Origin of the sequence: Hymenobacter sp. PAMC 26628 (assembly GCF_001562275.1) — a bacterium.
Lineage (GTDB): Bacteria > Bacteroidota > Bacteroidia > Cytophagales > Hymenobacteraceae > Hymenobacter.
This window is the reverse complement of sequence record NZ_CP014304.1, coordinates 4,444,013-4,556,658: the sequence shown is the minus strand read 5'-3', so window position 1 is coordinate 4,556,658 and position 112,646 is coordinate 4,444,013. Positions and strand designations below refer to the sequence as shown.

Annotated in this window: 103 protein-coding genes, 1 tRNA gene and 1 pseudogene (2 of these 105 running past the window's edge); 60 read left to right on the top strand and 45 right to left on the bottom strand. The window is 63.1% G+C overall.

The genetic code is table 11. The features are described from left to right. Position 1, bottom strand: a protein-coding gene (locus AXW84_RS23600; RefSeq protein WP_204248391.1) for an IS3 family transposase; it reaches 1,107 nt to the left of the window's first position. Within the gene, position 1 belongs to an annotated coding region that runs on past the window's edge; the region does not span the whole gene. Positions 2-78: 77 nt separating this feature from the next. Continuing rightward, entirely contained in the window at positions 79-246 is a 168-nt protein-coding gene (locus AXW84_RS26045; protein ID WP_157887137.1) for a DUF202 domain-containing protein, read from the bottom strand. A gap of 151 nt (positions 247-397) precedes the next feature. Between AXW84_RS26045 and AXW84_RS19705 the strand changes: the two genes are divergently transcribed. The 5 genes from AXW84_RS19705 (at position 398) to AXW84_RS19685 (ending at position 8,543) form a co-directional block, all read left to right on the top strand. Then, positions 398-1,072, top strand: a complete 675-nt coding sequence (locus AXW84_RS19705) for a response regulator transcription factor (protein ID WP_068237328.1) — start codon at positions 398-400, stop codon at positions 1,070-1,072. A 5-nt stretch (positions 1,073-1,077) separates the two neighbouring features. Beyond that, positions 1,078-2,448, top strand: a complete 1,371-nt coding sequence (locus tag AXW84_RS19700; RefSeq protein WP_068237315.1) for a HAMP domain-containing sensor histidine kinase — start codon at positions 1,078-1,080, stop codon at positions 2,446-2,448. A 90-nt stretch (positions 2,449-2,538) separates the two neighbouring features. After that, positions 2,539-3,990, top strand: coding sequence for a TolC family protein (locus tag AXW84_RS19695; RefSeq protein WP_082774004.1), 1,452 nt, complete (start codon positions 2,539-2,541; stop codon positions 3,988-3,990). Positions 3,991-4,098: 108 nt separating this feature from the next. Beyond that, positions 4,099-7,368, top strand: coding sequence for an efflux RND transporter permease subunit (locus AXW84_RS19690; protein WP_068237310.1), 3,270 nt, complete (start codon positions 4,099-4,101; stop codon positions 7,366-7,368). A gap of 32 nt (positions 7,369-7,400) precedes the next feature. Continuing rightward, entirely contained in the window at positions 7,401-8,543 is a 1,143-nt protein-coding gene (locus tag AXW84_RS19685) for an efflux RND transporter periplasmic adaptor subunit (protein ID WP_068237306.1), read from the top strand. Between the two features lie 144 nt (positions 8,544-8,687). Here the strand turns inward: AXW84_RS19685 and AXW84_RS19680 are convergent, their stop codons facing one another. The 3 genes from AXW84_RS19680 to AXW84_RS19675 all read right to left on the bottom strand — a co-directional run bounded on the left by AXW84_RS19680 (position 8,688) and on the right by AXW84_RS19675 (position 10,962). Then, positions 8,688-9,317 (bottom strand): hypothetical protein, encoded by a 630-nt coding sequence (locus AXW84_RS19680; protein ID WP_068237304.1) that lies wholly within the window; start codon positions 9,315-9,317, stop codon positions 8,688-8,690. A gap of 466 nt (positions 9,318-9,783) precedes the next feature. After that, complete coding sequence (locus AXW84_RS23595; RefSeq protein WP_082774003.1) at positions 9,784-9,954, bottom strand: tyrosine-type recombinase/integrase; 171 nt, start codon at positions 9,952-9,954, stop codon at positions 9,784-9,786. A gap of 45 nt (positions 9,955-9,999) precedes the next feature. Continuing rightward, positions 10,000-10,962 (bottom strand): site-specific integrase, encoded by a 963-nt coding sequence (locus AXW84_RS19675; RefSeq protein ID WP_257722088.1) that lies wholly within the window; start codon positions 10,960-10,962, stop codon positions 10,000-10,002. A gap of 439 nt (positions 10,963-11,401) precedes the next feature. Between AXW84_RS19675 and AXW84_RS19670 the strand changes: the two genes are divergently transcribed. Continuing rightward, on the top strand, positions 11,402-11,974 hold the full coding sequence (locus tag AXW84_RS19670; RefSeq protein ID WP_071892341.1) for a fasciclin domain-containing protein: 573 nt from the start codon (positions 11,402-11,404) through the stop codon (positions 11,972-11,974). A gap of 124 nt (positions 11,975-12,098) precedes the next feature. On the opposite strand, the gene AXW84_RS19665 is transcribed toward AXW84_RS19670, so the two are convergent. Beyond that, the gene (locus AXW84_RS19665) at positions 12,099-13,241 is read right to left on the bottom strand and encodes a J domain-containing protein (RefSeq protein WP_068237294.1); all 1,143 of its coding nucleotides are present in this window, start codon (positions 13,239-13,241) and stop codon (positions 12,099-12,101) included. Positions 13,242-13,423: 182 nt separating this feature from the next. Between AXW84_RS19665 and AXW84_RS19660 the strand changes: the two genes are divergently transcribed. Genes AXW84_RS19660 through AXW84_RS19650 form a run of 3 tightly spaced genes read left to right on the top strand, consistent with a single transcriptional unit; the run spans position 13,424 to position 15,326 of the window. Then, entirely contained in the window at positions 13,424-13,792 is a 369-nt protein-coding gene (locus AXW84_RS19660) for a phage holin family protein (RefSeq protein WP_068237291.1), read from the top strand. 30 nt (positions 13,793-13,822) lie between these two features. Next, complete coding sequence (locus tag AXW84_RS19655) at positions 13,823-14,590, top strand: hypothetical protein (RefSeq protein WP_068237288.1); 768 nt, start codon at positions 13,823-13,825, stop codon at positions 14,588-14,590. Beyond that, positions 14,565-15,326 carry a geranylgeranylglyceryl/heptaprenylglyceryl phosphate synthase gene (locus tag AXW84_RS19650; RefSeq protein WP_068237285.1) on the top strand — a complete coding sequence of 254 codons (762 nt, stop codon included), beginning with the start codon at positions 14,565-14,567 and terminating at the stop codon, positions 15,324-15,326. The genes AXW84_RS19655 and AXW84_RS19650 overlap by 26 nt, the downstream gene beginning before the upstream one ends. 122 nt (positions 15,327-15,448) lie before the next feature. Here AXW84_RS19650 and AXW84_RS19645 read toward each other — a convergent pair whose 3' ends face one another. After that, positions 15,449-16,375 (bottom strand): AraC family transcriptional regulator, encoded by a 927-nt coding sequence (locus AXW84_RS19645; protein WP_068237283.1) that lies wholly within the window; start codon positions 16,373-16,375, stop codon positions 15,449-15,451. A 166-nt stretch (positions 16,376-16,541) separates the two neighbouring features. Beyond that, complete coding sequence (locus tag AXW84_RS19640; RefSeq protein WP_068237280.1) at positions 16,542-17,702, bottom strand: acyl-CoA dehydrogenase; 1,161 nt, start codon at positions 17,700-17,702, stop codon at positions 16,542-16,544. Positions 17,703-17,904: 202 nt separating this feature from the next. On the opposite strand from AXW84_RS19640, the gene AXW84_RS19635 reads away from it, so the two are divergent. Beyond that, positions 17,905-19,212, top strand: coding sequence for an OmpP1/FadL family transporter (locus AXW84_RS19635; RefSeq protein WP_071892338.1), 1,308 nt, complete (start codon positions 17,905-17,907; stop codon positions 19,210-19,212). 33 nt (positions 19,213-19,245) lie between these two features. After that, positions 19,246-20,589, top strand: coding sequence for an SGNH/GDSL hydrolase family protein (locus AXW84_RS19630; RefSeq protein ID WP_071892335.1), 1,344 nt, complete (start codon positions 19,246-19,248; stop codon positions 20,587-20,589). Positions 20,590-20,679: 90 nt separating this feature from the next. Here AXW84_RS19630 and AXW84_RS19625 read toward each other — a convergent pair whose 3' ends face one another. Beyond that, entirely contained in the window at positions 20,680-21,648 is a 969-nt protein-coding gene (locus AXW84_RS19625) for a YpdA family putative bacillithiol disulfide reductase (protein ID WP_068237271.1), read from the bottom strand. Between the two features lie 117 nt (positions 21,649-21,765). Between AXW84_RS19625 and AXW84_RS19620 the strand changes: the two genes are divergently transcribed. Further along, entirely contained in the window at positions 21,766-22,680 is a 915-nt protein-coding gene (locus AXW84_RS19620) for a class I SAM-dependent methyltransferase (RefSeq protein WP_068237269.1), read from the top strand. A gap of 38 nt (positions 22,681-22,718) precedes the next feature. Here AXW84_RS19620 and AXW84_RS19615 read toward each other — a convergent pair whose 3' ends face one another. From AXW84_RS19615 to AXW84_RS19590, 7 genes are all read right to left on the bottom strand, one after another. Further along, complete coding sequence (locus AXW84_RS19615) at positions 22,719-24,338, bottom strand: carboxylesterase/lipase family protein (protein ID WP_068237264.1); 1,620 nt, start codon at positions 24,336-24,338, stop codon at positions 22,719-22,721. 82 nt (positions 24,339-24,420) lie between these two features. After that, positions 24,421-24,654, bottom strand: a complete 234-nt coding sequence (locus AXW84_RS25205; protein WP_157887136.1) for a hypothetical protein — start codon at positions 24,652-24,654, stop codon at positions 24,421-24,423. A gap of 139 nt (positions 24,655-24,793) precedes the next feature. Continuing rightward, entirely contained in the window at positions 24,794-26,623 is a 1,830-nt protein-coding gene (gene htpG / locus AXW84_RS19610; RefSeq protein ID WP_068237261.1) for a molecular chaperone HtpG, read from the bottom strand. A gap of 128 nt (positions 26,624-26,751) precedes the next feature. Then, positions 26,752-27,255 (bottom strand): hypothetical protein, encoded by a 504-nt coding sequence (locus AXW84_RS19605; protein WP_068237258.1) that lies wholly within the window; start codon positions 27,253-27,255, stop codon positions 26,752-26,754. Positions 27,256-27,438: 183 nt separating this feature from the next. Next, entirely contained in the window at positions 27,439-27,882 is a 444-nt protein-coding gene (locus AXW84_RS19600; protein WP_068237255.1) for a Fur family transcriptional regulator, read from the bottom strand. A gap of 82 nt (positions 27,883-27,964) precedes the next feature. Next, positions 27,965-28,432 (bottom strand): hypothetical protein, encoded by a 468-nt coding sequence (locus tag AXW84_RS19595; protein WP_068237246.1) that lies wholly within the window; start codon positions 28,430-28,432, stop codon positions 27,965-27,967. 120 nt (positions 28,433-28,552) lie between these two features. Beyond that, entirely contained in the window at positions 28,553-29,464 is a 912-nt protein-coding gene (locus tag AXW84_RS19590; protein ID WP_068237244.1) for an NAD(P)/FAD-dependent oxidoreductase, read from the bottom strand. Positions 29,465-29,822: 358 nt separating this feature from the next. Between AXW84_RS19590 and AXW84_RS19585 the strand changes: the two genes are divergently transcribed. Together AXW84_RS19585 and AXW84_RS19580 are read left to right on the top strand one after the other, a co-directional pair. Next, a complete protein-coding gene (locus AXW84_RS19585; RefSeq protein ID WP_157887135.1) occupies positions 29,823-30,170 on the top strand; it encodes a hypothetical protein in 348 nt (115 codons plus the stop codon). A gap of 233 nt (positions 30,171-30,403) precedes the next feature. Next, a complete protein-coding gene (locus AXW84_RS19580; protein ID WP_236943177.1) occupies positions 30,404-32,983 on the top strand; it encodes a TonB-dependent receptor in 2,580 nt (859 codons plus the stop codon). A 24-nt stretch (positions 32,984-33,007) separates the two neighbouring features. Here the strand turns inward: AXW84_RS19580 and AXW84_RS19575 are convergent, their stop codons facing one another. Continuing rightward, a complete protein-coding gene (locus AXW84_RS19575; protein WP_068237235.1) occupies positions 33,008-33,448 on the bottom strand; it encodes a GNAT family N-acetyltransferase in 441 nt (146 codons plus the stop codon). Between the two features lie 169 nt (positions 33,449-33,617). Between AXW84_RS19575 and AXW84_RS19570 the strand changes: the two genes are divergently transcribed. The 4 genes from AXW84_RS19570 (at position 33,618) to AXW84_RS19555 (ending at position 36,083) form a co-directional block, all read left to right on the top strand. Then, complete coding sequence (locus AXW84_RS19570) at positions 33,618-34,598, top strand: cation diffusion facilitator family transporter (protein ID WP_068237232.1); 981 nt, start codon at positions 33,618-33,620, stop codon at positions 34,596-34,598. A 130-nt stretch (positions 34,599-34,728) separates the two neighbouring features. After that, positions 34,729-35,157 (top strand): hypothetical protein, encoded by a 429-nt coding sequence (locus AXW84_RS19565; RefSeq protein ID WP_068237229.1) that lies wholly within the window; start codon positions 34,729-34,731, stop codon positions 35,155-35,157. An 82-nt stretch (positions 35,158-35,239) separates the two neighbouring features. Then, a complete protein-coding gene (locus AXW84_RS19560) occupies positions 35,240-35,680 on the top strand; it encodes a DUF6526 family protein (protein WP_068237227.1) in 441 nt (146 codons plus the stop codon). Positions 35,681-35,780: 100 nt separating this feature from the next. Further along, the gene (locus AXW84_RS19555) at positions 35,781-36,083 is read left to right on the top strand and encodes a DUF4286 family protein (protein ID WP_068237225.1); all 303 of its coding nucleotides are present in this window, start codon (positions 35,781-35,783) and stop codon (positions 36,081-36,083) included. A 37-nt stretch (positions 36,084-36,120) separates the two neighbouring features. On the opposite strand, the gene AXW84_RS19550 is transcribed toward AXW84_RS19555, so the two are convergent. Beyond that, the gene (locus AXW84_RS19550) at positions 36,121-36,552 is read right to left on the bottom strand and encodes a hypothetical protein (RefSeq protein WP_068237224.1); all 432 of its coding nucleotides are present in this window, start codon (positions 36,550-36,552) and stop codon (positions 36,121-36,123) included. A gap of 153 nt (positions 36,553-36,705) precedes the next feature. Here AXW84_RS19550 and AXW84_RS19545 point away from each other — a divergent pair, with 153 nt between their 5' ends. From AXW84_RS19545 to AXW84_RS19535, 3 genes are all read left to right on the top strand, one after another. Further along, positions 36,706-38,754 (top strand): M13 family metallopeptidase, encoded by a 2,049-nt coding sequence (locus tag AXW84_RS19545; protein WP_236943176.1) that lies wholly within the window; start codon positions 36,706-36,708, stop codon positions 38,752-38,754. Between the two features lie 94 nt (positions 38,755-38,848). Beyond that, positions 38,849-40,240 carry a magnesium transporter gene (gene mgtE, locus AXW84_RS19540; protein ID WP_068237220.1) on the top strand — a complete coding sequence of 464 codons (1,392 nt, stop codon included), beginning with the start codon at positions 38,849-38,851 and terminating at the stop codon, positions 40,238-40,240. A gap of 109 nt (positions 40,241-40,349) precedes the next feature. Continuing rightward, positions 40,350-41,765 (top strand): carbohydrate porin, encoded by a 1,416-nt coding sequence (locus tag AXW84_RS19535; protein WP_068237217.1) that lies wholly within the window; start codon positions 40,350-40,352, stop codon positions 41,763-41,765. A gap of 40 nt (positions 41,766-41,805) precedes the next feature. Here AXW84_RS19535 and AXW84_RS19530 read toward each other — a convergent pair whose 3' ends face one another. After that, positions 41,806-44,001 (bottom strand): hypothetical protein, encoded by a 2,196-nt coding sequence (locus tag AXW84_RS19530; protein ID WP_157887134.1) that lies wholly within the window; start codon positions 43,999-44,001, stop codon positions 41,806-41,808. Positions 44,002-44,152: 151 nt separating this feature from the next. Between AXW84_RS19530 and AXW84_RS19525 the strand changes: the two genes are divergently transcribed. Then, positions 44,153-45,256 carry a DUF3667 domain-containing protein gene (locus tag AXW84_RS19525; RefSeq protein ID WP_068237213.1) on the top strand — a complete coding sequence of 368 codons (1,104 nt, stop codon included), beginning with the start codon at positions 44,153-44,155 and terminating at the stop codon, positions 45,254-45,256. A gap of 16 nt (positions 45,257-45,272) precedes the next feature. Here AXW84_RS19525 and AXW84_RS19520 read toward each other — a convergent pair whose 3' ends face one another. Continuing rightward, on the bottom strand, positions 45,273-45,776 hold the full coding sequence (locus AXW84_RS19520; protein WP_157887133.1) for a hypothetical protein: 504 nt from the start codon (positions 45,774-45,776) through the stop codon (positions 45,273-45,275). Between the two features lie 217 nt (positions 45,777-45,993). Here AXW84_RS19520 and AXW84_RS19515 point away from each other — a divergent pair, with 217 nt between their 5' ends. Next, positions 45,994-46,941: a 3-oxoacyl-ACP synthase III family protein gene (locus AXW84_RS19515; protein ID WP_068237208.1), complete on the top strand. Its 948-nt coding sequence runs from the start codon at positions 45,994-45,996 to the stop codon at positions 46,939-46,941. Between the two features lie 115 nt (positions 46,942-47,056). Beyond that, a complete protein-coding gene (arfB, locus tag AXW84_RS19510; protein WP_068237205.1) occupies positions 47,057-47,461 on the top strand; it encodes an alternative ribosome rescue aminoacyl-tRNA hydrolase ArfB in 405 nt (134 codons plus the stop codon). 241 nt (positions 47,462-47,702) lie between these two features. Here the strand turns inward: arfB and mgtE (AXW84_RS19505) are convergent, their stop codons facing one another. Further along, positions 47,703-49,085, bottom strand: coding sequence for a magnesium transporter (mgtE, locus tag AXW84_RS19505; protein ID WP_236943175.1), 1,383 nt, complete (start codon positions 49,083-49,085; stop codon positions 47,703-47,705). 166 nt (positions 49,086-49,251) lie between these two features. Here mgtE (AXW84_RS19505) and AXW84_RS19500 point away from each other — a divergent pair, with 166 nt between their 5' ends. The 3 genes from AXW84_RS19500 (at position 49,252) to AXW84_RS19490 (ending at position 51,966) form a co-directional block, all read left to right on the top strand. Next, entirely contained in the window at positions 49,252-50,061 is an 810-nt protein-coding gene (locus tag AXW84_RS19500; protein ID WP_068237202.1) for a cyanophycinase, read from the top strand. A 66-nt stretch (positions 50,062-50,127) separates the two neighbouring features. Continuing rightward, positions 50,128-51,135 (top strand): toxin-antitoxin system YwqK family antitoxin, encoded by a 1,008-nt coding sequence (locus AXW84_RS19495; RefSeq protein ID WP_157887132.1) that lies wholly within the window; start codon positions 50,128-50,130, stop codon positions 51,133-51,135. 33 nt (positions 51,136-51,168) lie between these two features. Continuing rightward, positions 51,169-51,966: an IS5 family transposase gene (locus AXW84_RS19490; protein ID WP_068237194.1), complete on the top strand. Its 798-nt coding sequence runs from the start codon at positions 51,169-51,171 to the stop codon at positions 51,964-51,966. 24 nt (positions 51,967-51,990) lie between these two features. Here the strand turns inward: AXW84_RS19490 and AXW84_RS19485 are convergent, their stop codons facing one another. Further along, a complete protein-coding gene (locus AXW84_RS19485; RefSeq protein ID WP_068237190.1) occupies positions 51,991-52,350 on the bottom strand; it encodes a YraN family protein in 360 nt (119 codons plus the stop codon). Positions 52,351-52,515: 165 nt separating this feature from the next. On the opposite strand from AXW84_RS19485, the gene lipB reads away from it, so the two are divergent. From lipB to gldN, 10 genes are all read left to right on the top strand, one after another. Next, the gene (gene lipB, locus AXW84_RS19480; RefSeq protein ID WP_068237188.1) at positions 52,516-53,268 is read left to right on the top strand and encodes a lipoyl(octanoyl) transferase LipB; all 753 of its coding nucleotides are present in this window, start codon (positions 52,516-52,518) and stop codon (positions 53,266-53,268) included. Positions 53,269-53,347: 79 nt separating this feature from the next. Then, positions 53,348-53,770, top strand: coding sequence for a hypothetical protein (locus AXW84_RS19475; RefSeq protein ID WP_068237183.1), 423 nt, complete (start codon positions 53,348-53,350; stop codon positions 53,768-53,770). Between the two features lie 49 nt (positions 53,771-53,819). Continuing rightward, positions 53,820-54,896, top strand: a complete 1,077-nt coding sequence (locus AXW84_RS19470; protein ID WP_071892333.1) for an MraY family glycosyltransferase — start codon at positions 53,820-53,822, stop codon at positions 54,894-54,896. Positions 54,897-54,916: 20 nt separating this feature from the next. Further along, positions 54,917-56,122, top strand: a complete 1,206-nt coding sequence (locus AXW84_RS19465; RefSeq protein WP_082773999.1) for a DUF4271 domain-containing protein — start codon at positions 54,917-54,919, stop codon at positions 56,120-56,122. An 80-nt stretch (positions 56,123-56,202) separates the two neighbouring features. After that, a complete protein-coding gene (locus AXW84_RS19460; protein ID WP_068237174.1) occupies positions 56,203-56,994 on the top strand; it encodes a uroporphyrinogen-III synthase in 792 nt (263 codons plus the stop codon). Positions 56,995-57,192: 198 nt separating this feature from the next. Then, positions 57,193-58,188, top strand: coding sequence for a PorP/SprF family type IX secretion system membrane protein (locus tag AXW84_RS19455; RefSeq protein ID WP_068237172.1), 996 nt, complete (start codon positions 57,193-57,195; stop codon positions 58,186-58,188). Between the two features lie 241 nt (positions 58,189-58,429). Next, the gene (locus AXW84_RS19450) at positions 58,430-59,449 is read left to right on the top strand and encodes a type IX secretion system lipoprotein PorK/GldK (protein WP_068237169.1); all 1,020 of its coding nucleotides are present in this window, start codon (positions 58,430-58,432) and stop codon (positions 59,447-59,449) included. A 55-nt stretch (positions 59,450-59,504) separates the two neighbouring features. Continuing rightward, the gene (gene gldL / locus AXW84_RS19445; protein WP_068237166.1) at positions 59,505-60,311 is read left to right on the top strand and encodes a type IX secretion system motor protein PorL/GldL; all 807 of its coding nucleotides are present in this window, start codon (positions 59,505-59,507) and stop codon (positions 60,309-60,311) included. A gap of 55 nt (positions 60,312-60,366) precedes the next feature. Next, entirely contained in the window at positions 60,367-61,953 is a 1,587-nt protein-coding gene (gene gldM, locus AXW84_RS19440) for a type IX secretion system motor protein PorM/GldM (protein WP_068237162.1), read from the top strand. A 61-nt stretch (positions 61,954-62,014) separates the two neighbouring features. Beyond that, a complete protein-coding gene (gldN, locus tag AXW84_RS19435; RefSeq protein WP_068237159.1) occupies positions 62,015-63,004 on the top strand; it encodes a type IX secretion system ring protein PorN/GldN in 990 nt (329 codons plus the stop codon). Between the two features lie 96 nt (positions 63,005-63,100). On the opposite strand, the gene uvrC is transcribed toward gldN, so the two are convergent. From uvrC to porW, 3 genes are all read right to left on the bottom strand, one after another. Then, positions 63,101-64,912, bottom strand: coding sequence for an excinuclease ABC subunit UvrC (gene uvrC / locus AXW84_RS19430; RefSeq protein WP_068237154.1), 1,812 nt, complete (start codon positions 64,910-64,912; stop codon positions 63,101-63,103). A gap of 438 nt (positions 64,913-65,350) precedes the next feature. Further along, positions 65,351-67,699, bottom strand: coding sequence for a penicillin-binding protein 1A (locus AXW84_RS19425; RefSeq protein ID WP_082773998.1), 2,349 nt, complete (start codon positions 67,697-67,699; stop codon positions 65,351-65,353). A 226-nt stretch (positions 67,700-67,925) separates the two neighbouring features. Continuing rightward, positions 67,926-71,057, bottom strand: a complete 3,132-nt coding sequence (gene porW / locus AXW84_RS19420; RefSeq protein WP_068237150.1) for a type IX secretion system periplasmic lipoprotein PorW/SprE — start codon at positions 71,055-71,057, stop codon at positions 67,926-67,928. A 183-nt stretch (positions 71,058-71,240) separates the two neighbouring features. On the opposite strand from porW, the gene AXW84_RS19415 reads away from it, so the two are divergent. The 9 genes from AXW84_RS19415 (at position 71,241) to AXW84_RS19375 (ending at position 78,350) form a co-directional block, all read left to right on the top strand. Further along, on the top strand, positions 71,241-71,492 hold the full coding sequence (locus tag AXW84_RS19415) for an AtpZ/AtpI family protein (RefSeq protein ID WP_068237147.1): 252 nt from the start codon (positions 71,241-71,243) through the stop codon (positions 71,490-71,492). A 12-nt stretch (positions 71,493-71,504) separates the two neighbouring features. Beyond that, positions 71,505-71,912: a hypothetical protein gene (locus tag AXW84_RS19410; protein WP_157887131.1), complete on the top strand. Its 408-nt coding sequence runs from the start codon at positions 71,505-71,507 to the stop codon at positions 71,910-71,912. Positions 71,913-71,948: 36 nt separating this feature from the next. After that, positions 71,949-73,022, top strand: a complete 1,074-nt coding sequence (gene atpB, locus AXW84_RS19405; protein WP_068237142.1) for a F0F1 ATP synthase subunit A — start codon at positions 71,949-71,951, stop codon at positions 73,020-73,022. Positions 73,023-73,105: 83 nt separating this feature from the next. Next, the gene (atpE, locus tag AXW84_RS19400) at positions 73,106-73,366 is read left to right on the top strand and encodes an ATP synthase F0 subunit C (RefSeq protein WP_068237140.1); all 261 of its coding nucleotides are present in this window, start codon (positions 73,106-73,108) and stop codon (positions 73,364-73,366) included. 176 nt (positions 73,367-73,542) lie between these two features. Beyond that, positions 73,543-74,037, top strand: a complete 495-nt coding sequence (locus tag AXW84_RS19395) for a F0F1 ATP synthase subunit B (RefSeq protein WP_068237137.1) — start codon at positions 73,543-73,545, stop codon at positions 74,035-74,037. 90 nt (positions 74,038-74,127) lie between these two features. Next, positions 74,128-74,688 (top strand): ATP synthase F1 subunit delta, encoded by a 561-nt coding sequence (gene atpH / locus AXW84_RS19390; RefSeq protein WP_068237134.1) that lies wholly within the window; start codon positions 74,128-74,130, stop codon positions 74,686-74,688. A 9-nt stretch (positions 74,689-74,697) separates the two neighbouring features. Then, on the top strand, positions 74,698-76,281 hold the full coding sequence (atpA, locus tag AXW84_RS19385; protein ID WP_068237129.1) for a F0F1 ATP synthase subunit alpha: 1,584 nt from the start codon (positions 74,698-74,700) through the stop codon (positions 76,279-76,281). Between the two features lie 212 nt (positions 76,282-76,493). Then, positions 76,494-77,378, top strand: coding sequence for an ATP synthase F1 subunit gamma (gene atpG / locus AXW84_RS19380; protein ID WP_068237126.1), 885 nt, complete (start codon positions 76,494-76,496; stop codon positions 77,376-77,378). Positions 77,379-77,804: 426 nt separating this feature from the next. Beyond that, entirely contained in the window at positions 77,805-78,350 is a 546-nt protein-coding gene (locus tag AXW84_RS19375; RefSeq protein WP_068237121.1) for a hypothetical protein, read from the top strand. A gap of 9 nt (positions 78,351-78,359) precedes the next feature. On the opposite strand, the gene AXW84_RS19370 is transcribed toward AXW84_RS19375, so the two are convergent. Further along, complete coding sequence (locus AXW84_RS19370) at positions 78,360-79,046, bottom strand: HAD family hydrolase (RefSeq protein WP_068237115.1); 687 nt, start codon at positions 79,044-79,046, stop codon at positions 78,360-78,362. Positions 79,047-79,186: 140 nt separating this feature from the next. Between AXW84_RS19370 and pafA the strand changes: the two genes are divergently transcribed. From pafA to AXW84_RS19355, 3 genes are all read left to right on the top strand, one after another. Beyond that, positions 79,187-80,911: an alkaline phosphatase PafA gene (pafA, locus tag AXW84_RS19365; RefSeq protein ID WP_071892931.1), complete on the top strand. Its 1,725-nt coding sequence runs from the start codon at positions 79,187-79,189 to the stop codon at positions 80,909-80,911. Between the two features lie 182 nt (positions 80,912-81,093). Next, positions 81,094-81,645 carry an inorganic diphosphatase gene (locus tag AXW84_RS19360; RefSeq protein WP_068237107.1) on the top strand — a complete coding sequence of 184 codons (552 nt, stop codon included), beginning with the start codon at positions 81,094-81,096 and terminating at the stop codon, positions 81,643-81,645. Positions 81,646-81,720: 75 nt separating this feature from the next. After that, positions 81,721-82,569, top strand: coding sequence for a hypothetical protein (locus AXW84_RS19355; protein ID WP_068237105.1), 849 nt, complete (start codon positions 81,721-81,723; stop codon positions 82,567-82,569). Between the two features lie 27 nt (positions 82,570-82,596). Here the strand turns inward: AXW84_RS19355 and AXW84_RS19350 are convergent, their stop codons facing one another. The 4 genes from AXW84_RS19350 to AXW84_RS19335 all read right to left on the bottom strand — a co-directional run bounded on the left by AXW84_RS19350 (position 82,597) and on the right by AXW84_RS19335 (position 85,867). Further along, entirely contained in the window at positions 82,597-83,298 is a 702-nt protein-coding gene (locus tag AXW84_RS19350; protein WP_068237103.1) for a ClpP family protease, read from the bottom strand. Positions 83,299-83,396: 98 nt separating this feature from the next. Next, the gene (locus AXW84_RS19345; protein WP_068237098.1) at positions 83,397-83,678 is read right to left on the bottom strand and encodes a hypothetical protein; all 282 of its coding nucleotides are present in this window, start codon (positions 83,676-83,678) and stop codon (positions 83,397-83,399) included. Positions 83,679-83,682: 4 nt separating this feature from the next. Then, positions 83,683-84,261 (bottom strand): RNA polymerase sigma factor, encoded by a 579-nt coding sequence (locus AXW84_RS19340; RefSeq protein ID WP_068237095.1) that lies wholly within the window; start codon positions 84,259-84,261, stop codon positions 83,683-83,685. A gap of 97 nt (positions 84,262-84,358) precedes the next feature. Continuing rightward, positions 84,359-85,867 carry a bifunctional ADP-dependent NAD(P)H-hydrate dehydratase/NAD(P)H-hydrate epimerase gene (locus AXW84_RS19335; protein WP_068237090.1) on the bottom strand — a complete coding sequence of 503 codons (1,509 nt, stop codon included), beginning with the start codon at positions 85,865-85,867 and terminating at the stop codon, positions 84,359-84,361. Positions 85,868-85,910: 43 nt separating this feature from the next. Here AXW84_RS19335 and AXW84_RS19330 point away from each other — a divergent pair, with 43 nt between their 5' ends. The 3 genes from AXW84_RS19330 to sdaAA all read left to right on the top strand — a co-directional run bounded on the left by AXW84_RS19330 (position 85,911) and on the right by sdaAA (position 88,007). Continuing rightward, a complete protein-coding gene (locus AXW84_RS19330; protein ID WP_068237087.1) occupies positions 85,911-86,450 on the top strand; it encodes an RBBP9/YdeN family alpha/beta hydrolase in 540 nt (179 codons plus the stop codon). A gap of 91 nt (positions 86,451-86,541) precedes the next feature. Continuing rightward, a complete protein-coding gene (msrB, locus tag AXW84_RS19325) occupies positions 86,542-87,012 on the top strand; it encodes a peptide-methionine (R)-S-oxide reductase MsrB (RefSeq protein WP_068237082.1) in 471 nt (156 codons plus the stop codon). Between the two features lie 92 nt (positions 87,013-87,104). After that, the gene (gene sdaAA, locus AXW84_RS19320; protein ID WP_068237079.1) at positions 87,105-88,007 is read left to right on the top strand and encodes an L-serine ammonia-lyase, iron-sulfur-dependent, subunit alpha; all 903 of its coding nucleotides are present in this window, start codon (positions 87,105-87,107) and stop codon (positions 88,005-88,007) included. 16 nt (positions 88,008-88,023) lie between these two features. Here the strand turns inward: sdaAA and AXW84_RS19315 are convergent, their stop codons facing one another. The 5 genes from AXW84_RS19315 to ispF form a co-directional block, all read right to left on the bottom strand. Further along, positions 88,024-89,088, bottom strand: coding sequence for a hypothetical protein (locus AXW84_RS19315; RefSeq protein ID WP_068237074.1), 1,065 nt, complete (start codon positions 89,086-89,088; stop codon positions 88,024-88,026). Positions 89,089-89,138: 50 nt separating this feature from the next. After that, on the bottom strand, positions 89,139-90,518 hold the full coding sequence (locus AXW84_RS19310; RefSeq protein WP_068237071.1) for a lactate utilization protein B: 1,380 nt from the start codon (positions 90,516-90,518) through the stop codon (positions 89,139-89,141). Positions 90,519-90,587: 69 nt separating this feature from the next. Then, entirely contained in the window at positions 90,588-92,255 is a 1,668-nt protein-coding gene (locus tag AXW84_RS19305) for a M28 family peptidase (protein WP_157887130.1), read from the bottom strand. A 24-nt stretch (positions 92,256-92,279) separates the two neighbouring features. Beyond that, positions 92,280-93,932, bottom strand: a complete 1,653-nt coding sequence (locus AXW84_RS19300; RefSeq protein WP_068237068.1) for a M28 family peptidase — start codon at positions 93,930-93,932, stop codon at positions 92,280-92,282. A 163-nt stretch (positions 93,933-94,095) separates the two neighbouring features. Beyond that, a complete protein-coding gene (ispF, locus tag AXW84_RS19295) occupies positions 94,096-94,578 on the bottom strand; it encodes a 2-C-methyl-D-erythritol 2,4-cyclodiphosphate synthase (RefSeq protein ID WP_068237065.1) in 483 nt (160 codons plus the stop codon). Positions 94,579-94,708: 130 nt separating this feature from the next. Between ispF and AXW84_RS19290 the strand changes: the two genes are divergently transcribed. Then, positions 94,709-97,348 carry a DUF5686 and carboxypeptidase regulatory-like domain-containing protein gene (locus tag AXW84_RS19290; protein ID WP_071892330.1) on the top strand — a complete coding sequence of 880 codons (2,640 nt, stop codon included), beginning with the start codon at positions 94,709-94,711 and terminating at the stop codon, positions 97,346-97,348. A 164-nt stretch (positions 97,349-97,512) separates the two neighbouring features. Here the strand turns inward: AXW84_RS19290 and AXW84_RS19285 are convergent, their stop codons facing one another. Beyond that, the gene (locus tag AXW84_RS19285; protein ID WP_068237058.1) at positions 97,513-97,815 is read right to left on the bottom strand and encodes a hypothetical protein; all 303 of its coding nucleotides are present in this window, start codon (positions 97,813-97,815) and stop codon (positions 97,513-97,515) included. Between the two features lie 125 nt (positions 97,816-97,940). Here AXW84_RS19285 and AXW84_RS19280 point away from each other — a divergent pair, with 125 nt between their 5' ends. Both AXW84_RS19280 and AXW84_RS19275 read left to right on the top strand, forming a co-directional pair. Further along, entirely contained in the window at positions 97,941-98,567 is a 627-nt protein-coding gene (locus AXW84_RS19280; protein WP_157887129.1) for a hypothetical protein, read from the top strand. A gap of 98 nt (positions 98,568-98,665) precedes the next feature. Then, positions 98,666-98,738: transfer RNA gene (locus AXW84_RS19275), tRNA-Thr, on the top strand. A gap of 74 nt (positions 98,739-98,812) precedes the next feature. On the opposite strand, the gene AXW84_RS19270 is transcribed toward AXW84_RS19275, so the two are convergent. Then, a complete protein-coding gene (locus AXW84_RS19270; protein WP_068237051.1) occupies positions 98,813-99,250 on the bottom strand; it encodes a hypothetical protein in 438 nt (145 codons plus the stop codon). A gap of 181 nt (positions 99,251-99,431) precedes the next feature. Between AXW84_RS19270 and AXW84_RS19265 the strand changes: the two genes are divergently transcribed. Beyond that, positions 99,432-100,163, top strand: coding sequence for an SDR family NAD(P)-dependent oxidoreductase (locus AXW84_RS19265; protein ID WP_068237048.1), 732 nt, complete (start codon positions 99,432-99,434; stop codon positions 100,161-100,163). 78 nt (positions 100,164-100,241) lie between these two features. Here AXW84_RS19265 and AXW84_RS19260 read toward each other — a convergent pair whose 3' ends face one another. After that, entirely contained in the window at positions 100,242-100,583 is a 342-nt protein-coding gene (locus tag AXW84_RS19260; protein WP_068237043.1) for a hypothetical protein, read from the bottom strand. Between the two features lie 328 nt (positions 100,584-100,911). Here AXW84_RS19260 and AXW84_RS19255 point away from each other — a divergent pair, with 328 nt between their 5' ends. Then, positions 100,912-101,613, top strand: coding sequence for a C40 family peptidase (locus tag AXW84_RS19255; protein ID WP_071892327.1), 702 nt, complete (start codon positions 100,912-100,914; stop codon positions 101,611-101,613). Between the two features lie 416 nt (positions 101,614-102,029). After that, positions 102,030-102,131: pseudogene (locus tag AXW84_RS26605) on the top strand (YkvA family protein); the annotation flags it as partial. A 358-nt stretch (positions 102,132-102,489) separates the two neighbouring features. Here AXW84_RS26605 and AXW84_RS19245 read toward each other — a convergent pair. From AXW84_RS19245 to AXW84_RS19225, 5 genes are all read right to left on the bottom strand, one after another. Further along, complete coding sequence (locus tag AXW84_RS19245) at positions 102,490-102,813, bottom strand: acyl carrier protein (protein WP_236943174.1); 324 nt, start codon at positions 102,811-102,813, stop codon at positions 102,490-102,492. Positions 102,814-102,906: 93 nt separating this feature from the next. Then, positions 102,907-106,356, bottom strand: coding sequence for an efflux RND transporter permease subunit (locus AXW84_RS19240; protein ID WP_068239765.1), 3,450 nt, complete (start codon positions 106,354-106,356; stop codon positions 102,907-102,909). 107 nt (positions 106,357-106,463) lie between these two features. After that, on the bottom strand, positions 106,464-107,579 hold the full coding sequence (locus AXW84_RS19235; RefSeq protein WP_068237037.1) for an efflux RND transporter periplasmic adaptor subunit: 1,116 nt from the start codon (positions 107,577-107,579) through the stop codon (positions 106,464-106,466). Between the two features lie 36 nt (positions 107,580-107,615). Continuing rightward, a complete protein-coding gene (locus AXW84_RS19230) occupies positions 107,616-109,292 on the bottom strand; it encodes a TolC family protein (RefSeq protein WP_068237034.1) in 1,677 nt (558 codons plus the stop codon). 40 nt (positions 109,293-109,332) lie between these two features. Further along, positions 109,333-109,947 (bottom strand): TetR/AcrR family transcriptional regulator, encoded by a 615-nt coding sequence (locus tag AXW84_RS19225; RefSeq protein WP_068237033.1) that lies wholly within the window; start codon positions 109,945-109,947, stop codon positions 109,333-109,335. A gap of 190 nt (positions 109,948-110,137) precedes the next feature. Here AXW84_RS19225 and AXW84_RS19220 point away from each other — a divergent pair, with 190 nt between their 5' ends. Next, positions 110,138-110,641: a regulatory protein RecX gene (locus AXW84_RS19220; RefSeq protein ID WP_068237029.1), complete on the top strand. Its 504-nt coding sequence runs from the start codon at positions 110,138-110,140 to the stop codon at positions 110,639-110,641. Between the two features lie 52 nt (positions 110,642-110,693). Here the strand turns inward: AXW84_RS19220 and AXW84_RS19215 are convergent, their stop codons facing one another. Then, positions 110,694-111,338: a DUF1349 domain-containing protein gene (locus AXW84_RS19215; protein WP_236943173.1), complete on the bottom strand. Its 645-nt coding sequence runs from the start codon at positions 111,336-111,338 to the stop codon at positions 110,694-110,696. Positions 111,339-111,370: 32 nt separating this feature from the next. Then, a complete protein-coding gene (locus tag AXW84_RS19210) occupies positions 111,371-112,003 on the bottom strand; it encodes a DUF4230 domain-containing protein (protein WP_068237026.1) in 633 nt (210 codons plus the stop codon). Between the two features lie 84 nt (positions 112,004-112,087). On the opposite strand from AXW84_RS19210, the gene AXW84_RS19205 reads away from it, so the two are divergent. Next, positions 112,088-112,646, top strand: partial view of a hypothetical protein gene (locus tag AXW84_RS19205; RefSeq protein ID WP_068237022.1) — the 5' portion only. It continues 701 nt past the right edge of the window; 559 of the gene's 1,260 nt are visible here — the first part of the coding sequence; its start codon is at positions 112,088-112,090; its stop codon lies beyond the right edge, outside the window.

Below are 112,646 nucleotides of genomic sequence, written 5' to 3'. Positions count from 1 at the left end.
TGACATTGTCTGGGGTTTTAAGGTACGACAATGCCTGATTTTCTCTACTTTACAGCGGCCCAGTTTAGTGGGAGGAGGTCACAGCAGGCCCACCGTGAGTACCACGCCCGCCAGCGCCACGTAGCCGAGCCGGCCCCCGCGCACCGGGTGCAGCTGAATCAGGGCCAGCCCGAAGCCTACCAGGGCCAGGCTGGTGCGCACGTAGGTGAGCAGGGTGCGCTCGTTAGCCAGGCGGGTGCGTTGCAAAGCGAGCCGGTCGCTGAGCGCGAGCGGGGCGGGGAAACGGGAGCAGACATCGGCCAGCAAAATAAACAGGCATACGGCAAGCCGGTGAAGCGGGGCGGGCGCGGGGCGCGCTTCACGCGATTTACCCGCCCGGCGGCCGACCTTTGCGCCCATGACCATTCTCCTTGTCGAAGACGAAGCCAGCCTGGCCTCTTTCATCCAGAAAGGGGTAGCCGCCGAAGGCTACGACCTGAAAGTGGCCTTCGATGGGGTAGTGGGCCAGCGGTTATTCGACCAGCAGCCCTTCGACGTGGTGGTGCTGGACGTGAACCTGCCCGGGATGAACGGTTTCGAGTTGTGCCGCTACATCAAGCAGCACTCGCCGCGCCAGCCGGTGCTGCTGCTCACGGCCCTCGATGGGCTGGCCGATAAGGAAGCGGGCTTCGGGGCCGGGGCCGACGACTACCTGACCAAGCCGTTTGAGTTTCGGGAGCTGCTGCTGCGCATCCGGGCGCTGGCCCGGCGCTCGGACGCGTATAAGGGCCAGCACGCGGTGCTGCGCGTGGCCGACCTGGAGCTGGATACCGACGCCCGCACCGTGACTCGCGCCGGCCTGCGCATCGAGCTGACCAGCCGCGAGTACTCGCTGCTCGAATATCTGATGGTCAACAAGGGCCGCACGGTCAGCCGCATCGACATTGCCGAGAAAGTCTGGGACCTGCATTTCGACACCAATACTAACGTGATTGACGTGTACGTGAATTTTTTGCGCAAAAAAGTGGATAAGGGCTTTGGGCAGAAGCTCTTGCACACGGTGGTGGGCGCGGGTTATTTAATGCAGGGTTAGGCGCGATGCAGATAAAGCACAAGCTCCTGCTCTGGTTTGCGGCGCTGGTCAGCGGGCTGCTGCTGGCCTTTTCGGGCTACGTCTACGTGAGCACGGCCCGCTTCCGGCAGCACTCCTTCACCGAGCGACTGACCAGCAAGGCGGCCGTGACGCAGCAGCTGCTCGCGCTCAACGACTCGCTGGCGGGCACGATGCTGGCATCGTTGCCCGAGCAGGCTGAGCAGGTGTACGCCCCGACCGGGCAGCGCGTCTACGCCAGCGCGGGGGCCGACTATGCGCCGCCGGCCGGCCTGCTGGCCCAGGCGCGGCAGCACGGCAAAGTACCCTTTTCCTACCCCCGGCCGGGCCACGCGCACCCCAAGCAAGGGGTAGCGCTGGCCTACCGCCGCCCCGACGCCGACGGGCAATACGTGGCCGTGGTCACGGCCTACGACCAGCAGGGCTACGCCCAGCAGCAGACGCTGTTCAACTACTTTCTGTACGGCAACCTGGCGGCCGTGGCGCTGGTGGGGGCCCTGGGCCTGCTCTTCGCCACCCGCGCCCTGGCCCCGCTCAACTTTTTGCTGGAGCAGCTGCGCCAGGCAGCGGCCCAGTCGCTGGCGTTTCGGCTGCGTCCGCAGAACCCCCGCGACGAGGTGGGCAAGCTGGCGGCGGCCTTCAACGACTTGCTGACCCGGCAGGAAGAGCTGGTGGAAAGCCAGCGCGCCTTCATCGCGCACGCCTCGCACGAGCTGCGCACCCCGCTCACACGCATCAAAGGCTGGCTGGAAACGTCGCTGGCCTACGACTCGGACGTGGCCGACCTGAAAAAAGGTATTGGCCAGGCCGTGGTGGGGCTCGACCAGCTCACGGCCCTGGCCAACGGCCTGCTGCACCTGGCCCGCCTCGACGGGGCTGCCCAGCTCGACGGCCAGCCCCTGGAGCTGGTCGATTTGCTGCTCGACGTGGTGGGCAGCGCGCAGCAGCGCCCCGGCCAGGCAGTAGACCTTGACATCAGCGCGGAGGTAGATGACCAGGCCCAGGCCCCGCGGGTGCTCGGCAACGCGCAGCTGCTGCGCACGGCCCTGGGCAACCTCGTGGACAACGCGGCCAAGTACTCCAGCGGCCAGCCCGTGACCTTGTGCCTGGAAATGGACGGTCCCGACGGCGTGCGGCTGCTCATTGAAGACCGGGGCCCCGGCATTGCCCCCGACGAAGCGGAGCGCATCTTCCAGCCCCTGACGCGGGGCCGCGCCGTGGGCGACGTGCCTGGCTTCGGCATCGGGCTCACGCTGGCCCAGCGCATCATTGGGCTGCACCAGGGACGCCTGCGGCTGCTGCCCCGGCCGGGCGGCGGCACCGTGGCCGACGTGTGGCTGCCGCTGGTAGCCCGTTAGGGCCCCCGGTGGCCGGCCCGGAGCCGCCGTTTTAATAACTTTTAATTTGGCTTTAATGCTAGTATAATAGGGGTAGGGGAGGTTTGCGGCATGAAGCTGATTTCCGCTGCTCTTTCCCACTACCCCCGGCTGGCCGGCCAGGGCCTGCTGCTGGCCGGGCTGCTGCTGGGCCGGCCCGCCCTGGCGCAGCAGCCCCGCGAGCTACCCCAGGTGCCCCAGCCCCTGACGCTGCCCCAGGCGCTGCAAGAGGCCCAGGCCAACTACCCCGCCCTGCGCGCCCGGCAAGCGGGCGTGGCCGCCGCCGCCGCCGACGTGCGCACGGTGCGGGCCAACTACCTGCCCCAGCTCACGGCGCAGGCGCAGGCCCTCAACGGCACCTCCAACCAGGTGCGCGGGGCTTTGCTGGGCGGCGTAGGCATTACGGAGTCGGGCGTGCGCGATTTCACCAGCAGCCAGGCGGCTTGGACCAGCCAGGGCATGCTTTACATCGACTGGCCGGCCGTGACCTTCGGCCGCTACCGGGCCGATGTGCGGCGGGCCCAAACCCTGGTGAGCCAGGCGCAGGCCGACTACGACCAGGAGCTGTTCACGCACCAGGCGCAGGTGGCCGATGCCTACCTGCTGGCCCTGGCGGCGCAGCAGGCCGTGACGCTGCAAGAAGCCAATTTGCGGCGCTCGCAGGCCGTGCAGCGCGTGGTGCGGGCGGGCACGCGGGCGGGCATCCAGCCCGGCATCGACAGCTCGACGGCCAACGCCGAAACGTCGCGGGCGCGGCTGCAACTGCTGGCCAGCCGCCAGCAAGCCGAGCAGCAGCGCGTGCGGCTGGCGGGCTTGCTGGGCACCCCGGTGCAGGCGCTGGTCCTCACCGACTCGACCCAGTTTTTTGCCCGCCTGCCCGCGCTGCCCGCCGGGGCCGATACCGCCAGCCTGCGCTATCACCCTACGCTGCTAGCCTACCAGCGGCGCGTGGCCAGCAGCGAGGCCCTGACTAACTCCTTAGCCACCAACAGCCGGCCCACGCTTTCGGTGGTCGGGGCTACCTGGGGCCGGGGCTCGGGCACGGCCTCGTCGGCCAGCACCGACGGCACGTATGCCATCGACCCCGGGCTGGGCGCGGGGCTGCCCTTTAAGGTATACAACTACGCGGTGGGCGCGGCGCTCACCTGGCACGTCACCGAACTCATTCACACCAAGCGCGCGGTGGCTGTCCAGCAGGCCCGCTCGACCCAGGCCCTGGCCGACTACGACCAGCAGGCCCTGCAACTGCGCACCGAGCAGCAAAACGCGCAGCTCCAGCTCGACCTAGTGCGCCAGGCGGCCCTGGAGGCCCCCGTGCAGCTCGACGCCGCCCGCCGGGCTTACACCCAGGCCCAGGCCCGCTACAACGCCGGTCTCGACAACCTGGTGGTGCTCACGCAGGCCGCGCTGGTGCTCAACCGCGCCGAAAGCGACCAGGCCATCGCCACCAATAACGTGTGGCGGGCCCTACTGCTGCGGGCCGCCACGGGCGGCAACCTGGCCCCGCTGCTCGGGCAGTTATAAGCGGTTGGCTAGCAGCCGTTAGCTGTTGGCTTTTCCCTCTATCACTCGTTGCTATCCACCCCAAAAAGCCAGTAGCTGACAGCTAATGGCTAATAGCTTAAGAAACCAATGATTAAGACCGCATTAGCCCGGCCGATTGCCGTCATCGTGGCCCTGCTGGGGGTTCTCGTCTTCGCGGCGCTGTCGCTGGGGCGTATCCCGATTGACATTTTCCCGCGCCTCAACCTGCCCACCATCTACATCGCCCAGCCCTACGGCGGGATGACGGCGGCCCAGATGGAGGGCTTCATCGCCACGCGCTACCAGAACCAGATGCTCTACGTCTCGGGCATCAAGGACGTGGAGGTGAAGAACATCCAGGGGTTATGCCTGGTCAAGTGCACGTTCTACGAGGACGTGAACATGGCCCAGGCGGCCGGCGAGGTGGCCAACCAGGTGAGCCGCGTCATGACCTACATGCCACCGGGCACCCAGCCGCCCACGGTCGTGCGCTTCGACGCCAGCAGCCTGCCGGTGGGCGAACTGGTGTTTAGCTCGACCAGCGCTTCGCTGGGGCAGATGCAGGATTTGGCCTCGACCCGCATCCGGCCCTTGTTCTCGCAGATTCCGGGCGCGTCGGCCCCGCCGCCCTTCGGCGGCAACGAGCGCACGGTGGTGGTGCGCGTCGACCCCGAGAAGATGAAAAGCTACCAGCTCACGCCCGACGAAATCGTGTCGGCCATCGTCAAGAACAACCAGGTGTCGCCGGCCGGCTCGGTGGGCATGGGCGACTACATGGTGATGACGCCCAGCAACACGGTGCTGGATAAAATCCCGGACTTTCTCAATATCCCGCTACGACAGGGGGTAGGACCCACGGTGTTTATTCACGATGTGGCTTCGGTGGAGGACGCCACCGACGTGCCGGTGGGCTACGCCCTGATTAACGGCAAGCGCTCGGTGTACATCCCGGTCACGAAGTCGGCCGACGCCTCCACCATGAGCGTGGTGAACGCGCTCAAAGCCAAGCTGCCCGAGATGAAGGCCCTGCTGCCCGACAACGTGCAGCTCAGCTACGAGTTCGACCAGAGTATCTACGTGAGCCAGGCCGTGCACAGCCTGGCCTTCGAGGGCGGGCTGGGGGCCCTGCTCACGGGCCTGGTCGTGTTCCTATTCCTGGGCGACGTGCGCTCGTCGCTTATCGTGATTCTGACCATTCCGATTTCGATTCTGGCGGCCATCCTGCTCTTGCAGCTCACCGGGCAGACGATTAACATCATGACCCTTTCGGGCTTGTCGCTGGCCATCGGCATTTTGGTGGACCAGGCCACGGTGGTGATTGAGAACATTCACCAGCACCAGGAAATGGGCAAAACCAAGTCCCGGGCCATCCTGGATGCCAGCCAGGAGGTGTCGTTTCCGCTGCTGCTCATCACGCTCAGCATCCTGGCCGTGTTCGCCCCGGCGTTTCTGATGTCGGGCGTGCCGCGGGGCATGTTCATTCCGCTTTCGTTGTCGGTGGGCTTCGCCATCATCGCCTCCTACACGCTCTCCCAAACTTTTGTGCCGGTGGTGGCCAACTGGTGGCTCAAGGGCCACGCCCACACTTCGGAGCACGAACTGAGCCTGCTGCCCGACCTGAGCCAGGCGCGCGACGCGCAGCAGGAGACTTTTGAGGAGGCGCATCCGAAGGAGGTCAAAGGCTTCGAGCGAGTGAAGCTGGCTTACCTGGGCATCCTGGACCGGCTGCTGCGCCACCGGGCGCTGGTGGGCACGGTCTACGGCGTGGCGTGCGCGGCCATCATCGTCACGTGCTTTCTGCTGATTGGGCAGGACATGATGCCCAAAATCACCCATTCCAAGCAGTTCCAGGTACGTCTCATTGCCCCCGAGGGGCTGCGCATCGAGCGCACGGAGGAACGCACCAAGGAGGTTATCAAGCTCATTCAGCAGATTGTGGGGCCCCAAAACGTGGCCATTACCTCGGCCTTCGTGGGCATGACGCCCAGCTCCTACGGCACCTCCGCGCTCTACGTCTTCAACGCTGGCCCCCACGAGGCCGACTTGCAGGTGAACCTGGCCGAGGACTACAAAGTCCAGAACCTGGACGCCCTCAAAGACCAGATTCGCCAGGCCGTGCACCAGCACCTGCCCGACGTGCAGCTGAGCTACGAGCCCATTGAGCTGACCGATAAAATCATGAGCCAGGGCGCCCAGACGCCCATCGAAATCCTGGTGGGCGGCAAGAGCCTACAGGATGGCAAGGGCTACGCCGACAAGCTGGTGGCTCGGCTCCGGCAGATTGCCTACCTGCGCGACGTGCGGGTGAACCAGCCCCTGAGCTACCCCACCGTGCAGATTGACGTGGACCGGGCGCGGGCCGCCCAATTCGGCCTCACCCCCGACCAGATTGCCAAGTCGCTGGTGGCAGCCACGAGCAGCAGCCGCTTCACGGCCAAGAACCTGTGGCTCGACCAGAGCAAGGGCTTTGCTTACCAGGTGCAGGTGCAGCTGGCTTCGCAGGACATGAAAAGCGAGGCCGACATGCAGAACCTGCCCCTGGTGCCGGGCCAGGCGCGGCCCACGCTCGGCGACGTGGCCACCCTGCACACGGCCAACGTGCCCGGCGAGTTCGACCGCATCGGCCCGCGCCGCATCGTGACCGTCTCGGCCAACATCGACCATAAGGACCTAGGCACCGCCACCCGCGACGTACAGAAAGCCATCAAGGCCGTGGGTGCGCCACCCAAGGGCTCCATCGTGCAGCTGCGGGGCCTAGCCCAGCTGCTGACCGAAACCCTGAACAGCCTGCAAACCGGCCTGGGCCTGGCCATCGTGGTCATTTTCCTGCTACTAGCCGCCAACTATCAATCGCTCAAGGTAGCGGGCGTGGTGCTGGTGACGGTGCCGGCCGTGCTGGCCGGGTCGCTGCTGCTGCTGCTGCTCACGGGCCAGACGCTGAATTTGCAGTCGTACATGGGCATCATCATGTCGGTGGGCGTGTCGGTGGCCAACGCCGTGCTCATCGTCACCAACGCCGAAAGCCTGCGCCTGCGCTACCGCGACGCCGTGGCCGCCGCCCGCCTGGCCGGGGCCGCCCGCCTGCGCCCCGTGCTGATGACGAGCATCGCGATGGTGGCCGGCATGCTGCCGATGGCTTCGGGCCTGGGCGAGAGCGGCGAGCAGTCGGCCCCACTGGGCCGGGCCGTGATTGGCGGGCTACTGGCCTCCACCGTGGCGGCCCTGTTGGTACTGCCGGTCGTGTTTGCGGCCGTGCAGCGCAAGACGACGTTCGTCTCCGTCTCGCTCGACCCCGACGACCCGGAGAGTGCCAACTTCGACGGCCACGAGGCCCCGGCCACCGAGCACACGCTGCGCGAGCAGCCGGTGCTGGCCTAATCTTTTTGTAAAAAACTTTCCTTCGCTTGTTTATGAATTTTCCCGCTTTTTCCCGGCGCTGGCTCGCTGGCCTCAGCCTCACGGCCGCCGCCGCTGCCCTGGGCGGCTGCAACTCCACCGACGCCGCCCAGGGCCAGTCGGCCGCCGAGAAAACGGCCAACCCCGTGTCGGCCGACGTGCGCTACGACGCCGTGCGCGTGACGGCCACCCAGCCCGCCCAGAGCCTGAGTTTACCCGGCGAACTGGACAGCTATTTCCAGACCGACCTCTACCCCCGCGTGAGCAGCTACGTGAAGGCGCTGCACGCCGACATCGGTGACCACGTGCGCCAGGGCCAGGTGCTGGCCGAGCTGGACGCCCCCGAGCTGGCCGCCGCCCTGAGCGAAGCCCGCTCGAAGCAGAGCGTGGCCCAGGCCACCTTCCAGGCCAGCCGAGGCACCTTTCGCCGCCTGCGCCAGACCGCCCGCACCGCCGGGGCCGTGTCGCCGCTGGCCCTCGACCAGGCCCGCACCCAGGCCACGAGCGACAGCCTGAACGTGGTGGCCGCCCGCGCCCACTACCAGGCCGCCGCCCAGATGGCGGCCTACCTGCGCGTCACGGCCCCGATGGCCGGCGTCATCACCGAGCGCAACGCCGCGCCGGGGGCCCTGGTGGGGCCGGGCGGCCAGAGCGCTGTGCCGCTGTTCCGGCTCAAGCAGCTCAGCCGGCTCCGTTTGCGCGTGGCCGTGCCCGAGGCCTACGTGGGCGACATTCACACCGGCTCGCCGGTGCAGTTCGACGTGCGGACGTTTCCAGGGCAGAATTTCACCGGCAAAATCGACCGCGTAGCCGGAAATGTGACGCCCGGTATCCGCGCCGAAACGGTGGAAATCGACATTACTAATCCGGGTGAGAAGCTAAAGCCCGGCATGTTCGCCTCGGCCAACATTCCCATCAAAGCGCCCCAGAGCAGCCTGTTCGTGCCCAAGTCGGCCGTGGTCAGCACCGCCGAGCGCACCTACGTCATTCGGGTCGTGGGCGGCAAAACCGAGCTGGTGGACGTGCAGAAGGGCGACGAGAACGGCGGACAGGTGCAGGTATTCGGCCCGCTCAAAGCCGGCGACGTGGTGCTGAAGGCCGGCAACGAGGAAATCGGGAAGGGCGAGCCCGTGCAGGTAGCGCTGGCCAGCCGGTAAGGAAGCACGGCGTATACTGTTTTTTCCGTCGTCGTTCGCGAAGGCTCAGTTTGTAGTATTGGCGCTGGGAGTGGGGCTTTCGCTGTGCTGGCAGTGAACGCGCCAAGACTCGACAGCGGCGGGGTGGCAGGGCATTGGTAACCGTCACTGGTCGGCCTCGCGCTTGGCCTGCCACACCTTTGCCCAGCGTAGGGCTTCACCGTAGAACTCGTGGAAAGCCTTGCTGACCTGTCCTTTGGTATCGTAGTTGGCCATACGGGGGCTAAGATTTACCTCGAACTCTGCGACGAAAATTTTGAGCCACGTCGGCCCTTCCATTTGCTTCAACAAGCCCAGGTCGGCTAGGGCACGATACGCGGCTGGAAAGGCGCTTTTCGGCTTGGCGGTCTTGCCGGTTAGCTCGCCCAGGTGCCAGCGGCCGGTATCGGTATCCGCTGCGCCGAGGTGAGCTAATAGCTCGCGCACGTGGGCCGGCGTGAGGCCGCCTTGGCAAAGCATCTGCAAGGTTTGGGGAAGCGGCTCGGGCGGCGGGGCCGGTGGGCGCGGGCCGGGGGCCGGGCGCGCGGCGGCTTGGCGAAACTGCTGCGTAACGCTGGCAATGCTCTGGGTGTGGCTGTCGCCCGCGAAGGGCACCAGCACCCCGAACAGGAATTTGAACAGCCGCACCGTATTAGGCTCATCGATGCGGTATGTGACCGGGCGCGTGGCGATGGTGTCCCATTCGGTAGCCAAGTGGCTGCGCGCCTGCCGGAGCCGCGAGTTGCCGGTTCGCAAACCGCTTCCGTAAGCCGCACCGCCAGCCAGTAGAAATAGTAATCATCAAAGCTGGCGCTCAGCGAAACGCCTGAAGCAAAGGCCGCCCGGGCACCAGGAAGCGGCATGGGTGGCCGCGGGCGGCCGGCGCTGCTGGGCCTGTTGTGCATGGTAAGTCCGCACAAATAGCGCACGCGGATAATGGGCGTGGGGCACCGGGCAAGGTGCTCCTCGAAATAGTCAAGCAGGCTATCGGACTCAAATGGGTTAGGCTCTTCCAGCCAGTCACTGAGTTCGTAAAGCAGCGTGTCGTAAGCGTCGCCGACTTCCGGCGGCAGGGCATCGGCCGGAATGGGGTACTGGCGAATGTCAGCCACAGAATTCTTTAGCTGTCAGCTGCTAGCTGTCAGCTGCTAGCTGTCAGCTGTTAGCTTGGAGTTAGGGGTGAAGGATAATGGCCAGCGGCTGATAGCTACGGGCTTATTCATCAGGCAAAAGCGCGGGAAAACTCGTCGAGCATGGTGTCCTCGGTCACGTTGACGTAGCGCCGGAAAGCCGACAGGCTTTTGTGGCCCGTGATGCGCATGACTACCTCGGGGCGCACGCCGGCCTCCAGGGCCAGCGTCACGAACGTGCGGCGGGCCGTGTGCGTGGTCACGAACTCGTATTTGGGCGCAGCGGTGGCGCGGCGCTGACCGCCCGCTTAGCGCACGCGCTCGGTGGGCGCGTCGATTTCGGCGAGGCGGGCCAGCTCCTTGAGGTGGCCGTTCAGCTTTTGGTTGGCAAGGGGGCGCAGGGTGCCTTCGCTGACGCGGGCCAGCAGCGGGCGGGCCTCGGGGCGCACCGGCACCGTGACGGTGAGCCGGGTTTTTTGAGTGGTTACCCGGAGGCGGTCAGCCTGGATGTGCTCGGGGCGCAGGGCGGCCACGTCGGAGAAGCGCAGGCCGGTGTACACCCCGATGAGAAATAGGGCGCGGGCGTTATCGAGGGCCGGGCGGGCGCTCAAGTCAAGGTCGCTCAGACGCTGCACCTCGGCGCGGGTGAGGGTCAATATATCTTGCTCGCGGAGCTGCCAGCCAAATTTCTTGGGGTCGGCCACTACCGGAAAGCCGTTGTTGATGGCCCAGGTCAGGAAGTGTTTGAGCCGGAATAGGTTCTTGTGAACGGCGCTGTCCACGAGGTTGCGCTTGGTGAGCAGGTGGCGGGCGAAGCCGTTGCCCACCGTGGCGAAGTCTACGGCGTAGCCTTCCGCCTGCTGCAAGTCGCGCAGGTGGCGTAGTGAAGTGCGGTAGGTGCGGAGCGTGTTGGGGCTTTGGGTGAGGGCCTTGCTTTCAATCCAGGTAGCGAAGGTGGTAAAGAAGCCGGGCCCGGCCGGCTCCGGCTCGGGGATGGGTTGCTCCGGCGCTGGTTCGGGCGCGGCTTGCACCGGCTCGGCTACCGCCTTCAGTGTAGCGAGGGAAGGGAAGGTGCCTACGGCGCGGTGGTCGTCGTAGCACTTTAGCAGCCGCTCCCTGGGGTCTTTCAGGGTGTCGTTGATTTTGCCGTTGCTGGTGTGGGAGTAGCCGCGGGTCAGGGCTTTTTGGTCCTCTTTATCCCAGTGCTTCGGGGGAATGGAAATACCCACGTAGACCTTGTGCCGCTGCCCGTCAAATGTGACTGATGCGATGATGGGGCGTGGGCTTGTCCGACGCCGGGTTGTAGAGCAAAAACGTTACTTTTGCCATGCTGTAGAGTGAATTAGTTGCCACTCTAGAGATACTACCGGCTGTCCGATATCGGACAGGATATCGGACAGTTTGGGCTTTATCAACGGACTTTATCTGTCTTTAACGGACAAGTCGAATTTGAAAAGTTGGTTTGCAGCGTGTATTGAGGGGTTTAACGTCGGGTTGGGTCTGTTTGAGAGGTGCCACGTTAGTCCAACTGTTGCCACTCCTAAAAAGCCCATATCGTTATGCTACGGGCTTTTTTTGCCTGCTGGGCCCCTAAAACCAAGCAAATAGGGCTGGAGAGGCAGAAAAAAATATCGTGCCGCAATCCAGCGGCCTCGGCCTCGGCGTAGGTGGGGTATCAATTTTAACCACCCATTTTATCTGCTTACCCCGATGAAAAAGACGCTTTTCTCCCTGGCTACTGTTGTGCTTCTGAGCGCCGGTGTTTCGACCGCTGCTTTGGCCCAGTCCAAGATGACCCCCGGCACCGTGATGGTGGGCGGTGCGGCCATGTACCCCACGAAAAACATTATTGAGAACGCCGTTAACTCGAAGGACCACACCACGCTGGTAGCCGCTGTGAAAGCCGCCGGCTTGGTAGAGACGCTGCAAGGCCCCGGCCCATTCACCGTATTCGCTCCCACCAACGAAGCCTTCAATAAGCTGCCCGCTGGCACGGTAGAAACCCTGGTGAAGCCCGAGAACAAGGAGACCCTCACCAAAATCCTGACCTACCACGTGGTAGCCGGCCGCATGACTTCGGCTGACCTCAAGAAAGCCATCAAAGCCGGCAAAGGCAAGGCTACCCTCAAAACTGTGAGCGGCGGCACCCTGACGGCCATGATGAAAGGCTCCAAGACCATCGAACTGAAGGACGAGAAAGGTGGCATTTCGACCGTAACCATCGCCGACGTCATGCAGAGCAACGGCGTCATCCACGTTATTGACACTGTGCTGATGCCCTAATGAGGTTGCTTGAAAAAATAAAATCCCGCTGGCGCAAAGCCAGCGGGATTTTTTTATGGTGGGCCGGGGCCCTATTCGGGCAGTTTTCAAGCATGGTTGAGCAGTACAGAATTGGGGGACCGGGCTAGTGACAGCCCTGCTCGTAAGCCGCGCCGGCAAAGGCGTAGCCAAGCTCCAGCGCCCGCCGGAAAAACTCGCACGCCGCCGGTGCGTCGCCCAAGCGCTGGGCCAAGCGGCCGAGCAAAAAATGCGTTTGGCCGTCGCGTGGGCGGGCCAGCAAAGCAGCTTCGTAGGCGGCGCGGGCCTCGGGGTAGCGGCCCAGGGTGGCCAAAGCCAAACCGCGCAGCTGCGCGGCCCGCCAGGGCCCCGGCTGCCCGGCGGCCTTTGCCTGAGCTAAGCTCTGGTCAAAATCGGCCAGGGCGGCAGCGGGACGGCTTAAGTCGAGCAGGCGGCCCTGGCCCCGGGCCAGCCAAGCAGCGCTAAGGGTCGAGTCGAGGGCCAAGGCCCTCGAATATTCCGCATCGGCCTGGGAAGGGTGGCCCAGCGTAGTTTCGCAGCGGCCGAGGTAGTGGCAAAGCTGCGCCGCCACGGCGGGCGTATTCTCTTGCCGCAGCGCAGCTTGCAGGTCGGCGCGGGCCGCGGCGGGGTCGTGGATGGCCACCAGGCGCAGCTCGCCGCGGCGGCGCAGGGCCCCCGCGGCATCTGGGCGGAAATCGAGCGTTTGGCTAAATTCCGAATAAGCTGCGGTAAAGTCGCCGCGCACGTACGCTGCCAAGCCGTCGCGGTAATGGGCATTGGCCGTCACGCGGTCCATGGTGGCCTTTACCGATAGGCTGAAGAGCGCCGCCGCGGCCAAGAAGGCCAGCGTTAGCAGCCAATCGCGCCGCACGAAGCGCACGCGCTGGCGCGGAATGCTTTGGTAGTGGCGCTCGCGGCTACTGGCTGGCGGGCGCGTGCGCAGCGGCGCGGGCGGTGGCATAGGCACGCCGTACACGTGCTGGCCGGCGGGGCGGTAGTGCTGGCGGCGGCGCTCGTCGTCGGCCCGGCGGGTGGCCTGGGCCAGCTGGAAATCATACGTAGCGCGCCGGCCAGCGTCGCCCAGCACGCGGTAAGCCAGGGCCACGGCCTTGAATTGCTCTTCGTAGCGCACGTCGCCGCCGTGCTTGTCGGGGTGGTAGCGGACCACCAACTGCCGGTAGGCGCGCTTCACGTCGGCGGCCGACGCGGTGGGGGCAACGCCCAGCACCTGATAATAGGTTTGGCTCACGGAAAAACTAGTAACGGGACGGGGCCCGGGGCCCCACGGCTCCCGCAACAGCAAAATAACCGGCGGAGTTGCGGCACCGCCCGGTGCAAAAGTCAGCCCTGGCCGGCAGTTTTGCGTAGAAGTGGCCGGTGCTGCTCGCAGGCACCGGGTATTCGCTATTTTCTGTTTTTCCTTCCGCACCTATGGCCCACGACGACCATTCCTCCGCCCCGCGCCCCGAAACCCTCATCAGCAACCTCACCGGCTACATCGATACCCGTATCGACCTGATTCGCCTGGAGTTGCAGCAGCGTGCCAACGGCCTGTTCATCAATGTGGTGCACGGCGTGTTCCTGGCTTTTTTCGGGCTGATGTTCTTTTTGTTTCTCAACCTGTACGCCGCACTGGCCCTGAACGACGTGTTCAACAGTCCCTCGCTGGGCTTTGCGGCGGTGGCCGGCTTCTACCTGCTGCTGCTGGTGCTGGTGCTGGTGGGCGTCGATAAAAAAGCGTTTCAAGGCTTGGCCGACAAAGCGTTGAAGGACACCATTTACAAATCGGACAAACGCTAACACCCGCCGCCTCTTTTCCATTCTTTTGCCATGAGTGACCTGCACAACCCGCTTTTCGACAGCGAAAAAGAGTTTTTGGAACAAAAAAAGCTTGAGTATGAGCGCGCCCTGCGCGGCGACGTCGAGCAGATAAAGGAGAAAACCGTGCAAGTGGGCAAGGTAGCTTTGGCCGGCGCCGGCCTGGCTGGCAGCGTGTGGCTGATTACTAAATTGTTCAGCAGCAAGCCCAAGCCCCGCCGCTTTGCAAACGAGAGCGGCCCCGTAGCCCCATCCAAAGACAAAAAAGGCAAAAAGGGGCCCCCGGACCCTAATACACCCAAATCGGCGGCGGCGTCGGCAGCAGTGTTTCAGGAGGTAATGAGCTTTGACGCGGCCCCAGCGGGACGTGCTGCCCAGCCCGTAGCCCACGAGCCCGATCCGTTCGAGCCCCAGCCGGCCGCACTGGCTTCCAAAGCCGTAGCTTCCCGGCCAGCCCCTGCTCCTAAAAAAGCTGCCCCTGCAAAACCAGCTAAAGAATCGTGGTTGAAATCGGAAGCCGCCGGCACGCTGGGCGCGTTGGCGAAGGCCGCGTGGCAGTCGGACGTGGCCCGGGGCTTGATTTCGCAAGCCGCAGCGGTAGGCGTAGCAGCCCTGGTGGGTCACAAGGCCGTGAAATCGGCCGTGGAGGATGCGCAAGCGCCCAAAAATCCCGACCTTGCGGCCCGCGCCGACGCGGCTGCCGCTGGTGCGGGGGCCGCGGGGCCGTTTTCCCCCGCCCAGCCCAGCACCCCGGATGCGCCCCGCCAGCACCCTGCTTGATTCGTTTATTGCCCACCAGCAGCACGGCCGTAAAGCGCTGGCAGTATTACTGGACCCCGATGATTTTACCGAGGCCAGCCTGCACGACCTCCTGGCGCGCGTAGCGGTAGACCCTGTTGATTACTTTTTTGTGGGGGGCAGCTTGGTGCTAAGTGCGCACCAAGCTGCCCTTTTGGCGTTGCTAAAGGCCCATAGTCAAGTGCCGGTGCTGCTTTTTCCCAGCCACAGCCTGCACCTGGAGGGCCCCGCGGACGGCCTGCTGCTGCTCTCCCTCATCTCGGGGCGCAACCCCGAGTTTCTCATTGGGCAGCACGTGGTGGCCGCCCCGCGCCTGCGCGCCAGTGGGCTAGAGCTGTTGCCCACCGGCTATCTGCTGGTCGACAGCGGGCGGCCCACCACGGCTTCCTACATGAGTGGCACCGCCCCGCTACCGCACGACAAGCCTGGCATCGCCGCTACTACAGCCCTAGCGGGTGAGCAGCTGGGCCTGCGCCTCACCTACCTTGATGCTGGCAGCGGGGCCCTACACCCCGTATCGGGGGCCATGATTGCCGCCGTGCGCGCCACAGTGGCCACGCCCCTTATCGTGGGCGGAGGCCTCAACACTGCCGAGAAAATCACCGCCGCTCTGACTGCTGGGGCTGATGTAGCGGTGGTGGGTAACCGCATTGCTGAGGAACCAACGTTTCTGGCCGCTGCAGTGGCTGCGGTGCGCGGGGCCGCGGTAGTGGCGTAGTCGGCGCCGCAAAGTCCATTGTGTTGGCTACTGGCCCTAAAAACAGCAAGGACCCCACGGCGCTTCTGGCCATAGGGTCCCTGCTATTTAGCTGACTTGCAGCAACCGATTGCCGGACGTTGCTAGATGTTCATTGCCGACTCGCGGCGACGCATCTTGCCGGCCGGGATGCCGAACATCATCTTGAAGCGGCGGCAGAAGTAGGCGGTGTCTTTGTAGCCCACGTCTTTGCCAATTTCGCGGATGCTCTTCTTGGTGGTGCGCAACAGGAACACCGCGCGCTCCATGCGCTGGTACTCGATGTAATCCTGCGGGTTGATATTGGTCAGCATTTTGAAGTACTGGCCCACGTAGTCCTCGCTCACGTTGGCCACGCCGCTGAGAACCTTGTTCGACAAGTCGCCACCGAGGTGCTCCTTGATGTAGTTGAACAAGTCAATCAGGCGCGGGTCTTTGAAGTACGTGCTGTTGGTGGCCAGCTGCTCCACAAACATGTTGTTTTGCAGCACGTAGCGCACCACTTCCACCACCAGGTTCTCGGTGTAGATGCTGATGAGCCGCTCGCGGCCCGGCAGGTCCTGGATGCTTTCTTCGACCACCTGCTTAATGAGGTTGGCCATCTTCTCATTCTTGTTGATCAGGAACGCCGGCACGTCGAGCGACGCAAAGAAGTTCACCGAGTCGAACACCTTGGCGTCGAAGCTCACGAAGCTGTGACTCTGCTCGGCGTCGCCGATGAGGTCGATGTGGTCGTTGGAGGAGAAAAACTTGTCTTTATTAGTAATCAGGTCGTCGTTGGTAATCACGCGGCCGCCCGGCTCGTTGCCGTAGCCTACGCGGGTAGCCCGGCCGCCGGGCACAAATAGCATTTCGCCTTCTTCAACTACGTGCGAGTCTTCGCCGAAGGAAATGCGGCCTTTGTGCAACAGGATAAGGGTGTTGCCAACATCATAAGAATTGCGCACGGTAAAGGGCTGCTGCAGCACCAAATTCTTGGACTTGATGTAGCGGACACCTAACGATTCAATGACTTTATTGTAATCTTCCATCTTAAAATATCCTTGTGGGGCGGTTAGTAAGTGTAGTTCTAATGTAAATTCTAGTAAATGATACAATCCGAGTACAATACAACAGATAAACAGCGAGAAAAACTAAAAACCCAGCCTTTTTTTAGCTGGGTTTTGTACAAATAATCTGAAAATGTGGCAATTCGCTCTATTTGAGGATTTCCCGCGAGATTACAATTTTCTGAATCTCAGAAGTTCCCTCATAAATCTGGGTGATTTTGGCGTCGCGCATGAAGCGTTCAACGTGGTATTCCTTCACAAAGCCGTACCCGCCGTGAATTTGCACTGCTTCTACCGCCGCGTCCATCGCCGTTTTTGACGCGAAGAGCTTGGCCATGGCCCCGGATTTAGCATAATCGGCGTGGCGGTCCTTGTCGGCGGCAGCTTGCAGGCACAACAGGCGTGCGGCGTCGACGTTAGTGGCCATGTCGGCCAGCTTAAATTGGATTGCTTGGTGCTGAGCAATTGGCACACCGAAGGCTTTGCGCTCCTTGGCGTACTTCAGGCTCAGCTCCAGGGCCCCCGAGGCGATGCCCAGCGCCTGCGCCGCGATGCCGATGCGGCCCCCGGCCAGCACCTGCATGGCAAACTTGAAGCCGAAGCCGTCGGCCCCGATGCGGTTTTCCTTGGTCACCACCACGTCGGTAAACATCAGTGAGCACGTGTCGGAGCCCCGAATGCCGAGCTTATTTTCTTTGGGGCCCTGGATGAAGCCGGGCGTGTCCTTGTCCACAATCAGCACGTTGATGCCGCGGGACTTCAGCTCGGGGTTGGTTTGGGCAATGACGAGGTACACGGAGGCCGTGGTGCCGTTGGTAATCCAGTTCTTGGTGCCGTTCAGCAGGTAGTGGTCGCCCATGTCCTCGGCGGTGGTGCGCTGGCTGGTGGCGTCGGAGCCGGCCTCGGGCTCGCTCAAAGCGAAGGCGCCGATGATTTCGCCCGAGCACAGGCGCGGCAGGTATTTCTGCTTCTGCTCTTCGGTGCCATATTGCTCCAGGCCCCAGCACACGAGCGAGTTGTTCACGCTCATAATAACCGAGCACGAGGCATCAACCTTCGAGATTTCCTCTATCGCCAGCACGTAGCTGACGGTATCAAGACCGCTGCCGCCGTACTCGGGGCTCACCATCATGCCCATGAAGCCGAGCTCGCCCATTTTCTTGACTTGTTCGGCCGGAAATTTCTGGTGCTCGTCGCGCTCAATCACGCCGGCCCACAGCTCAGACTGGGCAAAGTCGCGGGCTGCGTCGCGCACGGCCAATTGTTCTTCGCTAAGTTGGTAAATGGAGGAAATTACGTCGGGTAGCATAACAATGGGAGGCCGGAGCCTGAAGTAAAAATGAACGGATAGGAGAAGCCCAAAAATACGCATCAAGACGCCTTTTGGCGGTACTAAGATACAAAATACGAGGAATGTAGTAGGCACGCCGAGTAATTTTGGAAATCGATTGCGCTTTTTGCCACTACATTTAAGGCCCGGACTCAATACCTATCTACCTGTTTCTTCTTTTATGATGCTAAAAAATTTACTCCTTGCAGGCGGAGCCCTGTTGGGCGGCGCTACTACAGCTGCGGCCAGTGGCTTCCAGGTAAACCTCGGCGGGCAGCAGAACATTGGCATGGGCGGCGTGGGCGTAGGCCTCTCGCTCGACCAGGCAGCCATGTTCTACAACCCCGGGGCCCTGGCCATGGTGCGCGCCAACGGCGTGCAGGTGGGCGCCAACTTTGCCCTGGCCCGTGGGGCCTACACGAGCGAAAATGGGGGCGCGCAGCGCGATTTGCAGCACCTGCTGGTGACGCCTTTTAACCTCTACGCCGCATTTGGCAAGGAAGGCAAGTACAAATTTGGGGTGGGCGTGTACACGCCCTACGGTAGCCAGCTGCGCTACGCCGACAACTGGGAAGGCCGTTACAGCCTGACGGAGATTAACTTGCAATCGGTGTACGTGCAGCCTACGTTCTCCTACGCGTTTTCGCCCCAGTTCAGCGTGGGCGTGGGCGTGACCATGCTGGCCTACGGCTCGGTGAATTTGCAGAAAGACCTTCCGCTGCCCACGGGCCCCGGCCACATCACCCTCGACGGCACCACCAAGTTCCAGGTGGGCATCAATGCCGGCCTGTACTTCAAGCCCAGCGATAAGTTGAGCCTGGGCATTAGCTACCGCTCGAAAATAGACGCCCAGGTGAAGGGCGGCAGCGTGAGCTACTCCGGCCTGCCCACCGGGGCTTCGGCCGCTACCATCAACCGCGGTTTCACGGCTACTAATTTCGACGCTACGCTGCCGCTGCCGGCTACCGCATCGGTGGGCATCGGCATCATGCCCACCGAAAAGCTTACCATTGGCCTCGACGCCTCGCTGGTGTTCTGGAGCGCTTACCGCACCCTCGACTTTAACTTCTCGGGCAACAACGGCAACGCTGGCACCGCCACCGCCGCCAACACTGGCCTGGTGGGCGGCAGCAGCACCAGCACCTCGAAGCGCTACTACCAGGACGCGCTGGCCTTCCGCTTGGGCGGCCAGTACAAAGCCACCGACCAGCTGATTCTGCGCTTGGGCTCGGCCTACGACTTCGCAGCGGTGAAGGACGGCTACGTGACGCCCGAAACCCCCGACGCTGACCGCTACATCGCCACCGCGGGCCTCACCTACCAGCCCAACCCGCACCTGGGCATCGACGCCTCGTTTCAGTTCGAGCGCTTCGCCAAGCGCAGCCAGTCGCAGGCCGACCTGCTGAACAACGGCACCACCGACCGCGTGTCCGGCACCTACCGCACCGACATCTTCATTCCCGGCATCGGGATGCGCTACTCGTTCTAACGCTTCTCCTCCTCGCTATAAGCATAAGTATTTATGAACCGGATAGTTAAGTGTTCTGCGCCGGCCTTGGGCCTGCTGGGTTTGGCGCTGGGCGGCTGCCAGCCCAGCATCGACGCGCCCGCGGTATCCGCCGGCACAGCCGATTTTACCAGCTACGTATCCGTGGGCAACTCGCTCACGTCGGGCTATTCCGACGGGAGCCTCTACAATGAGGCCCAGGCCACGTCGTACCCAGCCATTCTGGCCCAGCAATTTGGTAAGACGGGCAAGGGGCCGGCCAGCTTTGTGCAACCCTCGTTTGCGCCGGCCCAAGAGGACGGCGAGGGCCACGTCAAGCTGCAAGTAGTGAACGGGGCCCTCCTGCCCGTGACGCCCTCGCAGGCCAACGGTTTTTTGGGGGAGAAGCTTGCTCTTACCGGCGTTCAGCTGATCAGCGGCAAATACCAACTGGCTCCGTACACGGGCCCTCAGCCCGACAACCTCGGCGTTCCCGGCATGTCAGTGCTGAGCAGCGTCTCGGCCCTCACGCAGGGGCGGGCCCCCTACGGCCTCCTCGACCAATACTACGAACGCCTGTTGACGCCCGCCGAAAAGCCTACCAAGGACTACTTAACCTACATCAGCCAGAAAACGCCGACCTTCTTTTCGTGCTGGCTGGGTAGCAACGATGTGCTGACCTACGCCACCGGCGGCGGCGTAGTAGATCCCACCAACCCGTTCGGCGGCCTCACCGACACCACCCGGTTCGGCATGGGTTACCGGGCTATCTTGAGCACACTCTCGAAGAACGGTACGGTAAAAGGCCTGGTGGCCAACATTCCGAGTGTAACGGGCCTGCCGTATTTCAACACCGTAACAGTAACCGCCGTAGCTGCCGCATTCAAAGCGGCAAATCCCGCTTCGCCGGGGGTGTTCATTCAAACCAGCGATGCCGCGACGCCGGTGCGGCTGGCCACTAGCGCTGACTTGCTGGTTCTGACTTCCCAAGGAGTGGTGGCTGCTGGCGCTGGCTCAACGCCGACCAATCCGGTACCCAATAGCTACGTCCTTGATGCCAATGAAGTAGCCAGCGTGGCGGCCCGCACGGCCCAACTTAACACAATTATCGCCAAAACTGCCCGCCAAAATAAATTGGCGCTGGCCGACATGAATACGTTTTTCACGACCGTGGCGCAGCAAGGCGTGGCGTTTAATGCCGTATCAAACTCAGCTGTTTTCGTCAGTGGCAACCTGTTTGGCCTCGACGGGGTGCACCCCACGCCGCGCGGCTACGCCTTGGTGGCCAATGAGTTCATTCGCAACATCAACAACTTTTACGGCGCATCCATTCCGACGGTAAACATCAACGAGTACCGCGGCGTGGTTTTCCCACAGTAAGCCAGGGCCCCCGGGGCCCCAAGCAAAAGCCTCCTTTCCCACGGCTGGGGAAGGAGGCTTTTTTGCGTTGAAACCGAACCGTTGGGGGCCCTAGGCGGGCACGCCGGACGCGAGGTGCGCGGCGATGAGTTGGGCGTGGTGACGGCCGTTTTCGATGAACCAGCGGCTGGTGGCGCGGCCGCCGCACATGGTGCCGGCCACGAACACGCCGGGGTTGGTGGTTTCGTGGGTGGCGGGGTCGAAGAGGGGAGCACGGGCCTCGTCGGCGGGGTCGGGCTCGATGCCGAGGCGGCCGAGTAGGGCCTCGTCGGGGTGGTAGCCGGTAAGGGCGTATACGAAATCGGTGGGCACTTCCTGGGGGCCCTCGGGGGTGACGATTTCCACCGCGTCGGGCCGAATAGCCGCGATAGTAGTGTTGAAATGGGCGGTGATTTTGCCTTCCTTGATGCGGTTCACCAGGTCGGGCCGAATCCAGTACTTCACCGAATCACTCACCTCGGGGCCCCGCACGAGGAGCGTGACCTGGGCTCCGGCGCGGGTGAGCTGCAAGGCGGCTTTGGCCGACGAGTTTTTGGCCCCGATGACCACCACGCGCTGCGCTACGTGTAGGTAGGGCTCGCGGTAGTAGTGGCTCACGTGGGGAAGGTTTTCGCCCGGCACGTTCAGCGGGTTGGGCAGGTCGTAGAAGCCGGTGGCCACCACCACGTTGCGGGCTGGGATGTCGCCTTTGTCGGTTGTTACCAAGAAGTTGCCCTGCTCGCCAGTCAGGCTCAGCACCCGCTCGTGCAAGCGTAAGACCAGGTTTTCGGCGCGGGCCACGCGCTGGTAGTAGTCCAAGGCGTCTTCGCGCAGGGGCTTGTAGTGGAAGGTGGGGAAGGGGTAGCCGCCGATTTCGAGCAGCTCGGGCGTGGAGAAGAACTCCATGTTGTAGGGGTAGCCCACGATGGAATTCACCAGGGCCCCCTTGTCCACCACGGCCACTTGCAGGCCGCGGCGCTGGACTTCGAGGGCGCAGGCCAGGCCCACGGGGCCGGCCCCAATTACAAGAACATCGAGCATAAGGAAGGAACTAAGCTAATTGCGTAAAGTAGGGCGACCTTTGTGGGGCGCGTCCCCGCGTTGTTGTACCAGCGTTCGTTGGGCAGCGGCGCCAATCAGTAAATCCGCGTCCTTGCCATGCGTACCTGCGACTTGTGCGGCAGCTCCGATTTCAAAAAGCTGCCTTTCTATTACGAATTTGAGGGCCAAAAGCTGCAAGGCACCCGTTGCCGCCGTTGCGAGCTGATGTTCCTCGACCCGCAGCCCACGCCGGCCCAGCTAGAGCGGCTCTACGGCAAAGAATACTTCACCGACCGGCCCAACTACGACCGGACGCAACAGGAAGTCAAGTTCATCGAGGACGGGCAGAAGAACGAAGCCTTAAACCAACTGCGCCCCGACAAGTTTACCGACTACGTGCTGGCCCACTACCCGGACCGGCAATTCCGGTACCTGGAGGTGGGCTGCGGCCCGGGCTACACCCTCAAAAGCCTGCAAGCCCTGGGCTGGACCACCCACGGCCTCGAAATATCCGAGCACGCGGCCGAATTTGCCCGCCGCGAGCTGCACCTGCCCGTAGTGACCGGCAACATTGAAACCACCGAGGATTTCCACGCCGACCAGTTCGACCTGGCTTACATGGGCGACGTGCTGGAGCACCTGCGCTCGCCCTCGGCCACGCTGGCCAAGTTCCACCGCATTTTGGGCCCCGGCGGGCTGCTGGTGCTGGCCCTGCCCTCGGTGCTGAACCTGCCCTCGGTGCGCCTGGGCTTTGCCGCCTACGGGGCCCTGGGCAAGGAGCGCAAGATGGACATCCCGCCCTACCACTTATTCGAGTTCACGCCCAACACCATCCGCAAGATGTTGGAGAAGAATGGGTTCGAAGTGGTCGATTTGCTGAACCCGGTGAAGCCGCCCAAGCACATCCGCCTGGGCGGCAACCTGATGGAAAAGGTGAGCAAACTGGCCGGCCAGTACCCCACCTACTACCTCAACAAGCTCACCGGCCGCTTCGGCGACCGGATGTTCGTGGTGGCCAAAAACCTGAAATAGGGCCCCAGCGCAGCTGCCCCGGGGCCCCAGCCAGCCGGTTATTTCTGCTCCAGGAAGAGGTAGCGCGCCCGGGTTTGGTCGGCTTCGGCGCGGGTATTCACGTCGATGCGCAGCAACTGCCCGCCGGCGCCCGGCTTGGCGGCGGGCCAGGTGGGCAGGCCGGCGCCGTTGGGGTTACCGTTTTTGATGAAGTTGGCGAAGTACGCCTGCATCTGCTCTGATACTTTGTAATCGTCCGGCGTCCAGGCAAATACCTTGTTGGTGGGCAGGTTGCCTAAGGCGTACTCAATTTCGGCTGAGTGCACGGCACCCTTGGCCGGCGGCGCGGGCGCAGCTGCCCCCGTACCCTTGGTGACGCCACCGGCCAGGTTGGCGGTTGCATCACCCATTTCGGGCGTCATGGCTGGGCGGGGGCGGGCGTAGAGGTAGCGGTACACGGGCCGGCCGCCGGTTTGGGTTTGTAAGTCGGCCCATTTCCAGGTGCTGTAGGCGATGAACCGGTCGCTGGCCAGGTCGGTGGCCGATTGCTCGGCCGTGGCGGCGGGGTAGAGCTTTAGGGCCCCGGCGGCGCGCTCGCCGTACAGCTTCTGCACGGCGGCCTGGTAGTTCTCCGCGGTGAGCGGGCTATTGCCCAGCACCCCTTGGTAACCCGATTCCTGCGAGTTCCAGCCCACCAGCAGCGGCACGTGCGCCTGCTGGCCGGCGGTGAAGATTGCGGCAGGCGACTGGGGCAGGAAGTAGCCGTCCACGTTGGTCGAAAAGCGGGGGGCGTCCGGCTTGCCAGTAGCGGCTAGCAGCTGCTCGGCCGGCAGGGCGCGTAGGGCCGCCAGCGTGGGGGCCCCCACCGCGGCGGCGAATGCTACGCCGGTTTGCTCGGCCTGGGCCAGCGTGGGCAGCGGCTGCAAGCCCAGCAGCGAGCCGCTCTCGCCGATGGCACCCGCCATCAGGTTTTTGGATAACGGCGACGCCATTTGGGCGCTCACCGAATACGAGCCGGCCGACTCGCCGGCGATGGTGACGTGCTGCGGGTCGCCGCCGAAGGCCGCAATGTTGGCCTTCACCCACGCCAACGCCGCGGCCTGATCCAGCAGGCCGTAGTTGCCAGAGGCGTGGTGGGGCGATTCCTGGGTCAGCTCGGGGTGGGCCATGAAGCCGAACACGCCGAGCCGGTAGTTCACCGTCACGGCCACGATGCCGCGCTTAGCCATGGCCTCGCCGTCGTAGCGCGGCTCCGAGCCGTCGCCAGCCACGAAGCCACCGCCGTAGAAGTACACCAGCACCGGCCGCCGCTCCTGGCCCGACTTGGCACCCGTCCACACGTTCAGGTACAGGCAGTCCTCGCTCACGCCATTCGAGCGGAAGTTCATGTCGCCGAACAGCGGCAGCTGCATGGCCCGGGGCCCAAACTGCGTGGCCGGCCGCACGGTCGTCCACGGCTCTACGGGCTGCGGGGCCTGCCAGCGCCGGTGCCCCACCGGGGGCGCCGCGTACGGCACGCCCTTGAACTCGCGGATGCCGCTGGCGGCCATGCTGCCAGCCAGCGGGCCGCTGGCCACTTTCACTTGGTTGTTTTGCAGGCCCGTGGGCGGGTTTTTAACGGGCTGGGCCGTGGCCGCCAATGTGCCCGCCAGTAGGGCAATGGCAAGAAATACTTTCATGCAGCAAGCTACGTAAGGCCCCGCACTTGCCCATAAAAAAGCCCCGTAGCCGATTCGGCCACGGGGCCCTCGTGATGTTAATTTAAATGATTGGTAAGTTTAGGATATCGGAAAGGCGATATGAATCCCTGGGCAGTGGCGGAGAAGGCTTAATTATTGCCATCCGAGCAATTCTCTCTCCAAGCATTTTAGTCAACTCGTTGGCTCTAACTTCTGCATTAATATCATCGGGCTGTGCTCGAATAAACTCAGTACGGATGATGTCGCGCAATGCTGCCAGAGGCTCGTAGGCAAGTTGTGGGATTGGCGTATTCATTGAAAATTGTGTAAGGTTCACTTACAAGGTAACACCTTTTCTCAATTTTATTACGCACTGTCAATGACGATAATTATTCAAATAAAAAAGCCCCGCGACCAATTCGGTCGCGGGGCTTTTTAAAGGTTAAATCACTGCTTTACAGCAGCTCGGTGCTGCGCTTTACGAAGGCCGTGAGGGCCTCGCCTTTTAGCATGCCCTGGGCCAGGCGAGCCAGGTCGAAGGCTTGCCGGGCCAGCTGCTCGCCGCCCTCGGCCAGCACGCGCTGGGCCACGGGATGGTTGGCGTTCACGGTCACGTCGAAGCTCTCGGGGAAGGCCCCGAACATCTGCATGCCGCCCCCGCCGCCGGTGCGCTGCATGTCCTTCATGCGGCGCATAAACTCGTTCTGGGTGATGACCACCGGCGCGTCCTGCGGGCTCAGGGCGGCCACTTTCACGTGCATGGCGTCGTTGGCAATGGCCGTTTTGAAGGCCTCAGCTAGCTTCGTTTGGTCGTCCTCGCTGAGTACGCTCTCGGTGGTTTCGTCCTTCTCAATGAGCTTGCCCACCGTGTCGGCATCCACGCGCTTGAAGGTGGTTTTCTCCAGTTTCTGCTCCAACTGGCCGATGAAGTGCGGGTCGAGGATGTGGTCGAAGTTTAGCACGTCGTAGCCGCGCCCCTGAGCGGCGGCCACGAAGCCGTGCTGGGCCTCGGCGTCGTTGGTGTACAGCACCACGGTGTTGCCGTCTTTATCCTGCTGGTTGGCCTGGATGTGTTCGGTGTATTCGCTGATGGTGAACAGCTTGCCGGCCACGTTTTTTAGCAGCACGAAGTCCTTGGCGCGGTCGTAAAACTTCTCGTCCGACAGCATCCCGTACTTCACAAATAAGCCGATGTCAGACCATTTTTCCTCGTAGCCGGCGCGGTCTTTCTTGAACAAGTCGCCGAGCTTGTCGGCCACCTTACGGGTGATGTAGGTGTTGATTTTGCGCACCGCCGCGTCGGCCTGCAGGAAGCTGCGCGACACGTTCAGCGGAATGTCGGGCGAGTCAATCACGCCGTGCAGCAGCATCAAAAACTCGGGCACCACGTCCTTCACCTCATCAGTAATAAACACTTGGCGCGAGTACAGCTGAATCTTGTTGCGCGAAAATTGCAGCTCGTCCTTCACCTTAGGGAAGTACAGGATGCCGGTCAGGTTGAACGGGTAGTCCACGTTCAGGTGAATCCAGAACAGCGGCGCGTCCATCGACATCGGGTACAGCTCCTGGTAAAACTTCAGGTAGTCCTCGTCGGTCAGCTCGCTGGGCTGCTTGGTCCAGATGGGCGTGGTGTCGTTGATAAGCTGGCCTTCCAACTCAATCGGCACCGGCAGGAATTTGCAGTACTTGGTAAGGATGGTGCGCAGCCGCTCCACTTCCAGGAACTCGTCCGAGTCGTCGGCCACGTGCAGCACCACGTCGGTGCCGCGCTCGGCCTTGGCGTGCTCGCCGGTGGGCTCGTCGATGGTGTACGACGTGCTGCCGTCGCAAGTCCAGTGGGCCGTCAGGGCCCCTTCCTGGTACGACTGCGACCAGATTTCCACTTCCTTGGCCACCATGAAGGCCGAGTAGAAACCCAGGCCGAACTGCCCGATGATCTGGTCCTTGGCCGTGGCGTCGGTTTCCTTGTACTTCTCCACAAACTCGGTGGCCCCGGAGAAGGCAATCTGGTTGATGTACTTCTTGATTTCCTCGGCGCTCATGCCCAGGCCGTGGTCCGACACCGTGATTTTGCGGGTGTCCTTGTCCACGGTCACGCGCACTTTCAGCTCGCCCAGCTCACCTTTGAATTCGCCCTGGCGGGCCAGGCTCTGGAGTTTCTGGGTGGCGTCGACGGCGTTGCTTACCAGCTCGCGCAGGAAGATTTCGTGGTCGGAGTACAAGAACTTCTTGATGATCGGGAAGATGTTCTCGGTGTGGATCGAGATGGAGCCGGTTTCCTGCATGGCAGAATAAGTTGGGTGAGGGCAAAGTGGAAATTTTGGCCGGGCACGCCGAGGCGAGCCGCCACGGGGGCCGCTTCAAAGCGCGTTCCAAGCCGAAAAAGGCTGTCAGGTTGACAGCGCGGGGGCCCTCAGGGGCAGTCGTAGTAGGCGCGGGGCTCCTGCACGCCGCCAGGCGGCGGGGGCGTGGGACCAAACGCAGTGTCCCACTCGTGCAGCAGCTCGGGCACCAGCGGTGAGTAGTCGGTCAGCCAACGCAAGCCGGCCATGGGCTGCGAGAAGAACTGCACATCGAACTTGATGAACGGGCGGGCCACCAGCAGCAGGCCTTCCACCGCCTGATTGTTGTAGATGCGGCGGGGCGAAAGAACAATAACCACTTGTTGAAGTGATAGGTGCAGCGAATTCGGTATCCACTGGGTGGCCAGCCACGCTTGGTCGTAAGCCGAAATGTCGGGCAAGGCGTCCAGCTCAATCAGGCACCGGCGCACGCCCAGGCGCTGGGCAACGGCCTGAGCCCGGGTGAGGGCACCTCGAAACTGGCTCATGTCGCGGCCCGCGGCCCAGTTGGTGCGCAGCAAACCCAAGGGCTCGCTGTACTGCATCAGCAGCTCGCCAACTTCGTTAATAATCATAGAGAAACAGCGCCTAACGGCGCGGGGCCTGGCCAGGTGAATGCAATAGTACGCAACGGCCAGCATAAAATTGTGCGCCGCTTTGGGCCTCAACTACTGAAAAAAGCCCTTCTTGGATTTACCTATTTAGACCAATAGGTCAAAAAACCCGGTCGGCGAGCTTCTTGGCTCGTCCAATCGGGTTTAGTTAGCAGGCTGGCACAGCTGGCACGTGCCCGAAAGTAAGTAGTCGCGCCGCTCGGCCTGGAAGCCACCGGGCAGCGTTACGGCCGGAATGGCCACTTGGCTCAAGCAGTAAGTGTGGGCGCAGGTGCCACACTTGAAGTGCACGTGGTTGTCGAAGTGGGCCCCGGCGCTGCACTCGATGGAGCAGGCCGCGTAGCGCAACACGTCCGAATCGTCGATGACGCGGTGGATAAGGCCGCTTTGTTCGAAGCTTTTGAGGGTGCGGTACAGGGTGATGCGGTCGGTACCCGGCCCCGTTTCCTGCTCAATCTCGGCCCCGGTGAGGGCATAGCCTTTGCCTGCCAGGGCCGCCAGCACGGCGCGCCGCACGGGGGTTTGGCGCAGCCCGTGGCGGGTGATGGTCTGGGTGAGGCGGTCGGGGACAGGGGCGGCAGGGGGCATAAGTCAAAACTACGGAAAAGGGGCGGCGCGCGCCGCCCCGCTCCCCAGAAACCACTGCCGGCCGCGAAGGGTTTCCGGGGGCTTAGCCCGGCGGGGCCTCAGTAGTGCGCCACCCAGACTTCCACTCGGCTTGCAGGCGCTGCACAGCCGCATCGGAGTCGGTGAGCCAGTGCAGAGCGGCCACCACATCGTCGAAAAACTGAAACTGAAAGCTACGCAAATGACTGGGGCCCAACAGATTCTTCATCTTGGCCCAGTTGTGCAAGTCGTATTCGTTGTCGAATACCATGGCGGCTTGCAGCAGGCAGGCCTGCCGGAGGATGCCCGGTACCCAGTGCTGAGCCAGCCAGATTTCTTCGGTGACGGAGGTGGGCGGCATGCCCGTGAAATCGACTAGCACCCGGGTGGCTTGGTGCTCGGCCAGCAGGGCCAGCCCCCGCATGAACGCCGGGCGGGTATGGTCTTCCGATAGCAATGCCCATTGAAAGCGAAGCAGGCGCAATTCTGCGTCGGCCTGCGCCACAAGCGAATCGATAACGGGAAAGAGCATGGGCGGGTAGGGCGTGAAGGGCAGCCGGCAAAAATACGGCCGTAAGCTCCTCATTGCGCAAGTGCGCCGGGGCCCCAGCGCACTTGCACGGCCCGCGCCAGTGGAGCTTTCGCTGGAACCTCACGCCGCCCAGTGCCGCATTTTAGCGATGAAGACCTTGCTCAGGGCGGCACCCACGGCGTTGCCGGCGGCCATGGCTTGCACCAGTTGGTGGCCCATCGAGCAGTTATCGCCCAGGGCGTACACGCCGGGTACCGTGGTCTGGTATTGCTCGTCAATTTGCAGCAAGTTGTTTGCTGTGAGTGCGCAACCTAGCTGGGCGTGCAGCGCGCTGGCCTGTTGCCAAGGCAGCCGGGCGTACAAAACCGGCGCAGCGGCCAGCCGCCCGTCGGCCAAGCGCAGGCCTTGGAGCTGCCCCTCGGTCTGCACCACGGCGGCCACGGGCGTTTCGTCCACGGGCACGCGCCAAGTGGCCAGTTGCGCACGCACGGCGGGGCCAAACGTGGCCGGCCCGTTGGTAAACACCGTCAGGTCGCGGGTCCAGTTGAGGAGCAGCTGGGCCACCTCGCCCACCTGGTCGCCATTGAACCACAGGCCGGTGGGCTGGTCAGCCACCTCGTAGCCGTGGCAGTACGGGCAATGAATGATGCTCTTGCCCCAGCATTCGGCAAAGCCCGGCACCGGTGGCAGCTCGTCGCGCAAGCCCGTGGCCAGCGCCAAAAGTTCGCCCTGGAAGCTGCCGTGCTGGGCCGTGCGTACCACAAACGTGCCGTCGGGCTGCTTTTCGGCCGCCGTGGCTTCGGCGGTGAGCAGCTGCACGGTGGGGTAAGCGGCCAATTGCCGGCAGGCCTGGGCGGCTAGGTCGGCGGGGGCATCGCCGTCGTGCAGCAGTAAGTTGTGGGCGTGGGGCGTGAAGCGGTTGCGCGGCAGGCCCGCGTCGATGACCAGTACGCGGCAGCGGGCCCGGCCCAGGGACATGGCTGCGCTCAGCCCGGCGTAGCTGCCGCCCACAATGAGGACTTCGTAAAGCATAGTGCTGTTATTTTCAGAACGTTAATGATAAAAGGTGGCAAAGCCTGGAAGGGCCAATCTGCGCTAGCAGCCTAGGCACAAAACCGTCCCTGCTCAAATCAGAGGGCAAAGGTAACAGCGGCAACCATTAATGCAACTATGTTGCATTAATGGTTGCCGCTGTTACCTTTGCTGGCAGAAAGGACGGCGCATAGACTAAATAGTACGCACGCTGTCAGTCCCTATTTGCCATTAAAATGAGCTTGTTCCCATGGGTAGATGCGCAATTATGCTGCATCGGCTTACCTTTGGGGCCCCGGTGCGCTGCCGGCCTGCGGGCCGTGCGGGCCGCCGCATTGCTGCTTTACCCGCGTTGCCCGTGCTATTACGTCGCCCACTCTGCGCTGCTTTCCTGCTGCTCTGCTTCGTGCGGGTGCTGCTGCCGGAGGCGTGGGTGCTGGCGCTGCACGCCCACGCGCACACTACTGCCGAGCCAGCGCGGCGCGCCAGCTTCAGCCCGGCCAAGGGCAAGGCCCTGCTGAGCGGCCAGCACCGGCACTGCCACGAGGACTCGCTCTACGACGCGGCTTTCCGTCCGGCCGCGCCGGTGGTGGTGCCCGTGCCCACGCGCTCGGCTGTGGTGGGGGTGCGCACGCCCTTCGCGGCGTCGGTGTGGGCTGAGGCCGTGGCGGCGCAGCGCTGCCTGCGGGGGCCCCCGGTGGCGTAGCGCCGCCGCATCACCTGGCGCGGGCCCTGGGGCCCGCGCCACCCACTTCATTTTCTGGGGCCCTCCACCGCACCCGCCGGCTTGCCAGCCGGGGCGGTTTGCACGCTGCTTTGTGCGGCATTTGCGGCTGGTGGCCACGCCTTTAAACCACACAACCTGGTATGGGTACTCCCGCACGACTCAATAAATACGCCTTGCCGCGTTTGGCGGCTTCTGCTTTCTCCCGTTTGGTTTTGGAGAAATTGTGGGAAGGCTCCGGCCCTTGGCTGGGGCTTTCTTGCGCGGAAGCGGGCCGGCCGCGGATAACTTTTCGGCCCGCGCTGGGGGCCCGCCACGGCTTGCGCCTGGTGGTCGTCAACACGTTGCTGCTGAGCGGGCTGGCGCTGCACGCCGGGGCCCAAACCGCGGCCCCCGCGCCGCGGCCCCGCCCGGCGGCCGGCCCGGCCTTCGCTGGCCACGTGGCCGACGCCGCCACCGGCGAAGCCGTACCGGGCGCCACCGTGCTTTTCACCGACCTTAAGCAAGGCACGGCCACCGATGGGGCCGGTAATTTCAGCTTCGCCAACCTGCCGCGGGGCCGGTTTGGGGTGCAGGTTCGCTCGTTGGGCTATACCACCGTGAGCCTGACCGTGGACACGGGCGCGGGCCAGCCGCTGGCCGTGAAGCTGACCCCTGCGGCTACCGAAATCGGCCAGGTAGTGGTCACGGGCGTGTCGGCGGCCACCGAGGCACGCCGCTCGCCGGTGCCCACCACCGTTGTCGACCGCACCCGCCTCAACCAAACATCGGGCACGAACGTGATTGACGCCATCGCCCACACGCCGGGCGTGAGCCAGATTACCACCGGGGCCGCCATCAGCAAGCCGGTGGTGCGCGGGCTGGGCTACAACCGCGTGACGACCCTGAACAACGGCGCCAAACAGGAAGGCCAGCAGTGGGGCGACGAGCACGGCATCGAAATCGACGAGTTCAGCATCGACCGGGCCGAGATCATCAAGGGCCCCGGCTCGCTGCTCTACGGCTCCGACGCCATGGCCGGCGTCATCAACTTCCTGGCTCCCGAACCCATCGCCGAAGGCCACATCACCGGCTCGGCCATAGCCAACTACCAGACCAACAACCGCCAGCAGGGCTACTCGTTCGAAAACGCGGGCAACCTGAACGGCCTAAACTGGCTGGCCCGCGGCACCCGCAAGGTGGCCGGCGACTACCAAAACCGCTACGATGGCCGCGTTTTCAACTCGGGCTTCAATGAGTGGGACGCCAACGGCTACGTGGGCCTGAACAAGGGCTGGGGCTACTCGCACCTCACCTTCAGCACCTTCAACCAGCAGCTGGGCCTGATTGATGGGCGGCGCGACTCGGCCAGCGGGCGCTTCGTGCGCGACTATGCCATCGCCGGGGCCCTATTTTCGGTGCCGGTGGCCAACACCGGGTTCAGCGGCTACGAACTGGCCGTGCCGCGCCAGCAAATCAACCACTTGCGGTTCGGTACCGACAATAGCTTCATCCTCGGCGACCGTGGGGCCCGGCTGGCGTTGCAAGTGAACTACCAGCAGAACCTGCGCCGCGAGTTCGGCAACGCCCTCGACCCCGCCGAAACCAACCTCTACTTCCAGCTCCGCACCCTCGACTACGCCCTGCGCTACTACCTGCCCGAAATGGCCGGCTGGAACCTGACCGTGGGCACCAGCGGCCTGCACCAGCAAAATCGCAACCTGGGCCAGGAATTCCTCATTCCGGGCTACGTGATGAACGAGGCCGGCGTGTTTGGCGTGGCCAAAAAAACCATCGGCAACCTCGACCTCAGCGGCGGCCTGCGCTACGACGTGCGCCGCATCGGGGCCGACGCGCTGTTTCTGGACGCCGACGGCCGGCCCACCACGTCCGGGGCCCCCGATTCCGAAACCAAGTTTGGCGGCTTCCGCAGCACCTTCAAAAACTACAGCGGCAGCCTGGGCGCGGCCTACAACCTGAGCGACCGGCTCACGGTGAAGGCCAACGTGGCCCGCGGCTTTCGGGCCCCCAACATCGCCGAGCTGGGCTCGAACGGCCGCCACGAGGGCACGATTCGTTACGAAATTGGGCAGTCCGACCTCAAAGCCGAAACCAGCCTGCAGGTGGACGGCGGCATCAGCTACGCCACCGACCACGTGCGCCTGACCGTGGATGCGTTCGAGAACAGCATTGACAATTACATCTTTACGCGCCGCATCCCCAACCGGGCCGGTACCGACTCGCTGACCCTGGCCACGCCCGCCGACCCCAGCGTGGGCGTGTACGAGTATGCCCAGGGCCGTGCCCGCCTGGTGGGCGGCGAGGCCACGTTTGACGTGCACCCGCATCCGCTTGACTGGCTGCACTTCGAGAACTCGTTCTCGATGGTGCGCGCCCACCAATTGGGCGTCAGCGACGCTGAACGCTACCTGCCCTTCATCCCCGCCGACCGCCTGCAATCGGAGCTGCGCGGCAACTTTCGCCGCCAGGGCAAGCGCCTTACCAACAGCTACGTGCGCTTCCAAATGGAGCACACTTTCGCCCAGGATCGGTATTTTTCGGCCTTTGACACCGAAACCGCCACGCCCGGCTACACGCTCTTCAATGCCGGCGTGGGCACCGACGTGGCCGATGCCCGGGGCCGCACGCTGTTCTCGCTCTTCGTGACGGCCAACAACCTCTTCGACGTGGCCTACCAAAGCCACCTCAGCCGCCTCAAATACGCCGACCTCAATTACACCACCGGCCGCATGGGCGTCTTCAACATGGGCCGCACGGTAAGCTTCAAAGTAGTAGTGCCGCTGAGCTTCAAGTAAGAATGCAGCGTCCGCGCTACATTGTTAGGGCCCCGGGTACGGGTTGGGGTGCGCTATTTCCAGCCAGCGCTCGGTGTTTTTTAGCGGCGTGTAGCCGTGTTGCTGGTAGAGGGTGTGGGCGTCGAGCGTGGCCAGCAGGTGGCGGCGCAGGTTTTGCAAATCGGGGTGGGCCAGCACGGTGCTCACCAGTTGCTTGGACAGGCCCCGGCCCCGGAACTCCGGCAGCACAAATACGTCGCACAGCCAGGCAAACGTGGCCCGGTCCGTTACGACGCGGGCGAAGCCGGCCAGGCGACCGTCCGGGGCGTAGGCCCCGAAACAGAGGGAGTTGGCCAGGGCCCTGGCCACCGTATCATAGGGAATGTGGCGGGCCCAGTACGACTCCTCGCTGAGGTAGCGGTGCACGGCGGCCACGTCGAGCCGGGCCGGGTCGGTGCTAATGGTAAAGGGCGAGAGCGGCACCATAACGATTAGTAAATAAGGACGTAACAACAAGGTTGCAAAAGTGCGGTGGGGTCCCGGTTGGGGGCCCCGCGGCGCAAATTTATTGCCTGCCCGCGCCGAACTTCGCCGCCGGGACCCGTGGTTAGCGGGGCATCGTTCACCTGCGCACCTCGCTTTTCCGCTACTACTCATGGGCCATTCCCATAACCACGGCGCCGCCGGCCATGACCACGCCGGCCACGTGCACGCCACGCCGCCGGCCGGGGGCGCGTTCAGCGGCGCGTTTGCTGGGGGCATTGCCCTCAACCTGGCCTTCATCGTGGCCGAGGTCATCGGGGGCCTATCGGCCAACTCGGCGGCCTTACTCTCCGATGCTGGCCACAACCTGAGCGATGTGCTGGCCCTGGCCCTGGCCTGGGGCGCGGCCTGGTTGGCGGGCCGGCCGGCTACGGCGCGCTACACCTTCGGTTACCGGGGCGCCACCATCCAGGCGGCGCTGCTGAACGCGGCGCTGCTTTACGCGGCACTGGGCTTCATTTTGTGGGAAACGGTGGACCACCTGCGCCACCCCGCCCCGGTGAACGGCCGCGCGGTGATGCTGCTGGCTGGGCTGGGCATCGCAGTCAACGGACTCACAGCCTGGCTGTTCCGGCACGGGCAAAAGGGCGACGTGAACGTGCGCGGGGCCTACCTGCACATGCTCACCGATGCGCTGGTGAGCCTGGGTGTGGTGGTGGGCGGGGCCATTACTTACTACACCGGCTGGGCTTGGCTCGACCCGATTATCAGCTTGGTTCTGCTGGGTGTGATTGCCGTGGGCTCGTGGGGCCTGCTGCGCGACACCGTGCGACTGGGTTTGCAAGGCGTGCCCGACGGCATCGACCTGGAGGCTGTGCAAACCTTCCTGGTGCAGCAACCCCAGGTGCAGAGCGTGCACGACCTGCACATTTGGAGCTTGAGCAGCGACGGGCACGACACGGCCCTCATGGCCCACTTGGTGCGCCCCGGTGGCGCCGATGCTACTTGGCTGGCCAACTTGTCGGCAGGCTTGCTCCGCGAGTTCCACATCCACCACAGCACCGTGCAGGTGGAGGACAGCGAGTTGCCCGGCGGCTGCCACAGCGGCTGCCCCGACCCCGTGAAAAATGAACTGACTGCGGCCAGGGCTTAAAAGCCCGTTGGGAGCCGAAAAATTTGGGCGCAAAGACTAAAATATCGTGTAATAATTCAACGGTATAAACTTAGACTTGATGGTCTGCGTAATAGGCGCGCAGTTCAATTCCGCTGCCTAGTTATTCGCTATGAAAAAGATTTTTGCATTGGCCGCTTTGGTGCTGGTTGGCACCGCCGCTCACGCCCAAACCACTGTTCCCGCAACCACCACGACTACGACCACCACGGCTGACCCCAACACGACCGTGGCTGCCCCGTTGCCCAGTGCTGCCGACGCGCGCGACACCTACAAGCAGCAGCAGGCCGTAACCAACAATGCCCACCAGTCCACCCGCGAAAGCAAGAATGCTTACAAGGAGCAGGAGCGCATGCTGAAGGACCAGAAAAGCCAGATGCGCGCCCAGCGTTCCCAGGCTAAAATAGCCAAGGAGCAGATGAAACAGCAGCGCACGACCGAAAATGCTGCTAAAGACCAGGAGAAGGCCGCTAAGCAGCAGGCTAAAGCCGCCAAGCAAATGGAAAAAGCCCAAGAAAAGGCCGCCAAGGCTGCGAACTAACCGCTGGGCCTGCCCGTAGGAAAAACCCTGGCTCTACGCCGGGGTTTTTTATTGCCCAACCCGCTGACTTTTCACTTCCGTCATGGCTGCCAAAAACCCGGTTCAATTCTACCCCTGGCATCATTTTGTGCTCCTGCCGGCTGCCTTGGTTTTGGCGGGTTATGGCATCATCCGCTACGTGCACGTGGCCGGCGGCGACGACCAGATTGCCCGCCTGTGGTTCATGGTGGGGGCCCTGGCGGTGGTGGGGCTGGGCGTGTTGCTCATGCTGCGCCAGCAGCACGCCCTCGCGCTGCAAGACCGCATTTGCCGCCTCGAAGTGCGCCAACGCTACTTTGAAGTAAGCGGCCAGCGGTTTGCCCCGCTCGAAAAAAACTTGTCGCTGAAGCAGATTCTGCGCCTGCGCCTGGCCGGCGACGCCGAACTGCCCACCCGGGCCCAGGCCGCGGCCAAAGAGCAACTCTCGCCCGCCGACATTCAGGCCCGCATCAATGATTTTCAATTTGATGCCATGCGGGTCTGAAGCCGTGATTGGAAACAGCGCTATAAAACGCGTGCTTTGCGCGCTACACGGCCCCGCCTTTCGTTGGCAGGTTCCTATGATTGCTGATTTTTAGCTTGTTATGATTCTTTACAACGTTACAACCAGCCTGGAGCCCGCCGTGGCCGACGAATGGGTGGCTTACATGCGCGACACCCACATGCCGGAGGTGATGGCCACCGGCTGCTTCATCAAAAACCAACTCTGCCGCCTGCTCAACGAAGAGGACGACGGCATTACCTACGCTTCCCAATACTACTGCCTCAGCCTGGAGCAGCTGGAGGCCTACCAAGAGCATTTTGCTCCTGCCCTGCGCGCCGACATGGACCGGCGCTTTGCCGGCAAGTACGCCTCGTTCCGCACGACGCTCGAAGTAGTGGCGTAGCAATGGAAAAGCCGGCCGCCAGGCCAGCGCCGGGGCCCTACTTCAGCAGCCAGCCCAACAGCCCCAGCCGGGCCGTCCAGGCCAGGGTGCGCAGCCAGTTGGTGCGCACCAGGCCGTCGATGGTGATGTAGTCGTAGCCGTTGGCCTCCAGGCGGTTGTGAAAAGGAACGGAGACGAAAAACGTGACGGCCCAGACGAATACCACCAGCCCGAGGCTCCACCAGCCGGTGCCGCGGGGCAGGGCCCCGCGCCCGGCCCAGGCCAGCCACGCCGCCAGGGCCAGTTCCAGCACCATGGGGGCCAGCACCACGTAGCTCATGTGCTGGTTGTGGGCGGCGTGGTAGCGCGGAAATTCGGCCTTGCCCACCAGCGCGAAGCCCGGGTAGTGCACCACCTGCACCGTCCAGATGAGGCCGGTGAGGTAGGCGGCCAGGGCAAAATTGAGCAGCAGCAGTAAACGAAGCGACACGGCCGAAACGGAAGCGGTGGAAGATGCGCTGTGTACGCAAAACACCAGTGCTTCATCTAACAATAGGCGAAGCTGGGGCCCCGGCGTGCGGTTTTGGCTTAACATTGCCGAACCGAAAACCGCGCCCCTGCCTGGGGCCCCCGCCGCTGCCCTATGATGAACAAAAAATTCCTGGCCCTGCCGCTGCTGGCGGCCCTGGCCACCGCCTGCAACTCGTCGCCCACCGCGACGAACGCCGCCGCCAAGCCCGATTTGCTGCGCGCCGCCCTCGACACGACGGTGGCGCCCGGCGACGACTTTTTCAGCTACGCCAACGGGACGTGGATCAAGAACCACCCGATTCCGGCGTCGGAGAGCGAAGCGGGCATTGGCATTGAAGTGGAGAAAGAGATTTATGCCCGCCTGCGCGAAACCAGCGTAGAGGCGGCCAAGGCCAACGCCGCGGCTGGCAGCAACCAGCAGAAAATCGGGGATTTCTGGGCCGTGGGCATCGATTCGGTGAAGGCCGATAAGCTGGGCGCCGCGCCCATAAAGCCAGAGCTGGACCGCATCGCGGCAATGAAAACGGTGGCCGAGGTGCCGGCCGTCATCGCCCACGAAATTCAGCTTGGCGTGCGCGCCCTGATCGGGCCGCGGGTGAGCCAGGACGACAAAAACAGCGACAAGATGGTGATGTACTTGTACCAGAGTGGCCTGGGCCTGCCCAATCGCGACTACTACTTCAACACCGACTCGCGCACCAAGGGCATCCGCCGCGCCTACGTGCGCCACGTGGCCAGCACCTTCAAGCTGCTGGGCCAGGACTCAACCGCCGCCAAGACAAACGCGGCGCGGGTGATGGCTCTGGAAACGAGCCTGGCCAAGTCGTCGCGCAAGCTGGAGGCCCTGCGCGACCCCTATAAAAACTACAACAAGATGAGCTTGGCGCAGCTCAATAAGCTGACGCCGGGCATCGACTGGCAAACCTGGTTTGGCCAGCTGGGGGCCCCCCGCGTCGATACCGTCATCGTGGGCCAGCCCGAGTTTTACCAAACGGTGGGCCAGCTGCTGAAAACCAAGCCGGTGGATGATTGGAAGGCTTACCTCACCTGGCAGTTGGCGCGCGGGTATTCGCCCACGCTCAGCCAGCCGTTTGTGGACGAGAACTTCAAGTTTTACGGCACCACGCTGAGCGGCGCCAAGGCCATGCGCCCCCGCTGGAAGCGCGTGCTCGACATGCAGGAAAACGCCTTGGGCGACGCGCTGGGCCAGCTGTTTGTGAAGGAGTATTTCAAGCTCGAGGCCAAAGCCCGCTACGACACGCTGGTGAAAAACGTGGTGTCGTCGTTTGCCACCCACATCAAAAACGTGGATTGGATGAGCGCCCCCACTAAAGAGGTGGCCCTCGACAAGCTCCACAAAATCACGCCCAAGGTGGGCTACCCCGACAAGTGGAAGGATTATTCGGCCCTGACCATTGACCGCAGCTCGCTGGCCGCCAACGTGATGCGGGCTAACACCTGGCGCTACAACTACCAGCTGCACAAGCTGGGCAAACCCGTGGACCGCACCGAGTGGCGCATGACGCCCCAGACCTACAACGCCTCCTACAGCACCAGCAATAACGAGATTGTGCTGCCCGCCGCGGCCTTCGCCATCCCCACGCTGCTCGACGCCGACGCCGACGACGCCTTGGTGTACGGCTACGCCGGGGCCAGCACCATCGGCCACGAGCTGACCCACGGCTTCGACGACGAGGGCAGCCAGTACGACGCCCACGGCAACCTGCACGAGTGGTGGAGCAAGGCCGACCGCCAGCGCTTCAACCAGCGCGTGGCCGTGATTGTCAAGCAGTTCAGTAGCTACACGCTGCTCGATTCCATGCACATCAACGGCAAGGCCACGGCCGGCGAAAACATTGCCGACCTCGGCGGCATCGTCATCGGCCTCGACGCCTTCAAGAAAACCAAGGAGTACAAGGAGGGCAAGAAAGTGGCCGGCCTCACGCCCACGCAGCGTTACTTCCTCGGCTACGCCCTGGGCTGGCAGATGCACGTGCGCGACGAGGCGCTGGCCTCGCAGCTGCTCACCGACGTGCACTCGCCGGCCCAGTACCGCGTGAACGGGCCGATGGCCGACGTGCCCGCCTTCTACGAAGCCTTTGGGGTGAAGCCCGGCCAGAAGCTGTACCTGCCCGATTCGGCGCGGGTGAAGATCTGGTAGGTTGACCTGTCTTTGAAAACGGGCCCCAGGCCGCCGCAACGGCGATTTGGGACCCGTTTGCGTATGTGCGTGAAAATGATTTCCCTGCGCTTTTATGGCATTTTATACGTTTGCCACGCCCGCCGATAACGTCCACGAGCTGCTGGCCCAGCACGATTTCCGGGCCCTGAAGGGGACGCTGCAAAACTGGCCCGCGCCCGAGCTGGCCCGTTTCATTGCCGAGCTGCCGGAAGCGCAGTTCCTGGTACTGTTCCGGCTGCTGCCGCTGGCCCAGGCGGCGGCTGTGTTCGGCTACCTGGCCCCGGCCGCCCAAAACCAGCTGCTGGGCCACCTCACGCCCGAGCAAGTCACGGACGTGCTCAACGACATGGCCCCCGACGACCGCACGGGCCTGTTCCAGCGCCTGCCGGCGGCCTTCGTCAAAACCCAGGTCGAGCGCCTCTCGCCCGACGAGCGCCGCGTGACGCTGGAGCTCATGGGCTTCCCGCACGACAGCGTGGGCCGGCTGATGACGCCCGACTACATCGCCATCGGCGAAGACTGGACCGTAGAGCAGGTGCTCGACTACATCCGCCGGCACGGGGCCAGCGCCGAAACCGTGACCATGCTCTACGTGGTGGACGCGCAGGGCGTGCTGCTGGACGATGTGCACATCCGGGAGTTTCTGGTGGCCCCGCTCACGGCCCGGGTGGCCGCGGTGCGCAACAACATATTCGTGTGCCTCGGGGCCCTGCAAAGCCAGGAATCGGCCCTGGCCGACTTCCGCCGCCACCAGCGCGTGGCCCTGCCCGTGACCAACACGGCGGGTGTGCTGCTGGGCATCGTCACGCTCGACGACATCCTGGCCTTGGGCGAGCGCGAAAACACCCGCGAAATGCAGAAGCTCGGCGGCTCCGAAGCCCTGGACGAGCCATACCTGGAAATTCCGCTGCTGAAAATGGTGAAAAAGCGCGCCGGCTGGCTGGTGGTGCTGTTTCTGGGCGAGATGTTCACGGCCACGGCCATGGGCTTTTTCGAGGGCGAAATCGAGAAGGCCGTGGTGCTGGCCCTGTTCGTGCCGCTGGTCATCAGCAGCGGCGGCAACGCCGGCTCGCAGGCCACCTCGCTCATCATCCGGGCCATGAGCCTGGGCGAAGTGACCGTGGGCCGCTGGTGGCAGGTGATGCGCCGCGAACTGCTGGCGGGCCTGGCCCTGGGCGCGATTCTGGGCATTGTGGGCACCATCCGCATTGCGCTGTGGCAGGGCCTGCACCTGCGCGACTACGGGCCCCACTGGGTGCCGCTGGCCCTGGCGGTGGGCTTTGCGCTGGTGGGCATCGTGCTGTGGGGCTCGCTGGCCGGTTCCATGCTGCCGCTGCTGCTTAAAAAGGTCGGCTTCGATCCGGCCACGTCTTCCGCGCCCTTCGTGGCCACGCTGGTAGACGTGACGGGCCTGGTGATTTATTTCAGCGTAGCCTACCTGTTTCTGCACGGCACCATGCTCTGAGCAATAAGCCCGGCTAGTTAAATGCGGATAAGGTGAATAGCTAGTGCTTTTCCGGCCCCGGCCTACCTTTGTCGGGCGTATTGCCTGCATTCCTTATTATTTCTGATTGATGAATTTTTACTTTTTGCGGGCGCTGGCGGTAGCTAGCTTGCTGGCCCTGGCGGGTACGGCCTTTGGGCAGGGCGCCGTGACGCCGCCCTCGTCGGCCACCCCGCGCAAACCGCCGGTGGGGGCCTCGGCTCAAGAGCCGGTGCACGTGGACAACGGCCAGCCCAACGACTACTACGGCTGGAGCCTGCACTTCCAGCAGACGATTATCCGGCAGTGGCACGCCAATTTTACGGCCCCCTACACCGATAGCTTGAGCCTGCTGCCGCGCGAAAACGCCAAGATGTCGCTCACCACTACCCTCTACCTGGGGCGGCAGCTCTGGAAAAATGCCACCGTTATTTTTAACCCCGAAGTGTCGGGCGGCAGCGGCCTGAGCAGCGCCTCGGGCCTGGGCGGCGCCCTCAACGGCGAAACCTTCCGGGTGGGTTCGCCCGAGCCGGTGCTCTACCTGGCGCGCCTCTACTTGCAGCAGCGTTTCGCGCTGGGCCCGGAAGTTGTCGACGACGACGACGACCTCAACCAGGTGGGGGGGCCGCGCCCGGTGCGCTACCTCAGCGTCACGGCCGGCAAACTCTGCCTGGCCGACTACTTCGACCAGAACAGCTACTCGCACGACCCGCGCACCCAGTTCATGAACTGGACGCTGATGAGCGCCGGGGCCTGGGACTACCCCGCCAACACCCGTGGCTACACCGTGGGCGGCGTTATCGAGTACATCGTGCCCGGCTTTGCCATTCGGGCTGCCTCGGCGCTACTGCCTACCTACGCCAACGGCCCCACCCTCGACTACAACTACGCCAAGGCCCACGGCGAAAACGTGGAAGTATCGAAGACCTACCACCTGCGCGGCCACCAGGGCACGGTGCGCGTGCTGGGCTTCCGCAACGTGGCGGCGATGGGCAATTACCAGCAGGCCCTGACGGACCCTCGCGTCAACGGCCGCCCCAGCATCATCGGCGTGCGGGGCCCCAGCCACAGCAAAACGGGCTTCGCCCTGAACGTGGAGCAGGAGCTGGGCCACGAGCTGGGCGCCTTCGGCCGCTTGAGCTACAACGACGGTAAAAACGAAACCTGGGCCTTTACGGAGGTAGACCAGAGCCTGAGCCTGGGCCTCGTGAGTACGGGTGCCCGCTGGCACCGCGCCACCGACCGCCTGGGCCTGGCCGCCGTGGTCAACGGCCTCTCGCCCGGCCACCGCAACTACCTGGCCGCCGGTGGCTACGGCTTCATGCTCGGCGACGGGGCCCTGAACTACGCGCCGGAGTTCGTGACGGAGGTGTACTACAGCATCGACTTTCCGAAGTACCACGCCGCCCTCACGCCCGACTACCAGTTGGCCGTTAACCCTGGCTACAACCACGACCGCAAGGGCCCCATCCACGTGGTGGCGCTGCGCGTGCACGTCGAGTTTTAGAAGCCGCTGGCTGGGGGCGCAGCTAGCGCCCCCGGGGGCCCTACTTGCGGCCGGGCAGGGGGCCCTGGTCGGCCTGCTGGCTAAGCTTTTGGGCAAGTGCGCTGGGCACGCCGGCGCTGTGCAGCACGCCCCGGATGAGGCCCTGCCGCCACACGGTAAACACCGAGGCCCGCAAGTCGCGGCGCACTTCCATGTCGCCCACCACCATGCGGCCACTGGGGCGCGGGTTGTTGTCGCGAATCACCAGGCCGTTCACCAGCCCGCTCTTGGTACGGCTCCACAGCGTCTTTTTTACCTCGCCTTTTTTGTAGCCCAAAAGGTCGAATTTCAGTCCAGTGTATTCGGCCCAAACCTGGCCGGTGGCTTGCTGGCGGTTGACGTTCATTGCGAATTGAATGCGTTGCACGTCGCCGCTTTTGAAGGCAAGCAGGCGCGTGGGCCGCGTCATGGGGTTGAGGATGCCAAGCGGTGCTGGCCCGAAGCTGCCCCACAGGCGGTGGCGGCCCTGGGGGTCGAGCAGCGGCGCCGCTAAGTGCAACTGCATCCGGCAACTATCCTGCAAGTAGGCGGTAGCCGTACCCGTGAGCGGGTGCTGGCGCGACTGCCGCCGCGGGTCGTTGCTGACGTTGCGCAAAGTGGCGTCGAAGCGCGTGATGCTGAGCGTGCCCACCAGCGGCGTGCTCGTGCTGCGGTACCGCGTGGCGATGGTGCCGTTGCGCAGGTCCAGCCGCCTCACGTCCACCAACAGCTTGAATTTGCGCACGGCTTCGGGCGTTATGATGGACGGGTGCGGGTTCAGGGGGCCCCGGCCGTCGCTGCCCAACTGCAGCCAGGGCTGCTCCAGCACCAGCCGCTCCATTCGCACTTGGCTGCGGTCGGAGAGGGTGTAGAAGTCGAACCCCTGGGCCCGCAGCGTGCCAATGCGGGCCGCGAGCTGCGATACCTGGTAGCCGCTGCGCAGATTGAGCTGAGCCGCCGTAAGCGTGGGGCGCACCGACAACTTACTCATTTTCAGTAGGTGGGCGTCGGTGTCAACTTCCAGCCGCTCGGCGCTGGCCGGGTACACCGGCGCGTCGAACACGGCTGAGAGGCGCCCTGTGTGCCCCTTCCAGGCGCGGGCGTACACAATGCGCTTCGCCCCGGTCTGCCCCGCGGCCGAATCAACGCGCAGGGCCCGGGCCTCGGCGTACACGTGCCGCACCGCCGGCTGGTGGCTTAGGCCCGCCACGGCCATGTAGCCATCGTCGATGGTCAAGCGGCCCAAGTCGGTGCGCTTGGTGAGGGGCGCCAGCAGCTGCCACAGCGGCGGCGGCGCCTCGGCCGGCGGCCGGAACGTGAGCCGGGGCCCCGTCAGCCGCGCCAAATCGGCCACGAGGTGGTGCTGGTGCTGCCAGGTGGCCGCCCGCAGGCCGCGCACCACCAGGCGCGGCAGCGTCATCGACACGCGCACGGCCCCCGGCTTGCCCTGCCCCGGCTGCGGCGGCGCAATGCGCAGCGAATCGAGGCGAAACAGTTGTTCTTGGCTCGAAAAATAAACCAGCTGGGCCCCCAGCTTGTGCCCGCCTAGCTGGCCCGCGGGCCCGCGCAGTGTGGCCTGCCACGCCGCCGCAAAGCCCAGCCGCGCCGAATCGGCCGCCCCCGCGGGGGTAAAGAGCATGTCGCGGGCCACCACGTTGGCCGCGGCCAGCGCGCCCACGGGGGCCCCGGCCGGGCCAAAGCTGCCGCTGGCGTGCCGCACCGCCACGTAGCCCAGCCGCGCCGGCCGCTGCTGGTAGAGCGGGGGCCCCGGGTGGGGCGCCGGCCGCCGGGCCAGGGCCTCCACGCGCAGGTGCAGCGAGTCGAGCACGAGGCTGTCGAGCGGCACGGTTTGGCCCCGCAGCAGCGCCAGCAGCCCCAGGCCGCGAAGGTCGAGGCGGGCCAGGCGCAGGTGCAGGCGGGGCAGGGTGTCGGCCAGGGCGGGGGTGGCGGGGCGCAGGTCGAGGCCGCGCAGGTGCATGGCCCGTGGCAGCAAGCGGGTGCGCAGGCTGCTGATGGTGAGGCGGTACTGGCCGTGCGTTTGCTTGGTTACTTGCTTTTCCATGGTGCGGCGCAGCCAGGGGTCGAGGCCCAGCCACACGGCCAGTACCAGCAGTCCCGCGAGCAAGCCCAGGCCCCACAAGCCGCGGCGAAGCCAGCGGTGCGGCCGCGCGGGCGGGGCAGAAGTAGTAGTAATCTGCACGGCAAGGTGATGAAGCACTTTTAACGGAAAAGGTGCCGGTGCAGGTTGCGGCTCCCGGCGGGGCAGGGCGCCGGGGGCCCCGCTCGCGCCGGGGTGGACCCAAACGATATATTTGCGCCAACGGCTTGCCTGCCTATTTCTTGGCAGGGCCTTTCCTCCGTTTGCGCTCATGGCCCACCACGCTACCCAACAGGCCGACTGCGCCAACTGCCACTTCGCCTTCGTGCCCGGCGAGCCCCGCGAGTTTTGCCCCCGATGCGGGCAGCAGAACCACGCCGTCGAAATCAGCTTCGGCCACGTGGCGGAGGAGTTTCTGGAGGGGATTTTCCACTTCGACGGCAAGGTGTTTCGCACGGCGGGGCTGCTGCTGTTTCGGCCTGGCGAACTCACGCGGCGCTTTTTGGCCGGGCAGCGCGTGCCCTACGTGCCGCCCATCCGCCTGTACGTGTTCATCAGCTTTGTCTTTTTCCTGCTGCTGGGCACCGTGCTGGGCCACGAAGAACCAGCGGAGCGTACCGAGACGAAGCAGCTGGTTAAAATTGACGCCCTGGACGGCATGAAACTAGGGCTAGGCGCTGATTCCAGCAAGCTGACGCCAAAACAAAAAGTGCGGCGGCGGCAAAGCTTGGACTCCCTGAACCGCACCGTTGCCGCCGCTATAAACCCGATTCCCCCGGGCGTGGCCCGGGGCCCCAAAAAGGGGCCGCGCGGCCCCGGCGTGGAAAGCTTGGGCAACTCGGGGGGCTCATTAAAAACCATTGCCGACCACTTGCCCACCAACCCCACCGACGCACAAGTCGATTCGGTGCTGCGCAAAAACGGCGACAAGCCCGACTACTTCCACCGGCTGGTAGTGCGGCGCGCGGCGCGCTGGGTGCATTCAACCCGCGAGGAAGTGGTGCACCAGGTGTTGCGGGGTGGCTCCATCCTACTGTTTTTGCTGATGCCGCTGGCTGCGCTGCTGCTCAAGGGGGCCTATTTTCGGCAGCACCGCTACTACATCAGCCACTTGGTGTTCACCATCCACGTGCAGTGTTTCCTGTTTATTTTCATTGCCTTGCTCATCGGACTCGACAAGCTGCACGCCCCGGACTGGCTGAGTAACCTGCTCAATCTGGCGCCCATCGTCTACTTCGTGGTGGCGATGCACACCTTCTACCAGCAAAGCTGGGGCAAGACGGTGGCCAAGTCGCTGCTGCTGGGCACGGCCTATAGCTGCGTGCTGCTGCTGGTGGTGCTGCTGGTGGGAGTGGCCGGCGCCGCCCTGTTTTAGGCCGCCGCTGGGGCCCCTAGCGGCCCCGCACTTTGTCGAACAGGCTGCGGCTGCGCTCGCCGATGGTTTTGTTGCGCTGCTTGAAGAGCACGTACCGCACCGACAGCGCCGTAGGGAACCGTGCCCAATCGCTGCTATTAATTTCCACGCTCGGCTTAAAATCGTAGCTGAGTACCAAGGGCAAGAAGGCAATCTTGTACTCGATGCCCACAACGGCGTCGAAGCCGCCGAAGCGGCCGGTGTCCTTATTATTGCCCAAGTGGCCGCCGGCGCCCAGGTAGTAGTTCAGGCTGCGCCCCAAAATGCCGAAGTGATACTCGCCCAGCACCGTGCCCGTTACCTCGCGCGAAGCCAAGCCCACGATGCCTTCCAGCGTCACGCGCGGGGCCACGGCCTGCTGCACCGTGATGCCGTAGGGGCTGCCCAGGCGCAGGCCTGCGGCGGTGCGGTACTTTTGGGCGGCAGCGGGCTGGGCCAAGCCCGCCCCCAGCAGTGTCAGCAGTAAGGGGTTGGGTTTCAAAAGGAGACGGAAAAAGGCCATAATGTTGTACCAGGTGCCGGCGAACTTCGCCCGGCAACGGGCGTTTGAACGCGCAACAGAGCCTTTTTGATACGCTTGGGGCAAAGGGGCTGCTACCCGGAGCGGCCCGGGGCCCGTACTTTTGCGGCCGTTTAGCTTTGGCTTTTATTCATAGGGAGACCATATCGGTCTTTTCTCGCGCTAATTACCACCCTCCGTGTATTTACACCACGTGGCCGCTTACCTGCCGACGGCCGTCGTTACCAACGAGCACTTCACCCGCCTCAACGGGCTGGCTTCTGACTGGATTATCGAGCGCACCGGCATCCGGGAGCGCCGCAAGGCGGGTCCCGGCGAAAACGCCAACACCATGGCCGTGGCCGCCACCCAGGCGTTGCTGGCCGAAATCCCGGCGTTCGACGCGGCCAGCATTGACCTCATCGTGGCCGGAACTTACACCCCGCACGACACCATCTACACCGCCGCCCACGCCGTACAGCGCGCGCTGAACATCAACGACATCCCGACGGTGAGCATTTCTTCGGCCTGCTCGTCGCTGCTGAACGCCGTGGAGATTGTGGAAGGCTACTTTGCCATGGGCAAGGCCCGCCGCGCCCTGGTGGTGGTGAGCGAGCACAACACGGCCTACAACAACGAGGAAGACACGATGGCCGGCCACTTGTGGGGCGACGGCGCAGCGGCCCTGCTCATCACCAAGGAGCCGCTGGGGCCCCAGCCGCTGCGCATTGCCGAGGTCATCACCGGCGGGGCGGCTCCCGTGGGCAAGGCCGACGAGGCCGTGACGCTGAAGCCGGTGGAAAAAGGCATCGTGATGCCGTACGGGCGCGACGTGTTCCAGCAGGCCTGCACCTACATGACGCGCGTGACGCAGACGCTGCTTGACCGCCACCACCTCGTGGCCAATGACTTGACCTACCTCATCCCGCACCAGGCCAACCTGCGCATTTCGGTGAACGTGACCAAGCAGCTGGGCCTCGACCCTGAGCGGGCCGTGAACAACATCCAGCGCCTGGGCAACACCGGCTGCGCCGGCGCCGCCATTGGCCTGGCCGAAGTCTGGGATACGCTGCGCCCCGGCAACAACGTCATCATCACCGTGTTCGGCGGCGGCTACTCCTACGGGGCCATGCTGCTGACGAAGTAAAAGAATTAAAAATGGAGAATTAAAAATTAAAAATGAGCACGTAGGCAGTGTCCTGCAATCATCCGAGCAAGCGTTGAACAACTCATTTTTAATTCTTCATTTTTAATTCAACCCCATGCTGCCGCCCACCGCTGCGTTTCTGCCCGAAATCGTTTTCCAGACCAGCCGTGCCAGCGGTCCGGGGGGCCAAAACGTGAACAAGGTGGAAAGCCGCGTGGAGTTGCGCTGGCACCTGCTGGACTCGCAGGTGCTGACCGACGAGCAGAAGCAGCTCATCCTCGAAAAGCTGGGGCCCCAGCTCACGGCCGATGGCCTGCTGCTGCTCACCGCCCAAGACGACCGCAGCCAGCTCCGCAACAAGGAAATTGTGCTGGCCCGCTTCCACGCCCTGCTGCTCAAAAGCCTGCACCGCCCCAAGCCCCGCCGCGCCACCAAGCCCAGCCGCGGCGCCGTACGCAAACGCCTGGAAGGCAAAAAGATCCAGAGCGACAAAAAAGCCAACCGCCGTAAGTTGGATTGAGTGAATTAGTGAAGGAGAAGCTATTTAGGAGGTCTGGAAATTCAGAATTGAACGTCATGCTTATCTAGCGTCCGCGCAGTCGAAGCATCTCTGCCGCTGACTACTCTATTGATTACTGCTGCGGGAGAGATGCTTCGGCAAGCTTAGCATGACGTTCTAGAGACTTCCTGAACAGCTTCGGAGTGAGTTGGTGAAGCAATTTCTACTTCACCAACTCACTCCTTCGACCATTAATCCACTGCTAAAGCAGCGTGCCGCGCAGCACCAGCAGCGCCACCGAGAAATAGATGATGAGGCCCGTCACATCGACCAGGGTGGCCACGAAGGGGGCGGAGGACGTGGCCGGGTCGAGGCCCAATTTTTTGAGGATGAGTGGCAGCATGGAGCCCGCCAGCGAGCCCCACAGCACAATGCCCACCAGCGCGAAGCCCACCGTGAGGCCCACCATCAGCCAATGGGGCCCGTAGATGGGGGTGATGCTTTGCCAGATGGCAATGCGGCTGAAGCCAACGACGCCCAGGATCAGGCCCAGCAGCAGGCCCCCCACCAACTCGCGGCGCAGCACCTGCCACCAGTCGCTGAGCTTGAACTCGCCCAGGGCCATGGCCCGGATGATGAGCGACGTGGCCTGCGAGCCCGAGTTGCCGCCCGAGCTGATAATCAGGGGGATGAACTGCACCAGCACAATGGCCTTTTGCAGCTCGCCTTCGAAAAACTGCATGGCCGAGGCCGTCAGTAGTTCGCCCAAAAACAGGATGACCAGCCAGCCGGCGCGCTTCTGCACCAGCCGCAGCAGGGGCATGGTGAGGTAGGGCTCCTCCAGGGCCTCCGAGCCGCCGAACTTCTGGATGTCCTCGGTGTCTTCCTGCTCCCGGATGCTGAGGATGTCGTCGAGCGTGACAATGCCGAGCAGAATGCCCTGGTCGCTCACCACGGGCAGGGCCACCCGGTCGTTGCGCCGGAAAACGTCGATGGCATCCTCCTGGTCCTGGCCGGCCAGCAGCTGCACGAAGCGGCGGTCCATAACGTCGCGGACCCGCACGGTGGGCGAAGCCAGCAGAATTTCGCGGATGCGGATGTCGTCCGTGAGCACGCCGTGGGCATCGGTCACGTACAGCATGTTCAGCGTTTCGGACTGCCCGCCGTGCTGGCGCACGTAGTCGAGCACCTGCTGCACCGTCCAGTTCTCGCGGATGGCGATGTAGTCGGGCGTCATCAGCCGGCCCACCGAGTACTCGGGGTAGCCGAGCAGCTCCAGCGTCACCTTGCGCTCGGGCTCCGACAGGCTCTGGATGAGTTCGGCCACAAAATTGGCCGGCAGGAACTCGAGCAAGGTGGTGCGGTCGTCGGGCGACATCTCGTTGAGAATGTCGGCCATCTTGTCCTGGGCCAGGTTGTCGAGGAAGTGCCGCTGCACGTCCAGGTCGAGGTACTCGAACACCTCCGTGGCCAGGCTCAAGGGCAGCAGGCGGAAAATGATGAGCTGCTCCCGCTCGTCCTCGTTCTCGATGAGCGTGACCAACTCGGCCGGCTGGAACCCCCGAAGAATCTGCTTGAGCTTAAAAAATTCACCCTCCTGAATCAGGGCTGTGATGGTTTCCACGGATGGCGACAATGGCATCATGGCAGGACGGGCGGTGGTGCTTCGCTAGGCAAGCAAGGTTGATGAAGGGATTACGCCACGAAATTACGCCGAAACCCGCCCCAGGCCGTATGCCCAGCGTAGGCGGGGCCCAAGCACCCGTCTGAAACTGCCCATCTTGCCGCCCTTACCGCTTACCCGCTGCCCCATGCCCGACCTTTTCGCTGCTCCCCGCGCCACCCTGGCCCTTTATGGCGGCGGGGCCGATGAGGCCCTGGTGGCGCTGCTGGCCGGCCTGTTGCCCCACCCTGGGGCCCCCATCGAGGTGCTTACCACCGCAAGTATTGCCAACCCCGCCCGCACCGCTGGTTCCTACGCCCGCTCGTGGGCGGCGCGCGGCTGTTCCCACGTGCACCACTTGGAGGTGGACGAAACCCACCCCGCCGACGCGCCAGCCACCTTAGAGCGCCTACGCCGGGCAACCCTGCTTTTCCTCAGCGGCGGTAACCAGGAGCGCCTGACCCAGTTCCTGCTGGGCACCGAGTTTCTGGCCATCCTGAAGGAGCGCTGCCGCACCGACGAGGGCTTCGTGCTGGCCGGTACCAGCGCCGGGGCCGCCGCCCTGGCCGAGTTCATGCTGGTGGAGGGCCGCGGCTGGCGCAGCTTGCTGCCCGGCGGCGTGGGCGTGGCACCCGGCCTGGGCCTGCTGCCGGGCGTGGTGCTCGACCAGCATTTTGCCGAGCGCCACCGCTACCCGCGCCTGCTGCATGCCGTGCTGGCCCAGCCCGCCTACTTGGGCCTGGGTCTGAGCGAAGAAACCGGCCTGCTGCTGCGCTCCGGCCAGCCCGCCGAGGTATTCGGCGACGAAGTGGTGTTTGCCTTTGACGCGGCCGCGGCCCAGCATATCAGCCTAGTGGGCCCGGGGCCCCGGCAGCCCATCAGCGGCCACGGCCTCACCACGCACTTGCTGGTGGCGGGCCAGCGGCTCGATTTAGCTACCCGGCAGGCGGTAGGGTAGGGGCCCCAGCCGGGCACGAAACCGGCTACCTTTGCGTTGATGCCGCGAAAAAAATCCGTGCCGCTCATGCCAAATTTCCGTTGGGGCGCTCCGGTGCTAGCGCTGCTGCTGGCGCTGGCCGGGGCCTGCACCCGCCACCCCATTTCCTTCAATTCGCGCCCTGAAGTAGCCCCGGCAACGATGGCCGTAGCCGCCGACACGCTCACCCGCGCTGCCGATTCGGTAGCAGGCCGCCCTTCGCTCAGCACCGCTCGCCGCGTGGTTATGAGCAAAGCGGAGGAGCGTGCCGCCAAGGAAAAAGAGAAAGACGCCCAGCGCAAGCCGTCCAAGAAAAAGAAAATTTTTCTGGGCGAGCGCATCAAGCGGGGCTTTGCCAAGTCGGGCGGCAAGGGCCGCAACCAAGCCATCGAGGTATTCTACTACCTCAAGTACTTCCAGCAGCCCAATTTGCAGGCCCCGGCGCGCTTTTACTACGACCCAAAGAAGCACAAAATCTTCAAGGCCGCGGCCGGCGAGCTCGACCCCAGCGCCAAGGTGCTGCACGGACCCTACAAGCGGCTGCAAAACAACAAGGTGATGGAAACCGGCTTCTACGCCCTGGGCGTGAAGCACTTGCGCTGGGAGCGTTACGACCGCAATGGCACGCTGCTGAGCAAAATCCACTACGAAATGGGCTTCCCGCGCGACGCCAATATCACGTACTTCGACGCGGGCCATACCATGCTGAAGGAAGTGGTGCCCTACGTGAACGGCAAGCTAGAGGGCGACTACGCCCGCTACACCGCCACGGGCCAGCGCGAGTGGTCGGGCCAGTTCGAAAACGGCCGCCGCGTGGGCGTGTGGACGAATTACTGGCCGGTAAAACGCAATTTCCGCCACTTCGAATACCAGTACCCCGAAAGCGGCTTCGACCCCGAAATAGAGGAGCCCGAGCTGCTCAAGCAGTTCACCCGCGACGGCCTGGCGGTGTACGACAAGGAGAAAAACATCGACAAGCGCGGCGAGCCCGAGCCCGTGGCCCCCGCTGGGGCCCGCCCCGGCCACGTACTGCCCAAGCGCGCCCAGGGCCGCTAGAGCCTGTTCTGCACTTTGGGTTAGATTTGGGGCATGGCAAAAGTGGCGCATTACCCGCGCGACATTACCGACGACGAATGGGCGTTTGTGTGCCCGTACTTGTGCTTGATGCGCGAAGACGCCCCCCAGCGGGAGCCCCCCCTACGGGCGCTGCTCAACGGCTTACGCTACCTGGCCCACACGGGCTGTCCCTGGCGTTACTTGCCCGGCGACCGGCCCCCTTGGTCGGCCGTTTACCAGCAATGGGAGCGGTGGCGTGATGCCCGCGTGTTTGAGCGTATTGTGCATGATTTGAATGAATTACAGCGGGTGCTGCTGGGCCGGGCCGCCCCGCCAACAGCCGTCATTTTTGACGGCCGGACGTTGCAAAGCCCGCCGGAAAGCGGACACCGGGCGGGCTACGATGGGGCCAAGAAGCGCAACGGCAGCAAGGCCCACATCGCCGTGGACACGCTGGGCCACTTGCTGAGCGTGGTCCTTACCCCCGCCAACGAACAGGCGCGGGCCCAGGTGGGCGAGTTGTGTCGGCAGGTGCAGGAAATCACGGGCCAAACCGTCGCGGTCGGGTTTGGCGACCAAGGCCATGCCGGCGAAACCCCGGAGTATGAAGCCGCCGCGCATGACATTGATTTACAAGTAATCATCAAGCCCAAAGGCCAGAGCGGGTTTGTGCTTTTGCCGCGCCGCTGGGTGGTCGAACGCAGCTTTGCCTGGTGCAGCCGCTTCCGGCGGCTGGCTCGCGACCACGAGCGCCTGAGTCAGGCCTTGCAGCAGTTGCACTTCGTCGTCTTTGCTTGTATTATGCTCGCCAGACACGCCAATAGTGCATAACAGGCTCTAGGGGGCCCCTAGCTTTTAATAAAAGGCGTCTTCAAAAGCCTCGATGAGGAAGCCCCCACCGCGGCGCAGCGTGAGGGCCAGAATGTCGAAGCGGATGTCGCCGCGCCAGTCCATCTCTTCCTGCAAGTGCGTGGCGGCCAGGCGAAACAATTCCTTTTTGCGGGCCGATACGAAGGTTTCCGGGGCCCCGTACTGGCCGCTGGAGCGCGTTTTTACTTCCACAAATACCAGCAGGGCCGTGCCCTGGCGCAGCACCAGATCTACTTCGGCGCGGCTGTGGCGGTAGCCGCGGGCCAGCACCTCGTAGCCGCGAGCGGTGTAGAACTCAGCGGCGGCGGCTTCGCCGGCCTGGCCCAAAGTATGGGGGGCGTGCATAAAAGGGCAAGGAAAAGCGAAAGCGGCACGGCGCTAGATTGGGTCCCCGGGCCGAACCCTGTGCCCGTTTGTACCTTTGCCACGGGCGGGCTTTGCGGGCCGGGCGAAGGTAGGGCCGCGTAGCTGGGCCCCACAAGTAGCCAATCTTATCGACTTATCCGCCAGATGACCACTGCCGCCCCCGCTTTGCCCGTTGCCGCCCCGCCCTACCAGGCGCTGGCCGTGCAGCGGCTGGGCCTGGTGCCCTACGCGCCCACCTGGGCCCTGCAAGAAGAGCTGCTGGCGGCCACCGTGGCCATCAAAACCCAAAACCGCGAGGCCGCCTCTGCTGGCCTACCGCCGCAGCCCACCCCCAACCACCTGCTGCTCTGCCAGCACCCGCATACCTACACGCTGGGCAAGAGTGGCAAGCCCGAGCACCTGCTGCTCAGCGAAGCGGCGCTGACCGCCCACGGCGCCACCTACCACCGCATCAACCGGGGCGGCGACATTACCTACCACGGCCCCGGCCAGCTGGTGGGCTACCCCATTCTTGACCTCGATAACTTCCGGCCCGACATCCACTGGTACCTGCGCACGCTGGAAGAGGCCGTCATCCAAACGCTGGCCGGGTACGGCTTGCGCGCCGGCCGCATCGCGGGCCTCACCGGCGTGTGGCTGGGCTGGGAGGAAGGGGCCCCCAACCCCCGCAAAATCTGCGCGATGGGCGTGAAGTGCAGTCGCTGGGTGACCATGCACGGCTTCGCCCTGAACGTGAACCCCGACCTGGCCTACTTCGGTCACATCGTGCCCTGTGGCATCACCGACAAAGCCGTGACCTCGCTGGCCCAGGAGCTGGGCCGCCCCGTGGCCGTGGAAGAAGTGCAGGAGCGCCTATTGCCCCACCTGCGCGCGCTTTTCGACGCCGCAACGGCTTAGCCGGGGCCCCGGCGCTACCCTATGCGGAATCCCAAAAAACCTGTTTTCATCCGTTAAAATCCGTTAAATCTGCGGTTCTGTGAAGCAAGATATTTCCTTTGACCCCGTGGAAGGCGTATCGGTGGCCATCGCCCCGGCCGAGGATGGGGCCCTAACGCCCGCCGGCCAGCCCGTGTGGCAGGTGTACCTGCTCAATCACAACGCCTACCCGCTGCGCAGCGTCATCGTGAACGCCCACGGCTACGGCCAGCAGCCCGACGGCGAAACGGTGCGCACCTCCACGCTGCGCTACTTGTTTGAGGAGGTGCCGCCCCGCACGGCCGTACCCGTCGAGCCCCTCGACCCCGCCCTGTTCCACCTCAACAACCAGTACTGGGTGAGCTACTACCGCGGCGCGCAAATTTTTGACAAGAAATACATCTTCGTGCCCGACTCCATCGTGCCCGAAAACTTTATTCATATCTCACTGCTCAACGACCGGGCGGGCGTGTTGCACAGCTAGCCGGCCTTGGGGGCCCCGGTTATTAACTTTTCTCCCCTATTTCTACGCTATGAATCCTGTTGCTATTCAATTAGTGCTGTCGGCCGGCTGGGCTTTTCTGGTGGCGCTGTTCGCGGTGCCGTCCATTATTCAAATTGCCCACCTCAAAAACATGCTCGACACGCCCAACGGGCGCACCGTGCACTCGTCACTGACGCCCCGGCTGGGCGGCGTGGCGGTGTTCGCAGGCTTCATGTCCGCCCTCACCATTTTTGGGCCCCTGCAAAACGGTGTGAAGGAGCTGCTGGCCGGTTGCATCATCCTGTTTTTCGTGGGCCTGAAGGACGACTTAGTGGGCATGTCGGTGTTCAAGAAATTCGTGGGCCAGCTGCTGGCCACGGGCATCGTCATGATCATGGCTGACGTGCGCATCACCAGCTTCCAGGGCATTCTAGGCATTTATATCCTTCCTGTGGGCGTCAGCTACGCCTTCACGCTGGCCACCATCGTGGGCATCACCAACGCCATCAACCTCATCGATGGCCTCGACGGCCTAGCCGGCTCCATCGTGTTAATTATCATGGGTACGTTCGGCTTCTATTTCTATCATTATGGGGGCGAGGCGTACAGCAACTACGCCTTCGTGGCCGTGTGCCTGATGGGGGGTATGGTGGGCTTTTTGCGCTACAACTTCCACCGGGCCCCCATTTTTATGGGCGACACGGGCTCACTTGTTTGCGGCTTTATTGTATCGGTACTGGCCATTCAGTTCATTGAGCTTGGCGGGCAGCCCGGTACGCAGCTGCCGTTTAGCGCCACGCCGGCGGTGGCGTTGGGCATTCTATTCGTGCCCTTGTTTGATACGCTGCGGGTGTTTGTGCTGCGCATGGCGGCTGGCAAGTCACCCTTCGCGCCCGACCGTAACCACATTCACCATCGCTTGCTGGGTATGGGGCTTTCGCAAATTAATACGGTGCTGCTACTGGGGGCCCTCAACCTGCTCGTCATCCTGTTCGTGATTCAGTTCGCCAACCTAGGCAACCTGGCCCTCATCGGCATTCTGCTGGGCTTCTCGGTACTACTGAGTGTATTAATTGGCGTGTACCAGAGCCGATTGCGCCGCGAGGTCGTCGCCGCGCAATCCTAGTTTCCATCCGGTCCCAAGCCATGGTAATGTTGCTCTTCGGTGCTGGCCGGTGGGCCCCGGGGTGGGGGCGGGGCAGCGCCTTGTGGCTGCTATTTACACTGCTGGGGGGCATAACCAGCCGCGCCGCTGAGTACCGGCCGTTGCCCCCGGCCGCGCCCGTTGGCCTCACCGCCGATTGGCTCATCCACGACGTGGGCCGCAACCGCCTCATCCTCTATTTGCCCGGCTACCACGCTTCGGCCCACGCCTATTATCAGTACGTGCGCCTGCGCCGCGGCCAGCCGTTTCCGGTGGCCTTCGCAGCCCAGCGGGGCTTGAGCTTATTTGTTGATAACCAACTTATTTTTACCGCCGACCGGGCGGGCCCCTACGCCTTCGATTTGGCCCAGCGGTTGCCGGCGGGCTTGGTCCCGGGGACGCACCTGCTGGGCGTGTGGCAGCCCGGTGGCACCCCCGCTCTGGCCTCATTCACGTCGGAAGTCACCGCCACCAAGCCCGATGCTACCTTCGACACCACCGCGGAAATCGCCCAAGCTAGGGCCCCCGGCCCGCTGGGCCAAAACGTGCTGCTGAGCTTTTTGCTGGTGTTGGGGCTGCTCTATGGCGGGGTACGCGCGACGTACCAGCCCGGCTTGGCCCGTGTATTTCGGTTCGATGAGCTGTTTGGCAATACCTCCGAACAGGCCACCTTCCTGGCCCGACCAGCATTTTCGCTGCTCAACATGCTGCTGGTGTTGCTGTTCGGGCTTTCGTTCGCGCTATTGCTCACCGCGTTGCACACGGGCCTCGAAAACCTGCCCTTGGTGCGGCAATTCGTGGCCGTGCCCGAGCGGGCCATAGTGGCGCGGGTGCTGTTTTATGCGGCCCTCATTGCAGGTTTTGTGCTCGGCAAATACCTATACGTGTCCCTTTTGGCCTATACCTTTGATTTGCGCGAACTGGTAGCGGTGCAATACCGCGAGTTTTTACGCACCACGCTGCTAGCAGGGCTTTTCTTGCCTTTTGTGCTGCTGCTTTACCTGGGTTTAAATGGCAGTTACCCCGCGGCGGTGGCCGGCACGGCGGCGGCGGTCATCGCGCTGGTGCTGGTGGGCACCGTGCTGCGGGTGCTGCACACCGTGCACCAGCGGGCGTCACTGCTTAATCTTCATTTGTTTGCTTACCTTTGTGCTACCGAAATACTGCCCCTGCTCATTCTGCTAAGGCTGTTGGTGTTTACCACTTAGTTGCTGCCGGGCGGCCCCGTCCAGCCTTTGCCCAGGTTTTCTTTCCTCTATCGTTCTAGCAATACTCCTTCTCTTCTTGTATGGCCGAGAGTGCAGACACGCCGGGTACCGGCCGGCACACCAAGCGCATCCAAAGCATTTTGGTAACCCAGCCCAAGCCCACCACCGAAGTATCCCCGTATTCGGCCCTTGCCGAGAAATATGGCATTCGGGTTGATTTTCGGGAGTTTATTGAAGTTCAACCGGTGTCTTATAAGGACTTCCGGCGCGATAAAATTAACATCGCGGACTTCACGGCAGTAATTTTCACCAGCCGCAACGCCGTTGACCACTTTTTCCGCATTTGCCAGGAAGCCAAGCTCGAAATGCCTGCCGAAATGAAATATTTCTGCATTTCGGAGCAGACAGCTAACTACTTGCAGAAATATATCGTGTTGCGCAAGCGCAAGCTATTCGTGGGCACGCGCACCGCGGCCGACTTGTTTGATGTTATCAAAAAGCACAAGGGCGAGAATTTTCTCTACCCGTGCTCCGACATTCGTAAAGACGACTTGCCGGTGTTTATGCGCGCCAATAACCTCAAGTTTACGGAAGCCGTTATTTACCGCACAGTAGCGAGTGACTTGTCAGATTTGTCGGACGTGAAGTACGACGTGTTGGCGTTTTTTAGCCCCTCGGGTATTAGCTCGCTGTTCGTCAATTTCCCCAGTTTTGTGCAAGATGGCACTCGCATTGCGGCTTTTGGCCCCACCACGGCTAAGGCCGTGCGCGACGCCAACTTAGAGCTTGACATTGAGGCTCCCATGCCCAACGCGCCTTCCATGGCTGGGGCTATTGAGGCTTACATTCGCCGCAATCAGCCGGCTGAATAAAATATAATTGGCTTTCATCGAGCCAGTTTCCCTAACCGTCGATAAGAATTTTGCGAACGCCGAAAACTTTGTTTTCGGCGTTTTGCGTTGGGCCCTGTAACAGGTCACGAGCCCACGATTTAACCTTACATTTGAACGTACATCCCAGGGGCTGTGCATACTTTATGGCCTGTTTCCCCTTTCCTTGGTTTCCACCCCATGAAAAAAAGCTTACTCGCCCTTCTCTTGCTGGCCAGTGGCGCAGCTCCGGCCCTGGCACAACAGCAGCCCCAGTTCACTCACTACGGCTTCAACGGCATGTACCTCAACCCAGCGTACGCTGGCATCAAGGGGCAAGGCGAGGTTAATCTAATCGGCCGCTACCAATACTACAACCTTACCAATACCCGCGGCGATGCCAATGGGGCCCCCCGCACGGGCTTAATTACGGCCTCGCTGCCCATTTTGGCCCTCAACGGCGGCGTGGGCTTAGCTGTGAGTTACGATCAGGCCGGCGAAGTGCGAGTGACCAATACTGCACTGTCGTACTCACAACACATCAAACTAGGGGCCGGCAAGTTGGGTTTCGGTGTCCAAGGCACGTTTACCTACATCAGCGCGGGGACATTCGTAGCCATTGATCCCACCGACCCTTACATTCCCTACAACGGATCCGACCGCAAGTTCGACGCGGGGGCCGGCATCTGGTACGAATCGCCCAAATTCTACGCAGGCCTGAGCGCGAATAACTTGTTGCGCTCTACTTACCACTTTGCTAACCAGTACGGCAATGCTGTTCCTTCCTATTTAGGAGAAAATCACGCTTATTTAACGGCAGGGTACAATATTGAAGCATCGTCTTCCGTTACCGTCACGCCCACTATACTCGCCAAAGCTGTGCTACCCGGCAGCTTCGATTCAGGCAATAAGTTTGGCAATGCAAAAAATTATTCTTTTGAAGGAGGCCTGCGGGCCACTCTTGATGATAAATATTGGATAGGTGCAAACTATCGGCTGCAAGAATCCGTTTCGGGATTAATTGGATTAAGCTTTGCTAAAAACAATGCTTTTCGCATAGGCTACGCTTTTGATTTTATTGCATTTAATCAAGATGCGCGGGCCCTTAGTTCCCACGAAATTTTGCTCTCGTACCGCTTGCCCAAACCCGGATTGATTCTCCGGCCGGCCATCCGCACGCCCCGCTACAGTTTCTAGCCTATTGAGCGACCGTTAAAAACGCTGTTTTTCACCTGGCAAGGCACTTTGTGTCCTTGCCTTTGCAGGTGCATTCACTGCACTAATTTGCTCACCAATTGCCACGGGATATTTTTTACGCTTTTGCGGTGCTCATACCCGCGATAAAAAATTATTGTGCAATTGTGTTGGAAATTGTATATTTGCCAGCCGAACAACATAAACCGATAGCTCTGCCAATTCAACACGACTCTTTACTCCCATGAATAAGTTATTAGCATTATCCCTGTTCGCGCTTTCTGGGGCCCTTTTGGGGGGTTGCAGCTTTAGCAAGGGCTTCGAAGGCGAATTAGTCGGCGCGCAGGACCGGCCTTATTACAATCCTCAAGAAGTACCTTTCGGAATGGTACCCTGCCCGGGCGGTACATTTCATATGGGCCAGACGGACCAGGATATTTCCGCGTCGATGGTCAATATGAACAAGCAGGTGACTATCGCCGGCTTCTACATGGACGAGACAGAAATCACCAACAACAAGTACCGCCAGTTCATTGAGGCAATTAAGCAGGACTCGCTGGATGTGCTCGGTGAGGAATACGTGATGACGGAATTGTACCCTGACACGACGGTGTGGGTGCGGGACTTTACCTACCATATGGGCGACCCCCTGCTGGAATATTACTACACCCACCCGGCGTTCGACGATTATCCGGTGGTAGGCGTGGACTGGTTCGCAGCAAAATATTTCTGCAACTGGCGCACCAAGTTTCGCAACGCTACTCGCGAAGAGCGTGGCGATGCCGCCGACCCTAACTTCCGCCTGCCCTCGGAAGCCGAGTGGGAATATGCTGCCCGTGGTGGCCGCGAAGGCGCTACCTACCCTTGGGGCGGCCCTTACCTGCGCAATACCAAAGGCTGCATGCTGGCCAACTTCAAGCCGGGCCGGGGCGACTATGTTAGCGATGGCTATGCCTATACTTCGGAAGTGGGTTCGTTCTTCCCTAATGATTTCGGCCTGTATGACATGTCGGGCAACGTAGCAGAGTGGTGCGATGATGCTTATATGGAAGCTTCAGTTCCCGTGGTGTGGGACTTGAACCCCACTAACCCGGACGATAACGAACCCCGCAAAGTGGTACGTGGCGGCTCGTGGAAAGACATTGCTTACTTCCTCGAAACCGGTACCCGCAACTTCGAATACCAAGACTCGGCCCGCTCCTACATCGGCTTCCGTTGCTCGATGATTCAAATCGGCATGGGTTCTAACTCTAAACTCAACTAATTTATACCAACCAACCCACAATTAACTTCCTCACACTTCTTTAACATTTACTAAGATGGCCGTTAAAAAAAGTTTCCTATACGACGATGTAATGCCTAAAGTGTATGGCATCGGTGCTGCAGTAGTTATTATCGGTGCGCTATTTAAAATTCTGCACTGGAAAGGTGCTGATATTATGCTAATGGTCGGCTTAGGCACGGAAGCCGTAATTTTCTTTCTAAGCGCCTTCCAGCCTCATCAATCCGACCACGATTGGTCGCTGGTGTACCCGGAGTTGAGCGAAGGTTACGACCCTAGCACGAACGATAACCGTTTCCGCGATAGCAAGCCGAACGGCTTAACTGGCAAGCTGGACGATATGTTGAAAAATGCCAACGTAACTCCTGAAGCTCTTGCTAACTTGGGCCAAGGCCTGAACCGCTTGAGCACTACTACGGCTCAGTTGGGCCAGTTGGGCGATGCTACCAACGTGACCGACGAGTACACGAAGAAGGTGCGCACGGCCGCCGATTCGCTTGATAAGATCAACGTGGCTTACTCTAATACCGCGGCGGCTATTACGTCGCTGGCTGATGCTACGGGCGATGCCAAAGAGTACCACCAGCAGGTGCAGAACGTCACCAAGAACTTGGGGGCCCTAAACGCCGTGTACGAAATGGAATTGCAGGATGCCAATACGCACCTCAAATCTATGAACCAGTTCTACGGCACGCTGGGCAAGGCCATGGACAACATGACCCAAGCTGGCAAAGACACCGAGCAGTTCCAGAAGCAAGTGGCTGACCTGACTGGCAACTTGACCTCGCTCAACCGGGTGTACGGCAATATGCTGAGCGCTATGCGCGCCCCGGCGCAAGCCTAAGGCAAGTGTCTTATCCTAATTATTCCTTATTACTCATTTCTAAAGGATATTCCTGATGGCGGGTGGAAAAGAAACACCGCGGCAGAAGATGATTGGCATGATGTACCTCGTGCTAACCGCTTTGCTCGCGCTGCAAGTGAACTCAGCCATTCTGCTGAAGTTCAAATTCATCGACGACAGCTTAATTGGTGTGAACGATAAAACATCGGCGGCCGCCGATGGCACGGTAAAAGGCATTGAAGCCGCCGTAGTTAAGAACCAAAACCAAGCCCGTGACAAGGCCGTGTTGGCCCAAAGCGAAGAGATTCGCGAGAAGACCAAAACGATGGTGGCATACCTCCGTGACCTCCGCGACAAGCTGGTAACGGCTTCGGAGAACGTGAAAGGCGCCACCGAATACAAGAATATGAGCGCCGAAGACAAGGTGGCTATCACCATGATTGGGGGCACCAAAAACGGTTTGGCGTACCCGATGAAGGCTAAGCTGAACGATTACTCTTCGTACATCAAAGGCTACGTGCCCTCGGCTGTGCCGCTGGCGCTCGACGGCAAAGAAGATCCGCTCGTGAAAACCATGCCCGAGCAGTCTAACAAAGACTTCGCTGAGTTGAACTTCGAGAACACGCCTTTGGTGGCGGCCCTCGCTGTGCTCTCGCAAAAAGAAACCGAAGTGCTGAAATACGAAGCTGATGCCTTGTCGGCCCAGGCGCAGAAAGTTGGTGCCAAAACTATTGTATTCGACAAAATCGGCGCTTTCGCCTCAGCTGAATCGAACACGGTGGCCGCTGGTACCAAGTATAAAGCGGAACTGTTCCTGACTGCGGCTGCTTCGAGCATCCACCCTTCGATGACGCTGAACGGCTCCTCGCTGGCGGTGGGCCCCGATGGCCACGGCAAAGTAGAGTTCACGGCCCGCCCAGGTAGCTTCGACGCTTCGGGCAATGCCAAGGCTTCGTGGACGGGTACTGTTCGCTTCAATCAGAACGGCCGCGATACCACCTTCAAAGTGTTAGTGCCCTACACCATCACTAAGCCGGTGATGCAGATCCAGTCGGCTTCGGTGCAGGCGCTCTACTTTAAGTGCGGTAATAAGCTGAGCGTATCGGTACCGGCCCTGGGGGCCCAGTACAAGCCTGGTTTCTCGGCTTCGGGTGCTGCCACTATTGCGGGTAGCAAACTGGGCGACGTGACGCTGGTGCCCAATGCCCGCGAAGTGACCTTGAACGTGAGCAGCGGCGGTAACGCTATTGGCTCGCAGACCTTCCAGGTTCGCCCCATTCCCAAGCCTGAAATTAAGTGCTTCGTGGGTGGCCGCGAGGCTAATGAGAAGCAAGGTACTCCCGGTACTGCCGTGCGTTCGCTGTCGCTGAAAGCTGTTCCAGATGCTGGTTTTGCTACCTTCCTGCCCGATGACGCTCGCTTCCGCGTATCGAGCTACGAGGTGACGCTGGTGCGTGGCAAGCGCCCCGCTATCCCCACCCGGACGATTTCGGGCCCCGAGGCAAACCTAACCGATGTGGTGAATGCTTATCGCGAAGGCGACCGTCTCTACATTGAAGTGAAGGGCGTGCAGCGCATGAACTTTCAGAATAATGTGGAGCCGGTTAACGTGTCGCGCTCTTTCAACATTCCGTTGCTGTAATACTAATTTATCCGGGTCCGGCGTTGACCGGCTGTTTCTATCCCGCTTATTCCGCGTTCATATGAAAGCTACCCAAACTCTGGCCATCATGGCCGCCAGCCTGACGCTTAGCACCGCTGCCATGGCCCAGGAGCAGGCCACTACGGCCAGCAGCACGGGCTCGCGCCGGCCCATACCGTTGTCCGACCAAATGTTCCGCAAGAGCATCTGGCGTGCCATCGACCTGCGTGAGAAGCAGAACAAGCCGATGTTTTCGGAGGGCAAGGAAATCAGCCGCGTCATCCTCGACGCTGTGAAGCGGGGCGAAATTCAAGCTTACCAGAACGATTCGCTGACGTCCACCTTTACCCCGGCCGAAGTTTCGTCCAACATGTCGTACGCCGATAAAGCCAATGAACTGAGTGCTGACGAGAAAGCCGCTGGCTTTAGCGAGAGCGACTTGGGCGGTGGTGGTGCGGCTGCCGACGACGGCTGGGGGGCCCCGGTTAAGAAGAAATCAACCGCGGCCACGACGCGCCGGCCCAAACTGGGGGCCAATGGCAAGCCAATTAAGGACAAGCGTGGCAAAGTGGTGTATGAAACGGTGCCCGCTGTAGCCGCTGCCCCAGTGGTGAAAGCGCCGCCCGTGAATGAGTACCGGCCCAAGGACCTGTACCAGATGGAGCTGAAGGAGGACATGATCTTCGACAAGAAACGGTCGCGCATGTATCATGACATCAAAACCATCACACTGCTTGTGCCGTCTACCTTGCCGTCCAACGTATCGGGTATTGAAAAGACGATTGGCGTGTTTAAGTACAGCGACTTGGTGAAGGTGTTCCGTGCTAATCCGCAGAACGCCATTTGGTTCAACTCGCAGAACGATGCCCAGCACAAGAACTTGGCTGATGCATTCGAGCTGTGGTTGTTTAACTCCTACATCACCAAGGTGTCGAACGCCGGCGACTCGCGCCTCGACGACATCTACGGCGGGCAGCAGCAAGGCATTCTAGCCGCGCAGCAAACGGCCGCTGATTTGGTGGAATACGAGTACAACCTGTGGTCTTTCTAAACCAACGGGTTTTTAGCCAAACATTTTAATAGCAAGGGGCCCCCAGCAGCAATGCTGGGGGCCCCTTTGTTTTGCGCGAAGCCCGCTACTACGTGGCTATTCAGCGGGTTCAGCCTCCTGTTGGTCGAAGTAAGCTTGGAGCACCTTGGTTTTGGCCTTACCAACTTCGGCGACTAGCTCGGCTTCGCTCAGCTCGCGGATTTTCTTAACGGACTTGAACTTGTTGAGCAGCTTTTCGGCCGTGATGGGGCCCAAGCCTTTTACATCGGTTAGCTCGGTTTTGAGGGTGCCGGCGTCGCGCAGGGAGCGGTGGAAGGTGATGCCGAAACGGTGCACCTCGTCGCGCATGCGCTGGAACAGGCGCAGCGATTCACTCCGCTTGTCAATGTAAATGGGCAGCGGGTCGTTGGGCACGTAGATTTCCTCCAGGCGCTTAGCGATGCCGATGACGGAGACTTGGCCCCATAGGTTGAGGTCTTTCAGGGCCTTCACGGCCATGCTGAGCTGGCCCTTGCCGCCGTCGACGATGACGAGCTGGGGCAGGCTGGCGCCCTCGTCGGTGAGGCGGCGGTAGCGGCGGTGCACCACTTCGTACATGGACTGAAAGTCGTCGGGGCCCACCACGGTTTTGATGTGGTAGTGGCGGTAGTCCTTCTTGCTGGGCTTGGCGTTGCGGAAGCACACCATGGCCGCCACCGGATTGTCGCCCTGGAAGTTCGAGTTGTCGAAGCATTCGATGTGTTTGGGCAACTCCTTCAGGCGCAAATCTTTCTTGATGGTTTCCATGATGCGCACCTCGTTGAGGTCCTTGCTGCGCTCGTTCATGCTCTCCTTCTCTTTGCGGAGGTAAAGCACGTTTTTCAGGCCCAACTCCAGCAGTTTGCGCTTGTCACCAATTTGGGGCACGGCCAGCGCCACGCCGGGCAGCGGCAGCTCCAGGGCCACGTTGGACAGGATTTCGCGGGCCTCGCTTTCGAACTCCTGCCGCAGCTGCATCACCAGGGGCCCCAGGATTTCGGCGTCGGGCTCGTCGAGCTTTTTCGTCACTTCCAGGCTTTGGGTGAGGATGATGGAGCCGTTCATCACCTTCATGTAGGAGATGAACGCCGCTTTCTCGTTCGAGGCGATGGCGAACACGTCGATGTTGGTCAGCGTGTCGCTCACGATGGTGCTTTTGGCCTGGAAGGCGTCGAGCTTATCCAATTTCACCTTGAACTGGTGGGCCAGCTCGTACTGCATCTCCTGGGCCGCGCGGCCCATCTGCTCGCGGAAGTACTGCTTGGGAATGCGCAGGTCGCCGTTCAGGATCTGCTTGATTTGGGCGATGTAGCCGGTGTAGGTGGCCTCGTCCTCCAAGCCTTCGCAGGGGCCCTTGCAGTTGCCGATGTGGTACTCCAGGCACACCTTGAACTTGCCCGCCGCCACGTTGGCCGGCGTCAGGTTGAAGGTGCAGGTGCGCAGTGGGTATAGGGCCCTGATCAGCTCCAGCAGCACGTTCATGGCCGTGCCCGTGGCGTAGGGGCCGTAGTAGCGCGAGCCGTCGTTGATCTTGTTGCGCGTCGGCAGCAGGCGCGGGAACCGCTCGTTGGTGAGGCAGAGGTAGGGGTAGGTTTTGCCGTCCTTCAGCAGGATGTTGTACTTGGGCTGGTGCTGCTTGATGAGGTTGTTTTCGAGCAAAAACGCATCCGACTCCGAGTCCACAATCGTGAATTCCAGGCGCTTGATGTTGCGCACCAGCTGCTGGGTCTTCTTGTTGTGGTCGTTCTTGTTGAAGTAGCTGCTCACCCGCTTGCGCAGGTCAATGGCCTTGCCCACGTAGATGATGCCCTCGTCGTCGAAGTACTTGTACACCCCCGGCCGGTGGGGCAGGTGGTTGATTTGCGCCTGTAGTTCGGGGGAAGCTGCCATAAATCGCTGAGGTTGCCGGATTAACCGTGAGTACGCTGATTGCCGCGGCCGGTTTGGGGCGCCGGCGCCGGGGCGGGGCCGCCGCCGGGCCCCCCCGGTGCCGGGCGGGGCGGGCCGCCGGGGCGTTTGCGCCTTCGGAAGGAGTTGTTGCTCCCTTGGCACGGGCAATAACTCGTTCCGAAGGCGCAACAACCCCTTCGGCACGGGCAATAACTCGTTCCGAGGGAGCAACAACCCGTGCCGAACGGGCAATAACTCGTTCCGAAGGAGTTGTTGCCCGTTCCGGAACCCTCAAAACACCCGCCGGGGGACTTATTACTCCCTCCAAACGAGAAAAAACCCCTGCCGGGCGGGTTATTGCCCGCTCGGCAAGCGCAGCAGTCCGTTGGGCGGGCGCAAGTTCGCCGGCTGAACGGGCCCGGGCCGCCCCTGGGGCCCCTAAATATCCTGCTTGTCGGGGCCCTCCAAGTCGGGTCGGGCCATCTTCTGGTCGTAGGGGATGGTGTCGCGCTGGGCGGCGCCAGTGTACTTCGAGCAGTCAATCTCGATGCTCAGCGGCTTGGCCGGCAGCGGGAAGGGCCCCCGGTTGATGGCGATGTCCTTGTCGGCGTACACCTTCTTCATGAAGATGCCGTAGAGCGGCAGCGCCAGCCGGGCCCCCTGGCCGTAGGCCCCGGTGCGGAAGTGGATGCTGCGGTCCTCGCCACCAATCCACATGCCGCAGACCAGGTCGGGGGTGATGCCCATGAACCAGGCATCGGAGTAGTTGGAGGTGGTGCCGGTCTTGGCCCCAATCTCGTAGGGGAAGTTGAAGCCCGTGTGCAGGATGGTGCTGGTGCCGCCGGGCTCGGTGGTGCTGGCTTGCAGCATGTTGGTCATGATGTAGGCCGTTTCCTCGCTCAGCACCTCCTTGGTTTGGGGCTGAAATTCGCGCAGCACGTTGCCGTTCTTGTCCTCGATGCGGGTCACCATCACCGGGGAGGTCCACACGCCCTTGTTCACGAAGGTGGCGTACACGCCGCACAGCTCGAAAATGCTGCAGTCGGAAGCCCCGAAGCCCACCGACGGCACCGCGTCAATCGGCGAGGTGATGCCCAGGCGCTTGGCGTAGCCCACGATGATTTCGGGCGTGAGCTTGTACACCAGCCACGCCGTGATGGAGTTCATGGAGCGGGCCAGGGCCTGGCGCAGCGTGAAGGTGCGCCCCGAGTAGCCGCCCTCGAAGTTCTGGGGCGTGTAGGGGGCCCGGCCGGCCACGGCCGGGAAGGTGGTGGGCACGTCGGGCCGCGGGTAGCAGGGCGAGTAGCCCTGGTCGATGGCCGCCGTGTACACAATGGGCTTGAAGGTGGAGCCCGGCTGGCGCTTGCCCTGGCGCACGTGGTCGAACTTGAAATACTTGAAGTTGGGGCCCCCCACCCAGGCTTTCACCTGGCCGTTCAGCGGGTTCATGGCCATGAAGCCGGCCTGCAAATAGCGCTTGTAGTAGGCCAGCGAGTCGAGCGGCGACATCAGCACTTCCTTCTCGCCCTGCCAGCTGAACACCTGCATCTTGTACTTCTTGCGCAGGTAGTAGTTCACCGAGTCGCGGTTGCCGTCGTAGATGTTCATCAGCGACTTGTAGCGCTCGGTGCGGCGCATCGAAATGTTCAGAAAGTTGGGGATGACCTTGCCGTTCTCGTCCCGCCAGGGCAGTTGGCCCTTCCAGTGGGCCGAAAACCACTTCTGCTGCAAGGCCAGGTGCTCGTTCACCGCCGCCTCGGCGTGCTGCTGCATCCGCGAGTCGATGGTGGTGTAGATCTTCAGACCGTCGGCGTACAGGTCGTGGTCCGTCTCCTTGGACCAGGCCAGCAGCGACTTGGCCACCTCGGTGCGGAAGTAGGGGGCCAGGCCCTTGGCCGCGTTTTCCACGCTGTAGTGCAGCACGATGGGCTGGGCCGTGTCGGCGGCCAGCTCGGCAGCCGGGATGTAGTGGGCCTTGGCCATCTGGCGCAGCACCCAGTTGCGGCGGCGGCGCGAGCGGTCGGGGTGCACCTTGGGGCTGAAGCGGCCGGGCGCGTTCACGATGCCCACCAGCGTGGCCGCCTCGGGCGTCGTCAGGTTGCGCGGGGCCTTGTTGAAGAACGTCTTGGCCGCCGTGTTGATGCCGTAAGCGTTCGAGCCGTACTCCACCGTGTTCAGGTACATGCGCAGGATTTCGCGCTTCGTGTAGTTGCGCTCCAGCCGGATGGCCAGCAGCCACTCCTTGGTTTTGGCCACCAAGATGCCCACCTTGCCGCTGCCGTTCAGCGAGCCGTCGTTCAGGGTGTTGGGCTGGTCGGGCCGCGTTTTAAAGAGCACCTTGGCCACCTGCTGCGTGAGCGTGGAGCCCCCGCCGCCGCGCCCCAGCGCCACCACCGCCCGCGAAATGCTGCGCGGGTCGATGCCCGAGTGCTGTTCGAAGCGCACGTCCTCGGTGGCCACCAGCGCGTCAATCAGGTTCTGGGGCAGGTCTTTGTACTCGGCGGGCGTGCGGTTTTCACGGAAGTACTTGCCCAGCAGCACGCCGTCGGCCGAGTAGATTTCCGAGGCCAGCTCGGAGCGCGGATTTTCGAGCGATTTTAGGTTCGGCATTCGCCCAAACAGGTTCAGGAAGTTGCTGTTTACGGCCAGCACGTAGCCCCCCGCCGCCAGCACGCCGCCCACAAACAGCACCCACAGCGTGCGCACAAAACCCGTGTAGCGTCCCGGCCGGGCCGGCGCAGGGGCCCCCTTGGGCCGGCGGGGCGGAGCAGCAGAGTAGTCAGGCATAAGCAAGTAAAGGCAAAGTCAGTGGGCAAAAATACAGCCGGCTGCCGCTACGCACAGCGGTTGGCGCGGGGCTCTGCCCCGTGCCGGCTATTGGCAGGCCTCTGGCCTGCACCCTAGGGCAAAGATGCCCGGCCACCGTTCAACGATTGCGGGCCAGCGGCCCGCGGCACCGCGGCACGGGGCGGAGCCCCGCGCCAACCGTAGCACCAGCGCGCCGCCCGGGGCCCTACTTGTACACCTTTTGGAAAAACGCCTGGTAGCCGGCCAGGTCGCCGGAGCTTTGCAGCAGCGCCAGGTTTTCGAGGCTGATGACCACCACCTGGAAGCCCTGCCCGCGCAGCCGCCCCAGCGGCGACTGGGGCCCCCGCAGCTTCACGGCGTAGCTCTGGGCCACCTTGGCCCCGGTTAGGGCGCGCACCACCAGCAGGTCCTGCTTGTCGTCGAGGGCTTCGGCCTGCACCTGCAAGTTCACGTCGCGAAACCAGCGGTGGTTGTACGCGTCCAGCGCCACGTCCAGGTTGGCCACCGGCGGCGTGCCCTTGGGGAACACCAGCACCACGGCGTGGGCCGCGCTCAGCTGAGTGCCGTAGGCCGTGGCGGGCGCGGTGGGCGCAGTAGCCGCGGGCGTAGCAGTAGCGGCGGTGGCGTTCGGGTCAGCCGCCAGCGCCGGGGCCCCAGTGGGGGGGGGCGGGGTACCGGCGGGGGAGGGGGCCCCGACGGCCGGCGTGGGGGCTCCCTTAGGTATCACCGGCGCGGGCGTGGTTGCTGCCGGCGCACCCGTTGCTGCTGCCTTGGGTGCATTCTTCGAGGCCTTTGAATTCGGGGCTATTGGTTTCGGCAGACCCTTTGGGGCCCCCGTAGCGGGCGCCGCTGCCCCCGGGGCCCCCGCTGGTACCACTGGGGCGGGCGTGGCCGGCGCTGGCGTTACGGCCGCGGCCGGCGATTCGTCGTTGCTGTAATACACGCGTAGCCGATTGTCGATTTCGCCGGGGCGAAACATCGACACCACGGGCTTATCCGTCGAGGCTAGGGCCCCGGTGATTTGGCCGGCGTCCTGCTTTTGATAGGTGCTGGCCAGGGCGCGGGCCTCGGGCACCAGCGGGCTGTCGGGGAAATCTTTATAGAATCTCTCCACCATGCCGCGGGCCGTGAGCGGCGGCTGGGTGCGCACCACGAGCAGCGTTTTCAAGTACGCCACCCGGTCGCTGAGGTCGTTCTTGGGGTACTGCCGCTCGGTGCGGGCCAGCACGGCCGTGGCCTTGCGGAATTCCTGGTTTTTATAAAGGACAAACGCCGAATCGACGCGGCTGGCCACGGCCTTGTGCAGGGCCAGCTCGTGCTCGCGGTATTGCGGGTCAGCAATCAGTTTCGCGTAGAGCGACTGCGGAAAATCGCGCTGCAAAGCGGCCGCGTACCCGGCGGCTTTGGCGGCGTCGGGCAGGGCCTTGTAGTGCAAGTACAGCAGGTAGTAGGCGTCGGGCGCGTTGGGGCCCTGGGGGAAGCGCTGCACCTGCTGGGCGTAGGTGGCAATGCCCCGGTCGCGCTCCTTCAGCTGCTCTTTGTAAATGTTGCCCAGCTCGTACAGCGCCGCTTCAACCTGTTTGTTAGACGCTTGCAGCTTTTCGGGCGTCGTGGGCAGTTCCTGGCGATACTGCACCACCAAGTCGCGCTTCTCAGCGGCAGGGTCCACGGCGGGGGCCGCGCGGGGGCCATCGGGGGCCCCGGTGGTGGGGTTTACGCGGGTGTCGCCGTTGCCGGTCACGGTGATGGGTAAGCTGCCATTGGCCGCGGGGTTCGCACTGTTGGCTTGGCTACTGGTGCGCCAGTTGTCCTGCAAGCGGCGGTTGTCCCACTTGCGCAGGAAGTCGGCGCGCGCCGTGCCCAGCGTGGCGGGGTTGTCGAAGTACCACTGGGCCCCGGTGCCGGCGGCGGTGGGATCAAACGCCAGCGGGTTGATGGCCGACTGGCCGCTGGGCAAGTTGCTCAGCGAGCTGCTATTGCTGAGGCTGGGCCGGCCAGCCAGCTCGGCGGCGCGCGCCTGGACCTTGTCGGCCAGCAGCTTCTTCGCCAGCGCCGCCTGGCGGGCCGTTAGCTCGGCGGTGGCGTATTGGTCAAGGCGCTGGTCGAGGGCCCCGGGTTCGAGCCGTACCAGCGCCTGGAGGCTGTCCTGGGTTTCGACAATGGTATACTGCTTGGCAAATTCCTTCAGCACATCAGCCCGCTCCTTGACGGCTGCGTAGGTGCGAGCCGTCTGGCTCATGTTCTGCACTGTGCTGTCGTAATAGGCCGCCGCCAAGCGGTACTTCTGCAGGTTTTCGTAGTAGATGCGGCCTGCCAGCAAGTACGTGTAGCTCTTCTGGGAGCGGTTGGTCGTCGTGGCTTTGGCCGACGTGCGCAGCTGGACCAGGGCCCCGGCGTAGTCCTTCTGGCGGTAAGCCAGCCGCGCCATCTCGTAGTAAATCTTGTCGCGGTACTCCTTGTTTTTTGGGTCCTTCAGCAGTTCAGCGAAGTACTTGTCGAGCCGGGCCTTGTTCTCCGCATCCAGTCCCGACACCTGCGCCAGCAGTAGCTTACTAAAAAAATCCAGCTCATAGGGCGGGTTGTGGGCTAAAATGTCGTTGAGCTGCTCCACCGCCTTTTTGTCGTCGCCTTGCTCCTGGTACAGCTGGGCCAGCAGGTAGCGGGTGCGCGAACGCTCGTTCTTGATTTCAATCAACGGCACGGCCCGCTCTAGCTGCGGAATGGCCAGCTTCGGCTCCTCGGTGCGCAGGTAATAGTCGGCGCGGGTCAGGAACAATTCGCGGGCGTCGGCCGGGGCCCCCACCTCCCGGTCCAGCAGGTCCGACACGGCCTTGGCGCTTTCCATCTGATTGGTGGTCATGAAGGTGCGCATCAGCCCAATCAGGCCCTCGTGCTGGGCGTTGGGGTCCTTGCTGGTCGAGTTCACGTACTTAAACGTCAGCGCCGCGTCGTCAAACTGCATCGAGTAGAACCGGGCCCAGGCCACCAGCAGGTAGGCATCGTCGGTCCAGTCCGACCCCGGCCGGTTCTGAATCGGCATCGATGCCTTCTTGATGATATCGTTCAGGTCGGCGCGGTTGGCCCGCACGCTGGCGCTGTCCAGCGTCGGGAACAGCGGCAGCCGCTGGTTGTAGTCGTTCACCCGCCCGGCGTACAGCTTGGTTTCCGTGGCGCGCAGCTTTTCGCGGGCCAGGAAGAAGGCGTTGTCGCGCGCCGCCACGTTGTTGATAGCGTGGCCCACCACGCCGGTGCTCGACGCGCAACCGGCTAGCCACCCAAGGCCCAGTAGCAACCCGGCCCAGGCCAGCCAGCGAAAATTCAGCGAGTAATTCGTCAAAGCCAAAAGAAAAGGAAAAACCAGCCGCTAGGGCCCCAACGCCGCTGGGGCCCCAAAATGTTCGCCCAGTGACCCGCGCCCGCGCCGTACCAACGATGGCAGCCGGGTAAAATTACGTTTCCCCGCCCAAACCCCCGCCCGGTCTGCGCCGTAGCTTTGCGCCCTGTCCTTCACGTCCCGCTCATGCCCCTCCCACCCGCCGCCGGCCCCGGGCCCGAATCCGACCCCGCCGGCAACGACCGGATGCGCGCCGTCGCCAAGTATTCGGGCATGGCTTTCCAAATGCTGGCCACCATCGGCCTCAGCGCTTGGGCCGGCACGTGGCTCGACGGCCACTACCATACCAAAACGCCGTGGTTCACCATTGGGCTCATGCTGGCGGGCGTGCTCGTGGCCCTCTACCAAGTCATCCGTTCCCTCACCAACAGCGCCTAGCGCCGGCTTCTCATGTTCGTTTTTTTGCGGCCATTCGTGGCCTTTTGTTGCGTGGTAGGCTTGGGTCTCTACGGGTTGTACACCGCCTTCGGGGCCGCTGCGGTGCACCCGTTGGCGCCGTCCCTGTTCGCCGGGTTGGCGGTCCTCACCTTCATCGGCCTGGTCCTTACGGCGCGGGCCGTACGCGCCAACCCCGACAACTTTCTGGCGGCCTATTTTGGCTCCGTGGCGCTCCGGCTGGTGGCCGGTATGGCGGCCGTCCTCACGTACCTATACACCGGTGGGGCCCACGCTGGCCGGGCTACCTATACCTTCTTAGGGGCCTTCTTCATATTGTACTTTCTCTTTGCTGGCTTTGAAATTTGGGCTATTTTGACTAACTTGCGGCCGTTTTCAAAAAAACAAGTGCCGGAGCAGTAGTTAGTTACTTCGGTTTGTGATATTAAGTTCGTTTGAATGAAGCATTTACTGTCGATTCTCCTTTTTCTGTTAACCCTGCCGGTTTTTGCCCAAGAGCCCGCCAAGGGCGCTGAGTCGGCCGAAGCCTTCAATCCGGGGGAAGTTATTTTGCACCACGTTGCCGACTCCCACGAGTGGCACTGGTTCTCTACCGACAACGGCAACTTCGTTAGCTATTTCCCCATCATCGCCTACCAGCCGGGCAAAGGCTTGTCGGTGTTCTCGTCGGAGAAAATAGCCGAAGGCAAGAGCTACGAAAACCTTAAGCTCAACGAGGAACACTTGGCTACGCTGGACGGTAGCCCAGTATACGATTTCTCCATTACCAAAAACGTGGCGGCCTTGGCCGTTAGCAGTCTCCTGTTAGTGTTCATCTTTACCTCGGTGGCCCGTGGCTACCGTCGTCGGGTTGGGCAGGCCCCCACAGGCATGCAGTCGTTTCTGGAGCCTTTTGTTGTATTCATCCGCGACGAAGTAGGCAAAAAAAGCATCGGGCCCAAATATGAGCGCTACATGCCGTACCTGCTCACGGTGTTCTTCTTTATTTGGTTCAACAACCTGCTGGGCCTTACGCCTGGTGCGGCCAATCTCACCGGCAACATTGCCGTTACCCTGACGCTGGCCCTGCTCACCCTGATTATCACTCTATTCAGTAGCAATAAAGCCTATTGGACGCACATTTTCTGGACGCCGGGCGTGCCGCTACCATTGCGCATCATCATGATTCCGGTCGAGCTGATTGGCGTGATTACCAAGCCGTTCTCGCTGATGATTCGTCTGTTTGCTAACATCACGGCTGGTCACATCATTATCCTGAGCTTCATCAGCCTGATTTTCATCTTTCGCTCGCCCTGGACGGGTTTCCTTTCGGTACCGTTCGGTTTGTTCATCAGCGTGTTGGAGTTGCTAGTGTCTATTCTGCAGGCATACATCTTCACCCTGCTCACCGCTATGTACATCGGCGGGGCCGTTGAAGAGCACCACCACGAAGAAGACCTCGGCATCGCCGAGCAGTCGCGTGGCGGTTCCAATCTGGGCCACCTCACTCGTCCCGACGTAGCCGCTCACTAAAGCCAACGGCCCTAGGGGGCCCCGGCGCAGCGCCCCGTACTTATTTTTGCGTTTTCATTTTTTCAACACACTTCCCCTTTACCATGCTTCTCTCGTTGTTACTGCAAGTTGTTAATTCTGTTGGTCTGGCCGTAATGGGTGCCGGCATTGGTGCTGGTTTGGCTATCCTGGGCGCTGGCCTGGGCATTGGCCGCATCGGTGGCAGCGCCATGGACGCTATCGGCCGTCAGCCGGAGGCTTCGGGCAAAATCCAAACGGCCATGCTGATTGTAGCCGCCCTGGTGGAAGGCGCGGCGCTGTTTGCCGTCGTAGTTTGCTTGCTCATCGCCCTGAAATTGCAATAATTGCGTTGATAAGCCCGGCCGGCTGGCCCTTGCTCTGCTCTGGCGGGCGGGGCCAGTCGCGCCGGGTTTTCATTCGTTATGGGCCGGGGCCCTTGCTGAGGCGTGCCATTGTGGTCAGGTCGGAGGTAATGAATCCCTTGCCTTTTTGTTAGCCAGGCTGTTAAATTGCTGATACTATGTCGCTCATCACCCCCGAATTTGGCTTGCTGTTCTGGCAAACCCTGATTTTTCTAATTCTCTTCCTTTTGTTGGCCAAGTTCGCTTGGAAGCCCATCCTGGGGTCGCTGAAGGAGCGGGAGGACAGCATCGAAAGCGCTTTACGCATGGCCGACCAGGCCAAGCTGGAGATGCAGCAGCTGAAAGCCGGCAACGAGAAATTGCTGGCCGATGCCCGCCTAGAGCGCGACCGCATGATGCAGGAAGCCACCGCAATGGCCAACCAGCACCGCGAAACCGAGAAGGCCCGCGCCACCAGCGAAGCCAACTACATCGTGCAGCAGGCCCGCGAAGCCATCCAAGCTGAAAAGAACGCGGCCCTGGCCGAAGTAAAAAACACCGCTGCCCAGCTATCGCTCGACATTGCCGAGCGCATCCTGCGCCGTGAACTTGCTGATCCGGCCGCCCAAACGCAGCTCGTGGATTCGTACCTGAAAGAAGTTAAGCTCAATTAGTTGCCAGTTGTCAGTTGTTGGTTGTCAGCGCGTTCTAGCTGTTGATACTAGCCTGGCAACTGATAACCAACAACCGACAACTAAAACCACATGGCTGACCAACGAGTAGCGTCCCGCTACGCCAAGTCGCTCCTCGACTTGGGACAGGAGCAAGGCACGCTGGAACTGGTAAAGCAGGACATGGACCTGCTAGACCAAGTAGTGAGCGGCAGCCGCGAATTGCGCCTGCTGTTGCACAACCCCATCGTGAAGCACGACAAGAAGTTGGCCATCCTCACCGCGCTGTTCAAAGGCAAAGTGTCGGACATGACCATGCGCTTCTTTACCATCCTTACCCAGAAGAACCGCGAAAGCGCGCTAGAAAGCGTTGCTGCGGAGTTTAAGGTGCAGTACAACATATTGCGCGGCATCCAAACGGCCGAAGTTGTTTCGGCCGTGCCCCTCACGCCCGCTCTGCGCGAGCAGATGCGTGCCGAGGTGACGCGCCAGTCTGGCCACGCCGACGTGGAGCTAGCCGAAAAAGTAGACCCGGCGCTGATTGGCGGTTTCGTGCTGCGGGTGGGCGACGTGCAGCTTGACGAATCCGTTCGTTCCAGCCTGCGGAAGATGCGCACCGCTCTGCAAGAAAATTCATATCAAAATAAACTGTAAATCAGCATCATGGCAGAAATACGTCCGGACGAAGTATCCGCAATCCTGCGGGAGCAGCTGTCCAATTTCAAGTCCGAAGCCGAGCTGGAAGAAGTCGGCACCGTGTTGCAGGTGGGCGACGGCGTGGCCCGCATCTACGGGCTGACCAAAGCGCAGTCGGGCGAATTGCTGGAGTTCGAAAACGGCCTCCAGGCCCTTGTGCTGAACCTAGAAGAAGATAACGTCGGTGCCGTAATGCTCGGCGACTACAGCGAAATCCGCGAGGGGGCCACTGTACGCCGCACCAATAAAATTGCCTCTATTAAGGTAGGCGAAGGCATTGTGGGCCGCGTGGTGAACACCCTCGGCCAGCCCATCGATGGCCGGGGTCCCATCCAGGGCCAACTGTACGAAATGCCGCTGGAGCGCAAAGCGCCAGGCGTTATCTTCCGTCAGCCCGTAACCGAGCCGCTCCAAACTGGCATCAAGAGCATCGACGCCATGATTCCGATTGGCCGGGGCCAGCGCGAGCTGATTATCGGTGACCGCCAGACCGGCAAGTCGGCCGTGGCCATCGACACGATTATCAACCAGCGTGAATTCTTTGAGCGCGGCGAGCCCGTGTTCTGCATTTACGTGGCCGTGGGCCAGAAGGCCTCGACGGTAGCCCAGGTAGTAAACGCCCTGACCAAGGGCGGCGCCATGGACTACACCGTGGTAGTATCGGCTTCGGCCGCTGACCCCGCGCCGCTGCAATTCTACGCGCCCTTCACCGGCGCTGCCATCGGCGAATTCTTCCGCGACACGGGCCGCCCGGCCCTGGTGGTGTACGACGACTTGTCGAAGCAAGCCGTTGCTTATCGTGAAGTGTCGCTGTTGCTCCGCCGTCCTCCCGGACGCGAGGCTTACCCCGGCGACGTGTTTTACCTGCACAGCCGCTTGCTGGAGCGGGCCGCTAAAATCAACGCCTCGGATAGCATTGCCCGCGACATGAACGACCTGCCCGAGAGCCTCAAAGGCATCGTGAAGGGCGGTGGCTCGCTGACGGCGCTGCCGCTGATTGAGACGCAGGCCGGCGACGTATCGGCGTACATCCCGACCAACGTAATCTCGATTACGGACGGCCAGATCTTCCTCGAAACCAACCTCTTCAACTCCGGGGTGCGGCCGGCCATCAACGTGGGCATCTCGGTGAGCCGCGTAGGTGGCAACGCCCAGATCAAGTCGATGAAGAAGGTGTCGGGCACGCTGAAACTTGACCAAGCCCAGTTCCGCGAGTTGGAAGCTTTCGCCAAGTTCGGCTCAGACCTTGACGCCTCGACCAAGCTCACAATTGAGCGCGGCCGCCGCAACCTGGAAATCCTCAAACAGCCGCAGTTCTCGCCGGTGAAAGTGGAAGACCAGGTGGCAATCATCTACGCGGCTACCAATGGGTTGCTCGATAACGTGCCCGTGAACAAGGTGCGGGAGTTCGAGAAAGAGTACACCCAAACGATGAACTCGCGCTACCCCGACGTGCTGAAGGCCCTGAAAGCTGGCAAGCTCGAAGATGCAGGTATTAAGGCCATGCGCGAAGTAGCTAAGGACGTATCGTCGCGCTACGCTGCGAAGTAATTCGAGAATTGCGTTTCACAAGTGCCCGCATGAATAGGGTATCAATCGTTAAACACTCAAAATCAGGCAACTCGTTTTGGCGGGTTGTTCTGATGATGTCGGTGCTAAGTGCATTGGCTCACCGGGACGGTTTTGCGCATGGATTCAACGACTTCTGGCACGCGTTGAACGGTGAGTGTACTACCGCTACTGGATATATCAAATAAGGATTAATGGCCAGTTTAAAAGAAGTTCGTAGCCGCATTCAGTCGGTGAGCAGCACGCAGCAAATCACCAAAGCCATGAAAATGGTGGCGGCGGCCAAACTACGTCGTGCCCAGGATAACATCGTGCGCATGCGGCCCTACGCCCAGCGCCTGAACGCTATTCTGGCCAACCTAACCCGAGCGACCGACGACGATATAGTGAGCGACTACGGCATGGTGCGCGAAGTGCGCAAGGTATTAGTCATTGCCATAACGTCGGACCGGGGCTTGGCGGGGGCGTTTAACTCCAACGTGTTCAAAGGGGTGGCTGCTTTGGTGGCCCAGCGCTACGCAAACCTGCCAGCAGCCAACATTTCGGTGATGGCCATTGGCAAGAAAGCCAACGATTACTTTGCTCGCCGCGGCCCGCTGGTAGGCAATTATACGCACGTGTTCGCCCAGCTTTCGTTCGACACGGTGCGCGTGGCGGCTGAGCAGGCGATGGCTGGCTTCCGCGACGGCCTGTACGACGAAGTAGTGATGGTGTTCAACGAGTTCCGGAACGTGGCCACGCAAGTGGTACGCACCGAGCAGCTGTTGCCACTAGTACCTGCCGAGGCGCCCGCAACCGCCGCGGCCACCAGCAACGTGGACTACATTTTCGAGCCCAGTAAGGAAGAGATTGTGCAAACGCTCATTCCGCAGTCGCTGAAAATCCAGCTCTACAAAGCAGTGCTGGAGAGCAACGCTTCGGAGCACGGGGCCCGGATGACGGCCATGGACAAGGCTACTGAGAACGCCGGCGAACTGCTGAAGTCGTTGAAACTGACTTACAACCGGACACGTCAGGCAGCCATCACGACTGAGATTCTCGAAATCGTGGGCGGCGCCGAAGCCTTGTCAGCTGGTTAAAAAAGAAATTCGTAGTCAAAAAGCCCCGGAACCCATTGGTTCCGGGGCTTTTTGCGTTTAGGGCCGCCACTACCCGGGTTAAGTGCTGTCGCGGAGTCAGGCAGTGCGCCCGGTATCGTTACAAGGCTTCTACGTTACCGGAGAAAATTCTGCTTACGCTAACCCTTCGGTCGAATAGACTAATTCGAAGGTTGTCTTTTGGGAAGAACTATTATTGTATTTGCCCAAGAAATGCGTGTTTAGAGATGGCAAAATGCCAAAAAATGTATATTTTAGCAAAAAAATTCACCTACTGCTGTCCAAAGGCCTTTACCCAATGGTCGCAGCCTCTACCTCTCATCCGTTCGAATCCAGTTAAGAGGAGAACTAGGGGCCCATTCTTTTTTCGCCAAGTCCCGTCCGGTGCGGGCAAATCCTATTTGGATCATGCAGAACCAGTTTTTTGAGGTGATTTCTGGTGCTAAGGCGCACATGCCCCGCTTTGTGGCCAACGACTATGTTGCACAGCAGGCTCGCATCGAGCCCGATGATTTCCGCCCACAGCTACACCTGACGTTGCACGGGCCCGATGGCTTATCGTCGGGCACACTGATTCGCTTCGAGGGCGAAGCCGAAACCACGGCGGGGGCCCTGCGGCTGTCGGTCCGCTCGGGAGCTGTGGCCTATGCCTTGCCGTTGGCTCAACTCACAAATTCGACCACGGTAGCGCTGAGCGTGGCCGGCCTGGCCCCGGGGCGCTACGCGCTGTGGGCCGATGCCCTATATAATTTTTCGGCGACGGCCATTTGGCTAGTGGATGCCTACGCCGGCGTGCGCGTGAACCTGCGGCAAGAGCCCGGGTACGTGTTTACTGCTGTGGCGGCGGCTCCGGGGCGTTTCTGGTTACACTTCCTGCCGCTGGATTTGGGCGAGTACTCGACGGCCCCAGAAATGCTGCGGGCCTTGGTGACCCCGGGCTGGGCGCAAGCCTAACGCCCTTGGCTAGCGGCGGTGCGGCCGGGGCCCTACCGGCTGCGCCTGCCAGGCGGCCAGCAACCCGGCAGGGGTGAGGCCGGTGAAATCTTTGATGGCCAACAACGGGGCCTGAAAAGCCTTGGCAGGCAGCGACGACGTGACGGCCACGCAGCGCATACCGGCCCGGTAAGCAGCTTGCTCGCCCAGCACGGCATCTTCAAACACCACGCAATTGGCGGGCGCCGCGCCCAGTTTGCGGGCCACTACGGCGAAAGTATCGGGGTGGGGTTTGCCTTTGCTGACGTCATCCTCGCCCACCACCGCGTCGAAGTATTGTCGCAACTTCAAGTGGTCGAGAATGTAGCTTAGCGTGGGGCCCCCGGAGCCGGTGCCCAGGCCGATGGGGTGGCCGGCGGTGCGGGCGGCTTGCAGGAACGTGGTGAGGCCAGCCGTGGCGCGGCGCTTGCCCCAGTACAGGGTGCGGTAGAGCAACTCGCGCTGGGCAGCGTACTCTTTGAGCTGCTTGGCAGGCACGGGGTGGCTGAAAACCGACGCGAGGATGTCGGTGGCGGGCATCCCGTTCAGGCGTTTCAGCAAAGTGCGGGCGTTGGTGGCCAGGCCCAGGTCGCGGAACAGCAGTTGGAAAGCGCGGGCTTGGTAAGCGGTGTTATCGACGATAACGCCGTCCATGTCGAAGATGAGGGCGGGCTGCAACGGGAAAGTGCTTGAGTAGAAGGTAGGGCCCCAAAAGGCAAAACGTCTACGAAACTTAACAGCGGGGGGCTGGACGAGGCCAAAAACCGGGCAGTACCTTTGCCCCTTCTGGCGCCGCGGTGGTGCTATTGCCCCTGCCCTTGAAAAAAAATATTGCCTCCGCCTTGTTCTTGGCTGCCGCGTTGCTGGCGGGCCCTGTCTTCGCCCATCGGTCCGGCCCGGTGCCCGTGCCCCGCCCCAAGCTCGTGGTGGGCATCGTGGTGGATCAGATGCGCTACGACTACCTCTACCGCTACTGGGAGAAGTTTGGCAGCGGCGGCTTCCGGCGCCTGCTGGGGCAGGGCTTCAGCTACGCCAGCTGCCACTACAACTACGTGCCCACCTACACGGGCCCCGGCCACAGCAGCGTGTACACGGGCACGACGCCCGCCAACCACGGCATTGTGGGCAACAACTGGTACGTGCGCGAAGACGGCAAAAGCACCTACGTAACCGAAGACAAGACCGTGCAGGCGGTGGGCGGCTCGGCGGCGGCCGGGCAGCAGAGCCCGCGCCACTTGCTCACCACCACCATTACCGACGAGCTGCGGCTGGCCACCAATTTCCAGAGCAAAACCATTGGGGTGTGCATCAAAGACCGGGGCAGTATTCTGCCGGCCGGGCACGCGGCCAGCGCCGCCTACTGGTACGATGGCACCAACGGGGCCTTCATCAGCAGTACCTTCTATACCAAGGCGCTGCCTGCGTGGGTGAACAAGTTCAACGCCGCCGGGCACGCCGCCGAGTACCTCAGTAAGCCCTGGAATACGCTGCTGCCGCTGGCCCAGTACACTGAAAGCACGCCCGACGACGAGCCCTGGGAGGGCGCATTCAAGGGCGAGGAGCGGCCGGTGTTTCCGCACGACCTGCCCCGGCTCAGCGCCGGGCTACCGGCCGTGGTGAGCGCCACGCTGAAGGCCACCGGCGAAACCGCGCCCAAGGCCACGCCCCAAAACCTGGACCTGATCCGCTCCACGCCGTTTGGTAACTCGCTCACGGCCGACTTTGCCATTGAAACCATCCGGGCCGAGCAAATGGGCCAGCGTGGCCAAACCGATTTCCTGGCCCTGAGCTTCAGCAGCACCGATTACGTGGGCCACCAGTTTGGCACCGCGGCCGTGGAAACGGAGGACACCTACCTGCGCCTCGACCAAGACCTGGCCCGCGTGCTGGACTACCTCGACAAAGCGGTGGGCAAAGACCAGGTGCTGGTGTTCCTCACCGCCGACCACGCCGCCGACCAGTCGCCCGGCTTTTTGCAGGACCACCGCCTGCCCGGAGGCGGCGTGGGCCCCAACGTCATGCGCGACTCGCTGCAGCGGGCCCTGGTGCGCCGCCACGGCCCCGGTGCCTGGGTGCTCGACTACGAAAACCAGCAGGTGTACCTCAACCGCCCGCTATTGGCTCAGAAGGGCCTGGACTTGGCCAAGGTGCAGGGCGAGATGGCCGAGCTGCTGCTGCGCCTGCCCCACGTGGCGCAGGCCATCACCGCCACCGACCTCCAGCGCGGGCACTGGAGCGAGGGCACCGGCATGTACCAGGAAAACGGCTTCTACGCCCCGCGTTCGGGCGATGTGCTGGCTACACTGGAGCCAGGGTGGCTCGAAGCCTACGGCTTTCCCGTGGTGAAGGGTACTACGCACGGCGCTTCCTGGGCCTACGACACCCACGTGCCGCTGCTGTTTTGGGGCTGGGGCGTGAAGCACGGCGAGTCGGCCGCGCCGGTAAAAATTATCGACATAGCCCCCACCGTAGCGCAGTGGCTGCACATCCAGGAGCCCAGCGGGTGCACCGGCACGCCGCTGCGCGAGGTGCTGGGCCGCTAAGGCCGGGGCCCCAGGGGTAAGCCCTAACCAACCCGGGGCGTGTTTATTCGTTGTAGGCACATTCGGCCGGGGCCCAGTAACTTGGAGCCCCGTTCCGGCAACGGGGCCGGGCGCTTTTGGTATTTTCTGCATCCGCCGGGCCCCCACTACCTTTTTTGATTTCCCTATTTCCCCATCCCTGAATGACCTCCCACTTTAACCCCTGGCACGACGTGTCGCGCGGCGACAACCTCCCGCACACAGTGCAATCCATCATTGAAATTCCCAAAGGCAGCAAGGGCAAGTACGAACTCGATAAAGAAAGCGGCTTGCTTAAGCTCGACCGGGTGCTGTTCTCAGCCGTTCACTACCCCGCCGCTTACGGTTTCATCCCACAGACGTACTGCGACGACCACGACCCACTCGACATCCTGGTGCTGTGCTCGGTGGACATTCCGCATATGTGCGTTGTGGAGGCCAAGGTCATCGGCGTGATGCAGATGCTGGACCAAGACGAGGAGGATGACAAGATTATTGCCGTGGCCGCCCACGACGTATCGGTGAACCACTACAACGAGCTCGGCGACCTGCCGCCCTACCTCATGCTGGAGATGCAGCGCTTTTTCGAAGATTACAAAGCCTTGGAAAAGAAGCACGTAGAAGTAAAGCAGTTTCTGGGCCGCGAAGATGCCTACCGCATCATCAACGCCAGTATCAAGCTTTACGAAGACACCTACGGCGACGGCAAGCGCTAAGCGCGCCGCCTGCTCACGCATATTCGACGGCCCCGGGGCGAGCAGTAGCTTGCTTCGGGGCCGTTCTTTGCGCCCATGGTCCGCCGCCCGTTGCCCCTGCGCCTGCTCGATGCCGTGCTCTACAGCAGCGCGTGGCTGGCCGCGGCTGCCGCCGCCCAAACGGCGGCTACCCTGCGGCTGTGGCCCGCGCCCGGGGCCCCGGGCGGGCGCGTGGTGGCGCTGGTATTCGCCGCCACCCTGCTCGTGTACAACCTCGACGCCGTGCTGCCCTTCAAGCACCGCGAGCCGGCCGGCGCCTCGGGCCGTAAGGCTTGGCAGCAGCGGCACCGGGGGGCCCTGGCCGCGCTAGCCGTTGCCGCCGCGCTGGGCGGCGCCTACTTGTTTTTTGCCGACGGCTGGTGGCACTATTTGCCGCTGCTGGTGCCGCTGGCGGCGCTGGCACTGCTGTACTCGTGGCCGCTGGGGCGGTGGCGCGGCCGGCCCCGGGCCCTACGCGACGTGCCGCTGCTGAAGGTGTTCCTCATCGCCGGCGTGTGGTCGCTCATCACGGTGGGGCTGCCCGTGCTGGCCCTGCACCGGCCCTGGGCCGAGGCCCAAGGCTTGCTCGACCAGCGGTTTTTGCTAGTGCTGGCCCTGGCCATCGTGTTCGACATCCGCGACTATGGGCGCGACCGGGCGGCGGGCACCCGCACGTTTCCGGGCGTGCTGGGGGTGCCAGGGGCCCGGTGGCTGGCGCTGGCGCTGCTGGCCGGCGCCATGGCCCTGGGCCTGTGGCGCGGCGCGGCCCCACTGGCCGTGCTGCTGCCCGGCCTGCTGGCTGCCGCCGTCATCGCCACGGCCGATGAGTCACGCGGCGACTATTTCTTCGCCCTTCTCACCGACGGTTTACTGCTGGTGCAAGCCGCAGCGTATTTCATCTTTTGAACGGCGTCTCCGCTGAAGTGCAAGTAGTTAATCAGCCGGCTTGCGCGTCAATACTTCGTCGATGAGGCCGTATTCCTTGGCTTCGTCGGCGCGCAGCCAATAGTCACGGTCGGAGTCGTCGTGGATTTGCTGGTAGGTTTTGCCGGTGCGCTCGGCGTAGATGCCGTAGAGTTCCTGCCGGAGTTTGACCACCTCGCGGGCCGTAATTTCTATGTCGGCCGAGGGCCCCTGCACCCCGCCCGAGGGCTGGTGAATCATGACGCGGGCGTGGGGCAGGGCCGAGCGTTTGCCGATGGCGCCGCCGCACAGCAAAAATGCTCCCATGCTGGCCGCCAGCCCGGTGCAAATCGTGGCCACGTCGGGCGTCACGTACTGCATGGTGTCGTACATGCCGAAGCCCGCGTACACCGAGCCGCCCGGTGAATTGATGTAGAGCAGAATGTCTTTGCGTGCATCGGCCGATTCCAGAAACAGCAATTGGGCGTTGATGATGTTGGCAATGTTGTCGTCCACGGCTTGGCCCAGGAAGATGATGCGGTCCATGATCAGGCGCGAAAACACGTCGATTTCGGCGAAGCGCGTGGGGCGCTCCTCAATCACCGAGCGCGTCATGCCCGTGATGGCGCGGGGCCCCGTGCCGGCCAAGTGCCGGAAGTATTGGTCGAAAAATAACCCGTTGACGCCGCGGCCGTGCACGGCAAATTTTCGGAATTCTGTTTGATTGCGCATCTAAAAGGAAGAAAATGGGCGCGCAACGGCCACCCAGGGCCCCAGCCGTGGGGCCCCGGCCGCAACGGCCCAGGGTGAAAATCAGGAAAAATAGCCGCCTAAGACTGCGTGCGACGGCCCCAGCGCGCAAAGACCAAGCGCAGGCCCGCCGCAGCGGCCGTCCACGCCCACCGCCCCACCCGGGGACTGTACAGCGTTTGGTGAATGGCGGCCAGCTCGCGGCGCAACTGCCGCTGCCCGGCCATGTACAGGGCCCCGTACGCTTGGCGCTGGGCCTCGGCGTCGGCTTCCAGGGCGGGGCCGGGGGCGGGCCGGGCCGGGCCAGGGCCCCCCAGCAGGTGCTGCTCGATGCAGCGCAGGTGTTCGAGTTCGGCGCGCATGGTGTCAGCGGGGTAAGGCGGCGCGCACCGCGTTGCGCAGGCGCTCCAGGCACTTGAACTTCTGCACCGTGGCCGACCGCACGCTGCCGTATTCGTGGGCCGCTGCGATTTGCGCCAACGGCTGCCGGAAATAGTAGAAGGCCAGCAAAATGCTGCGGCATTTCTCGCTCAGCTGCTCCACGTAGGCCAGCACGGGCAGCGGCTCGGTGGCTTCTTCCGCGGCCGGCCCGGCTTCTTCGGCGGGGCGGTGCTGGGCCGCGGTTAGGTCGGCGCGCGGGTGGCGGGCGCGGCGGTCCAGCTCGCGCAGCCACAGGTTGCGGCACACCGCTACCAAATAGGTGCCGGGCGCGGCGGTCAGGTCCAGGGCTTCGCCCACCACCTTTTCGTAAAAAACAACCAGGGCGTCGTGGAACACGTCTTGGGCGTCTTGGTCGGTGCCTCCGCGCCGCAGTACGTGCCGCCGCACCGCCGGAAACGTGTGCTGGTAAAGCCGGGTCAGGGCGCGGGTGCGGTCGGCTAGCAGCGGTTCCCGCAGGCCAGTGGCTACGACCGGGGCATCGGGCAAAACTTCGGGCAGGTTCATAGCGGGCACGGAAGATGGGTTGGTTATTAATCCGGTCTTTGGGAAAATATCACCGCCGGCGCACAATAAAAATTCAGGGCCCGGGCCCAAGCCCCGCTCAAACCGTCAGCGCCTGCAAGGCCGGCCCGATGTGCGCCACTAGGTCGCCGGCGATGAGGCCGGCCTCGCCGGTTTCGGCGGCGGCCAGGTCGCCGGCATGGCCGTGGGCCAGCACGGCGAGGCGGGCGGCGTGCAGGGGCCCCAGGCGCTGGTCGGCGCGCAGGGCTAGCACGAGGCCCGTCAGCACATCGCCGCTGCCGCCGGTGCCCATGCCGGGGTTGCCGGTGCTGTTGAGGTACACCTGGCCGTCGGGGGCCCCCACGGCGGTGTAGGCGCCCTTAAGCACCACTACGCAGCGGTATTTTTGGGTGAAGGCGCGCAGCAAATCGAGGCGGTGGTAATCGTCGCGGGCCTTCTCGGTGAGGCGCGTGAACTCGCCGATGTGGGGCGTGAGTACCGTGTTTTCGGGCAGCAAGTCCAGCAACTCGCGGTGCGCGCCCAGCAGGTTCAGCGCGTCGGCGTCGATGATGAGCGGCACTTTAGCCGTCCGCAGCAGCTGCTCCAGCACAGCGCGGGTGGCGGCTTCCTGCCCCAGCCCAGGGCCGATGCCCACGGCCTGGTAGGGCCCCAGGTCGGGCAGTCCGCTGATGAAATCGGCTTGCGCGTCCGTTAGGCACATGGCCTCGGGGCGGGTGGTTTGGAAAATGTCGTAGCCCCCGCCGGGGAGGTGCGCCGTGAGCAGGCCCACGCCGCCGCGCAGGCAGGCGCCCGCGCTCAGCACCGCCGCGCCCATCTTGCCCCGGCTGCCCGCCAGCAGCAGCGCGTGGCCGAAGGTGTTTTTGTAGCCGAACTTGCCGCGGCGCGGCAGGGCCACTTCGGCGTCGCGCAACTGGGTGAAGTGCCAGGGCGTATCGGCCTGGTCGATGAAATCCTGGTCCAGCCCGATGTCCAGCACGTGCCACTCGCCTACGTACTCGGCGTTCTGGGGCAGCAAAAACGCCAGCTTGGGCAGCCCGAAGCTGAGGGTGTAGTCAGCGCGCACCACCGGGGCCCCGGGGTCGGGCTGGGGCCCGTCGGCCAGCAGGCCGCTGGGCAGGTCCACGGCCACCACGCAGGCCTTGGCTTGGGTGAGGTGCGCCACCACGGTCGCCTCCAGCCCACCCAGTGGGCGCGCCAAGCCGGTGCCAAACAGCGCGTCAATAACCAGGGCCCCGGGCGCGATGGCCGGCAGCGCATTGGTGGCCAGCTCGGCCACCGGCACGCCGCTGGGCAGGTGCTGGCGGTTATGCTGCCAGTCGGCCGAGTGCTGCGCGGCGGGCAGCAGGGCCACGTGCACCGCGTAGCCCGCCGCGTGCAGCAGGCGGGCCAGGGCCAGGCCGTCGCCGCCGTTGTTGCCGGGGCCGCACAGCACCAGGATTTCGCCGGCCCGGGCGTGGGTGTAACGCTGCGTGAGCCACCCGGCCAGGGCCCCAGCGGCGCGCTCCATCAGTTCAACGGACGTGATGCCCTGCGCTTGCATGGTGGCCTGGTCGAGCTGGCGGGTTTGGGCGGCGGTGAGGATTTTCATGCGGCTATTAACGCGTGAAAAACTGCCGAGGCTACTTTTGGTGATGCAAAAACCTGCCCGCGTCTTCATCTTGCCCGGCCTCGGCAATTCGGGGCCCCGCCACTGGCAAACGTACTTCGAGCGCCTCCACCCCGAATTCATTCGCATCGAGCAGCGCGACTGGGACACGCCGGACCGCGCCGAGTGGGTGAATACGGTGGCGCAAGCCCTGGCCGGCGAAGACCTGAGCCGGGTGGTGCTGGTGGCCCACAGCCTGGGCTGCGCCACGGTGGCGCACTGGGCGGCGCAGCACGGGCAAGCCATTCGCGGGGCCCTGCTGGTGGCCCCCAGCGACGTAGAAACTACCCGCTTCGCCGCGTTTCCAACCACGGGCTTTGCCCCTATCCCCTTGCAGCGGCTGCCGTTTGCGAGCACGGTGGTGGCCAGCAGCAACGACGAATGGATGAGCGCGGCCCGGGCCCAGCAGTTTGCTACGGCGTGGGGCAGCGAGTTGGTGGGCCTGGGCCCGGCGGGCCACGTCAACGCCGACAGTGGCCACGGCGATTGGCCCGGGGGATTGGCGCTGCTTCGCAAATGGCTGTAGGGCCCCAAGAAGGGTAGGAATAAACTTCCCGGCGAAAAATTGCGTTTTGTACGCGATACTTTCCTTTGCTTCAACGCCAAAACCATCCCATATGCAAACCTGGAACGACGTCATCCGCCTGGCCAACCACGGGGCCCCCGCGCCCCCCCGCCGCGTCGAGAAAACCGCCGCCGAGTGGCGCGCCCAGCTCACTGCCGAGCAGTACCACGTCACGCGCGAGCACGGCACCGAGCGCGCCTTCACCGGCGAGTACTGCGAAGCCCACGAGGCTGGCCTCTACGCCTGCGTGTGCTGCGGCACCCCGCTCTACGATTCGCGCACCAAGTTCGAGAGCGGCACGGGCTGGCCGAGCTTCACCCAACCTGTTGAGGAAGATGCTATTCGCTACCACAAAGACAGCAGCTACGGCATGGTGCGCGTGGAGGTGCTCTGCAACGTGTGCGACGCCCACCAAGGCCACGTGTTCCCCGATGGGCCCGCGCCCAGCGGCTTGCGCCTGTGCATCAATTCAGCCAGCATCAAGCTGGTGACGGAAAACGCGCCGCTGCCTTCGGCCGCGTAGGTTTCGGGGCCCCCGACCGTACTTTTAGGCCCCGGCTTGGCTTCGTGCTGGCCGGGGTTTTGTTTCTTCCTCCCGCGCTTTTCCCACCCGCCATGTCGCTCTTGTTCACCGATTTTGCCTCCTGGCAAGCGCATTGCGCCGCCACGGGCGCGCCACTGCACCAGCCGGTGCTCGACTACGAAATCGAGCAGAAGGGCCGCACAGAGGACGAAATCTGGGCGGGCCTGCAGCGGGCCTACGACGTGATGCGCGACGCCGTGCACGAGGGCCTCACCGGCGACATGACCTCGCGCTCGGGCATGATCAACAACGGGGCGAAGAAAATTGCTGCCTCGCCCGTCACCGTGCTCTCGCCCGAGTTCAAGCAGCTGATTACGCGGGCGTTGGGAGCCAAGGAGGTGAACTCGTGCATGGGCCGGGTGGTGGCCGCGCCCACGGCGGGGGCGTCGGGCATCTTGCCGGGCGTGCTCGTCACCATCCAGGACATCCACAAACTCTCCGACCGCCAAATCCTGGAAGGGCTGCTGGTGGCGGCCGGCATCGCCCTCATCATCGAGCAAAACGCCTCGCTGGCCGGGGCCGTGGGCGGCTGCCAGGCCGAAACTGGCTCGGCGGCGGCCATGGGCAGCGGGGCCATCGTGTACTGCCTCGGGGGCCCTGTCGAGCAGGTGTTTGCGGCGGTGGCCGTCACCATCCAGTGCATGCTCGGGCTGGTGTGCGACCCCGTGGCGGGCCTGGTGGAAGTGCCCTGCGTGGTGCGCAACGCCTCAGCGGCGGCCATCGCCTTTTCGTCGGCCCAGATTGCCATTGCCGGCATCGACCCCGTGATTCCCGTTGACCAGTGCGTGGCAGCCCTTGGTGAGGTGGGCCAGAGCATGGAAACGCGCTACAAGGAAACCGCCCTTGGGGGCCTGGCCAACACCAAGCGGGGCCGCGAAATCGAGAAAATGGTGCTGGTGCAGGACGTCAACATCCTGCCCGACGACGAGGGCTAGCGTGCTCGCTGGGGCCCTATAAAGACCGGGTTTCGGGCGACATCGTGAGTTCGGCCAAATAATTCAGGGCCGGTGCGTAGCGCTTGCGCCGCTCCTGGAACTGGGCCCAGGCGGTGGCCCGGTCCGGGCACAAGGACACACCGAGGGCCGCCAAATCGTTGAGGGCCTGGGAAAACTCGGAGTGTGCGGGGTCAGTGCCGGGCTCGGGGCCAGGCAGCTCGGCTGAAGGAACAGCGACGGCTTTGACGTCAAAAAAGCGGTACACCCGGTTCATCGCCAGGGAGCCGGCCTTGAAGGTCAGCTCCATCTGGCGGGTGTGGGGCACATCAAGGGCCGAGAATATCAGGTTGGCCGTGTCCAGAATCAGCCCCGCCGTCATCACCCAGGAGCGGCCCGGCTGTGGCGAGCGGAAAAAGCTGAGGATGGGCAGCGAAGTGTGGCTTTCCTCTATTTCCACGAACCACTGCTCCCACTCGGCCCATTGAAGGTCGTCGTCGGCCAGTGAGCCGCTGGAATTTAGCCAGTCGATAAGGTGGGTGGAGGTGGCGGGCGTGCCGGCGCGCAGCTCTAGGCGTGACACCGTTACCTCGCGCCGCGAAAACGCTTGGTAGAGCGTGGGCAGGTACGAGAGCAGTAGCGTGAGCAGCAGCAGCCCCAGCGTGGCTTCGGAGTAGTTGAAGATGTTGATGAGTAAGCCGTTCTCACTCGTGGTGCCCAGCGTGAGCAGCGAGCTGCCGCTCAACTCGTAGCACTTCAGCCACGAGTCGAGGCCCAAGGCCCAGTAGATGGCGGTGTAGCCCAGACACACCAGGGTCAGCCACGCGATGGGCAGCGCCACCAGGGCCACGGGCGCGTAGTGGGCCATGATTCGGTCGCGCCGGGCGTAATTATTGGCACGGCTGGCGGCGAAGTCGAAAAACAGGCGAATGGCGGAGAAAATGTGGTTGTTCAGCCGCACCGATTCGCTGCGGGGCAGCACAAACGAGCGCACCGCCGCCGACAGCGTAATGACGACCTGCACCGTCCCGGCGGCGCCCGCTAGCAGGCGCAGGGCTGGATGCAGTAAATTTTCTAAACTCATGGCAGCCTCTAACGAATGCACCGCTCAAAACGCTGCCATCTTAGACAATACTAATGAGAAGTGCGCGCCTTCCACAACTCCCCGAACGATTGGGGCGCGGCGGCCAGGGCGGCGCGGCGCTTGCTCCAGCCCACTTGGTCGAGCAGGCGGCCCAGGCTCCAGTCTTTTAGGGCCCCGGGCAGCACGTTCAGGGCCCAGCGGTGCTGCATGCTCCAGCGCCAGAGGCCGATGGCGGCGCGCTCAGCGGCCGGGGCGTGGCCCTCGCGCACGGCCTGCTGGCGGTTGAGCAGCAGTAGGTTGTGCAGCGGGATGCGCACTGGGCACACGCTGGTGCAGGCCCCGCACAGGCTGCTGGCGTAGCTCAGGTGCATGTGTTCGGGCAGGCCGCTCAGGTGCGGGCTGATGACTGAGCCGATGGGCCCCGAGTAGGTGGTTTCGTAGGTGTGGCCGCCGATGTTTTTGTACACCGGGCACACGTTCAGGCAGGCCCCGCAGCGAATGCAGCGCAGCGCGGCCCGCTTGTCGGGCTGGGCCAGCAGGTTGGTGCGGCCGTTGTCGAGCAGAATCACGACCATCTCCTCGGGGCCGTCGGGCTCGCCGGGCTGGCGGGGCCCGAAGTACACCGTATTGTACACGGTCACCTGCTGGCCGGTGCCGCTGGTGCTCAGCAGCGGCCAAAACAGGTCGAGGTCGGTGAGCTGCGGAATGACTTTCTCGATGCCCACCACGGCAATGTGCAGCTTCGGGAACGTGGCCGACAGGCGGGCGTTGCCCTCGTTCTCGGTCACGGCCACGCCGCCTTCCTTGACCACCAGGAAGTTGCCGCCGGTGATGCCAATTTCGGCCGCCGTGTACTTGTCGCGCAGCAGGTGGCGGGCCGTGAGCACGAGCTGCTGGGCATCGTCGGTGCTCTCGGTGCCCAGGTGCTTCACGAAAATGTCGTTGATGTCGGCCTTGCTCAGGTGCATGGCGGGCGTCACGATGTGGTAGGGCCGTTCGCCGTTGAGCTGCACGATGTACTCGCCCAAATCGGTTTCCACCGACTCGATGCCCTTGCCCGCCAGGTACTGGTTGACGTGGATTTCCTCCGTGGTCATGCTCTTGGCTTTCACCACGGTGCGGGCCCCGCGGGCGTCGGCCAGCCGGCCAATTTCGGCCAGGGCCTCGGCCGCGTCGCGGGCCCAGACAACCCGGCCCCCGCGCGCCGTAAAGGCCGCCTCGAAGGCCAGCAAGTGCTCATCAAGCGTCTCCAACACCTGCGCCTTTAGGTAGGCGCCCCGGTCGCGGGCCAGCTCGTGGTCCTGGAAGTGGTTCATGCCCAGGGCCACGGCCGCGTCGTACTTGCCGATGTTGAACCGGATTTTGCGGCGGTGCTCGCGGTCGAAGGCTTTGGTTTCGGCGTCGACCTGAAATTGCTGGGACTTGATCATGGCGCGGGCGGGACAAAAAAAGCAGGGCGCGGTTTGGCCGCGCCCTGCATAAAGCTACTTTAAAACTGGCTACGGTTTGTTGGAATCCACCACCGGGCGGTTGTCGCGGTTGGCCAGCTCCCAGGCGGTGTGGAAGATGAGCTGGTCGCGGCGGGCCATGGCCGGGAAGTTAATTTTGTCCACCTCGTCGGTTTCCTTGTGGTAGTCGGCGTGCAGGCCGCTGGTGTAGAAGGCCACCGGAATCTTGTGCTTGGCAAAGTTGTAATGGTCCGAGCGGTAGTAGATGTGCTCGGGGTCGTTGGGGTCGTTGTACTTGTAATCCAGCGCGATGGGGTTGTACTTCTGGTTCGTGGCCTCGCTCACGGCGTTCAGCTCCGACGAGAGCTTGTCGGCCCCCACGATGTACACGTAGTCGCCCTTGCCCTCGTGCTCGGGGTCCACGCGGCCCACCATGTCGATGTTCACGTCGGCCACGGTGCTTTCGAGCGGAAACACGGGGTGGTCGGTGTAGTACTGCGAGCCGAGCAGGCCCTCTTCCTCGCCCGTGTTGGCCAGGAATAAAATGCTGCGCCGGGGCCCGTGCCCGTCCTTCTTGGCCTGCACAAAGGCATCAGCAAACGAGAGCACGCTCACCGTGCCCGAGCCGTCGTCGTCAGCCCCATTGAATACCTTGCCGTCCTTCACGCCCAGGTGGTCGTAGTGGGCCGACATCACCACCAGCTCGTCCTTCTTATCGCCGCCTTCGAGGTAGCCCAGCACGTTTTCGGTCGCGAGCGGTTCTACCTTGCGCGGGGCGGCGAGAGTGGTTTTAGTAGGTTTGAAGGACGCTTTCACCGGCTTGCCGGCCGCAGTGGTGGCGGCTTCGTACTTCTTCAGCGTGGCTCCGTTGGTGTGCAGCAAGGCGTAGGACGCGGCGGGTCCCAGTCTGAAGGCCGCTGTACGCTTCGGGGCCGTTTGGCCGGCCGCTACCAGGCGCGGCTGCTTGATGTAGGACGCCACGCGCTCGAGGGTGGTGGCAAAGTCATCAGCATTCGTGTCCAGAATCAAGATGCTACGGGCCCCGTGTTTGGTAGCGGCCGTCACCATATTGCCAGGGCCCGTAAGCTTCACGGACTTGCCATCGGTGCCGAGTAAGGATTTGCCTTGGGCGTCCAGTGGCTCACCGGCCAACACAATGACGTCCTTACCGGTCACGTCGAGGCCAGTATAATCGGAGTAATTTGGCAAATCCAGGCCGTAGCCCGCGAACACGAATTGCAACTCCGTTTCGGTTGGGAAGGGCGAGTCGCCGGAAGCCGAGTAGAAATCTTTGCCCCATTGGAAAGCCTGTTTGCCCACCTTCAGGCTGATACCATCGCCCCAGCTCCGGCTTTCCAGCGTGAAGTGCTGGATGTAGGCGTTGTCCGAGCCCTGCACGGGGCCCGCCAGGCCCAGGGCCGTGAAGCGCTTGCTAATGTAATCGGCGGCCATGCGCTGGCCCTTGGTGCCGGTTTCGCGGCCCTCGTACTCGTCCGAGGCCAGCACGCTCAGGTCTTTGCGCAGGCCGTCGGGGGTGATGCTGGCGGCGTAGGGCACCGACCAATCGGTGGGCGGGGCCGGCGCGGCCGCGGGGGCGGGCGCCGCCGCGGTGCGCCCGGGCTTCGACTTGATTTTTACCTTGCCGTGGGGGCCCTGCTGGGCCAGCACCGCCGTGCCCAATAGGGCCCCGGCCAGCGTCATAATGAGCGTGTTGCGCATGGATTTGGGAAAAGAAAAAAGGGATTAAGGCTTGTTTGAGTCAACCAAAATACGCACGTCGCGGTTGGCCAGGGCCCAGGCGGTGTGGAACACGAGCCGGGCGCGCGCCTCCATTTTGTCGAACTGAATCTTGGCGATTTCGTCCGTTTCCTGGTGGTAATCAGCGTGCACGCCGTTGAAGAAAAACGCCACCGGTACGCCGTGCGCCGCGAAGTTGTAGTGGTCGGAGCGGTAGTAGAAGCGGTTGGGGTCGGCTGGGTCGTCGTACTTGTAGTCGAGGGCTAGGCGCGTGTACTGCTGGTTCTCAGCTTCCACCACCACCTTCAGCTGCGAGGCCAGCTTGTCGGAACCGATGACGTATACATAGTCGGGCTTGCCCTCGTGGGCGGGGTCGGTGCGGCCAATCATGTCCACGTTGAGGTCGGCCACGGTGCTGGCGAGCGGGAACACCGGGTGCGCCGCGTAGTACTCCGAGCCGAACAGGCCCTCTTCCTCGCCCGTCACGCTGAGGAACAGGATGCTGCGCCGGGGCCCGTGCCCGTCCTTTTTGGCCTGGGCAAAAGCCTCGGCCAGGTTGATGAGGGCCGACGTGCCCGAGCCGTCGTCGTCGGCCCCGTTGTACACCTTGCCGTCGATAACGCCCAGGTGGTCGTGATGGGCCGACACGACCAGGATTTCGTCCTTCTTGTCGGTGCCTTCCACGAAGCCCAGCGCGTTTTCGGTGCCGATGGACGTGCGCGTTTTGGGGGCCCTAATTTTTAGGGCCCCGGGCCGGAAGGGCGCGGCCAGCGGCTGGCCCTTGGCGGCGGTTTGGGCCAGGTACTTGGCTACCGCGGCGGCGTTGGTGCTCAGTAGTTTGTAGCCCACGGCCGGCGCTAGGTAGAACACCGGCGGGCGCTGGGGGCCCGTGCTGGCCAGCGCCAGGGTAGGCTGGGCCAGGGCGGGCGCGATGCGGGCGGCCGTCTTCTCGAAGTTGCCGTTGGGCCGAAAATCGACGAAGAAAATGCTGCGCACGCCCTTGGCCAGGGCGGCGGCCAGCTTGGCGCGGTCGTCGCGGCCCCAGCGGGTGGCGCTGCCGTCGGGGGGCGCGAGCAGAGGCTTGCCGCTGGCCGTGGTGGGCTCGCCCTGCAAAATCAGCACGTCCTTGCCGGCCACGTCCAGCCCTTCGTAATCAGAATAGCCGGCCTGCTCGATGCCGTAGCCCACGAACACGGGCTGCACTGTCGTTTCCAGGTCGAAGCCCGCCGAGCCGCGGCCGTAAAAATCGTTCGGCCACTGGTAGCGGGCACTGCCCACTTGCAACGTGGCGCCCGGGGCCCAGGCCACGCTTTCGAGCTGGAATTTCTGAAGGTAGGGGCCCCCCGCGTCGGGCCCCGGGCCAGCCAGGCCGGCAGCCTGAAACTGCGCGGCTACGTAGGTGGCCGCCAGGTGCTGGCCTTTCTGCCCGGTTTCGCGGCCTTCGTACTCGTCCGAGGCCAGCACGCTCAAGTGGGTGCGCAGGCGGTCGGCTGTTACGAGGTCGGCGTAGCGCAGGCTCCAGTCCACCAGGTTGGCGGGTGGGGCTCCCAGGGTGGGCATCACGCCAGGCTTGGTCTTGGTTTTGACCTTGCCTTGGGCCCCCGCCGGCGCGGCCGTCGCCAGGGCCAGCAGCGCCGGCAACAGGAGTTTTTTCAGCATTAGGAGGGGGGAGAGTGGTCGGTACTTTGACCGTCATGCAGAGCGCAGCGAAGCATCTTTCCCGCGTCAGTAAACCCAATCGAGTGGATTAGCGACGCGGGAAAGATGCTTCGCTGCGCTCTGCATGACGTTCTTTTTGCCAAAAACTTGCCAAGAAACCGGGCTAGATAAACTTGTAAATCAGCACGGTGGCGTAGGCGGCCACGCCTTCCTGCCGGCCCACGAAGCCGAGCTTTTCGGTGGTGGTGGCCTTGATGGACACGTCGTCTTCGGCAATGCCCATGACGGCGGCCAGCACGCGGCGCATCTCCGGGATGTGGGGGTTCACCTTGGGCTGCTCCAGGCACACGGTCGAGTCGATGTTGCCCACTTCGTAGCCTTTTTCGCGCAGCAAGCGCAGCACTTCGCTCAGCAAGCGCTTGCTGTCGATGCCCTTGTACTGCGGGTCGGTGTCGGGGAAGTGGAAGCCGATGTCGCGCAAATTGGCCGCCCCCAGCAGGGCGTCGCAGATGACGTGGATGAGCACGTCGGCGTCGGAGTGGCCCAGGGCCCCGTGGGTGTGGGGCACCTGGATGCCGCCGAGCCAGAAGGGCAGGCCCTCGCGCAACTGGTGAACGTCGTAGCCGAAGCCGGTGCGGATTTTCATAACGCAGCGTATAATAAGAGAGTAGGAGAGCGGCAAAGGTATTGGTTGCCGGGCCCCGGCAACCCTTGGGCGCCGCAGCGAATCAACGTACTTTGGGACGGTTTCCGCTCACTCGGTTTTTTGCTTGTTTATGAGGTTGGTTTTTGCGCGCAGTTGGTGGTGGGGGTGGTTGCTGCTGGGGGCCCTGGGGGCCCGGGCGGGCACCGTGAAGGGCACCATCCGCGGGGCCGACGGGGCCGGGCTGGCCTTCGCCAACGTGTCGGTGCGCGGCGACGCCACCAGCACCGGCGCCAACGACCAGGGCCAGTACGCCCTGCGCCTGCCTGCCGGGCGCTACGAGCTGGTGTTCCAGTACGTGGGCTTCCGGCCGCGCATCGAGCCGGTACGGGTGCCCGGCGGCGACTCCACCACCGTGCTGAACGTGCAGCTGGCCCCCGAGGCCTACAGCCTGGGCGAGGTCACGGTGCGCTCCTCCGACCGCGACCCGGCCTACGCCATCATCCAGCAGGCGCAGCAGTGGCGGCCCTACCACCGGCGCGAGGTGGCCGCCTTCCGGGCCCGCCTCTACAGCAAAAGCCTGGGCCGCATCCTCGAAACGCCGGGCAAAATCATGGGCGTCTTCAAGCTGGGCCCCGACATCAAGACAGGCATTTTCTACCTCTCCGAGAGCCTGTCCGACATTGCCTTCACCCAGCCCAACATCGTCAAGGAAAGGATGTTGTCGAGCCGCGTGAGTGGCGACTCGCGCGGCATCAGCTTCAACCGGGCCAGCGCGGGCCGGGGCCTCAATTTCTACGACAACCTGATAAAGTCGGGCTTTTCGGAGCGCGGGTTCGTGTCGCCGATTGCGGCCAGCGCCATGCTGTTCTACCAGTACGAGCTGGTGGGCAGCACCCGGCAGGCCGACGGGTCTTTGGTGCACAAAATCCGCGTCACCCCGCGCCGCCGCACCGACCCTGTGTTCAGCGGCTTCGTATACATCGTGGACGGCTTGTGGCGCCTGCACTCCGTGGATTTGAACCTGGGCAAGGAGGCCCAGCTCGACTACGTGGACGGCCTGCACATCGGGCAAATCTTCGCGCCCGCCCCCGGCAACCCCAACGTGTGGGTGATGCAGTCGCAGGAGCTGCGGGCCAACCTCTCGGGCCTGGGCTTCAAGGGCTCGGCCTACATCACGTCGGTGCTGTCGAACTACGCCGCCGTGGTGCCCACCTACCCCGCGCCGCCCGTGGCCCCGGTGGCCGCGCCGGCCGCGCCCGGGGCCCCCGCCGCCCGCGAAACCGCCGCCGACATCCGCAAGCTGAAGCCCGACCTGCGGGGCCTGGGGGCCCAGGTGCGCCGCCAGGTGAAGCGGGCCCAGCGCGACTCGCTGCGCGCCGACCCGCTGGCCCGCATGCCCCGGGGCGAAGTGCAGCTGGTGGAGAAGGGCGTGAACGAGCGCGACGCCGCCTACTGGGCCCAAATCCGCCCCGTGCCGCTCTCGGCCGAAGAGCAGAAGGACTACCGCACCAAGGACAGCACCGAGGTCATCCGCCGCTCGCGCCCCTACCAGGACTCGATGGACCGCAAGCGCAACAAGTTCGAGCCCATCAACCTGGCGGTGGGCGGCTACACCTACCGCAACTCGTTCAAGCAGACCAGCTTCACGGTGGAGCCAGTGGCCAACGTTTTGCAGTACAACACCGTGGAAGGCGTGGTGGCCAACGCCCGCGTGGCCTACGTGCGCCGCACCGACGACAAGCGCTTCCTGTCGCTGGCACCGGTGCTGCGCTACGGTTTCAGCAACCAGCAGCTCAACCCCAGCCTGGCCCTGGCCTGGCAGCTCGACCCGGTGGTGACGCGCCAAATTGGCCTCGTGGCGGGCCGCACGGTGGAGAATTTCGACCGCAACTCGCAGCTCACGCCGGCCATCAATTCCATTTATACGCTGCTGGCCAACCGCAACTACGCCAAGCTGTACCGCCGCGACGGCGCGGAAATTACTTTCCTCACCGAGGCCGTGAACGGGCTCACGCTGCGCACTTCGGCCAGCTACTTCGACCGCCGCGAGCTGTTCAACACCACCGACCGGCTGATTGTCGACGTGAAAGACCGCGCCTTCACGCCCAACCAGCCCGTGGCCGAAGAGGCCCCCGGCGGCACCGGCTTCGGCCAAAGCAAGGCCCTCACGGTGGGCCTGGGCCTGGACTTCAAGCCCGGCCAGCGCTACATCAACCGGCCCGATGGCAAATTCAACCTGGGCTCGAAGTGGCCCACCTTCAGCGTGCAGGGGCGCCTGGCCGTGCCGCACGTGCTGGGGGCCGACGTACGCTACCTGCTGCTGCAAGCCGGCGTGGCCCAGCGCATCGACCTGGGCCTGCTGGGCGCCAGCACCTACCGCGTGAACGTGGGCGGCTTCGTGGGTAAGCAGGAGGGCCTCACCTTCGCCGATTTTCGCCACTTCTCCGGCAACCGCACCCTGCTCACTGGCAACTTTAGCGATTTTCAGCTGCTCGACTATTACCAGTACAGCACCCGCAGCGCCTACCAGGAGGCGCACTACAGCCACCATTTCAACGGCTTCATCTTCAACAAAGTCCCGCTGCTGCGCCAGCTAAAGTGGCAGGAGGTGTTCTCCCTCAACTACTTGCACACCGCCCAGGCCGGCCACTACGTGGAGCTGGGCGCGGGCATCGAGCACATCTTCAAGGTGCTGCGCGTCGATTTCTACACCGGTTTGCAATCGGGCCAGCGTACTGGCACGGGCATCCGGGCCGGGTATGGCTTTTAATTGGAAGTAAGAATCGGGGGGCGGGCTGCCGGCTTTTCGCCGGCTGCCCACTAATGGTTGCGCCCAGTTGAACGAGCAGTTTGAGGCCCCTGGGAGGCCGGGCAGTAGTTCGGCAATTACCGAGCAGCCGGCGAAAAGCGGACAGCCTGGGCACACCGGCACTGCTACTTTACTTCCTCAAAATCAACGTATTCGCCTATGCGGTCAGTGCCCGTGCGGGGTGTGCTGGCGGTGGGCGGCACGTAGTCGACGTGCACCTGGCCGGGGGCGGGCGGCGGGCCGGCGGGCGGCGGGGGGCCCTGGGGCCCAAACGGCCCACCGTTCATTGGTCCGAAGGGGCCTCCGCCTTGCTGCTGGGCCTTGTGCACCTGCTGGCGCACGAAGCCGCTCAGGGCCGCCCGCATCAGGTTGGGCAGGATGTAGCGGATGAAGAAAAACGAGAGCAGCAGAATCAGCCAGAAAGACATACGCGAAGGTAGGAAACGGGGCGTTGGGGCCCATTGGTACCATAACGAAGGTGGGTGTATATTTGGTTTAACCCCCGCGTGGTCCGCCCGGGGTAGAGTCGTAATTACCGCTTAAATATTCGGTTATGCGCCACTTATTTTGGAGTATGTTGCTGGCCGGCCTGCTGCCGGCTGCCGCCGCGCAAGCCCAGCGCGTGTGTCCCGGCTACGTGGTGCTGGCCAACGGCGACAGCCTGCGCGGGGCCGTGCACCTGACCAGTGACTTTGAGCAGCAGCAGTTTGTGAAATTTATTCCGCTGCACGCCACCAGCACCAAGCCCCTGCGCCTGACCGATGCCGAGGTGGTGGCCTACGGCTACGTGCAGGGCTCCGACACGGTGCGCTACCGCAACTGCGGCCCCGAGCTGGCCTCGGCACCCGTGGTACTGGCGGCGGGCCAGCGGGCCGCGCTGTTTCCCATTTCGCGGCTGCGGCTGGGGGCCCTGCTGCGGGTGCTACAGGCCGGGCGGGTGCAGGCCTACGAGCGCTACATGCCCATCCGGGGCGGTAACTCGTTCTTCCGCGACGTGCTGCTGCGCACCGGCACGGGCGCCTTGGTGGGCACGTACTGGTGGAACTTCCGGCCCCGGGCCGCCGAGTATTTCGCCGATTGGCCCGCCTTGGCCGACGACCTGCGCGCCGGCCGCTACCCGCCCCGGGCCCTGCCGCAGGTGGTGCGCCGCTACAACGCCTGGTACGGCCACGGCCGCTGAGCCCAGCCGGGTCCGAAAAAATGTGGGCCCTGAAACCTGGTTTTTTCGGTCAACGCCTTATCTTTGCGCTCCCAAGTGGCAATTGGCCACCGGGAAATGCCTCTTTAGCTCAGTTGGTAGAGCAGCTCATTCGTAATGAGCAGGTCGTTGGTTCGAGTCCAATAAGAGGCTCATTGCCAAACAAAAAGCCCCCGGCAACGCAGTTGCCGGGGGCTTTTTGTTTGGGGCTCAGGGGCCCCGCGGGGTTAATCGTACTTGGCGCGGTATTTTTTGCCGGCTTTGGCGTCAGCGTGGCGGTCCTTGCGGCTGCTTTGCGTAGCCAGCAGGCCCACGCCGAAGGCCAGTACGGCTCCGCCCACAATTTGCTGGGTGGGGCTGAGGCGGCGCACTCGCTCGACTACTTGGGCCCCCAGGTCCCGCACGGGCTGCGGGATTTGCTCCAGCAGTTGCTGAATATCAAAGCTTTGCAGCCATTCCTTGCCTTGGGCTACGGCGTCGTCCAGCTTTTGGGTAGCGGCGTCGGCGGCGTCAGTAGCTTTAGCAGCAACGGTATTGGCAGCATCGGTGGCTTTAGCAGCAACAGTGTCAGCGGCGTCGGTAGCTTTAGTAGCAACGGTTTCGGCGGCGTCAGCAGCGGCGTTGGGGGCGGCGGCGTCGGGGTCTTGGTGCGGGGTGGAGCGCATGGGAATGGCAAAAAAGATGAAAGGGTAGGGTTCAGGTAAGGCGTAGTTATTCGCAAATCAGCGGTAGGAAGTTGCCCCGGCGCGTAGGTTTTCGGGCCACGGGCTGAACAGTACGCCGGCTCAGCGGTTCTGCTGCCGGCTTTTGCCGCTTCGCGCTACTTATCAAGTTTTTACTTTTGTAATGGGTCGTTTTAATAATAAAGTCTGTTTCGTCACCGGGGCCACTTCGGGCATTGGGCGCGCCACAGCCTTGCAGCTGGCCCGCGAGGGCGGGTGCGTGGCCGCCCTGGGCCGCAATGTGCAGGAGGGGAAGTCGTTGATAGACGAGATTGAGAAAGCCGGTGGGCAGGCCATGTTCATTAAGGCCGACGTGGGCATCGACGCCAACCTGGTGGCCGCCGTGGAGAAAACCCTGGCCAAGTGGAACCGCATCGACGTGCTGATCAACGACGCGGCCGTGATGACCTTCAAGCCCATCCTGCAGATGGACCCCGCCGACTGGGACGGCGTGCTGAACGTGAACCTGCGGGCCCTGTTTCGGCTTTGCCAGCTGTGCCTGCCCCACATGAAAGGCGGGGCCATCGTGGCCGTGAGCTCGGTACACGCCTTCCAAACCACCCCCAACGTGGTGCCCTACGCCGCCAGCAAGGGCGCCATTGAGGCGTTTGTGCGCGGCCTCAGCCTCGAAATCCCGTACGGCCACGCCCGCATCAACGCCGTGGCCCCGGGGGCCGTCGATACGCCCATGCTTTGGGACAACCCCAACATCTTGAACGGTACCGAAGAAGTGACCGGCCAGGTGGGCACGCCCAACGAGTTGGCTGCTGCCATCTGCTTTCTGGCCTCGCCCGAAGCCAATTTCATCAACGGCACCACGCTGGTCGTCGACGGCGGTCGGCTAGCGCAACTGTAGGCCAGCAGCCGTCATTAAATAGAATAGTATAAAGTAGAATAGTATAAAGCGCCCCGGTCGGTTTGGCCGGGGCATTTTTTATGGCTGTGTGGGGCCCCCGCCCGCGCGTTGGGCCAGCACCACGCGCCGGGCTTCTTCGCGCGCTTCCACCTCGTACTTATTGTTGTAGTAGCCCACCCGCGCCGACTCGGCCAGGTAGCGGTAGAGGAAGGGCAGCAAGCCTTGTTCGCGGTACTGGCGCAGGTGCACCCGCTCGTGAGCCACCCACTCGGGGTCGGCCAAAAACTCGGCGCGGCTAGCCCCACTCAGGTGCACCGTCCCCCCGATGACCATGGCCACGCGGGCGTTGCCGCCCAGCACGAGTCGGGCAATACGGGCCAGCGGCGAGTGCACCCAGGTGCGGAGTGGAGCATCGGTCATCGGGAAATAATCAAAAATTTGGGGAGCGCCATATACGGTGCATAATTATGGCCGGTTACAAGCAAATGCATGATTATTTTTTGTTAAAACATGACATTATTAATAAAATGAGTAGTTATTCGTTATTGTAGGTCGGCACTACCGAAAGTTTGCCTTAGTTTTACCCGGCGGTGCGGTGGTGCTATTTCACAATTAATCACCACGCCGGTTCGCTTTACTCCCTGATTTCTGGCCGCTTGCGGCCTTGCCTATCGCCCAAGAAACGCTTCCTGCCGGTCGTTCCGCCCCCTTGCGAACCCCGGGTTTACCCCACCCACTTCGACGGATAATGAAAAACAGCCTGCTCTATTTCCTCGCCGCCGCTTCCCTGGTCCTTTCGTTTTGCTTTGAGCGCACCCCCGATGCTTCGCTCACGCCCCGCGCCCTCGATGCGCCGGCCGTGGCCGAAGCATCGCTGCTTTCGGGCCTGATGACGAACCCGGTGGCGCTGCCTGTGCCCCCCACCACGCCCGAAATGGCCGCAGTTCGCGACTCGCTTGCCTACGGCTACTACGCCCAGACGCTGGGCCTGACGCTGGCCCACACCGAAAACAAAGGCCTGCTCCAGACCGTGACGGATTGGATCGGGACGCCTTACCGCTTCGGGGCCAACTCGCGCCACGGCACCGACTGCTCGGGCTTTGTGACGCGGGTGTTCAACGAGGTGTACGGCATTGTGCTGCAGCGCAGCTCGCGCTCCATGTTTGGGGCCGTGCAGCACGTGGCCAAGGCCGACATGCAAACCGGTGACTTGGTGTTCTTTCGCCACGGCAAAGGGGCCATCTACCACGTAGGTATTTACCTGAAAGACGGCAAATTTGCTCACTCGGCGTGCAGCGGTGGCGTGCGTGTTAGCTCGCTCAACGAGGATTACTACCACCGCAACTTCTACGCCGCCGGCCGCGTACCCGCCGCCGCCCGCGCCGACGCCGCCGTGCTGGCCGAAGCCGTGGCCAGCGCCGCCGATGCCCCGGCCGCGGCCCAGCAGTAGGGCCCCGGCCGGCTCCCCACCCCCGAAATAATAACAGCCCCGCACCCCGTGCGGGGCTTTTTTGGGCCCCTGCGGCCGGGCAGTTAAACCCCGCCCCCGCGCAAACGGTATAACGCCTATGGGGGCCCCGCTGGGGCCCCGGCTTATCTTTTCTGATTCTTATGGATGCTCGTACCCCCCCCTCTGGCGCCGACGTGGCCGGCTCGGCCCTTTTCAAAAAATTCCTGGGCAAGGCCGAAAAATACATCCAGCAGCCCACGCTGCTGCGCAAGCTGCTGACCGACGCCTACACCAAGGCCCAGCAGAAGAATGAGTTGGGCGGCTTGGCCCACGAGGCCTGGACGACGCTGCAATCGTTGTTTCGCCTCATCCGCGCCTCCGTGGCCGGCGACTACACGGGCGTGCCGTCTAGCACGCTGCTGGCGGCGGTGGCCGTGCTCATCTACTTCATTAGCCCCATCGACCTTATCCCCGACTTTATTCCGGTGCTGGGCCTGATCGACGACGTGGCCTTGGTGGCGTGGTTCTCGCTCACCATCAAAACCGAGATTGACAAGTTCCACGAGTGGGAAACGACCCGCCCGCAGGACGTGACGACCCACGCCGCCCCGGCCGCCCACGAAAACTTCGTGCCCGCGCCGGAGTCGGCCAAGTATGCCGGCACTACGCCGACGCCCGAGGGCTCCCACGCTCCGCGCCCCGACGTGGCCGCCACCACCACCGACAGCAGCCGCGACGCCAGCCACGGCACCGTGGCCACCGGCGGCAACGTGCGCTAGGGCCCCTCATTGCGCCCGGCGCGGCCCCCAATAAAAAGGCCCCGAAACATACGTTTCGGGGCCTTTTTATTGGGGGCCGCGCCGGGCGTTGGGGTGCTTAGGCGGCGGCGTGCTCGCGCACAAACCGCACGAAGTCGCCCACCGTGTAGAGGGGCACTTCGTCGGGGATGATGATGTGGAAGTTGCGTTCCAACTCGAGGATGATGTCCACCACGTCTACCGTGTCGAAGCGCAGGTCGCGGGCCAGGCTGGCGGTTTTGCGCACGCGCGATGCCCGGATGGCCTTGCGCTTGCTGATGATGCGGAAGACTTGCTGCTCAATGGAAGCAGCGGGGTGGGCGGCGGCGGCGGACAAGTACATGTTGTTGCAGAGCAGGCTGGAAGAATGGGAGAAAAAGCGGGGCCAGAGCGAAAAGCCCAACGGCAAAGCGACCGGAAACGCATTCCGCCGGCGCAGAGAACCGGCGGAATGCGTTTTTTAACCGGGTGAAGCACAAAAAGCTTGGTGCAATTTTTAGGCCAGTACCGCCGGTGTGGCCGCGTCCACTTCCTCGCGGGTAGCGGCGTGGGCTTCGGAAGCGATAGAATCGGGGTTGGTGCCCTTTACTTTCGCTTTGACGGACTCGGTAATCAGGTACATGACCGGGACCACCAGCAGGGTCACAATCGTGGCGAACGAGAGCCCGAAAATGATGGTCCAGGCCAGGGGCCCCCAGAACACCACCGACTCGCCGCCGATGAAGAAGTGCGGGTGGCCGGAATTGAACAGCTCGTAGAAGTTCACGTTCAGGCCGATGGCCAGCGGGATGAGGCCCAGGATGGCCGCGGTGGCCGTCAGAATCACGGGGTTGAGGCGGGTGCGGCCGGCCTCGATGAGGGCCGGGCGCAAGGCCATGCCCTGGCTGCGCAGGATGTCGGTGAATTCGATGAGCAGGATGCCGTTTTTCACCACGATGCCGGCCAGGGCCAGGATGCCCACGCCCGTCATCACGATGGAAATCGTCATGCCCGTGAAGGCGTATCCAAACAGCACCCCAATTACCGAGAAAATGATTTCGGAGAGGATGATGAGCGGCTTGGAGAGCGAATTGAACTGGGTGACGAGGATCATGAAAATCAGGCCGATGGCCAGCACCAGGGCCACCACCAGGAAGTCGGAGGTTTCCTTCTGGTCTTCGGCCGCTCCGCCCATCTTCACGGTGTAGCCGTCGGGCACCCGGAAGCGGGTGAGGGCCTGGGAAATCTGGGGCACCACGCCGGCCCCGGTGTAGCCCTGGCTGGTGAGCACGTTGGAGCTGATGGTGATGATCTTCTTTAGCCCCTTGCGCTTAATGGCCCCGTAGGTGGTGCCGTACTGCAAGTCGGCTACGGCCGAAATTGGGACTTGGCGCAGCGTGCCGCGGTTGGTGCGGAAGGTGAGGGGCGCGTCCATCAGGGCATCCACGTTTTTGCGGTACTTGTCGGCGTAGCGCACCTGGATGTCGTAGTCGTCGTCCGATGTTTTGAACTTGCTGCTCTCGCGGCCGAAGATGGCCGTGCGGGCCAGCGTGCCCACCTGGGCCGTGCTAATGCCCTCGCGGTTGGCCCGCTCGCGGTCCACGCGCAGAGCAATTTCCGGGTTGGCGTCCTCCAGGTCGGAGTGCAGGCGCTCCACGCCGGGAATTTGCAGCGAGTCCACGTAGTGGAACACGCGCTTGCTGAGCTTGGCCAGCTGCTGGTAGTCGTCGCCGGATACTTCAATGGCGATTTCCTTCTGCTGGGGCGGGCCGCTGCTTTCCTGGTCCACGGTTACTTCGGCCCCCGGAATGCCCTTCACCACCTCCCGGATTTTCGTCATGTAGGTGCGGGTTTTGGGCCCGGTGCGGTCGCTCAGCTCCTTGAAGGCCACGGCCACCTTGCCCAGGTTCGACTGCGCGGCCCCGGTTTGCTCCTGCGGGTCGTTGGCCCCGATGGCCACGTTGCTGATGACCGACTCCACGTCGGGGTTGTTCTGGCCGATGACGCCGTACACCCGCTTTTCGAGGATGCGCGTCACGCTGTCGGTCACTTCCACGGCCGTGCCCACCGGCATTTTCAGGTAAGTGTAGATGAACTTGGGGTCGCCGGAGGGGAAGAATTCCACCTTGGGCTTGCGCACGCCCACGGCCACGCCCGAGAGCACGAGCAGCACCAGCATCCCGAACATGATGCTGCCTTGCCGCCAGAACGAGCCGTGCACGGCCCAGGCCACGAGGCGGGCGTAGGCGTTCTGGAAGGCCGGCAGCATCCGCGTCTGGAAGTAGGCAATGCCCCGGTTCAGCACGTAGCGGTTCAGGAAAATGAAGAAAACCAGGGTCAGCAGCAGGTTGCCTGTGAAGGGCGAGCCCACGAGATAGCCGATGACGGCGATGGCCACCAGGGCCCCCATCCAGCCCAGAAACTTGGGCGTGAGCGGGGGGCGCTTGCTGTCAGCATGGCCGTGGTCTTCGCGCTGCATGAACGTGACGGCAAACACCGGGTTGATGAAGAAGGCTACGATGAGCGACGAGAGCAGCGTCACGATCAGCGTAATCGGCAGGTAGTACATGAACGAGCCGATGAGGCCCGGCCAGAAGGCCAGCGGCACGAACGGGGCCACGGTGGTGAGCGTGCCGGCCAGCACGGGCACGAACACCTCGCCGGCCGCAAACTTGGCCGACTTCTCGGTCGTCAGCTCGGGGTGGTCGTGGTGGATGCGGTGGGTGTTCTCAATCACCACGATGGCGTCGTCGACCACGATGCCCAGGGCCAGCAGAAAGCTGAAGAGCACAATCATGTTCAGCGAAAAACCCAGGATGGGCAGCACCAGAAAGGCCAGGAACATGCTCAGCGGCACGCTCAGGCCCACGAACAGGGCGTTGGTGGTGCCCATGAAAAACATCAGAATCAGCGTCACCAGGATGAAGCCGATGATGATGGTGTTGATCAGGTCGTTCAGCGTTACGCGGGTGTCGTTCGAGCTGTCGCCGGTGATGGTCACGCGCAGGTTTTTGGGCAGCGTAGTGCGCTGGTCCTGGTTGATGAGGGCCCGGATTTTATCGGAGGCCGAAATCAGGTTTTCGCCGCTGCGCTTCACCACGTTCAGCGTGATGGCGGGCTTGCCGGCGAGGCTGGCGTAGCTCTCGCGGTCCTTGAAGCCGTCCTCCACCGTGGCAATGTCGCCGATGCGGATGGGATTGTTGTCGGCGTTGTTGACGAAGATGTTGGCGATGTCGGCGGCGCGGGCGTACTGGCCGGCCACGCGCACGGCGCGCTTCTGCCCGCCCACGGTCACGGAGCCGCCGCTCACGTTCAGGTTTTCGCGCTGGATGGCTCCCTCCACGTCCTCAAAGCTCAGGTGCGCGGCCTGCATCTTGTACAGGTCCAGGTCCACGTTCACTTGCTGCTCCAGGGCCCCAATGATGTCGACGCGGGTGATTTCGGGCAGGCTCTCAATCTGGTCCTGGATGTCGTCGGCGTACTTTTTGAGCTTTACCAGGGGCAGGTTGCCGCTCAGGTTCACGTTCATGATGGGCAGCTCCGAGAAGCTTACTTCCTTCACGTTGGGCGGGGTGGGCAAGTCGTTGGGCAGGTCGGTGCGGGCCTTGTCCACGGCGTCCTTGATGAGCTGCTTGGCGTACTCCACCTTCACGTTGGTGTTGAACTCGACGTCGATGATGGAGTAGTCCTGGTTCGAAGTGGAGTTAATTTTCTTCACCCCGTTCACCGACTTAATCTCCTTCTCGATGACGCGCGAGACCAGGTTTTCCATGTCGGCCGGCGAGATGCCGGGGTAGATGGTGCTCACGATGATGCGCGGCACCACGATGTCGGGAAACTTCTCCTTTTGCAGCTTCACGTAAGTGAAGAGGCCGGCAATGGTGAGGATAACCGTGATGATGTAGATGCTCGTTCGGTTATCGATGGCCCAGCTGGTGGGCTTGAATTCTTTTTCTAGTTCTTGCATGGTAGTAGGGTGCGGGGGGCTCCGCCCGTCGTTGTACAAATCAGCTAAAGCGACTTCTGGAACGAACACACGGTCGTTCTACCGGTGGGCGAGGGCAAACCCCGCCCCTACAGGCTCACCGTCTGGCCTTCGTTCAGGTTTTGGTAGCCGGCTGTGATTACTTTATCGTCGGCCTTCAGCCCGGAGGAGATTTCTACCTTGCCGTTGTAGGTTTTACCGGTCTGGATGACGCGCTTCGTCGCTTTGCCGCCCACCACCAGGTACACGAACGAATTGGTTTCGTCTTTCTGCACGGCGTCCACGGGCAGCACGGGCACGCTGGCGGTGGCGTAGTTCTGGATGCGTACCTGCGCCACCTGGTTGGGGCGCAGGCGGCCGGCGTACCGGGCCGGCACTTTCAGCTCGACGGCGAAGGTGCGGCTCACGGCCGAAATGCCGCGGCTCACAGTGCGCACCGTGGTCGGAAACTCTTCGTCGCCGAGGTCGGGCAGCTTCACCAGGGCCACGTTGCCGGCCTTGATGCTGCTGGCGTAGTTCTCCGACACATCGGCCACGATTTTGCCGCCCTGGCCGCTGAGCAGGCGCACCACTGGCGCGCCCGGGGCCACGGCCTCGCCCAGCTTGGGCAGCACCTCGTCCACGGTGCCGCTGAAGGGGGCCACCACGCGGTACATGGCCCGCTGCCGGTTGAGGGAAGCCAAGCTGCGCTCCAGCGACTCGTAGTTGTTCTTGGCCGTCAGGTACTGGATTTCGGTGCCAATCTGCTGCTTCCAGAGGCCGGCCTGCTTCTGGTACACCACCTTGGCCAGGTCGAGGCGGGTGCGCAGCTCGGCCACGTTGGCGTCGAGCACGCTCGCATCAATCGTGGCCAGCACCTGGCCGGCCCCCACCCGGTCGCCGCTTACCACGCGCACGCTGGTGAGGGTGCCGGCCATGCGGGCCGGCACGGTAGCGTTTTGGGTGAAATCAACCCGGCCCTGCACTTCGAGGTAGCTCTTGAAGCCCGCGGGCTTGATGACGGTGGCCGACACCGGCGTGGCCGGCTGGGCCGCGCCCGCGCCCTTAGTTTGGGCTTTGAGGCCGGCAATTTTGGCCTCGGTGTCGGCCTGCTGCTTTTGCAGGGCGGCCAGCTCGGCCTTGGGGTCTTTCGACGACGACGAGCCGCCGCAGGAAGCGAGTAGCAGCGTAGCGGCGAGGGCAGTATAGGAGAAAGCGAGGCGCATGGAGAGTAGCTGTTTCTAACGGAATGGAGACGTGGATTATTTGGCTTGCTGGTACAGCTCGCCGGTGGCCTTGTCGCGGTCCACCTTGGCCACCAGCACGTCGTAGATGGCGGCGTAGTAGTTGGTTTGGGCCTCGCGGAGCGAGGTTTCGGCCGTGATGACTTCAATGTTCGAGCCCACGCCGGCGTTGAACTTGATGCGCGTTACGCGGGCCACGTCGGCCGCCAGGGCCAAGTTGTCTTTCTGGTTGTCGAGCACGTCGAGGGCGTTGACGAGGGTGGTGCGGCTCTGCGCATCTTGTAAGTCAATGCTTTGGCGCAAAGTTTCGAAGCCGCGCTCAATGGTTTGCTGCGCGATGCGGGCCTGCTGCACCTGGTAGTGGCGGCGGAAGCCGTCGAACACCGGCACGTTCAGCGCCAGGCCCACGTTGCCGAAGCCGAACCAGTTCTGGTTGGGAAGGCCGTTGCCGTTGCGCGAGTCGGGGCCCCGGAAGGCAAAGAGGTCGTTCACCGATTTGGCCGAGCCGGTGAAGCCGTAGGCCGCCGTCAGGCTCAGGCGCGGGTAGGCCCCGGCGGTGCGGTTGCGCAGGTCGAGGCCGGCCAGGGCCTGCTGGGTTTGCAGCGTCGAGAACTCGATGCGGTTGTTGTAGTTGAAGGCCGCGTCGGCCTGCACGGGCTGGCCGTTGTTGAGGCCCGGGGCGGGAGCCGGGGCCCCCGGGGCGGTGCCGGCCGGCGGGGTGGGCAGGGCCCCCAGGCCGTCGGCGCCGCCGCCGGTGCCGAAGCTGGCCACACCCAGGCGCTGGCGCAGGGCCCCGGCGTCCACGATGGCCGCGTTCAGCGAGTCGGTCAGCACCACGGGCTGGGCCTGGGGCAGGCCCATCTGGAACTTGAGCAAGGCAATGCTCAACTCGGTGAGGCGCTGGGCTTTCTGCTGCTCCACCACCAGGTTGTTGCGCTGCACGCGCAGGCGGTCCACGTCGAGCTTCTCGGCAAAGCCGGCCTTAAACGTCTGGTTGGTTTGGTAGAGCACCGTGTCGAGGCGCTGCACGTTGCGGGCCAGCAGCGCCAGGCGCGAGCGGGCTACCAGCGTGCTGTAGTAGGCCTTGCTCACCTGCTCCACCACGTCGATTTCGGCCTGCTGGGTTTGCTTTTTCGAAAGCTCCTGGTACACCTTGGCCGCCTTGAGGCCGATGAGGTACGAGCCGTCGAAGAGCTGCTGCGAAAAGTTGGCCGACGTGTTGCCCGCGTACTGCAGGCCGAAGGCAATGGCCTGGGGCGGCACCGCCACGGGCGCGGCGTAGGCCGGCGTCAGGGTCACGGCCTGGCCCGCCTGGGCGGCCGCAATGTCGCGCTGCGTCAGCGTGGTGCCGTTCAGCGCACCCGCGCCGCCGCCAAAGGCGCTCGCGTCGAACAGGCTCTTTTGCAGCTTGAAGTTATCGGCCACGTTGGCCCCCACGGTCACCTGGGGCAGGCCCTGGGCCTTGATTTCGCCCACCTTGGCGGCGGCCGTTTGCTCGGCCAGGCGCGTGGCCAGCAGGCTCGACTTGGTTTGCACGGCGTAGCGGATGGCCTGGGGCAGGCTCAGCGCCATCGGGCCGCCGGTGCCCAGCACGGGCGGGGGGCCCTGGGGCGTTTGGGCCGGCAGCGCCAGCGGGGCCAGGCCCAGCAGGGCAGCCCCCAGCCAGCGCCGGGGTCGTTGCAACGTCTTGTTCATCAGTGAAAAAAGGTAGGGGTGTGGGGCGGAGGTAGGCCGCTTATTCGTCCTCCGTAATGTGTTGGTAGTGGTTGAAGAGGCGGTGGCCCTTGAGCGTAGCCACCCCCAGCAGGAAGTGCTCGTCGAACACGCGGTTGACCCGGATGGCCCCGAACTGCGCGGGCGGGTAGAGGTCGCGGTCAAAGGAGAGCTCAATCTGCGCCAGGTTCAGGCGGGCCAGCACGTCCACGTCGAGGTCGGCGCGGAAGAGGCCCTCGGCCATGCCGCGGCGCAGGTTGCGAATGATTTGGTCGAGGATGAACGTGTTTTTGTGGGCCGAAAACAGGGCCCAGGCGGCCGGGTGGTACTTGCGCAGGTCGTAGAAAATGCTCGGGTGGATGCCGCTGAACTGCTGCTCGGCCCAGTGCGAAATGTCGAGCATCTCCCGCACCGCGTCGGCCGCGTGGGTGGCGGCGCTCATGCAGTCGCTCTGCGACTGGCTCAGGTGCCGGGTGATAACGCCGACCACGATATCGTCTTTGTTGGTGAAGGTTTTGTAGAGCGTTTTTTTCGACATGGCCAGGTCGGCGGCGATGTCGTCCATGCTCACGCTTTTGATGCCGTTGCGCAGGAACAGGGCCCCGGCGTGCTGTAAGATGCGGTCTTTGATTTCCATAAGCGACACCGCAAAGATACTATGGAAACTTTAAACGGATTTAAAGTTTCCATTAATTTTTTACGGCGGCGCGCGGGGTAGCCGGGGCCCCACGCCGGGGCTTGACGGGCAGCCGCGAAAAATATTTTACCACTTTGCCAATTATCCGGCCCCGCCGGCTGTTCTGGGCGGCCCGCTTTCTCCCTTTCCCATGTTCAAAACCGACAAAACGCCCAAAGCCTACACGCCCGGCGAGGCCCTACAAAAAATTGCCGCTTTCTGCGCTTATCAGGAGCGCACCCAGAAAGAAGTGGAGCAAAAGCTGCGCTCCTACGGCCTCGACGAGGACGAAGCCGGCGAAATCATCATCCGCCTCAGCCGCGAAAAACTGCTGGACGAGGAGCGTTTTGCCCAGGCTTTTGTGCGCGGCCACTACCGCCACAAGCAGTGGGGCCGACGCCGCATCGTGCAAGAGCTCAAGCAGAAAGGCATCAGCGAATACTGCATCAAGTCGGGGATGAAGGAAATCGACGGCGAGGAATATTACCAAAACCTGCTGGCCGTGCTCGAAAAAAAGGCGCGCCAGGAAAAGGAGAAAAACCCGCGCGTGCGCCGCCAGAAAATAAGCGTTTACCTCACCGGCAAAGGCTACGAGCAGGACCTGATCAAAATGGCCCTCGACGAGCACGCCGCCGCCGAAGCCGCTGCCGAGTAGCCCCGCCGCCAAGCAGGGCCCTGGGACTATTCGGCGGCGGCGGCCCGGGGCCCTATTTGGCCGCGGGGCCCGGCTTGGCGGCGGCCACGGGTGCCACCGAAAAGTCCTCGAACTCGACCGGAAAACCTTTGCCGTCGGGTGCGGCGCACATCAGGCCAATTTGCACTTTCTGGCCGGGCGTGGGCGGGAAGTAGGCCAGCCGCAGCATTTTGAAGTCTTTGTTGTCGAAAGAATACTGGATTTCTACGTAGTCGCCCTTGCGCAGCAGCGTCAGCCACACGGCCGGCGGGCTGTCCTGCCGGGGTACCACCGACCAGTCGGACACCTCGCGCGTGACGACGGCGCTCACGTTTTGCGCGCCTTTCACGTACTCGATGCCGGTTTTGATCCAGTTCTTGGCGTCGAGCCGAATCATCAGCCCCGCCTGGTCGTAGAGGTCGCGGTAGTGGCCGGTGATTTTCACCTTGGCCACGAAATCGCCGGCCTGCTCCTGGTAATAAAAGTGGCCGTTGTCGCGGATGAAGCCGTAGTGCGTCACGCGCCAGAAATCCGTGCCGCCGTCCACCTGCACCTGCAACTTGCCGGCGGCGACGGTGGCTTGCTTGGGCGCGTTCAGCCAGCGCATGTTGGCCAGGGACTGGGCCCCGGCCGGGGCCCCCAGGGCCAGCAGCAAGCCGCTCATTAGCAAGGTCTTCATAAGAAAATAAGGAAAAAAGTGAAAGCAAAACATTAGCCCCTGCGGCCCAGCGTGGGCAGCTCCATACGTTGCCCCAGCACCACGCGCCGCCCGGTGAGGGTGTGCAGCAGGGGCCCCAGAATTTGCTGGGCGTTGCGCTGGGTTTCGGCCAGGATGCCCGATTGCAGCGCCGCGGTGCGCACCTGGGCCTCGGCGTACTTGTAGCCCTGGTCCACCAGGTCAGCGTCCTGGAAAAAGCCATTTTCGGTGCTGAACACCCGGCTCTGGTCGTGCCGCACCTGGAAGTTGCACAGCTCGGGCGCGGGCAGAAACACGCGCACCACCGAGTCGCCCTCCAGCACCACATCCTGGGGCCGGATTTTGCGCAGGTCGAGGCAGCCGGTGGCTTCGCCGGCCACAATCAGGGCCACCTTGGCGTCGGGCAGGATGGTAATGCGGTTGGCGCGCTTGTACTCGACCACGTCTTTGAAGCGGTAGCGCACCAGCTCCAGCTTGCCCAGGGCCTCCACCTGCGTAAGCACCGTGTTGTGGGTCACGGTCACGCGCGGCGCCGGCACCAGCGGGTTGTTGTCAAGCACGGGACCGATTTTCTTCCACAGGAACCAGCCCAAGGCCACTAAAAACAATAGCGGCACAAGGCGGCGAATCAGACGGACGAGGTTCATAGGTACTTGAATACGGCGGCGGGGGCGCGCCGTTGGGGCCAGGGCCCCGAGCCCGGCGGTGGCGCGGCTTTGTAGCTTTGGCCGATGTCTTCTTTCGTGCGCGCTTTACGCCGTGTCTTTGCCGCCGCCGCTCGCCGCTGGGGGCCCCACCACCGCTTGCTGCTGGTGGGTGCGTGGCTGCTGGTGCAAGCGGCGTTTTTGGCGCGGTTCCACGGCCCGCACTTTGCCAGCGACAGCGCCCTCTACCTCGAATACGCGGCCAACGTGGCGGCCCACGGGCACTACCAGCCCAGCGCCACGGTGCCCGGCGCCACGGCGCAGCAGGAGGGCGATAATAACAATTTCGAGTACGAACACAGCCAGCGCTACATTCTCTACCCGTGGTTTCAAAGCGTGTGGCTGCGGCTGCGCACCGGGCGCTGGGGCATTGTGCTGGCGCAAATGGCGCTCTCGGGGCTGGCGGACAGCGCGCTGTACGGGGCCGTGCGGCGGCTGGCCGGTGGGCGGCGCGGCGCGGCGGCCCTGGCCACCGGCTTGTTTGTGGTGTGGCCGGATGTGCAGCAATTCAACAGCTACCTGCTCACCGAGTCGTTGTTCATTAGCCTTTCGGTGCTCTCGTTTTGGGCCCTGGTGCGGCTGCGGG

Excerpts from the sequence above, each read along its gene's own strand:
- mgtE (WP_068237220.1), top strand. The coding sequence starts at position 38,849 with ATGGCATTTTATACGTTTGCCACGCCCGCCGATAACGTCCACGAGCTG.
- AXW84_RS19645 (WP_068237283.1), bottom strand. The coding sequence starts at position 16,375 with ATGGAAGATTACAATAAAGTCATTGAATCGTTAGGTGTCCGCTACATC.
- AXW84_RS19560 (WP_068237227.1), top strand. The coding sequence starts at position 35,240 with ATGGCTGCCAAAAACCCGGTTCAATTCTACCCCTGGCATCATTTTGTG.
- gldL (WP_068237166.1), top strand. The coding sequence starts at position 59,505 with ATGGCCGTTAAAAAAAGTTTCCTATACGACGATGTAATGCCTAAAGTG.
- AXW84_RS19350 (WP_068237103.1), bottom strand. The coding sequence starts at position 83,298 with ATGCGCAATCAAACAGAATTCCGAAAATTTGCCGTGCACGGCCGCGGC.
- mgtE (WP_236943175.1), bottom strand. The coding sequence starts at position 49,085 with ATGATGCCATTGTCGCCATCCGTGGAAACCATCACAGCCCTGATTCAG.
- AXW84_RS19615 (WP_068237264.1), bottom strand. The coding sequence starts at position 24,338 with ATGAAAGTATTTCTTGCCATTGCCCTACTGGCGGGCACATTGGCGGCC.
- AXW84_RS19225 (WP_068237033.1), bottom strand. The coding sequence starts at position 109,947 with ATGGAAATCAAAGACCGCATCTTACAGCACGCCGGGGCCCTGTTCCTG.
- AXW84_RS19500 (WP_068237202.1), top strand. The coding sequence starts at position 49,252 with ATGCCCGACCTTTTCGCTGCTCCCCGCGCCACCCTGGCCCTTTATGGC.
- AXW84_RS19575 (WP_068237235.1), bottom strand. The coding sequence starts at position 33,448 with ATGGTGCCGCTCTCGCCCTTTACCATTAGCACCGACCCGGCCCGGCTC.
- sdaAA (WP_068237079.1), top strand. The coding sequence starts at position 87,105 with ATGTCGCTCTTGTTCACCGATTTTGCCTCCTGGCAAGCGCATTGCGCC.
- AXW84_RS19545 (WP_236943176.1), top strand. The coding sequence starts at position 36,706 with ATGATGAACAAAAAATTCCTGGCCCTGCCGCTGCTGGCGGCCCTGGCC.
- AXW84_RS19460 (WP_068237174.1), top strand. The coding sequence starts at position 56,203 with ATGGCCGAGAGTGCAGACACGCCGGGTACCGGCCGGCACACCAAGCGC.
- AXW84_RS19625 (WP_068237271.1), bottom strand. The coding sequence starts at position 21,648 with ATGCTCGATGTTCTTGTAATTGGGGCCGGCCCCGTGGGCCTGGCCTGC.
- AXW84_RS19465 (WP_082773999.1), top strand. The coding sequence starts at position 54,917 with ATGGTAATGTTGCTCTTCGGTGCTGGCCGGTGGGCCCCGGGGTGGGGG.
- AXW84_RS19415 (WP_068237147.1), top strand. The coding sequence starts at position 71,241 with ATGCCCCTCCCACCCGCCGCCGGCCCCGGGCCCGAATCCGACCCCGCC.
- AXW84_RS19285 (WP_068237058.1), bottom strand. The coding sequence starts at position 97,815 with ATGTCTTTCTGGCTGATTCTGCTGCTCTCGTTTTTCTTCATCCGCTAC.
- AXW84_RS19265 (WP_068237048.1), top strand. The coding sequence starts at position 99,432 with ATGGGTCGTTTTAATAATAAAGTCTGTTTCGTCACCGGGGCCACTTCG.
- AXW84_RS19310 (WP_068237071.1), bottom strand. The coding sequence starts at position 90,518 with ATGATCAAGTCCCAGCAATTTCAGGTCGACGCCGAAACCAAAGCCTTC.
- AXW84_RS19210 (WP_068237026.1), bottom strand. The coding sequence starts at position 112,003 with ATGAACCTCGTCCGTCTGATTCGCCGCCTTGTGCCGCTATTGTTTTTA.
- AXW84_RS19355 (WP_068237105.1), top strand. The coding sequence starts at position 81,721 with ATGGTCCGCCGCCCGTTGCCCCTGCGCCTGCTCGATGCCGTGCTCTAC.
- AXW84_RS19640 (WP_068237280.1), bottom strand. The coding sequence starts at position 17,702 with ATGCTACCCGACGTAATTTCCTCCATTTACCAACTTAGCGAAGAACAA.
- htpG (WP_068237261.1), bottom strand. The coding sequence starts at position 26,623 with ATGCAGGAAACCGGCTCCATCTCGATCCACACCGAGAACATCTTCCCG.
- AXW84_RS19395 (WP_068237137.1), top strand. The coding sequence starts at position 73,543 with ATGTCGCTCATCACCCCCGAATTTGGCTTGCTGTTCTGGCAAACCCTG.
- AXW84_RS19360 (WP_068237107.1), top strand. The coding sequence starts at position 81,094 with ATGACCTCCCACTTTAACCCCTGGCACGACGTGTCGCGCGGCGACAAC.
- AXW84_RS19260 (WP_068237043.1), bottom strand. The coding sequence starts at position 100,583 with ATGACCGATGCTCCACTCCGCACCTGGGTGCACTCGCCGCTGGCCCGT.
- uvrC (WP_068237154.1), bottom strand. The coding sequence starts at position 64,912 with ATGGCAGCTTCCCCCGAACTACAGGCGCAAATCAACCACCTGCCCCAC.
- AXW84_RS19215 (WP_236943173.1), bottom strand. The coding sequence starts at position 111,338 with ATGAAGACCTTGCTAATGAGCGGCTTGCTGCTGGCCCTGGGGGCCCCG.
- AXW84_RS19650 (WP_068237285.1), top strand. The coding sequence starts at position 14,565 with ATGCGCCCCGCCAGCACCCTGCTTGATTCGTTTATTGCCCACCAGCAG.
- AXW84_RS19335 (WP_068237090.1), bottom strand. The coding sequence starts at position 85,867 with ATGAAAATCCTCACCGCCGCCCAAACCCGCCAGCTCGACCAGGCCACC.
- AXW84_RS19660 (WP_068237291.1), top strand. The coding sequence starts at position 13,424 with ATGGCCCACGACGACCATTCCTCCGCCCCGCGCCCCGAAACCCTCATC.
- gldN (WP_068237159.1), top strand. The coding sequence starts at position 62,015 with ATGAAAGCTACCCAAACTCTGGCCATCATGGCCGCCAGCCTGACGCTT.
- atpB (WP_068237142.1), top strand. The coding sequence starts at position 71,949 with ATGAAGCATTTACTGTCGATTCTCCTTTTTCTGTTAACCCTGCCGGTT.
- AXW84_RS19620 (WP_068237269.1), top strand. The coding sequence starts at position 21,766 with ATGCGTACCTGCGACTTGTGCGGCAGCTCCGATTTCAAAAAGCTGCCT.
- lipB (WP_068237188.1), top strand. The coding sequence starts at position 52,516 with ATGACCACTGCCGCCCCCGCTTTGCCCGTTGCCGCCCCGCCCTACCAG.
- AXW84_RS19280 (WP_157887129.1), top strand. The coding sequence starts at position 97,941 with ATGCGCCACTTATTTTGGAGTATGTTGCTGGCCGGCCTGCTGCCGGCT.
- AXW84_RS19595 (WP_068237246.1), bottom strand. The coding sequence starts at position 28,432 with ATGCTCTTTCCCGTTATCGATTCGCTTGTGGCGCAGGCCGACGCAGAA.
- AXW84_RS19525 (WP_068237213.1), top strand. The coding sequence starts at position 44,153 with ATGGCCCACCACGCTACCCAACAGGCCGACTGCGCCAACTGCCACTTC.
- AXW84_RS19600 (WP_068237255.1), bottom strand. The coding sequence starts at position 27,882 with ATGCCCCCTGCCGCCCCTGTCCCCGACCGCCTCACCCAGACCATCACC.
- ispF (WP_068237065.1), bottom strand. The coding sequence starts at position 94,578 with ATGAAAATCCGCACCGGCTTCGGCTACGACGTTCACCAGTTGCGCGAG.
- AXW84_RS19655 (WP_068237288.1), top strand. The coding sequence starts at position 13,823 with ATGAGTGACCTGCACAACCCGCTTTTCGACAGCGAAAAAGAGTTTTTG.
- AXW84_RS19270 (WP_068237051.1), bottom strand. The coding sequence starts at position 99,250 with ATGCGCTCCACCCCGCACCAAGACCCCGACGCCGCCGCCCCCAACGCC.
- AXW84_RS19330 (WP_068237087.1), top strand. The coding sequence starts at position 85,911 with ATGCAAAAACCTGCCCGCGTCTTCATCTTGCCCGGCCTCGGCAATTCG.
- AXW84_RS19345 (WP_068237098.1), bottom strand. The coding sequence starts at position 83,678 with ATGCGCGCCGAACTCGAACACCTGCGCTGCATCGAGCAGCACCTGCTG.
- AXW84_RS25205 (WP_157887136.1), bottom strand. The coding sequence starts at position 24,654 with ATGAATACGCCAATCCCACAACTTGCCTACGAGCCTCTGGCAGCATTG.
- AXW84_RS19290 (WP_071892330.1), top strand. The coding sequence starts at position 94,709 with ATGAGGTTGGTTTTTGCGCGCAGTTGGTGGTGGGGGTGGTTGCTGCTG.
- msrB (WP_068237082.1), top strand. The coding sequence starts at position 86,542 with ATGCAAACCTGGAACGACGTCATCCGCCTGGCCAACCACGGGGCCCCC.
- AXW84_RS19255 (WP_071892327.1), top strand. The coding sequence starts at position 100,912 with ATGAAAAACAGCCTGCTCTATTTCCTCGCCGCCGCTTCCCTGGTCCTT.
- AXW84_RS19555 (WP_068237225.1), top strand. The coding sequence starts at position 35,781 with ATGATTCTTTACAACGTTACAACCAGCCTGGAGCCCGCCGTGGCCGAC.
- AXW84_RS19485 (WP_068237190.1), bottom strand. The coding sequence starts at position 52,350 with ATGCACGCCCCCCATACTTTGGGCCAGGCCGGCGAAGCCGCCGCCGCT.
- AXW84_RS19220 (WP_068237029.1), top strand. The coding sequence starts at position 110,138 with ATGTTCAAAACCGACAAAACGCCCAAAGCCTACACGCCCGGCGAGGCC.
- AXW84_RS19700 (WP_068237315.1), top strand. The coding sequence starts at position 1,078 with ATGCAGATAAAGCACAAGCTCCTGCTCTGGTTTGCGGCGCTGGTCAGC.
- AXW84_RS19495 (WP_157887132.1), top strand. The coding sequence starts at position 50,128 with ATGCCAAATTTCCGTTGGGGCGCTCCGGTGCTAGCGCTGCTGCTGGCG.
- AXW84_RS19375 (WP_068237121.1), top strand. The coding sequence starts at position 77,805 with ATGCAGAACCAGTTTTTTGAGGTGATTTCTGGTGCTAAGGCGCACATG.
- AXW84_RS19685 (WP_068237306.1), top strand. The coding sequence starts at position 7,401 with ATGAATTTTCCCGCTTTTTCCCGGCGCTGGCTCGCTGGCCTCAGCCTC.
- AXW84_RS19425 (WP_082773998.1), bottom strand. The coding sequence starts at position 67,699 with ATGCCTGACTACTCTGCTGCTCCGCCCCGCCGGCCCAAGGGGGCCCCT.
- AXW84_RS19565 (WP_068237229.1), top strand. The coding sequence starts at position 34,729 with ATGAAAAAGATTTTTGCATTGGCCGCTTTGGTGCTGGTTGGCACCGCC.
- AXW84_RS19455 (WP_068237172.1), top strand. The coding sequence starts at position 57,193 with ATGAAAAAAAGCTTACTCGCCCTTCTCTTGCTGGCCAGTGGCGCAGCT.
- AXW84_RS19470 (WP_071892333.1), top strand. The coding sequence starts at position 53,820 with ATGAATCCTGTTGCTATTCAATTAGTGCTGTCGGCCGGCTGGGCTTTT.
- AXW84_RS19690 (WP_068237310.1), top strand. The coding sequence starts at position 4,099 with ATGATTAAGACCGCATTAGCCCGGCCGATTGCCGTCATCGTGGCCCTG.
- atpA (WP_068237129.1), top strand. The coding sequence starts at position 74,698 with ATGGCAGAAATACGTCCGGACGAAGTATCCGCAATCCTGCGGGAGCAG.
- AXW84_RS19635 (WP_071892338.1), top strand. The coding sequence starts at position 17,905 with ATGATGCTAAAAAATTTACTCCTTGCAGGCGGAGCCCTGTTGGGCGGC.
- AXW84_RS19315 (WP_068237074.1), bottom strand. The coding sequence starts at position 89,088 with ATGAGTTTAGAAAATTTACTGCATCCAGCCCTGCGCCTGCTAGCGGGC.
- AXW84_RS19695 (WP_082774004.1), top strand. The coding sequence starts at position 2,539 with ATGAAGCTGATTTCCGCTGCTCTTTCCCACTACCCCCGGCTGGCCGGC.
- AXW84_RS19490 (WP_068237194.1), top strand. The coding sequence starts at position 51,169 with ATGGCAAAAGTGGCGCATTACCCGCGCGACATTACCGACGACGAATGG.
- AXW84_RS19670 (WP_071892341.1), top strand. The coding sequence starts at position 11,402 with ATGAAAAAGACGCTTTTCTCCCTGGCTACTGTTGTGCTTCTGAGCGCC.
- AXW84_RS19590 (WP_068237244.1), bottom strand. The coding sequence starts at position 29,464 with ATGCTTTACGAAGTCCTCATTGTGGGCGGCAGCTACGCCGGGCTGAGC.
- AXW84_RS19240 (WP_068239765.1), bottom strand. The coding sequence starts at position 106,356 with ATGCAAGAACTAGAAAAAGAATTCAAGCCCACCAGCTGGGCCATCGAT.
- AXW84_RS19305 (WP_157887130.1), bottom strand. The coding sequence starts at position 92,255 with ATGCGCAACACGCTCATTATGACGCTGGCCGGGGCCCTATTGGGCACG.
- AXW84_RS19450 (WP_068237169.1), top strand. The coding sequence starts at position 58,430 with ATGAATAAGTTATTAGCATTATCCCTGTTCGCGCTTTCTGGGGCCCTT.
- AXW84_RS19535 (WP_068237217.1), top strand. The coding sequence starts at position 40,350 with ATGAATTTTTACTTTTTGCGGGCGCTGGCGGTAGCTAGCTTGCTGGCC.
- AXW84_RS19230 (WP_068237034.1), bottom strand. The coding sequence starts at position 109,292 with ATGAACAAGACGTTGCAACGACCCCGGCGCTGGCTGGGGGCTGCCCTG.
- gldM (WP_068237162.1), top strand. The coding sequence starts at position 60,367 with ATGGCGGGTGGAAAAGAAACACCGCGGCAGAAGATGATTGGCATGATG.
- AXW84_RS19705 (WP_068237328.1), top strand. The coding sequence starts at position 398 with ATGACCATTCTCCTTGTCGAAGACGAAGCCAGCCTGGCCTCTTTCATC.
- AXW84_RS19340 (WP_068237095.1), bottom strand. The coding sequence starts at position 84,261 with ATGAACCTGCCCGAAGTTTTGCCCGATGCCCCGGTCGTAGCCACTGGC.
- arfB (WP_068237205.1), top strand. The coding sequence starts at position 47,057 with ATGCTGCCGCCCACCGCTGCGTTTCTGCCCGAAATCGTTTTCCAGACC.
- AXW84_RS19630 (WP_071892335.1), top strand. The coding sequence starts at position 19,246 with ATGAACCGGATAGTTAAGTGTTCTGCGCCGGCCTTGGGCCTGCTGGGT.
- AXW84_RS19605 (WP_068237258.1), bottom strand. The coding sequence starts at position 27,255 with ATGATTATTAACGAAGTTGGCGAGCTGCTGATGCAGTACAGCGAGCCC.
- atpE (WP_068237140.1), top strand. The coding sequence starts at position 73,106 with ATGCTTCTCTCGTTGTTACTGCAAGTTGTTAATTCTGTTGGTCTGGCC.
- atpG (WP_068237126.1), top strand. The coding sequence starts at position 76,494 with ATGGCCAGTTTAAAAGAAGTTCGTAGCCGCATTCAGTCGGTGAGCAGC.
- AXW84_RS19410 (WP_157887131.1), top strand. The coding sequence starts at position 71,505 with ATGTTCGTTTTTTTGCGGCCATTCGTGGCCTTTTGTTGCGTGGTAGGC.
- AXW84_RS19300 (WP_068237068.1), bottom strand. The coding sequence starts at position 93,932 with ATGCTGAAAAAACTCCTGTTGCCGGCGCTGCTGGCCCTGGCGACGGCC.
- AXW84_RS19570 (WP_068237232.1), top strand. The coding sequence starts at position 33,618 with ATGGGCCATTCCCATAACCACGGCGCCGCCGGCCATGACCACGCCGGC.
- AXW84_RS19235 (WP_068237037.1), bottom strand. The coding sequence starts at position 107,579 with ATGCGCCTCGCTTTCTCCTATACTGCCCTCGCCGCTACGCTGCTACTC.
- atpH (WP_068237134.1), top strand. The coding sequence starts at position 74,128 with ATGGCTGACCAACGAGTAGCGTCCCGCTACGCCAAGTCGCTCCTCGAC.